Origin of the sequence: Christiangramia flava JLT2011 (assembly GCF_001951155.1) — a bacterium.
GTDB classification, from domain to species: domain Bacteria; phylum Bacteroidota; class Bacteroidia; order Flavobacteriales; family Flavobacteriaceae; genus Christiangramia; species Christiangramia flava.
The window spans coordinates 2754803-2870145 of sequence record NZ_CP016359.1 but is presented as its reverse complement, the minus strand read 5'-3'; the positions used below and the strand labels follow the sequence as shown (position 1 = coordinate 2870145).

The 115343-nt window shown below is 43.1% G+C and carries 108 protein-coding genes and 5 tRNA genes (1 of these 113 cut by a window edge); 56 read left to right on the top strand and 57 right to left on the bottom strand.

Annotation, left to right across the window (positions count from 1 at the left end; all coding sequences use genetic code 11):
• A protein-coding gene (locus GRFL_RS12580) for an acyl-CoA thioesterase (RefSeq protein ID WP_083644960.1) crosses the window boundary here: on the top strand, positions 1 to 218 show its 3' portion. 160 nt of this gene lie to the left of the window's left edge; only the last 218 of its 378 coding nucleotides appear in the window; its start codon lies off the left edge, out of view; the stop codon is at positions 216 to 218.
• A 47-nt stretch (positions 219 to 265) separates the two neighbouring features.
• On the opposite strand, the gene glyA is transcribed toward GRFL_RS12580, so the two are convergent.
• Positions 266 to 1540 (bottom strand): serine hydroxymethyltransferase, encoded by a 1275-nt coding sequence (gene glyA, locus GRFL_RS12575; RefSeq protein WP_083644959.1) that lies wholly within the window; start codon positions 1538 to 1540, stop codon positions 266 to 268.
• Between the two features lie 109 nt (positions 1541 to 1649).
• On the opposite strand from glyA, the gene fahA reads away from it, so the two are divergent.
• Positions 1650 to 2939 carry a fumarylacetoacetase gene (fahA, locus tag GRFL_RS12570; RefSeq protein ID WP_083644958.1) on the top strand — a complete coding sequence of 430 codons (1290 nt, stop codon included), beginning with the start codon at positions 1650 to 1652 and terminating at the stop codon, positions 2937 to 2939.
• A 50-nt stretch (positions 2940 to 2989) separates the two neighbouring features.
• Here fahA and ytxJ read toward each other — a convergent pair whose 3' ends face one another.
• Positions 2990 to 3388 (bottom strand): bacillithiol system redox-active protein YtxJ, encoded by a 399-nt coding sequence (gene ytxJ / locus GRFL_RS12565; RefSeq protein ID WP_083644957.1) that lies wholly within the window; start codon positions 3386 to 3388, stop codon positions 2990 to 2992.
• A gap of 173 nt (positions 3389 to 3561) precedes the next feature.
• Here ytxJ and clpB point away from each other — a divergent pair, with 173 nt between their 5' ends.
• Entirely contained in the window at positions 3562 to 6168 is a 2607-nt protein-coding gene (gene clpB / locus GRFL_RS12560) for an ATP-dependent chaperone ClpB (protein WP_083644956.1), read from the top strand.
• 75 nt (positions 6169 to 6243) lie between these two features.
• Here clpB and GRFL_RS12555 read toward each other — a convergent pair whose 3' ends face one another.
• Positions 6244 to 6429 carry a CsbD family protein gene (locus tag GRFL_RS12555; RefSeq protein WP_083644955.1) on the bottom strand — a complete coding sequence of 62 codons (186 nt, stop codon included), beginning with the start codon at positions 6427 to 6429 and terminating at the stop codon, positions 6244 to 6246.
• A 117-nt stretch (positions 6430 to 6546) separates the two neighbouring features.
• Between GRFL_RS12555 and GRFL_RS12550 the strand changes: the two genes are divergently transcribed.
• Entirely contained in the window at positions 6547 to 7647 is a 1101-nt protein-coding gene (locus tag GRFL_RS12550) for an esterase-like activity of phytase family protein (protein ID WP_169833976.1), read from the top strand.
• A gap of 35 nt (positions 7648 to 7682) precedes the next feature.
• On the top strand, positions 7683 to 8192 hold the full coding sequence (locus tag GRFL_RS12545; protein WP_083644954.1) for a SixA phosphatase family protein: 510 nt from the start codon (positions 7683 to 7685) through the stop codon (positions 8190 to 8192).
• 7 nt (positions 8193 to 8199) lie between these two features.
• Here GRFL_RS12545 and GRFL_RS12540 read toward each other — a convergent pair whose 3' ends face one another.
• The gene (locus GRFL_RS12540; RefSeq protein ID WP_083644953.1) at positions 8200 to 8943 is read right to left on the bottom strand and encodes a DUF6503 family protein; all 744 of its coding nucleotides are present in this window, start codon (positions 8941 to 8943) and stop codon (positions 8200 to 8202) included.
• 102 nt (positions 8944 to 9045) lie between these two features.
• Between GRFL_RS12540 and smpB the strand changes: the two genes are divergently transcribed.
• Together smpB and GRFL_RS12530 are read left to right on the top strand one after the other, a co-directional pair.
• Positions 9046 to 9501: an SsrA-binding protein SmpB gene (gene smpB / locus GRFL_RS12535; RefSeq protein WP_083644952.1), complete on the top strand. Its 456-nt coding sequence runs from the start codon at positions 9046 to 9048 to the stop codon at positions 9499 to 9501.
• Positions 9502 to 9542: 41 nt separating this feature from the next.
• Complete coding sequence (locus GRFL_RS12530) at positions 9543 to 12008, top strand: DUF5686 and carboxypeptidase regulatory-like domain-containing protein (protein WP_083644951.1); 2466 nt, start codon at positions 9543 to 9545, stop codon at positions 12006 to 12008.
• A gap of 52 nt (positions 12009 to 12060) precedes the next feature.
• Here GRFL_RS12530 and GRFL_RS12525 read toward each other — a convergent pair whose 3' ends face one another.
• The 3 genes from GRFL_RS12525 to ruvX are packed head-to-tail and all read right to left on the bottom strand — an operon-like array spanning position 12061 to position 13578.
• Complete coding sequence (locus GRFL_RS12525; protein WP_083644950.1) at positions 12061 to 12504, bottom strand: DUF5606 family protein; 444 nt, start codon at positions 12502 to 12504, stop codon at positions 12061 to 12063.
• A gap of 57 nt (positions 12505 to 12561) precedes the next feature.
• Complete coding sequence (gene def, locus GRFL_RS12520) at positions 12562 to 13152, bottom strand: peptide deformylase (protein ID WP_083644949.1); 591 nt, start codon at positions 13150 to 13152, stop codon at positions 12562 to 12564.
• A 21-nt stretch (positions 13153 to 13173) separates the two neighbouring features.
• Positions 13174 to 13578, bottom strand: a complete 405-nt coding sequence (gene ruvX / locus GRFL_RS12515) for a Holliday junction resolvase RuvX (RefSeq protein WP_083644948.1) — start codon at positions 13576 to 13578, stop codon at positions 13174 to 13176.
• Positions 13579 to 13663: 85 nt separating this feature from the next.
• Here ruvX and GRFL_RS12510 point away from each other — a divergent pair, with 85 nt between their 5' ends.
• The 3 genes from GRFL_RS12510 to GRFL_RS12500 are packed head-to-tail and all read left to right on the top strand — an operon-like array spanning position 13664 to position 16597.
• The gene (locus GRFL_RS12510) at positions 13664 to 14479 is read left to right on the top strand and encodes a 2,3,4,5-tetrahydropyridine-2,6-dicarboxylate N-succinyltransferase (protein ID WP_083644947.1); all 816 of its coding nucleotides are present in this window, start codon (positions 13664 to 13666) and stop codon (positions 14477 to 14479) included.
• A 10-nt stretch (positions 14480 to 14489) separates the two neighbouring features.
• The gene (locus GRFL_RS12505) at positions 14490 to 15542 is read left to right on the top strand and encodes a glycosyltransferase family 9 protein (RefSeq protein WP_083644946.1); all 1053 of its coding nucleotides are present in this window, start codon (positions 14490 to 14492) and stop codon (positions 15540 to 15542) included.
• A complete protein-coding gene (locus GRFL_RS12500; RefSeq protein ID WP_083644945.1) occupies positions 15539 to 16597 on the top strand; it encodes a CDP-glycerol glycerophosphotransferase in 1059 nt (352 codons plus the stop codon). Before GRFL_RS12505 ends, GRFL_RS12500 begins: the two co-directional genes overlap by 4 nt.
• Here GRFL_RS12500 and GRFL_RS12495 read toward each other — a convergent pair whose 3' ends face one another.
• Positions 16598 to 17371 carry a lipopolysaccharide kinase InaA family protein gene (locus tag GRFL_RS12495; RefSeq protein ID WP_236995797.1) on the bottom strand — a complete coding sequence of 258 codons (774 nt, stop codon included), beginning with the start codon at positions 17369 to 17371 and terminating at the stop codon, positions 16598 to 16600.
• A complete protein-coding gene (locus tag GRFL_RS12490) occupies positions 17349 to 18134 on the bottom strand; it encodes a glycosyltransferase family 2 protein (RefSeq protein WP_083644943.1) in 786 nt (261 codons plus the stop codon). The genes GRFL_RS12495 and GRFL_RS12490 overlap by 23 nt, the downstream gene beginning before the upstream one ends.
• A gap of 131 nt (positions 18135 to 18265) precedes the next feature.
• Between GRFL_RS12490 and GRFL_RS12485 the strand changes: the two genes are divergently transcribed.
• From GRFL_RS12485 to GRFL_RS12460, 6 genes are read left to right on the top strand one after another with little or no spacing between them, the layout of a single operon-like run.
• Complete coding sequence (locus tag GRFL_RS12485; RefSeq protein WP_083644942.1) at positions 18266 to 19369, top strand: glycosyltransferase; 1104 nt, start codon at positions 18266 to 18268, stop codon at positions 19367 to 19369.
• On the top strand, positions 19356 to 19925 hold the full coding sequence (locus GRFL_RS12480) for an L-threonylcarbamoyladenylate synthase (protein WP_083644941.1): 570 nt from the start codon (positions 19356 to 19358) through the stop codon (positions 19923 to 19925). Before GRFL_RS12485 ends, GRFL_RS12480 begins: the two co-directional genes overlap by 14 nt.
• Positions 19926 to 19928: 3 nt before the next feature.
• Complete coding sequence (locus GRFL_RS12475) at positions 19929 to 21362, top strand: CCA tRNA nucleotidyltransferase (RefSeq protein WP_083644940.1); 1434 nt, start codon at positions 19929 to 19931, stop codon at positions 21360 to 21362.
• A gap of 2 nt (positions 21363 to 21364) precedes the next feature.
• Positions 21365 to 22393, top strand: coding sequence for a COX15/CtaA family protein (locus GRFL_RS12470; protein ID WP_083644939.1), 1029 nt, complete (start codon positions 21365 to 21367; stop codon positions 22391 to 22393).
• A gap of 24 nt (positions 22394 to 22417) precedes the next feature.
• Positions 22418 to 22930, top strand: coding sequence for an IS1096 element passenger TnpR family protein (locus tag GRFL_RS12465; RefSeq protein ID WP_083644938.1), 513 nt, complete (start codon positions 22418 to 22420; stop codon positions 22928 to 22930).
• A gap of 28 nt (positions 22931 to 22958) precedes the next feature.
• The gene (locus GRFL_RS12460; protein ID WP_083644937.1) at positions 22959 to 24017 is read left to right on the top strand and encodes a nucleoid-associated protein; all 1059 of its coding nucleotides are present in this window, start codon (positions 22959 to 22961) and stop codon (positions 24015 to 24017) included.
• An 81-nt stretch (positions 24018 to 24098) separates the two neighbouring features.
• Here GRFL_RS12460 and GRFL_RS12455 read toward each other — a convergent pair whose 3' ends face one another.
• The gene (locus GRFL_RS12455) at positions 24099 to 25163 is read right to left on the bottom strand and encodes a hypothetical protein (RefSeq protein WP_083644936.1); all 1065 of its coding nucleotides are present in this window, start codon (positions 25161 to 25163) and stop codon (positions 24099 to 24101) included.
• Positions 25164 to 25256: 93 nt separating this feature from the next.
• Here GRFL_RS12455 and GRFL_RS12450 point away from each other — a divergent pair, with 93 nt between their 5' ends.
• From GRFL_RS12450 to GRFL_RS12425, 6 genes are all read left to right on the top strand, one after another.
• Positions 25257 to 26162 (top strand): ABC transporter ATP-binding protein, encoded by a 906-nt coding sequence (locus GRFL_RS12450; RefSeq protein ID WP_083644935.1) that lies wholly within the window; start codon positions 25257 to 25259, stop codon positions 26160 to 26162.
• Positions 26162 to 26998, top strand: coding sequence for an ABC transporter permease (locus GRFL_RS12445; RefSeq protein WP_083644934.1), 837 nt, complete (start codon positions 26162 to 26164; stop codon positions 26996 to 26998). The genes GRFL_RS12450 and GRFL_RS12445 overlap by 1 nt, the downstream gene beginning before the upstream one ends.
• A 25-nt stretch (positions 26999 to 27023) precedes the next feature.
• Positions 27024 to 29777 carry a T9SS type B sorting domain-containing protein gene (locus GRFL_RS12440; protein WP_083644933.1) on the top strand — a complete coding sequence of 918 codons (2754 nt, stop codon included), beginning with the start codon at positions 27024 to 27026 and terminating at the stop codon, positions 29775 to 29777.
• A 140-nt stretch (positions 29778 to 29917) separates the two neighbouring features.
• Positions 29918 to 31387 carry a T9SS type B sorting domain-containing protein gene (locus GRFL_RS12435; protein ID WP_158091620.1) on the top strand — a complete coding sequence of 490 codons (1470 nt, stop codon included), beginning with the start codon at positions 29918 to 29920 and terminating at the stop codon, positions 31385 to 31387.
• 69 nt (positions 31388 to 31456) lie between these two features.
• On the top strand, positions 31457 to 33460 hold the full coding sequence (gene uvrB, locus GRFL_RS12430; protein WP_083644931.1) for an excinuclease ABC subunit UvrB: 2004 nt from the start codon (positions 31457 to 31459) through the stop codon (positions 33458 to 33460).
• Positions 33461 to 33546: 86 nt separating this feature from the next.
• On the top strand, positions 33547 to 34764 hold the full coding sequence (locus GRFL_RS12425; protein ID WP_083644930.1) for a hypothetical protein: 1218 nt from the start codon (positions 33547 to 33549) through the stop codon (positions 34762 to 34764).
• A gap of 57 nt (positions 34765 to 34821) precedes the next feature.
• Here GRFL_RS12425 and GRFL_RS12420 read toward each other — a convergent pair whose 3' ends face one another.
• Positions 34822 to 35262, bottom strand: coding sequence for an Hsp20/alpha crystallin family protein (locus tag GRFL_RS12420; RefSeq protein ID WP_083644929.1), 441 nt, complete (start codon positions 35260 to 35262; stop codon positions 34822 to 34824).
• Between the two features lie 192 nt (positions 35263 to 35454).
• Between GRFL_RS12420 and GRFL_RS12415 the strand changes: the two genes are divergently transcribed.
• Both GRFL_RS12415 and GRFL_RS12410 read left to right on the top strand, forming a co-directional pair.
• Entirely contained in the window at positions 35455 to 36753 is a 1299-nt protein-coding gene (locus tag GRFL_RS12415) for a DUF2254 domain-containing protein (protein WP_083644928.1), read from the top strand.
• Positions 36754 to 36990, top strand: coding sequence for a DUF1456 family protein (locus GRFL_RS12410; RefSeq protein WP_083644927.1), 237 nt, complete (start codon positions 36754 to 36756; stop codon positions 36988 to 36990). It abuts the gene before it with no gap.
• Positions 36991 to 37045: 55 nt separating this feature from the next.
• On the opposite strand, the gene ettA is transcribed toward GRFL_RS12410, so the two are convergent.
• The 3 genes from ettA to GRFL_RS12395 are packed head-to-tail and all read right to left on the bottom strand — an operon-like array spanning position 37046 to position 39462.
• Positions 37046 to 38737 carry an energy-dependent translational throttle protein EttA gene (gene ettA / locus GRFL_RS12405; protein WP_083644926.1) on the bottom strand — a complete coding sequence of 564 codons (1692 nt, stop codon included), beginning with the start codon at positions 38735 to 38737 and terminating at the stop codon, positions 37046 to 37048.
• Positions 38738 to 38788: 51 nt separating this feature from the next.
• Entirely contained in the window at positions 38789 to 39271 is a 483-nt protein-coding gene (locus GRFL_RS12400) for a DinB family protein (RefSeq protein WP_083644925.1), read from the bottom strand.
• Between the two features lie 11 nt (positions 39272 to 39282).
• Complete coding sequence (locus tag GRFL_RS12395) at positions 39283 to 39462, bottom strand: CAL67264 family membrane protein (protein WP_083644924.1); 180 nt, start codon at positions 39460 to 39462, stop codon at positions 39283 to 39285.
• Between the two features lie 184 nt (positions 39463 to 39646).
• Between GRFL_RS12395 and GRFL_RS12390 the strand changes: the two genes are divergently transcribed.
• From GRFL_RS12390 to GRFL_RS12380, 3 genes are read left to right on the top strand one after another with little or no spacing between them, the layout of a single operon-like run.
• Positions 39647 to 41275, top strand: coding sequence for an acyl-CoA carboxylase subunit beta (locus GRFL_RS12390; RefSeq protein WP_083644923.1), 1629 nt, complete (start codon positions 39647 to 39649; stop codon positions 41273 to 41275).
• Positions 41272 to 42165 carry a hypothetical protein gene (locus GRFL_RS12385; protein WP_083644922.1) on the top strand — a complete coding sequence of 298 codons (894 nt, stop codon included), beginning with the start codon at positions 41272 to 41274 and terminating at the stop codon, positions 42163 to 42165. The genes GRFL_RS12390 and GRFL_RS12385 overlap by 4 nt, the downstream gene beginning before the upstream one ends.
• Positions 42134 to 43789, top strand: a complete 1656-nt coding sequence (locus tag GRFL_RS12380) for a M1 family metallopeptidase (RefSeq protein WP_083644921.1) — start codon at positions 42134 to 42136, stop codon at positions 43787 to 43789. The genes GRFL_RS12385 and GRFL_RS12380 overlap by 32 nt, the downstream gene beginning before the upstream one ends.
• A gap of 42 nt (positions 43790 to 43831) precedes the next feature.
• Here the strand turns inward: GRFL_RS12380 and GRFL_RS12375 are convergent, their stop codons facing one another.
• The 6 genes from GRFL_RS12375 to holA all read right to left on the bottom strand — a co-directional run bounded on the left by GRFL_RS12375 (position 43832) and on the right by holA (position 49644).
• A complete protein-coding gene (locus tag GRFL_RS12375) occupies positions 43832 to 44929 on the bottom strand; it encodes an AMP-binding protein (RefSeq protein WP_083644920.1) in 1098 nt (365 codons plus the stop codon).
• Positions 44930 to 44991: 62 nt separating this feature from the next.
• Complete coding sequence (locus GRFL_RS12370; RefSeq protein WP_083644919.1) at positions 44992 to 45933, bottom strand: CPBP family intramembrane glutamic endopeptidase; 942 nt, start codon at positions 45931 to 45933, stop codon at positions 44992 to 44994.
• A gap of 3 nt (positions 45934 to 45936) precedes the next feature.
• A complete protein-coding gene (locus GRFL_RS12365) occupies positions 45937 to 46971 on the bottom strand; it encodes an o-succinylbenzoate synthase (RefSeq protein ID WP_083646116.1) in 1035 nt (344 codons plus the stop codon).
• Positions 46971 to 47651, bottom strand: coding sequence for a metal-dependent hydrolase (locus GRFL_RS12360; RefSeq protein WP_083644918.1), 681 nt, complete (start codon positions 47649 to 47651; stop codon positions 46971 to 46973). The genes GRFL_RS12365 and GRFL_RS12360 overlap by 1 nt, the downstream gene beginning before the upstream one ends.
• Positions 47652 to 47736: 85 nt before the next feature.
• Positions 47737 to 48639, bottom strand: coding sequence for a 1,4-dihydroxy-2-naphthoate octaprenyltransferase (gene menA, locus GRFL_RS12355; RefSeq protein ID WP_083644917.1), 903 nt, complete (start codon positions 48637 to 48639; stop codon positions 47737 to 47739).
• Entirely contained in the window at positions 48640 to 49644 is a 1005-nt protein-coding gene (gene holA, locus GRFL_RS12350) for a DNA polymerase III subunit delta (RefSeq protein WP_083644916.1), read from the bottom strand.
• Between the two features lie 71 nt (positions 49645 to 49715).
• Between holA and GRFL_RS12345 the strand changes: the two genes are divergently transcribed.
• The 4 genes from GRFL_RS12345 (at position 49716) to GRFL_RS12330 (ending at position 53314) form a co-directional block, all read left to right on the top strand.
• Positions 49716 to 50165 carry a type I restriction enzyme HsdR N-terminal domain-containing protein gene (locus GRFL_RS12345; RefSeq protein WP_083644915.1) on the top strand — a complete coding sequence of 150 codons (450 nt, stop codon included), beginning with the start codon at positions 49716 to 49718 and terminating at the stop codon, positions 50163 to 50165.
• Complete coding sequence (locus tag GRFL_RS12340) at positions 50162 to 51166, top strand: glycosyltransferase family 2 protein (RefSeq protein ID WP_083644914.1); 1005 nt, start codon at positions 50162 to 50164, stop codon at positions 51164 to 51166. The genes GRFL_RS12345 and GRFL_RS12340 overlap by 4 nt, the downstream gene beginning before the upstream one ends.
• 87 nt (positions 51167 to 51253) lie before the next feature.
• Entirely contained in the window at positions 51254 to 52108 is an 855-nt protein-coding gene (locus tag GRFL_RS12335) for an OmpA/MotB family protein (protein ID WP_083644913.1), read from the top strand.
• A 126-nt stretch (positions 52109 to 52234) separates the two neighbouring features.
• Positions 52235 to 53314: a hypothetical protein gene (locus GRFL_RS12330; protein ID WP_139839231.1), complete on the top strand. Its 1080-nt coding sequence runs from the start codon at positions 52235 to 52237 to the stop codon at positions 53312 to 53314.
• A 42-nt stretch (positions 53315 to 53356) separates the two neighbouring features.
• Here GRFL_RS12330 and GRFL_RS12325 read toward each other — a convergent pair whose 3' ends face one another.
• The 4 genes from GRFL_RS12325 to GRFL_RS12310 all read right to left on the bottom strand — a co-directional run bounded on the left by GRFL_RS12325 (position 53357) and on the right by GRFL_RS12310 (position 57559).
• Complete coding sequence (locus GRFL_RS12325; RefSeq protein WP_083644911.1) at positions 53357 to 54193, bottom strand: alpha/beta fold hydrolase; 837 nt, start codon at positions 54191 to 54193, stop codon at positions 53357 to 53359.
• 97 nt (positions 54194 to 54290) lie between these two features.
• Positions 54291 to 54911 carry an L-threonylcarbamoyladenylate synthase gene (locus GRFL_RS12320; RefSeq protein ID WP_083644910.1) on the bottom strand — a complete coding sequence of 207 codons (621 nt, stop codon included), beginning with the start codon at positions 54909 to 54911 and terminating at the stop codon, positions 54291 to 54293.
• Positions 54912 to 54957: 46 nt separating this feature from the next.
• Positions 54958 to 55167 (bottom strand): hypervirulence associated TUDOR domain-containing protein, encoded by a 210-nt coding sequence (locus GRFL_RS12315; protein ID WP_083644909.1) that lies wholly within the window; start codon positions 55165 to 55167, stop codon positions 54958 to 54960.
• A gap of 70 nt (positions 55168 to 55237) precedes the next feature.
• Positions 55238 to 57559: an ATP-dependent helicase gene (locus GRFL_RS12310; protein ID WP_083644908.1), complete on the bottom strand. Its 2322-nt coding sequence runs from the start codon at positions 57557 to 57559 to the stop codon at positions 55238 to 55240.
• A gap of 154 nt (positions 57560 to 57713) precedes the next feature.
• Here GRFL_RS12310 and GRFL_RS12305 point away from each other — a divergent pair, with 154 nt between their 5' ends.
• From GRFL_RS12305 to GRFL_RS12290, 4 genes are read left to right on the top strand one after another with little or no spacing between them, the layout of a single operon-like run.
• Positions 57714 to 58247, top strand: a complete 534-nt coding sequence (locus GRFL_RS12305; RefSeq protein ID WP_083644907.1) for a DsrE family protein — start codon at positions 57714 to 57716, stop codon at positions 58245 to 58247.
• Positions 58248 to 58250: 3 nt separating this feature from the next.
• The gene (locus tag GRFL_RS12300) at positions 58251 to 59522 is read left to right on the top strand and encodes an amidohydrolase (protein ID WP_083644906.1); all 1272 of its coding nucleotides are present in this window, start codon (positions 58251 to 58253) and stop codon (positions 59520 to 59522) included.
• A 6-nt stretch (positions 59523 to 59528) separates the two neighbouring features.
• Positions 59529 to 61121, top strand: coding sequence for an FMN-binding glutamate synthase family protein (locus GRFL_RS12295; protein ID WP_083644905.1), 1593 nt, complete (start codon positions 59529 to 59531; stop codon positions 61119 to 61121).
• A gap of 9 nt (positions 61122 to 61130) precedes the next feature.
• Positions 61131 to 61652 carry a DUF7935 family protein gene (locus GRFL_RS12290; RefSeq protein WP_083644904.1) on the top strand — a complete coding sequence of 174 codons (522 nt, stop codon included), beginning with the start codon at positions 61131 to 61133 and terminating at the stop codon, positions 61650 to 61652.
• Here GRFL_RS12290 and GRFL_RS12285 read toward each other — a convergent pair.
• From GRFL_RS12285 to GRFL_RS12275, 3 genes are read right to left on the bottom strand one after another with little or no spacing between them, the layout of a single operon-like run.
• The gene (locus GRFL_RS12285) at positions 61636 to 62559 is read right to left on the bottom strand and encodes a patatin-like phospholipase family protein (protein WP_083644903.1); all 924 of its coding nucleotides are present in this window, start codon (positions 62557 to 62559) and stop codon (positions 61636 to 61638) included. The two genes, GRFL_RS12290 and GRFL_RS12285, sit on opposite strands and share 17 nt — an antisense overlap.
• Positions 62559 to 63461: a patatin-like phospholipase family protein gene (locus tag GRFL_RS12280; RefSeq protein ID WP_083644902.1), complete on the bottom strand. Its 903-nt coding sequence runs from the start codon at positions 63459 to 63461 to the stop codon at positions 62559 to 62561. The genes GRFL_RS12285 and GRFL_RS12280 overlap by 1 nt, the downstream gene beginning before the upstream one ends.
• Positions 63461 to 65569 carry a M1 family metallopeptidase gene (locus GRFL_RS12275; RefSeq protein WP_083644901.1) on the bottom strand — a complete coding sequence of 703 codons (2109 nt, stop codon included), beginning with the start codon at positions 65567 to 65569 and terminating at the stop codon, positions 63461 to 63463. Before GRFL_RS12275 ends, GRFL_RS12280 begins: the two co-directional genes overlap by 1 nt.
• Positions 65570 to 65684: 115 nt before the next feature.
• Between GRFL_RS12275 and recG the strand changes: the two genes are divergently transcribed.
• The 4 genes from recG (at position 65685) to pheT (ending at position 72351) form a co-directional block, all read left to right on the top strand.
• A complete protein-coding gene (gene recG, locus GRFL_RS12270) occupies positions 65685 to 67781 on the top strand; it encodes an ATP-dependent DNA helicase RecG (RefSeq protein ID WP_083644900.1) in 2097 nt (698 codons plus the stop codon).
• A gap of 160 nt (positions 67782 to 67941) precedes the next feature.
• A complete protein-coding gene (locus GRFL_RS12265) occupies positions 67942 to 68673 on the top strand; it encodes a hypothetical protein (protein WP_083644899.1) in 732 nt (243 codons plus the stop codon).
• 224 nt (positions 68674 to 68897) lie between these two features.
• Positions 68898 to 69809, top strand: coding sequence for a tetratricopeptide repeat protein (locus tag GRFL_RS12260; RefSeq protein ID WP_083644898.1), 912 nt, complete (start codon positions 68898 to 68900; stop codon positions 69807 to 69809).
• 115 nt (positions 69810 to 69924) lie between these two features.
• Positions 69925 to 72351 carry a phenylalanine--tRNA ligase subunit beta gene (gene pheT / locus GRFL_RS12255; protein ID WP_083644897.1) on the top strand — a complete coding sequence of 809 codons (2427 nt, stop codon included), beginning with the start codon at positions 69925 to 69927 and terminating at the stop codon, positions 72349 to 72351.
• A gap of 34 nt (positions 72352 to 72385) precedes the next feature.
• Here the strand turns inward: pheT and GRFL_RS12250 are convergent, their stop codons facing one another.
• Complete coding sequence (locus GRFL_RS12250; RefSeq protein WP_083644896.1) at positions 72386 to 72964, bottom strand: DUF4136 domain-containing protein; 579 nt, start codon at positions 72962 to 72964, stop codon at positions 72386 to 72388.
• Positions 72965 to 73092: 128 nt separating this feature from the next.
• Entirely contained in the window at positions 73093 to 73650 is a 558-nt protein-coding gene (locus GRFL_RS12245) for a fasciclin domain-containing protein (RefSeq protein WP_083644895.1), read from the bottom strand.
• A gap of 169 nt (positions 73651 to 73819) precedes the next feature.
• Here GRFL_RS12245 and GRFL_RS12240 point away from each other — a divergent pair, with 169 nt between their 5' ends.
• From GRFL_RS12240 to GRFL_RS12230, 3 genes are all read left to right on the top strand, one after another.
• Positions 73820 to 74545 carry a hypothetical protein gene (locus GRFL_RS12240; protein WP_083646114.1) on the top strand — a complete coding sequence of 242 codons (726 nt, stop codon included), beginning with the start codon at positions 73820 to 73822 and terminating at the stop codon, positions 74543 to 74545.
• A gap of 71 nt (positions 74546 to 74616) precedes the next feature.
• The gene (locus GRFL_RS12235) at positions 74617 to 74862 is read left to right on the top strand and encodes a putative signal transducing protein (RefSeq protein ID WP_083644894.1); all 246 of its coding nucleotides are present in this window, start codon (positions 74617 to 74619) and stop codon (positions 74860 to 74862) included.
• Positions 74855 to 75061 carry a hypothetical protein gene (locus GRFL_RS12230; RefSeq protein WP_083644893.1) on the top strand — a complete coding sequence of 69 codons (207 nt, stop codon included), beginning with the start codon at positions 74855 to 74857 and terminating at the stop codon, positions 75059 to 75061. Before GRFL_RS12235 ends, GRFL_RS12230 begins: the two co-directional genes overlap by 8 nt.
• Here the strand turns inward: GRFL_RS12230 and GRFL_RS12225 are convergent, their stop codons facing one another.
• The 3 genes from GRFL_RS12225 to GRFL_RS12215 form a co-directional block, all read right to left on the bottom strand.
• Entirely contained in the window at positions 75062 to 76072 is a 1011-nt protein-coding gene (locus GRFL_RS12225; RefSeq protein WP_083644892.1) for a 3-oxoacyl-ACP synthase III family protein, read from the bottom strand. It lies immediately after the preceding gene.
• Positions 76073 to 76273: 201 nt separating this feature from the next.
• The gene (locus tag GRFL_RS12220) at positions 76274 to 77563 is read right to left on the bottom strand and encodes an ABC1 kinase family protein (protein WP_083644891.1); all 1290 of its coding nucleotides are present in this window, start codon (positions 77561 to 77563) and stop codon (positions 76274 to 76276) included.
• A complete protein-coding gene (locus GRFL_RS12215) occupies positions 77564 to 78235 on the bottom strand; it encodes a TetR family transcriptional regulator C-terminal domain-containing protein (RefSeq protein ID WP_083644890.1) in 672 nt (223 codons plus the stop codon).
• Positions 78236 to 78434: 199 nt separating this feature from the next.
• On the opposite strand from GRFL_RS12215, the gene htpG reads away from it, so the two are divergent.
• Entirely contained in the window at positions 78435 to 80321 is a 1887-nt protein-coding gene (gene htpG / locus GRFL_RS12210) for a molecular chaperone HtpG (RefSeq protein WP_083644889.1), read from the top strand.
• An 84-nt stretch (positions 80322 to 80405) separates the two neighbouring features.
• On the top strand, positions 80406 to 81203 hold the full coding sequence (locus tag GRFL_RS12205; protein ID WP_083644888.1) for a DUF6503 family protein: 798 nt from the start codon (positions 80406 to 80408) through the stop codon (positions 81201 to 81203).
• Here the strand turns inward: GRFL_RS12205 and GRFL_RS12200 are convergent, their stop codons facing one another.
• Positions 81204 to 83435 (bottom strand): tetratricopeptide repeat-containing hybrid sensor histidine kinase/response regulator, encoded by a 2232-nt coding sequence (locus tag GRFL_RS12200; protein WP_083644887.1) that lies wholly within the window; start codon positions 83433 to 83435, stop codon positions 81204 to 81206.
• 146 nt (positions 83436 to 83581) lie between these two features.
• On the opposite strand from GRFL_RS12200, the gene GRFL_RS12195 reads away from it, so the two are divergent.
• Positions 83582 to 83929 carry a DoxX family protein gene (locus GRFL_RS12195; protein ID WP_083644886.1) on the top strand — a complete coding sequence of 116 codons (348 nt, stop codon included), beginning with the start codon at positions 83582 to 83584 and terminating at the stop codon, positions 83927 to 83929.
• Entirely contained in the window at positions 83926 to 84516 is a 591-nt protein-coding gene (locus GRFL_RS12190) for an alpha-ketoglutarate-dependent dioxygenase AlkB family protein (protein ID WP_083644885.1), read from the top strand. Before GRFL_RS12195 ends, GRFL_RS12190 begins: the two co-directional genes overlap by 4 nt.
• Here the strand turns inward: GRFL_RS12190 and GRFL_RS12185 are convergent.
• Positions 84507 to 85286, bottom strand: coding sequence for a S1/P1 nuclease (locus tag GRFL_RS12185; RefSeq protein WP_083644884.1), 780 nt, complete (start codon positions 85284 to 85286; stop codon positions 84507 to 84509). The genes GRFL_RS12190 and GRFL_RS12185 overlap by 10 nt on opposite strands.
• A gap of 118 nt (positions 85287 to 85404) precedes the next feature.
• Here GRFL_RS12185 and GRFL_RS12180 point away from each other — a divergent pair, with 118 nt between their 5' ends.
• From GRFL_RS12180 to mqo, 8 genes are all read left to right on the top strand, one after another.
• On the top strand, positions 85405 to 86265 hold the full coding sequence (locus GRFL_RS12180; protein ID WP_083644883.1) for an SPFH domain-containing protein: 861 nt from the start codon (positions 85405 to 85407) through the stop codon (positions 86263 to 86265).
• 1 nt (position 86266) lies between these two features.
• Positions 86267 to 86758 carry a hypothetical protein gene (locus tag GRFL_RS12175; protein ID WP_139839232.1) on the top strand — a complete coding sequence of 164 codons (492 nt, stop codon included), beginning with the start codon at positions 86267 to 86269 and terminating at the stop codon, positions 86756 to 86758.
• Positions 86748 to 87692, top strand: a complete 945-nt coding sequence (locus GRFL_RS12170; protein WP_083644881.1) for an alpha/beta hydrolase — start codon at positions 86748 to 86750, stop codon at positions 87690 to 87692. Before GRFL_RS12175 ends, GRFL_RS12170 begins: the two co-directional genes overlap by 11 nt.
• A 1-nt stretch (position 87693) precedes the next feature.
• Entirely contained in the window at positions 87694 to 87864 is a 171-nt protein-coding gene (locus GRFL_RS12165) for a type II toxin-antitoxin system antitoxin (protein ID WP_083644880.1), read from the top strand.
• A complete protein-coding gene (locus GRFL_RS12160) occupies positions 87864 to 88670 on the top strand; it encodes a Cof-type HAD-IIB family hydrolase (protein WP_083644879.1) in 807 nt (268 codons plus the stop codon). Before GRFL_RS12165 ends, GRFL_RS12160 begins: the two co-directional genes overlap by 1 nt.
• A gap of 57 nt (positions 88671 to 88727) precedes the next feature.
• The gene (locus tag GRFL_RS12155) at positions 88728 to 89993 is read left to right on the top strand and encodes a DUF819 family protein (RefSeq protein ID WP_083644878.1); all 1266 of its coding nucleotides are present in this window, start codon (positions 88728 to 88730) and stop codon (positions 89991 to 89993) included.
• A gap of 54 nt (positions 89994 to 90047) precedes the next feature.
• A complete protein-coding gene (locus GRFL_RS12150; protein ID WP_083644877.1) occupies positions 90048 to 90797 on the top strand; it encodes a DUF4369 domain-containing protein in 750 nt (249 codons plus the stop codon).
• Between the two features lie 109 nt (positions 90798 to 90906).
• Positions 90907 to 92400, top strand: coding sequence for a malate dehydrogenase (quinone) (gene mqo, locus GRFL_RS12145; protein WP_083644876.1), 1494 nt, complete (start codon positions 90907 to 90909; stop codon positions 92398 to 92400).
• Positions 92401 to 92435: 35 nt separating this feature from the next.
• Here mqo and GRFL_RS12140 read toward each other — a convergent pair.
• The 6 genes from GRFL_RS12140 to GRFL_RS12115 all read right to left on the bottom strand — a co-directional run bounded on the left by GRFL_RS12140 (position 92436) and on the right by GRFL_RS12115 (position 95890).
• Positions 92436 to 92512 (bottom strand) — tRNA-Thr (locus tag GRFL_RS12140).
• 6 nt (positions 92513 to 92518) lie between these two features.
• Positions 92519 to 92785, bottom strand: coding sequence for a hypothetical protein (locus tag GRFL_RS12135; protein WP_083644875.1), 267 nt, complete (start codon positions 92783 to 92785; stop codon positions 92519 to 92521).
• 66 nt (positions 92786 to 92851) lie between these two features.
• Positions 92852 to 93301 carry a peroxiredoxin gene (locus GRFL_RS12130; RefSeq protein ID WP_083644874.1) on the bottom strand — a complete coding sequence of 150 codons (450 nt, stop codon included), beginning with the start codon at positions 93299 to 93301 and terminating at the stop codon, positions 92852 to 92854.
• Complete coding sequence (locus tag GRFL_RS12125) at positions 93301 to 93711, bottom strand: 6-pyruvoyl trahydropterin synthase family protein (RefSeq protein ID WP_083644873.1); 411 nt, start codon at positions 93709 to 93711, stop codon at positions 93301 to 93303. The genes GRFL_RS12130 and GRFL_RS12125 overlap by 1 nt, the downstream gene beginning before the upstream one ends.
• A complete protein-coding gene (gene idi / locus GRFL_RS12120; RefSeq protein ID WP_083644872.1) occupies positions 93711 to 94226 on the bottom strand; it encodes an isopentenyl-diphosphate Delta-isomerase in 516 nt (171 codons plus the stop codon). The genes GRFL_RS12125 and idi overlap by 1 nt, the downstream gene beginning before the upstream one ends.
• A gap of 68 nt (positions 94227 to 94294) precedes the next feature.
• Entirely contained in the window at positions 94295 to 95890 is a 1596-nt protein-coding gene (locus GRFL_RS12115; RefSeq protein WP_083644871.1) for an OmpA family protein, read from the bottom strand.
• A 151-nt stretch (positions 95891 to 96041) separates the two neighbouring features.
• Between GRFL_RS12115 and GRFL_RS12110 the strand changes: the two genes are divergently transcribed.
• The gene (locus tag GRFL_RS12110) at positions 96042 to 97631 is read left to right on the top strand and encodes a peptide chain release factor 3 (protein ID WP_083644870.1); all 1590 of its coding nucleotides are present in this window, start codon (positions 96042 to 96044) and stop codon (positions 97629 to 97631) included.
• A gap of 65 nt (positions 97632 to 97696) precedes the next feature.
• Positions 97697 to 99064, top strand: coding sequence for an alanine/glycine:cation symporter family protein (locus GRFL_RS12105; RefSeq protein WP_083644869.1), 1368 nt, complete (start codon positions 97697 to 97699; stop codon positions 99062 to 99064).
• On the opposite strand, the gene GRFL_RS12100 is transcribed toward GRFL_RS12105, so the two are convergent.
• The 17 genes from GRFL_RS12100 to GRFL_RS12020 all read right to left on the bottom strand — a co-directional run bounded on the left by GRFL_RS12100 (position 99061) and on the right by GRFL_RS12020 (position 115149).
• Positions 99061 to 100101 carry an aminotransferase class I/II-fold pyridoxal phosphate-dependent enzyme gene (locus GRFL_RS12100; protein WP_083644868.1) on the bottom strand — a complete coding sequence of 347 codons (1041 nt, stop codon included), beginning with the start codon at positions 100099 to 100101 and terminating at the stop codon, positions 99061 to 99063. The two genes, GRFL_RS12105 and GRFL_RS12100, sit on opposite strands and share 4 nt — an antisense overlap.
• Positions 100101 to 101111: a dipeptide epimerase gene (locus GRFL_RS12095; protein WP_083644867.1), complete on the bottom strand. Its 1011-nt coding sequence runs from the start codon at positions 101109 to 101111 to the stop codon at positions 100101 to 100103. The genes GRFL_RS12100 and GRFL_RS12095 overlap by 1 nt, the downstream gene beginning before the upstream one ends.
• A gap of 38 nt (positions 101112 to 101149) precedes the next feature.
• Positions 101150 to 101464: a DUF3467 domain-containing protein gene (locus GRFL_RS12090; RefSeq protein WP_083644866.1), complete on the bottom strand. Its 315-nt coding sequence runs from the start codon at positions 101462 to 101464 to the stop codon at positions 101150 to 101152.
• A 26-nt stretch (positions 101465 to 101490) separates the two neighbouring features.
• Positions 101491 to 101955, bottom strand: a complete 465-nt coding sequence (locus tag GRFL_RS12085; RefSeq protein WP_083644865.1) for a DinB family protein — start codon at positions 101953 to 101955, stop codon at positions 101491 to 101493.
• Positions 101956 to 102026: 71 nt separating this feature from the next.
• Positions 102027 to 106328 carry a DNA-directed RNA polymerase subunit beta' gene (gene rpoC, locus GRFL_RS12080; RefSeq protein WP_083644864.1) on the bottom strand — a complete coding sequence of 1434 codons (4302 nt, stop codon included), beginning with the start codon at positions 106326 to 106328 and terminating at the stop codon, positions 102027 to 102029.
• Between the two features lie 72 nt (positions 106329 to 106400).
• Positions 106401 to 110213 (bottom strand): DNA-directed RNA polymerase subunit beta, encoded by a 3813-nt coding sequence (rpoB, locus tag GRFL_RS12075; RefSeq protein ID WP_083644863.1) that lies wholly within the window; start codon positions 110211 to 110213, stop codon positions 106401 to 106403.
• Positions 110214 to 110348: 135 nt separating this feature from the next.
• Positions 110349 to 110726 carry a 50S ribosomal protein L7/L12 gene (gene rplL / locus GRFL_RS12070; protein WP_083644862.1) on the bottom strand — a complete coding sequence of 126 codons (378 nt, stop codon included), beginning with the start codon at positions 110724 to 110726 and terminating at the stop codon, positions 110349 to 110351.
• A gap of 59 nt (positions 110727 to 110785) precedes the next feature.
• On the bottom strand, positions 110786 to 111307 hold the full coding sequence (gene rplJ / locus GRFL_RS12065) for a 50S ribosomal protein L10 (protein WP_083644861.1): 522 nt from the start codon (positions 111305 to 111307) through the stop codon (positions 110786 to 110788).
• A gap of 9 nt (positions 111308 to 111316) precedes the next feature.
• Positions 111317 to 112015: a 50S ribosomal protein L1 gene (gene rplA, locus GRFL_RS12060; RefSeq protein WP_083644860.1), complete on the bottom strand. Its 699-nt coding sequence runs from the start codon at positions 112013 to 112015 to the stop codon at positions 111317 to 111319.
• A gap of 19 nt (positions 112016 to 112034) precedes the next feature.
• Complete coding sequence (gene rplK / locus GRFL_RS12055) at positions 112035 to 112472, bottom strand: 50S ribosomal protein L11 (protein WP_083644859.1); 438 nt, start codon at positions 112470 to 112472, stop codon at positions 112035 to 112037.
• Between the two features lie 73 nt (positions 112473 to 112545).
• A complete protein-coding gene (gene nusG / locus GRFL_RS12050; RefSeq protein WP_083644858.1) occupies positions 112546 to 113097 on the bottom strand; it encodes a transcription termination/antitermination protein NusG in 552 nt (183 codons plus the stop codon).
• Positions 113098 to 113107: 10 nt separating this feature from the next.
• Positions 113108 to 113305, bottom strand: coding sequence for a preprotein translocase subunit SecE (secE, locus tag GRFL_RS12045; protein ID WP_083644857.1), 198 nt, complete (start codon positions 113303 to 113305; stop codon positions 113108 to 113110).
• Between the two features lie 15 nt (positions 113306 to 113320).
• Positions 113321 to 113393, bottom strand: a tRNA-Trp gene (locus GRFL_RS12040).
• A 59-nt stretch (positions 113394 to 113452) separates the two neighbouring features.
• On the bottom strand, positions 113453 to 114640 hold the full coding sequence (gene tuf, locus GRFL_RS12035; protein WP_083644856.1) for an elongation factor Tu: 1188 nt from the start codon (positions 114638 to 114640) through the stop codon (positions 113453 to 113455).
• Positions 114641 to 114699: 59 nt separating this feature from the next.
• Positions 114700 to 114771: transfer RNA gene (locus GRFL_RS12030), tRNA-Thr, on the bottom strand.
• 187 nt (positions 114772 to 114958) lie between these two features.
• A tRNA-Gly gene (locus GRFL_RS12025) sits at positions 114959 to 115031 on the bottom strand.
• 35 nt (positions 115032 to 115066) lie between these two features.
• A tRNA-Tyr gene (locus tag GRFL_RS12020) sits at positions 115067 to 115149 on the bottom strand.
• Positions 115150 to 115343 lie beyond the last annotated feature (194 nt).

Here is a 115343-nt window from a genome sequence, read left to right as displayed (position 1 = left end):
TCTCTTATAAGAAAGAAGCTTTTCTACATGATCCAATCCTGATGCAGACTTATGTGGGAGATACAACGAATGTGACTTCTGTTCGTCACGTCATCATCAAAAACAAAGATAGCGGCAAATCGCTGGCAGAAGCGAAAACGACCTGGTGTTTACTGGATGCGGAAAGCAGGAAGCCCACGAAGATTTCCGAAGAGATGAAAAAAGTATTTGAAAAATAAAAGGCCGCAATTGCGGCCTTTTATCTTATAGTTCGGTGATCAGCAGATTACCATTGAAATAATGGTCTTCCCTGCATCATTTTCTTAACATCTTCGTTAACAGCTGCAAGTTCTGCTTCATCTGAAATATTCTGAATGACCCGGTCGATCAGCTCCACAATCCTGGTCATATCCTCCTGCTCCAGGCCTCGTGTGGTCACTGCCGGCGTCCCAATTCGGATTCCAGAAGTCACAAAAGGCGATTTATCATCAAAAGGAACCATGTTCTTATTCACGGTAATTCCAGCTTTATTCAAAGCCTCTTCGGCTTCTTTCCCGCTCACACCTTTATTTCTCAGGTCGATCAACATCATATGATTATCTGTTCCTCCGGAAATGACCTCGTAACCTTTCGCTACAAAATCTTTCGCCATTTTTTCGGCGTTTTTCTTCACTCTAACCGTATAATGCAGGAACTCATCTGTAAGCGCTTCACCAAATGCCACTGCTTTCGCTGCAATGATATGTTCTAACGGACCTCCCTGGTTCCCTGGAAAAATGGCCGAATTCAATAAAGTCGACATTTTTTTCAGGTTACCATTCTTCAGTTTTTCCCCGAAAGGATTATCGAAATCTTTACCCATAATGATGATCCCTCCACGAGGTCCTCTCAAGGTCTTATGAGTAGTAGAAGTCACAATATGGCAATGAGGCACTGGATCACTAATAAGCCCTTTGGCAATTAGACCCGCAGGATGCGCGATATCCGCAAAAAGGATCGCTCCTACTTCATCCGCGATCTCGCGGAAACGCTTATAATCGATCTCCCTGGAATAAGCCGAAGCTCCGGCAATAATCATTTTCGGTTTTTCGCGGCGAGCGATTTCAGCGATCTCATCATAATCCAGCCTTCCCGTTTCCTTGTTTACCCCATAAAATACCGGTTCGTAGAGTCTTCCGGAAAAATTCACCGGGGAGCCATGCGTAAGATGCCCACCATGTGAAAGGTCAAAACCAAGGAATTTATCTCCCGGTTTTAGGCAGGTATGGTACACAGCAGTGTTCGCCTGGGAACCAGAATGCGGCTGCACGTTAGCATATTCCGCGTCAAAAAGTTCTTTCAGGCGGTCTATAGCCAGTTGTTCTACTTCATCAACCACTTCGCAACCTCCATAATAACGCTTACCGGGATAACCTTCTGCGTATTTATTGGTCAGAACCGAGCCGGCTGCTTCCATTACCGCGTCACTTACGAAATTTTCACTGGCAATAAGCTCTAAACCGTTTAACTGTCTCTCTTTTTCTTGTGCTATTAAGTCGAATAATTGAGTGTCTCGCTGCATTTCAGTTTTTTCGTTAAATATTCGGTAAAAGTAACAAACAAATTCGGTTAATTACAGGAAAATAATATATTTGAATCAACTAGATTTTAACAAAAAACCAACATTTTTTATGTCAATTTCCGCGAACGATCCGAATAGAAAAACCTGGCTCGAAATTCCCGAGAATAGCGATTTTCCTATTCAGAATATTCCATTTGGAGTATTTCTGACCCGCGATGATGTGATCACGATCGGGACACGAATAGGAGATTACGCGATAGACCTTGGGGCCTTGCATCAGTTAGGTTATTTTGACGGAATTCCGTTAACCGACGATATATTTTTACAGGACACTTTAAACGATTTTATTTCAGACGGGAAAAAGACCTGGCGACTGGTGAGAAACCGCATTGCCAAGATCTTTGATGAAAATAACACCGCCCTGAAAGAGAACGACGATCATCGCACCCGAGTGCTCTTCACACTGGACGAGATCGAGATGCAAATGCCGGTACAGGTAGGTGATTATACCGATTTTTATTCCTCTAAAGAACATGCCACAAACGTTGGAAGCATGTTCCGCGATCCTGATAATGCTCTATTACCAAACTGGCTGCACATCCCGGTTGGTTACCACGGAAGAAGCTCTTCCATCATTCCATCTGGAATTCCGGTACACCGCCCACAGGGACAAACTATGCCACCAGAGGCAGATACGCCGGTTTTCGGGCCTTCCAAAAGAGTGGATTTTGAGCTGGAAATGGCATTTATTACCACAGATGCCAACCACATTGGCGAGCCAATTCCGGTAGACGAGGCAGAAGATTACATTTTCGGAATGGTGATTTTCAACGACTGGAGTGCACGGGATATTCAGAAGTGGGAATATGTGCCGCTAGGCCCATTCCTTGCGAAGAACTTCGCTTCTTCCATTTCGCCATGGATTGTGACCATGGATGCTTTGGAACCTTTTAGGACCGAAAGTCCGAAACCCGAAAAAGAACTATTACCCTATCTGAAATATACAGGTAAGAAAAGTTTTGATATCAATCTTGAGGTTTCTCTGGAACCTGAAGGCGGCAGCGAGGAAACGATCACACGTTCCAATTTCAAATATCTTTACTGGAATATGAGCCAGCAGCTGGCCCACCATACCGTTAACGGTTGCCCGGTAAACTCTGGAGATATGATGGCTTCCGGAACCATTTCAGGATCTACGGAAGATTCTTTCGGATCGATGCTGGAACTTACCTGGAGCGGCAGCAAACCATTAAAACTTAAAGATGGCAGCGAACGTAAGTTCATTGAAGATAACGACACGGTGATCATGCGAGGACATTGCCAGAACGGCCAATACCGAATTGGATTTGGAGAAGTTCGATCCAAGCTCCTACCGGTGTATCAACCGAAGAAAAAATAGCATAAAAAAGCCCGGCATCTCCGGGCTTTTTTATTTTTAATACTGGCTTCCTAAACCAGTTCTTTCAGTTTTCCAGCTGAAATAGACTGATGCGAAGCATGATGCACCACTTCCCTGTTATGGATCACGATGAGTTGCGGACTTTCATGACGCACGCCAAATTGATCAGCCACTGCATTTGACACCTCTCTATTGGCAATCAAATCCAGGAAATACATTTTCACATTAGCGTCTTCCGGAAGATCGTAATCAGATTCAAACATTTTCAACACCATCCTGCTAATTCCGCACCGTGTGGAATGTTTCAGTATGGCGATATACTGCAATTCTGATTCCTTTTCAATTTCGCCTAACTGGCTGATCTCCGTGAGCTGCACCCAATTAATACTCGAAGCGTTTTCCTTCTTTGCTCCTCCCTCGTCTCCAAACAACTTTCCGAATAATCCCATAGTATACTTTTTTGCAAATGTAATTCTCTGTAATTTTAATAGAAAAACAATGGCCGACTTTTTCGTTTTTTTATCATAAATGTCAATTTGTCTTAAAATTTTTAATAAAAACAGACAAAACGTCATTTTTTCGTAATGGTATATGAATTGCTTTTTAGCTGAAAAAAGAAATCATGAACTTTAATAATTTTACTATAAAATCACAGGAGGCCATCCAGCAGGCGCAACAGCTTGCTCAGGAAATGGGCCATCAGCAGATAGAAAATGAGCATCTTTTCAAAGCCATTATGATGGTTGATGAAAACGTGACTCCCTTTCTGCTGAAAAAACTGAACATCAACGTGAATCTGTTCACACAGATTCTCGATAAAAGCCTGGAAAACTTTCCGAAGGTGAGCGGTGGAGATATCATGCTCTCCCGCGAGGCCGGTAAAACCGTGAACGAGGCATCCACCATCGCCAAAAAGATGAATGATGAGTATGTTTCGATCGAACATTTGATCCTGGCCATTTTCAAATCTTCCAGCAAGGTTGCTCAAATTTTAAAAGATCAGGGTGCTACAGAAAAAGCTTTGAAAGCAGCAATTGAAGAATTGCGGCAGGGTGATCGTGTGACTTCACAAAGCGCAGAAGAGACCTATAATTCGTTGGATAAATATGCGCGGAACCTCAATCAGCTTGCGGAAGAAGGAAAACTGGATCCGGTCATTGGTCGTGATGAGGAGATCAGGAGAATTCTCCAGATTCTGTCCCGAAGAACCAAGAACAACCCGATGCTGGTTGGTGAGCCTGGAACCGGTAAAACGGCTATTGCAGAAGGTTTGGCCCACAGGATCGTGGACGGCGATGTACCGGAAAACCTGAAAGACAAACGCATCTACTCCCTGGATATGGGAGCCCTGATCGCCGGTGCAAAATATAAAGGTGAATTTGAAGAAAGGCTGAAGGCCGTTATCAAAGAAGTAACTTCCAGCGACGGGAATATCGTGTTATTCATCGACGAGATCCACACACTGGTTGGTGCCGGTGGTGGCCAGGGTGCGATGGATGCAGCGAATATTTTGAAACCTGCGCTGGCCCGAGGAGAACTCCGTGCAATTGGAGCCACTACCCTGGATGAGTATCAGAAATATTTTGAAAAAGATAAAGCTTTAGAAAGGCGCTTTCAAAAGGTGACCGTAGAAGAACCCGATACCGAAAGTGCAATTTCGATCCTTCGCGGTATCAAAGAGAAATATGAAACGCACCACAAAGTTCGCATTAAGGACGAGGCGATCATTGCGGCCGTGGAACTTTCTCAGCGGTATATCACCAACCGGTTTTTGCCAGATAAGGCGATCGATTTAATGGATGAGGCCGCCTCGAAACTCCGCATGGAGATCAATTCGAAACCAGAAGAGCTGGATGTTTTGGATCGCAAGATCATGCAGCTGGAGATCGAGATCGAAGCCATCAAGCGGGAAAAAGATGAGAACAAGCTCAAATCTTTACGTGCCGATCTGGCCAATCTCAAGGAGGAGCGCAATGACCTTCACGCCCGCTGGATGAGTGAAAAAGAAGTAGTTGACAATATTCAGAATTTAAAATCTGATATTGAAAATTTCAAGCTGGAAGCCGAAAAAGCAGAACGCGAGGGCGACTACGGAAAAGTGGCCGAGATCAGGTACGGAAAGATCAAAGATGCTCAGGAAAAACTGGAAAAATTACAGCAAAAGGTGGCCGAAAATCAGGATGGCAAATCGCTGATCCAGGAAGAAGTGACCAATGAAGATATAGCGGAAGTGGTGGCGAAATGGACCGGTATCCCCGTTACCAAAATGCTGCAAAGCGAACGTGAAAAACTGCTCAATCTCGAAGCCGACTTACATAAACGCGTAGTTGGTCAGGAAGAAGCCATTATCGCAGTGAGTGATGCGATTCGCAGAAGCCGTGCAGGTTTGCAGGATCAGAATAGGCCTATCGGGTCCTTCCTGTTCCTTGGTACGACCGGGGTTGGTAAAACTGAGCTTGCAAAAGCGCTGGCAGAATACCTGTTCGATGACGAATCGGCCATGACACGGATCGATATGAGCGAATACCAGGAAAGACATTCGGTAAGTCGTTTAGTTGGTGCTCCTCCGGGATACGTTGGTTATGACGAAGGTGGCCAGTTGACCGAAGCCGTGCGAAGAAAACCTTATTCAGTAGTGTTGCTGGATGAGATCGAAAAAGCACATCCTGATACTTTCAATATTCTGCTGCAGGTGCTGGATGAAGGGAGACTGACCGATAATAAAGGTCGGGTGGCAGACTTTAAGAACACGATCATCATCATGACTTCCAATATGGGCAGCCAGATCATTCAGGATAAATTTGAAAATATCAAAGACCTGGATACCGCGATGGAAGCAGCGAAAGAAGAAGTTCTCGGATTGCTGAAAAAAACCGTAAGACCAGAATTTCTGAACAGGATCGATGATATCGTCATGTTTAGTCCGCTAACTCAGAAGGATATTCGCCAAATCGTGGAATTGCAACTGAAAGGCGTCCGGAAAATGCTATCGAAACAGCACATCGTCCTTGATGCAACCGATGAAGCCGTGAATTACCTGGCTTTGAAAGGTTTCGATCCTTCCTTTGGGGCCAGACCTGTTAAACGGGTGGTGCAGCGAGAGGTGCTGAACAAACTTTCCAAAGAGATTCTCGGTGGCAAGATCAGTACAGACAGTATTATCCTGCTGGATGAATTTGATGACGAACTGGTATTTAGGAATCAGGCAGAGTTAACAGAAACGGAATGAATATTTCCCATTGAACTATATTAAAAAAAGCGGCAGATTTCTCTGCCGCTTTTCTTTTCCCATAATTATCAATAATTACCATTTATCGATCTCATGTTTCAGCTCTTCTTTACTCTGCCCGGTTTTTTCCTGCAGTTTTCCAAGCATTTCATCAAACTTCCCTTCGGAATAGGTTACATCATCATCGGTCAATCTTCCATACTTCTGTTTAAACTCACCTCTGATTTGTTTCCATTTTCCTTCTAACTGATCACTATTCATAACATTGGTTTTAGGTGTTAATAAGATAAAAGTAGCCAACTACTTCCCCGGCCTCTGCCAACAAACTCCCATATTTGTCTTAAACTATTGTTATTTTTGAATTCTGAAATATATGCTATGATCAGAAAACTATTCATGCTCGCTCTTTGCGCAAGTTTCTTTTCCTGCGCCGTTAGCCGAAAAATACATACGGAAGATGTCTCGCTTCATTTCCAGGATGAATATATCATATCGCCCGATCTGGATTTTAAGGGCACGCGCGTAGGCGGACTTTCGGGTATAGACTATGCAGATGGAGAATTTTATTTTGTGTGCGATCAGTCGTCGAATCCCAGGATCTATTCCGGTCATATTTCAACCGAAAATCAGCAAATCGATTCGGTATATTTTGACGATCTCATCCAGCTTCAGAAAGAACCGTTCCCGAATACGGTTTTCGACCTGGAATCGGTTCGAAAACTAACAGAACCAGATGCCTTTCTGGTAACGAGCGAGGGCTATATCGAAAACGGAAGCGATCCCGGGATTTATAAGGTCAATACAGATGGAAAGATCACTACTGAATTCAAAATTCCGAATTATTTTACGGCTTCAGGAACGCAAAAACCAAGGAATAACGGGGTTTTTGAAGGGGTCTGTAAATCATTTGACGGGAAAGCTTACTGGGTTGCGATGGAGCTTCCGCTGGAAAAAGATGGTGCCAAACCAAAGATCTATCCAACACATTCTCACGTTCGTTTCACCAAATATGACGCTGTAACCGGTTTACCAGTCCGGCAATTCGTATATAAACTGGACGGAATTGCCAAGTTACCGATCAATTTTTTTGCAGTTAACGGTGTGACCGAATTGCTGGAATATGCCCCCAATCGTTTCCTCGTACTCGAGCGGGCCTATTCGGCCGGCTACGGCTCCAATGGCAATACGGTAAAGATCTTTGAGGTAGACGCAACGGAAGCCACCAATACCCTGGAATTCCAGAACCTCAAAAAAGCCAGTTATCAAAAAGCCCATAAAAGTCTTATTTTCAATTTTAAGCATATTAAAGACCAGCTGAAAAGCGGCATTATTGATAATATTGAAGGCATGTGCTTTGGCCCTGAAATGAACGGCAAACCAAGTCTGTTGCTGGTTTCTGATAACAACTTCAACAGCTTTGCGGAGCAGGTCTCACAAATCCTGCTATTTACGGTAGATTTTAAAAATAAAGAACACTAACTTCACGTTAGATTAATCCTGAAAATCTAATTATTATGAGTAAAATTTTCATCCTCCTGCTCACCCTGCTTTTCAGCAGCAATGTGGAGAAACACCAGCAAAGCGAGTCGGCCACCACGTATTATTTCATTCGCCACGCCGAGAAGGACCGTTCGAATAAAAATGACCGGGATCCGCAACTCACCGAAGAAGGCCAAAAACGAGCTCAAAACTGGGCCACGATCCTGGAAGATGTAAAATTCGATGCCGTTTACAGCACACCTTACGCTCGCACCATGCAAACCGCTCGACCGGTTGCTACCCAGCAGGATCTGAGGATCGATACCTATGACCCCAGAGATCTTTACAATTCAGAATTTCAAAAGGCTACTAAGGGAAAGACCGTTCTGGTGGTAGGACACAGCAATACTACACCGCAATTCGTAAATGCCATTCTGAAGAACGATAAATATGAAGATATTGACGATTCAGAAAATGGCGCGCTATTTATTGTAAAAATTCTACCAGACGGGAGCATCACCGATCGCGTGGAATACCATAATTAATCAGAATTTAATCGCGGGTGACTTCGATAGCTTCTGTCTGGATGGTAGAAACTTTCTGTAGCTTTCCTGCCGTAAACAGGCTGTCCAGTTTGGAAAGTTTTACCGCAAGGTCATCATATTTATAATTTTCGTAATCCACGAACCTGATGCCTCCCACGGTTCTTGGGTTATAGGCTTTCCGAAAACGCACTCCGCCCCCGTTCACTTCGTAGTTGTATGCCAGGTAATCCACTTCGTAATGCTGGGTATCGATCCAGTATACATATTCGTCTTCATGATCGGTTCCGCCGCCTTCCGCATCGAAACTCACCTGGATTTCATAATATTCCTTGCCCTTGATCGTGTCTTTTCCCAGAAGCTTTTTATTGGCAGCAGCAGCATCAAGGCCATAAGGAAGCTGCACAAAATAATGCACCGAATTTACCGAATTTGAGTACACTTTTTTCAGAGAATCGCTTAACGACACCACGCTATCATTGATCATTCTTCGGAAACCTTCATTGCTGAGCTCATCAGTAATCAAATTGTCCAGGCTATCCTTCTGAAAGCGCTGGTAAACGTATTTTCCGCCATCGCGCGAACTGGCATATTCCATGTCCCGAAACTGAAAATGGATCTTTGCATGGTCATACTTATCGCCGCCGGCATGGGCAATCGCATTCTTTACTATTTCATCCGCCGTTAACTCTTCTGAACCGGAAGAACAAGCCAGGCAAAATATCAAAATTGCAAAAACTGAGAGGTGTTTCATTTCTTAAATTTGGCCGACAAAGATACTGAAATGCCCTGCAAAGCCCATATTTTTAAAAGCCTTTAATATATTATTGTTTTAAAGCTTGTATTTTTGTCATCTATGAAGAATACCATCAACATCAAGAACCGAAAGGCAAAATTCAATTATGAATTCCTCGATAAATATACGGCCGGCATCAAACTGGCCGGAACCGAGATCAAGGCAATTCGTGAAGGAAAGGCCAGTATTGCCGAAAGTTTTTGTGAATTCAGCAATCATGAACTATTTGTGATCAATATGCATGTTGAAGAATATTCTCATGCCTCTCATTTTACCCACGATCCCAAAAGCTCCCGAAAACTTCTTTTACAGCGCCGCGAACTTCGAAAACTGGAAAAGGAAGTCACCAATTCGGGATTGACTATTATTCCGCTTAGGCTTTTTATCAATGACCGCGGACTCGCCAAATTACAGATCACGCTGGCAAAAGGTAAAAAGCTTTATGATAAACGGGAGACCATTAAAGACAGAGAAAGCAAGCGCAGACTGGATAGAATTCAGAAAGAATACAAATAATTCCAGAATTCCTGCGTTATGGTAGAAATCCAACGCTAACCATGTCTAACCGATTACTCTTTTTGCTGATCCTCATCAGCTCATTACCCATTTATTCTCAGGTTACCGGGAAAGTTACCGACGAAAAAGGAACTCCCCTGCCCTATGTAAATATTTATACGGAAAGCGGGCAGACCGGAACCACCACCAACGATGAAGGTTTATACGAACTGAAATTGTCAAAAGCCGGTGATTATGTGCTGGTTTTCCAGTTCCTGGGATATAAAACCTTAAAAAAGTCAATTTCATCAGATGCTTTTCCAGTAGAGATAAACGTTAGTTTAAAAGCTGAAAATACTTCTCTGGATGAAGTGGTTGTAAATAGTAATGAAAATCCCGCTAACCGGATCATTCGAGCTGCGATCAAAAAACGGAAGAATAATGCCGATAAACTCGAAAGCTTTACGGCCGATTTCTATTCCCGCGGACTCTGGCGCATCAAGAACGCACCGGAAAAAATTCTAGGCCAGGAAATTGGCGATTTGGGCGGCGGCCTGGATTCCACGCGTAGCGGGATCGTTTATCTCAGCGAAACGATTTCAGAAATTGCCTATCAAAAACCAGATGATTTTAAGGAAAAGATCATTGCCTCCAAAGTCAGCGGTGATGACAACGGTTTCAGTTTAAATTCGGCACAGGAGGCCTATTTTTCATTTTACGAGAACACACTGGAGATCAATAGTGAAATGATCTCACCCATCGCAGAATATGCCTTCAATTATTATCGCTACAAGCTGAACGGTGTATTTTATGACGACCGCGGAAACCTCATCAATAAAATTGAAGTGCTCCCGAAACGGGAAAATGACCGGGTATTTTCCGGATTCATCTACATCGTGGAGGACCTTTGGCAAATCTACGGCGTGGAATTGACCACTACCGGAAAGGCCATTCAGGTTCCACCAATTGAAGCATTGGTCTTCAAGCAGAATTATAAATATTCCGAAGAAAATGACTTATATATCCAGATCTCTCAGAGCGTGGATTTCAGTTTTAAGATGTTTGGTTTTGGTGGAAACGGACGTTTTACGGCAGTCTATAGCAATTATGATTTCAAGCCGGGATTTGATAAAAAAAGCTTCGGAAAAGAGATCCTGAGTTTTGCTGAAAATGCCAACGAGAAGGATTCTATTTTCTGGGAAGCACAACGTCCTGTTCCTTTAACTTCAGAAGAAATTGAAGATTATGTCAAAAAAGACAGCATTCAGGATGTTCGTGGCTCTAAAAAATACAAAGATTCGGTAGATGTAGTTCAGAACAAGTTTGAAATTACCGACCTGCTTTTTGGTTATAATCATCAGAATTCCTGGAAACACAACAATTTTAATATCAGTGCTCCAATTGGTGGAATTCATTTTAATACGGTACAGGGCTGGAATGGAAAATTGACTGTTTCCTATAACCAGCGAACCGGAAAAGATCAGCAGAATTTCTGGCGAGTTTATTCCAATATGAACTACGGTTTGGATGAAGAACGTTATCGAATTTCAGGAGGATTCTTTAAGAAATTCAATAATTTCAGAAAGCCATACTTACGAATTGAAGGGGGGACAAGCATTGAAGATATCAACAACAGGGAAGCTATTAGTCCGCTTCTTAACGATGTAACCACGATACTTTTTGAAAGAAACTACCGCAAACTATATGGCAAAAGCTATATCAGTGCCGGTTATGAACAGGAGATTTTTACCGGTTTAAGGGCTTTTGGAGGTCTGAGCTGGGAAAACAGGAATGCGCTGACGAATCATACCGATCATGTTTTCATCGATCGCGATGATGTGGAATACACATCCAACAACCCATTGCAACCGGCTAATTTTGGCAGTGAACCTTTTCAGGAGCATTCCATTTTTAAACTAAATCTTTCCACCACGATCAATTTCGGACAGAAATACCTGAATTATCCAAACGGGAAATACAATGTTTCTTCGGAAAATTACCCGGAGCTTGTACTCGGTTATGAGCAGGGCTTTGGTTCAAATGTTGACCAATACAATTTCTCGCAATGGAAAGCGAGGATCAGGCAGGATTTTAACGTTGGCAATAAAGGAAGATTTGAATACCAGGTAAGCGGTGGTCTTTTCAGTAATTCCGATAATATCAGTCTCGTAGATTACCAGCATTTCAACGGAAATCAGACCAGAATTGGCTTTGGAAGCTATGTTGGGAAATTTAATTTGATGCCGTATTACAATTTTAGCACGAATCAGAATTATGCTGAATTTCACGCGGAACATGACTTCCAGGGCTGGGCACTTGGAAAACTTCCTCTGCTGAACAAACTGAATTTCAACCTGATCCTGGGTGCTCACCGATTGATTCGTGAGGCCGGAGATCCCTATTCGGAATATTCAGTTGGAATTGATAATCTTGGCTTTGGAAAATTTAGATTCCTGAGACTGGATTATGTTATTTCAGATTTTGGAGGCGACAGAAACGGTGCTTTTATCTTTGGTCTGAAATTCTGAAATTAAAAAAGCCGGAGAAACCCCGGCTTTCCTATAAATTTTCAGGTAGCAATTATTCTTTTTCGCTTTTAGCTTCCGTTTCTTCAGCTTTCTTCTCTTCTTTGCTTTCCTTTGAAAAATCGGTCATTCCGTTTTCAATCAGCAAATTATACCACTGCACGATCTTTTTGATATCGCTGGTGTATACACGGTCTACATCATAATCTGGCAAAACTTCGGAAAAATAACCTTCCAGCTCCGCTTTTGAAGATTTGTGGCTGATTGCTTTTTCACCATTCTCCTTCTCCTTCATTTTTTCAAAAACCTCTCCCAGCGGCACCTCTTCCGTATACGTATAAATAGCGATCTCGCTCAGCACGCTCACGTTGTGGCGCATATTTACGGCAATCTTTTTACCGTCTAACATCGATTTGGCAACAAAACCACCGCGAGTTTGCGCAGTGAGTTCATAAAGACCGGGTTTACCCGAAATTGCTAGAACTTTATCTAATCCCATAGTACTTTTTCATTTTGGAGGGCAAATATCAATTCTCCCTGTGTATTTTCAAAAATCTTAACGGCCTTTTTTAGCATTCGGAAAGCGCATGCGGTATTCCACATTGATCTTTCCCTTGGAAATGCTGGCCAGTTTGTTCTTTATCAAACGCTTTTTAAGGCTGGAAAGTTTATCGGTAAACAGAATTCCTTCGATGTGATCGTATTCATGCTGGATCACACGCGCAGCGAGTCCGTCAAAAGTATCCACGTGTTTTTCCCAGTTTTCGTCAACATATTCGATCTTGATCTGTGGCTTTCGGAAGACATCTTCGCGCACCTCCGGTATGCTCAGGCATCCTTCGCCAAAAGCCCATTCTTCACCTTCTTCCTCGATGATCTGGGGGTTGATGAACACTTTCCGCATATTTTTAAGCTGTTCCTGTTCTTCCGCAGTAAGATCTTCATCTTCCGCGAAAGGAGCCGGATCGATCATAAATAACCTGATGGGAAGGCCAATTTGCGGAGCGGCCAGTCCCACGCCATAGGCATTGTACATCGTATCCCACATATTATCGATCAGCTCGTCCAGTTTGGGATAATCACGATCGATATCCTTCGCTTTCTTTTTCAACACGGGATCACCGTATGCAACAATTGGTAAAATCATTCTAAGGGTTTATGAATTATGTTAATACAGCCAACTTTGCAGGATCAGCGTGGCGCTGATTTCGTCTACCAGGGCTTTATCTCTTCTTTTCTTCTTCTTGAGGCCACCGTCGATCATACTCTGAACAGCCATTTTACTGGTAAAACGCTCATCCATACGTTCTGTGGGCATCTCTGGAAAAGTCTTCTGAAAAACCTTCAGAAATTCACGGATATTCGCTTCATTTTCTGAAAAAGAATCATCCATGCGTCTGGGCTCCCCAATGATGACCCGCTCGACAGATTCTTTCTGAAAATAGTCCTTCAGAAAATCGATCAGATCAGGAGTCTGCACAGTCGTAAGGCCCGAGGCGATCATCTTCAGCTCGTCGGTCACTGCGATGCCCGTACGCTTCAATCCGTAATCTAATGCAAGCACTCTGGCCATTCTGAAATTTTAGGCAAAGGTAAGGTTTATATTGGTTTGAGCATAAATATTGACAGCAAGCCTTATATTTGGAAAAAAATTGAAAATGGACCAATTACAACCGAAAATTGAGGAAGCCTGGGAAAACCGGGAATTGTTAAAAGAGACCGAAACTACCAACGCCATTCGCCAGGTGATCGAATTACTGGATAAAGGAGAACTTCGCGTGGCAGAACCTACCGCTGATGGCTGGCAGGTGAACGAATGGGTAAAAAAAGCGGTAGTGCTGTATTTCCCTATTCAGAAAATGGAAACTCTTGAAGCTGGAATTTTCGAATACCATGATAAAATGCCGCTTAAACGTGGCTACAAGGAAAAAGGAATTCGTGTGGTACCAAATGCGGTAGCACGCCACGGCGCTTATATTTCTTCCGGAGTGATCATGATGCCAAGTTATGTAAACATTGGCGCTTATGTAGATGAAGGTACCATGGTAGATACCTGGGCGACCGTGGGAAGCTGTGCGCAAATTGGTAAAAATGTGCATTTGAGCGGTGGTGTTGGGATTGGCGGAGTGCTGGAACCACTTCAGGCGGCACCGGTGATCATTGAAGACAATGCCTTCATTGGCTCCAGATGTATCGTGGTAGAAGGGGTTCGTGTAGAAAAAGAAGCCGTACTTGGTGCCAACGTGGTGCTGACCGGTTCTACCAAAATCATCGATGTGACCGGCGACGAGCCGAAAGAATATAAAGGGCTGGTGCCGGCACGATCTGTAGTGATCCCTGGAAGTTACACCAAGAAATTTGCTGCGGGCGAATACCAGGTGCCATGTGCGCTGATCATTGGCAAAAGAAAAGACAGCACGAACAAGAAAACGTCTCTCAATGACGCTTTAAGAGAATACGACGTCGCGGTATAAGCAAACAGGTTTGAAGATACTGGTAATACAATTAAAAATGATTGGGGATGTGTTGACATCCTCAGTCTTGTTTGAAGCGCTTCGGAAGAAATATCCCCGGGCAGAATTGCATTACCTGGTGTATCGCCATACACTCCCCGTTTTGCGCAATAACCCGCATATAGACAAAGTGATCGCTTTCCGGCGGGAAGAGCATTTTTTCTACCTGGTTAATGCCGTCCGACTTCAAAAATATGATGCGGTGATCGATGTGCAGGCAACACCACTGACTGCGCTGGTAACCGGATTTTCAGGTGCCACAACCAGGGTTTCTTATGAAAAATGGTATACGAAACTGGCTTGCAACCACGTCTTCAGCAGAAGCATGCAGGCAGAAACCGAAGCCGGCGCCGCGATCGAAAAAAGGTTACGTCTCCTGTCTCCGCTTGCTCCTGATTTTCCGAAGAATCTGAAACCAAAGATCTACCTTCAGAATAGGGAAAAAAGGCAGGCCCTCGAGATGTTGCAGGAGCACGGTTTAAATCCACAGGAACAGGATCTGTTAATGATCAGTATTTTAGGAAGTTCGCAGCAAAAAACCTATCCGCCCATGTTCATGGCCAGGCTGCTCGATTGGATTGTTCAGCATACCAACACGACCTTATTACTGAATTATATTCCTGCCCAGGAGAACGACGTGATGGCCATTTATAACCTTTGCGAAAAAGAAACCCAGGAACGCATCGCGATCGACCTCTACGGAAAAAATTTACGGGAATTCCTGGCGCTCACTTCCTACTGCAAGGCGCTTATTGGCAACGAAGGCGGTGGTGTAAACATGGCTAAGGCACTGGATATACCAACATTTGCCATATTTTCGCCCGAGCTACAGAAGGCTAACTGGAATGTTTTTGAAGACGGAACGAATAATGTTTCGGTGCACCTGCGGGATTACCGGCCGGAGCTTTTTCAAAATAAAATACAGAAAGAACTGAAAGCTGAAAACATGCGGCTGTACAGGGAATTCAAACCGGAATTATTTCAGGAGAAACTGCTGGAATTCTGTCAAAATCATGCTTCATGACCTATCGTTTCCTGATCTACATCAGCCATACCTATGCGCTGCCCATTGGCCGGCCGCTACAGGAGGAAATTAAGCTTCGGGGTTACGAGGTGAAGTGGTTTTGTGATAATGAGTATCCTAAGTCCCATTTCCCTGAGAATGGTGAGCTGCTGGATACCGTTAAAGAGGTCCTGGACTATGATCCGCAGGTGGTGCTGACCGCGACCGACCAGGTGGCCGATTTTTTTCCGGGCCTGAAAGTTCAGGTTTTTCACGGTTTTCCGGCGAATAAAAGGAAAGGAACCGATCAATTTACCATTCGGGGCTTTTTTGATTTGTATTGTACTCAGGGGCCTTCCAGTACCAAACCTTTTCAGAAGCAGCAAAAAAAATATCAGACATTTGAAGTGATCGAGACAGGCTGGTCCAAAATGGATCCGCTGTTTCCGCTGGAGAACGGCAAGACCAACCCCAAGAATGTCCTGATCTCGTCTACTTTTACCAAATATTACAGCCTAGCTTTAAAGGAAGATGTCGTCGAAGAAATACTGCGCTTATCCAAAACCGGGAACTGGCATTTTGATGTGGTGCTGCATCCAAAACTTCCGGAAGGGATCAAACAAAAATTTCGGGAAATGCAGCACGAAAATCTGAAATATCACGATACCACGAACCTGATTCCGCTATTCAAAAAAGCCCATCTCATGCTGTCTGATACGACTTCGGCTTTGATCGAATTCGTATTGCAGCGCAAACCCGTGGTGACGATAGATAATAATATGCCGCAGGCCTATATGCTGAATATTCAGAATGCTTCGGAAATAGCTGATGCCCTGGAAAAAGCGGCTGAATACCCTGTAGCCTTACTGAAAGAAATCGATAAATTCGCCGAATTTTCCCATCCTTATGAAGATGGACGTTCCAGTGCCCGTGTGATCGATGCCTGTATTGATTGCCTTCACCGGGACAAATCGCACCTAAAAACCAAACCGCTAAATCTTATTCGCCGGTATAAAATTCGGAAAAAACTGGGGTATTTCACCTGGAAATCCTACCGGAAACCCTACACCCTGTAATCAGTTTTTCCAGAATTTCAGTTGTTTTTTCAAACGTTTTTTTCTGTGGAATTTTTCCTGAAACTGATGCGTGTAAAATTGCATTTTTTCGAAGACCAGCTCTTCGGGCTTTCCGTATAAAATCGCATATTCCCTTGCCATAACCCGCAAAATCGCCTCATCTGCGGTAAGACGGGAAAAATTTTTCATCCGCGCTTCAAAATCCATTTTCCTGAAATTCATCCGGTTGAGATCCACCAGGAAGAACTGGTATTTTTCAGCATTTCTACGGATGAGTGTATTCCCGGGGGAATGGTCCAGAAACTCAATTTCCTTTTCATGCAACTGGAAGGTAAAGCGCGTAAACTCCTGAAGGAGCTTAACATCAGTTGCGCTAAGGTCCCGAAATGTAAACTCACAATCCAAGTGTTCACAGACGTAGAAACTTCGGCCAAACGTGAGCCTGTTTTCTTCAGCATAGGCAATCGGCAAGGGAGTTCCAATGCCTTTTTGGGTCAGAATGGAGGCATACTCGAAAGATCGTTGGGCCTTGCTTTTACGAAAGAACCGGTAAGCGATCTTATTCACGGCATTCGGGATCTTGAAGGCTTTGACATTGATACTTTTTCCGTTCAGTTCAAAGATCCTGATCTCATTCCGGCCTGTGCTCAAAACACTTCCTTCCCGGGAAAAATTTTGAATCATTCTTTCCAGGTCTTCTGAATAAGCCGTAAAATCTTTGGCAACGATAAATTTCATGGATGATTTGCGTTTATAAATATTTACCGATGCCATTGCTACAGGATTTTGCCCGCTCTTCCAGCGTTTGCTGTTGAATTTGGGAATTGATCACATCCCTTCCCCTGTCATTGATCGGGTGCCAGAGATGATACACGATCCCCTGGTATCGCAACCGCTTACCCGCCACACCGCAATGCAGGAGCCTGGCCGCCATTTCTGAGTCTTCTCTCCCCCAACCAGTCATATCTTCATTGTAACCATTGATCTGGATGAAATCCTCGCGCCAGAAAGATATGTTGCAGCCTCTCAGTTTCCTGGAAAGATCCATGGAACATTTATACGATTTTCCTAAAATGGGAAAATGAATGTTCCGGGTTCGGCGCTGCAGGCCTTTCTGAAAAAAACCAAAATTCACCTGCTTGCAATCCATGATCTTATCACGCAGTTGTTTTTCAATATTTACACGGCTTCCGAATAAAAAAGTAGTCGCTTCGGCATTCGCTTTATGATCATGGATGAAATGGGGATGCATCAGGCAATCACCATCAATCTGAATAATATAATCGGCTTCTGAAGCGGCAATGGCTTTATTCAGGATTTTGCTTTTATGATAACCGTGATCTTCCTGCCAGACGTGTTTGACCGCCAATGTTGAACCAGCCTTGAAATCGGCAATCAGCTTTTTAGTTGCTTCCCCGGAACCATCGTCGGCAATCAAAACCTCATCAGGCAATTCCTTCTGCTTTAAAAGACTTCGGAAAATGAGGTCCAGGGCTTCCGGCCAGTTATAAGTTGAAACGAGCAAAGCGGTTTTCATGCAATTAAATTAACTGAAACAGATTGGGTTTTTTCAGCATTCTTTCGTTACAAAAATAGCAGAATAAAAATGAGGAAGTAAAATTTAGCGATCTTAACCAGAATTTTGTCTCTTTACGAAAAAGAAAAAGCATGAACATTTTACACCTTTCAACGGTCAAAACCTGGGGAGGTGGTGAACAGCATATAGAAAACCTTTGCCTGGAACTTCAAAAATTGGGTGTTCGCAGTAAGGTGTTGCTTACCGAAAATGCCCGTTTTGAGGAAAAACTTTCAAATGCCGGGATCGCCTACGCCGTTGCTCCGCTTCGGAAGAATGTAGACCCGAGGTACATTTTTAAGATCATTACTATTTGTAAAAATGAGTCGATCGACCTCCTCCATCTACACGACCCAAACGCGATCACCCTGGCTATTATCGCCTCTAAACTGACAAAATTGCCCGAATTTATATTCAGCAAAAAAACTTCTTATCCTATAAAAAATCGACAGCAAACGCTGTATAAGTACAATTCTTCCAAGATCGCTAAGATCTTATGCGTTTCAGAAGAGACTAAAAAGATTAGCGCACGAAGAATTAAAAATCAACAAAAACTGGTGACGATCTACCATGGCTGCAATGTTTCGCGGCTTCAGTTAAATGAAATGGATCTTCGGAAAAAACTGCAGTTACCGTCTCACATTGTCATCGTGGGAATGATCGCCAATCACATCAAAGCGAAAGACCTGTCTACTTTTATCAGGATCATTGAGGAAATCGTCAATAAGCAGAAAAAAACCAATTTCCATTTTGTACAGATCGGGGAGTTTACCGAGCACACTGGCAGGTTCCAGCAAGAGATCTCCGAAAGACACCTGGAAAACCATGTGAGTTTCCTGGGGTATGTCCCCAATGCTTCCGGGCTTATCCCGCAATTCGATATTTCCCTGCTAACTTCTAATTCAGAAGGTCTTCCGCAGTTCCTCTACGAAAGTTTTTATTACAAGGTCCCGGTTCTGAGCACGAATGTGGGCGGTATCCCTGAGATCATCACGAATAATGAGAATGGATTTCTCAGTGAAGCCGGAGATTTCCAGGATTTAGCAAGGAAATTGGTAGTTTTGGCGGAGGATTCAGAGCTAAGACGTAAATTTGCCGAAAATGCGCATCAGAAATTAATTCATAATTTCACGAGTGAGCAAATGGCCCGGCAAACGCTGGAGGAATACAAAAAAATAATCGATGGAAAAGTTTGATCAGGAAGTTCAGAAAGCATTAGAAGTATTAAAAAAAGGAGGCGTGATCGTCTATCCTACTGATACGGTTTGGGGAATAGGCTGCGACGCGACCAATCCCGATGCGATCGACAAGGTTTACGAACTGAAAAAGCGCGAGGAAACCAAGGCACTTATCTGCCTGGTGAGCAATTTCAAGATGCTCGAGCAATACGTGGAAGAAATTCCGGAGATGGCCTACGACATCCTAAAATATTCCAAAAAACCTACCACCATCATTTATGACAAACCTATTCGCATCGCTGAAAACCTGGTGGGAGAAGACGATTCTCTGGGAATTCGCGTGGTTCGAGACCGGTTTTGTTCCGAACTGATCAAAAAGCTGAGACGGCCACTGGTTTCTACCTCCGCAAATATCAGTGGGCAGCCAACTCCGGAATCATTCGATCAAATCACCCCGCAAATTTTAAAAGGTGTAGACTATGTAGTAAATTTGCAGCGTTCAAAAAAATCGCCTAAACCTTCAGCAATTATCAAGCTGAGTAACGATGGAGAGGTGAAAGTGATACGCAAATAGAAGATGCCGAAACACCACAATTACAGTAAAGCTTTACATCATAAGATTTTTCGAATAATTTCTGAAGCTGCCGATGAGCTGGGCGTCGACGCCTACGTGATCGGTGGTTTTGTACGCGACCATATTCTCGAGCGCGGTGAACCTACAGATATCGATATTGTTGCTGTGGGTAGCGGAATTTCTCTAGCTGAAAAAGTTGCTGAAAAACTTCCCAACAAACCGAAAGTCCAGGTCTTTAAGAATTTCGGAACAGCGATGCTCCGTGCTTTCGATATGGAAATTGAATTTGTTGGAGCCCGAAAGGAAAGTTACCGCCAGGATAGCCGCAAACCCATCGTGGAAGACGGCACACTGGAAGATGACCAGAACCGTCGCGATTTTACGATCAATGCCCTGGCTTTAAAACTGAATGCTGATGGATTTGGAGATTTACTGGATCCTTTTGACGGATTGAGCGACCTTCAGAAGAAGATCCTCAAAACGCCGTTAGACCCAGATATTACTTATTCAGATGATCCTTTGCGCATGTACCGTGCGATCCGTTTTGCGAGTCAGCTTAATTTCATGATCGAAGAGCATTCCCTGAAGGCGATTCGCCGAAACCAGGACCGCATTAAGATCATTTCCAAGGAGCGCATCATCGAGGAGCTGAACAAGATCATGCTTAGCCCGAAACCTTCTAAAGGTCTTGCGTTGCTTTTTAAAACGGGACTTTTACGCAAGATCCTTCCTGAACTCACCGCCCTGCAGGGTATTGATGAAGTGGAAGGACAAACGCATAAAGACAATTTCTGGCACACCCTGGAAGTGGTAGACAATATTTCTGAAAATACCGACAATCTCTGGCTACGCTGGGCTGCATTATTGCACGATATTGGCAAGGCACCGACCAAAAAATTCGATAAACGCGTGGGCTGGACCTTCCACGGGCACGAATTCCTGGGCGCCAAAATGGTTTTCAGGATTTTCAAGAGGCTGCGACTGCCGCTGAATGAAAAAATGAAATACGTGCAAAAGCTCGTTCTAATGAGTTCGCGCCCGATCGCAATCGTTGATGAAAGCGTGACCGATTCGGCTGTTCGCAGACTGGTTTTCGATGCCGGAGACGACATTGAAGACCTGATGACGCTTTGCGAAGCCGATATTACCACTAAAAACCCCAAGCGTTTTAAGAAATATCATAACAACTTCCGCATCGTTCGTGAAAAAATGCAGGAGGTGGAAGAACGCGATCATATCAGGAATTTTCAGCCACCGGTTTCAGGAGAAGAGATTATGGAAACTTTTGGGATCAAACCCAGTCGCGAAGTTGGACAGATCAAAGACGCCATCAAAGAGGCTATTCTGGAAGGTGATATTCCGAATGAATATGAGCCGGCACGCGATTTCATGCTGAAAAAAGGAGAAGAATTGGGACTTAAAGAAGTGACTTCATAAAAATGTACAGAACCTGGGTTAAAATTTCGCTGGTACTCGTTTACCTTGTGATCGTCGCAGGAGCGATGGTGCGCATGACCGGCTCCGGGATGGGATGTCCCGACTGGCCAAAATGTTTTGGGTATTACATCCCGCCCACCGATAGAGCTGAACTAGAATTTCACCCGGAACATAGGTATGAAAAAGGCCAGGTGATCATCATGGATGAAAGCCTGAAAGTGGCTTCCAGAGACTTTACTTCCGGAGCCAATTACAATGCGGCCAACTGGCAAAATTATGAAAAACACGATTACGCTATTTTCAATCCTACGCATACCTGGGTAGAATATATCAACCGCCTCGTTGGGGCGCTGGCCGGCCTCGCGGTCGTAATAATGGCCTTATTCAGTTTTGGAAAGATCAGGCTTAAAAAGCGAATTCCTGTCTTATCCTGTTTGTGTGTCTTTCTAATGGGTTTCCAGGCATGGCTTGGTGCAACCGTGGTATATTCGGTTCTAGCGCCGGCCAAAATCACCATTCATATGGTCATGGCGTTGGTGATCGTAGCCCTGCTGCTTTATTTGTTATTTATTTCTTCGGAAAAAGATTCAGATGATACCAGAAGCACGGCTAATTTCAAAACTTTGATGATCGTAGCTACCATTTTTACGCTGATCCAGGTTGTGTTGGGAACACAGGTACGACAATTCATAGACGAACAGGTACGAAACCTGGGATACGCTTCTGAAGAATTATGGCTGAACGATCCAAATATAACATTTTACATTCACCGCTCCTTTTCCATCCTGGTTTTGCTGGTGAACCTGTGGCTGTGGTACCGCAACCGTAAATTACAACTAGGCCTGAACCTGATCAACTGGGTGATGGCCCTGATCCTGATTGAGGTCATCACTGGGATCGTGATGTATTATTTTGATTTTCCGGTACTTTCGCAACCGGTTCACCTGGTGATCGCCTCCATACTTTTCGGGATTCAGTTTTATCTGTTAATGCAAACATTTGATGCCCGAAAGAAGATTGAAATATCGTAACTTTGGCGTCCCAAAATTCAGATTATGGTTTATAGATTCAGAGTGATTTTAGATGCGGAAGAAGATGTTTTCCGGGATATTGAACTCCTTGAGAACAATACTTTTGAAGACCTTCATAATGCGATCATCCAGTCCTTCGGTTTTGACGGCGCAGAGATGGCCTCCTTTTACGTGAGCGATGAAGACTGGAACCAGGGCGAGGAAATTCATCAATTTGATATGAGCGGAACCGATTCGTCTATTAAACTGATGAACGAAACGGCGCTGGATTCGGTACTTTCAGAATCACAAACCCGCGTGATCTACGTGTACGATTTTCTGAAAATGTGGACTTTTCTCGTGGAACTGGCAGATATTGCGGAAGTAGAAGAAGGCCGCGATTATCCTAATTTGATGTTTGCCCACGGGCAGTTGCCAGACAGCGCCCCAGACAAAGAATTTGTTGGAGAAGACGAAGACGCCGGCCTGAATGGCGATTTTGACGCTTTCGATACCGATAATTTCGATGACTTTGATTTTGACGAACACTGGAATTAATACCCAATCATAAACCCATTTTTACAATATGTTCAACCTTTATAATGCCCAGATTGAATCGCTTTCTATTCACCGTGTAGGGAATAAAAGTCGCGGTGAAAATATCTTTTTATCAGCTTCCACGTTTCATCTCAATGATGAGATCAAACCGCTGATCAAGGAATATTTTCTGAAACCTTTCCGGGACAAGGAAGAATCGTATTATCGTTTTCATCATGAGCACGACTTGGAATTTCATGAGTTGTACAATCTTACAAATTCGGTATTTGATGATCCTCACAACGCGCATGAATATTCCAAAAAGATCGCCACGCTACTGTATGAGCAATCCAACCATCCGCATATCAAGAGCGGGGAAGTTTACGTGGTGTATTTTGAAAATATGATGCTGGACAATGAGAAAGTTTCGGCATTGGGTATCTTTAAATCAGAATTAAAACACGATTTCCTGCAGTTCGAGCAAAAATCGAGCAACCTGGAAATGCTGGTTCAGCAGGGTGTGAACCTCAACAAACTGGACAAGGGCGCGATCATTTACAATAAGAATCGCGCAGAAGGCTACAAAATCATGTCGGTCGATTCCAACCGGTATGATACCAAGTACTGGCTGGAAAATTTCCTTGGAACAGATGTCCTGGCAGACGAAAATTACTTCACTAAAAATTATCTGAATTTCGCAAAGAATTTCGCAAAGGATGTGGTTTTACCTGCGGAAGACAAAAAGCAGGAAGTGATGTTCATGAACCGAAGCATGGATTATTTTGCCAAAAATGACGATTTCGAAGAGACCAATTATCTCAACTCGGTGATCGACAACCCGGCTTTGATCCCGGAATTTCAGAATTACAAGGTGGAAAAAGCGCCGAAATACAAGGTAGAAGACCTGAGTTCTTTTCCAATTTCCAATAAGGCGGTCACTGAAGCGCGCAAAAAGATCAAGAATGTGATCAACCTGGATACGAACATCCAGATCAAAATGGATTTTGTCAACGCAGAATCTGCCGAAAAATTCGTGGAAAAAGGTTGGGACGAAGAGCGCCAGATGTATTACTACCTCGTTTACTTCAATAAGGAAGAAAAGAAATAATCAAGCCTGGAAATTTTTTGCTGAAAGCAGCGAATTCAGAAGTGGAATACCACAAAGAATTGCTCAGCAGGTTGCATTCTGCTAATTCTGCATTCGCTGGGTATTGACGTTCTCGTAATTTCGCTTTACAAAATCGAGGGCCGTTCTCAAGATCTGCCCCATCGTGCTGGCGCGCTTGAATTTCATATCTTTCGAAAAACCGTAGAGGTCCTGTCGAAGCTGCTTCACATTCTCCTTGGTTGAAACGTGATCGTTGATCATACAGCGAATTAGCTCTTTATAGCGGCTCTTGGTGTTGATCATTCTTTTGGCTAGCAGGGAACGTTCTTCTTTACGGTATTGCTCGATGGAAGACTCCTCCAGTTTTTCAGAAACCAGCTTCACCATCTTATAGTTTTCCTTGAAAAATTGCGGCCGGTACACCTTCAAATTACCTTCATAACACTGCTGGTCAAAATCGATCGCCCTGATCTGGTATTCCACGTGATCAAAATCATGGGTTGGAATCACCACATAATTATAGGAGCGCATATCGCCTAATAATCGAACCGTGCAGCGTTCATTGAATTTCACGAATTGCTTGGCGATCTGGGTCTGGGCCCGCAGGTCACATTCCGGCAAATGATCTTCAATAAAAACATCACCCGGAATTCCTGCAATATGTTCCTCTATCAGGGTATCTTTAAATACCAGGAAATTGATTCGGTGTGGAGAGAGCAAATGCTCGAATTCGAGTCCGTAGAGGCGCGAGGCATCAGCTTTTTTCACGTAGAAATAGGTAAAACTATCATTCAGAATATTCCTGATCTTGATACGGAAAGGCTTCGAATTTCCGAAGGTGCAGTAATCGATCGCATCCACGTTCAGCCATTCCAGGGAATCATCGCTCCCGTCTGAATGTAAGATCGTATAGACCTTTTTCAGGCTGTTATCAATTTCGGTACGTTCAAAATCTGGATAATAACAGCGCACCCAGAAAGTATCTTCATCATGCTGGTCATAAACCACCACCGATCCCGAAAACCGAAGCAGGTCATCATAGAAAACCGGGATTCGGGTATTGCGGTTGTACTTGGCCAAATAGCGATTAAAACGATCGTTAATTGGAAAAGACGGTTTCTTTCTGGACATGAGTTTCTCCTGCATAAAACTGAACGATTTTCTCAAAAATAAGCTTATTATAAGGAATCCTGTAACAAAATGCTACTTTAGTCGTCGTACTTCTAAACATCATCAATCTTGGAAACTATCTTAAGCCTGAACAACCTCACCAAAAGATTTGGCAAAATTACCGCCGTTGACAACCTGAGCTTCAGCATCGAAAAAGGAAATGTTTACGGAATCCTCGGACCCAACGGCAGCGGAAAATCCACCACCCTGGGAATGGTTTTGAACGTGGTAAATAAAACTTCCGGAGATTTTCGCTGGTTTGACGGCACGACTTCCACTCATGAAGCCCTGAAAAAAGTAGGGGCGATCATCGAACATCCCAATTTTTATCCTTACATGACCGCCGAACAGAACCTGGCCTTGGTTTGTAAGATCAAGGGAACTCCTCCCGCCAAGATCCATGAAAAACTGAAGATCGTTGGACTCATGGACCGAAAAGACAGTAAATTCCGCACTTTTTCGCTGGGAATGAAACAACGGCTGGCCATCGCCTCTGCCCTACTGAATGATCCTGAAATTCTGATTTTGGACGAACCCACCAATGGGCTGGATCCACAGGGAATTCACCAGATCCGGGAGATCATCAGGCAGATTGCAGCCGGAGGAACCACGATTTTGCTCGCTTCTCACCTCTTAGATGAAGTGGAAAAAGTTTGTTCCCATGTGGTCATTATCCGGAAAGGCGTGAAGTTATATAGCGGACCGGTAGATGAAATTGTGAATAGCCACGGATTCCTGGAACTGCAGGCAAGCGATATGGACAAACTGGAACAGTTGCTTCAGGGTCATCCCGGAATTGGGAAAATTACGCTGAAAGAAGGTTATTTAACCGCTTTTTTGGAAACGCCCATCGATGCGGAAGAGATCAACCGGTACCTTTTTGAAAAAGGCCTGTCACTTTCCTATCTCCGCAAGCGTAAAGAAAGTTTAGAAGAACAATTCCTTCAGTTAACCAATCAAATCTCTCAGAATTAATGCAACGTCTACTCGCTATAGAATATAACAAACTTCGTTACAGCCGTTCATCGCGGATCCTGATCATCGCCTATTTCGTCCTGATCACCTTTATTGCACTCATCGCATCCATAGAATTCAATATTGGTAAAATCGAATTCAGAGTGGCAGACCAGGGGATTTTCAATTTTCCGTATATCTGGCATTTTAACACCTATATTGCCGCAGTTTTAAAACTTTTCCTGGCTATCGTGATCGTCTCCATGATGTCTAATGAATACAGTAACAGGACCATCAAACAAAACCTGATAGACGGCTTGAGCAAGAAGGAATTTGTGCTTTCCAAATTTCTCACAGTTCTGGTTTTCTCCGCTGTTTCCACGATTTTCGTTTTTTCCATCTCCCTTATTCTGGGATATTCTTTTTCTGATTTTACCGAATTTTCTATTGTCTTCAGCGACCTGGAATACCTGGTAGCCTATTTCGTAAAATTGACGGGGTTCTTCGCTTTTTGTATGTTCCTGGGAATCCTCGTGAAGCGCTCCGCTTTTGCCCTGGGTTTTTTGATCGTCTGGTCCATTCTCGAAAAGATTCTGTATGCTTTTCTGAATTTCAGAGTTTTTAAGGGTACTGATACGGCTGAGCACATCATGCAGTTCTTTCCGTTAGAAGCTATGTCCAACCTGATCATTGAACCATTTTCCAGGTTAAATGCCATCCAGGCCGCAGCCAACCAGCTGGGAACCGAAATTGGTAAAGATTACAGCATCCACTGGTATCAAATCCTGATCGTATTGATTTGGACCGCGATTTTTGTCTATTCATCTTTAATTCTTCTAAAGAAACGGGATTTATAGCTATTTTAAGTAGCTTTAAAGGTTTATGAAGAAAAACATCATCATCATTTTTCTTCTGTGCTTTTGTTTTAATGCCCTTGCCCAGAAAGAAGGCGCCAATTGGTTCTTCGGAATTCGGGCCGGGTTGAAATTTGAAGGGGGTACAGCAATACCGGTTCAGGGTGGGCAGATCACAACAATTGAAGGTGTGGCAACTATTTCTGACCCGAACGGGAATCTATTGTTCAGTTCCGACGGTACTGAAGTCCTGGATAGAACTCATGAGATCATGCCTAACGGCCGGGACCTGAAAGGAAATGTTTCCAGTACGCAGTCTGCCCTGATCGTTCCGAAACCCAAAAGCCCAGGGATCTATTACCTGTTTACCGTAGATAAGCCAGACTACACTATTCCAAAAAACGATCCTATTGAAGGAGTTCATTACAATATCATTGACCTCTCCCTCAATTCAGGACTTGGGGATATTGTGCCAGGCCAGAAGAATATCCCGCTTACTACTTATGATCCTAATAACGCCAACGAAGCAGAATTTAAGAGTTCTGAAAAAATTTCAGCAGTTATCGCCGGAGATTGTGAATCCTATTGGGTAGTCACCCAGTTTACAAACAAGTTCTATGCTTTTTTGGTAAGTGAAAATGGTGTTAATACAACGCCCGTTATTTCGAGCGTTCCCACTAATATCCCGCCTACCACCAGGGATGATGGTGCCAATAAAACCGGAATAGGATACATGAAGATCTCTCCAAACGGAAAAATGCTGGCGATCGCTCATGCCTCGACCGTGGTTGGAGGTGGCCCAAAAGACACAAATAAACAGAATGGGAAAGTGTTTCTTTATGATTTTAACGATGTGGACGGAACAGTTTCCAACGAACGACTGGTTTTAGATAATGCCTACCCCTATGGCGTAGAGTTTTCGGCAAAATCAGAGAAGCTTTATATCACTAATAATTTCTATAAGCCCAATGGTGTTCTGGACCATTCAGAATTATACCAATTTGATCCGTTGAGTTCAAACGTCAGCCTTACCGAAAAACTTATCTATTCTTCTGATTTTACTGCAGGTGCACTTCAGCTTGCAATAAACGGGAAAATCTACCGCTCCGGGTATCCCTTCCTTGCCGATGGCCATCCGGCGCTTTCAGTCATAGACAAACCAGAGGAAACCGGAACAGCCTGCCGTTATATTCAGGATGCGATCAAATTCCCCCAAAATACGCTGGTGACTCTGGGACTGCCACAATTTATCCAGTCCTTACTGAAAAATGAATTTGAATTTGAAAATCTGTGCTTGGGCGATGTGACCAGTTTTTCTATTTCCGAAGATTCAGAATTTGAAAATGCCGACTGGGATTTTGGAGACAATACCACAGCCAGCGGCACTTCGGTAACACACACTTACACCGCACCCGGCAGTTATACGGTAACCATGAACGGTTATATCGATGGTGTCCTGCAGGAACCGGTGTGTAAGCAGGTAGATATTGCGGAAAACCCCGATATACTGGATACCTATGATCTTATTCAATGTGATATTTATGATGATGATCCAGATGATGGAATAGCTGAATTCAATTTACAATTAGCTAAAGACCCGGTTTCAAAAGGTAATTCGAGTACACAGATTTATTTTTACCTGTCGCGCTCAACCGCTGAAGCAGACGTGGAAAACACCAATGCAATAGATAACATTTTCACCAATTCATCCAGGAACCAGAAGATTATCGCGAAAGTGACCTCGTTCGGTTCTTTATGTTACAGCCTGGCAGAAATTACACTAAAGACCAAAGATGGTGTGAACCTCTTTCCGGAACCGGTTAGCGGTTGTGATCTGGGAAACGGAAAAGCGGAATTCAATCTAGGCCTGATCGAAGAAAATATCAGGAGAGATAATAATCTTCCGGAGACAGTCAATCTTACTTTTCACGAATATGCTGCTGATGCCGCTCTGGGCCAGCGCCCGCTACCGGAATATTATGTGAGCAATCCACGAGTTCTTTTTATCAGGGCAAACAGTGATAATATATGTTACGGATCTGGAGAAGTGGAATTGAAAATAGGTTCGGTTCCGGAATTACCGGAATTTTTCCAAAAAGAGGCTTGTTCTTCTGAATTCCCGATAGCACTTGGAGAAGAGATTGATATCGATAACACGAGGTATGAGTTTTCATGGAACACAGGCCAAACGAGTCCAGTTATCACTGCCACAGAAGGCGGAGAATATCTGCTAAGGGTCACCGACAAGGAATTGGGTTGTTCCCGGAATATCGCCTACGAAGTTTCTGAAAAAATGGCCCCGGAAATCTTGGATGTGTTAATCACCAGTGAAGTGGACAATAGCCAGGTCGAAATCGTTTCGGAACCAAACGGGACAGGTTTTTATGCCATAGATAATCTCGATGCATTTCAAACCGAAGCACTTTTTACCAATATCGAACCTGGACCTCACACCATTTATGTGAAGAACGACAATGCCTGCGAAGTAATCAGTCAGGAGATTTTCGTATTTGGTTTCCCCACTTATTTCACCCCTAATAACGATGGCTATAACGATCGTTGGAAACCCTTTGAAATCAAAGCTGCAGATTATCAGATTAAAGGCATATTTCTGTATGATCGATACGGAAAACTTCTGAAACAGCTCTTTTCAGGTACTGAAGGCTGGGATGGTACTTTTAACGGAAAGCCGCTGCCGGCAGATGATTACTGGTTTCGAGTCACTTTGAAAAATGGGCAGGAATTCAATGGTCATTTTTCTCTAATACGCCGAAATTTATGACTAGCTCAAAAATTTCCAAAATATTGCTATTAATCATATTCTTAAATCAATTTCTGTTAGGAGCACAAACTAATCCCAATGATTGTATTAATGCAATCAAAATTTGCGGTAATGGAGAAATTTCTTCAAATGCAGAAGGTATGGGTAAAGAGGAAATAGAAAATCTTAATTCATGCGGTAGTCTCGAACATAACAGTCTCTGGCTTTATATCGAGATCACAAAAGAAGGTACACTTGGTTTCGACCTCATCCCTAATTCTTCAGAAACGCGTATTAATTATGATTTCTATGTTTTTGGACCTAATGCAAGTTGCAGTGATCTTAAAGATGCCATACGCTGTTCAGCATTAATTCCTGATTTTGTTGATTCAACTTCAAACATTACTGGAATGAGTGATAATGAAACGGACACTTCAGAACCTATTGATCAGGGGAATGGGTATTTAAAAAGTCTTAATGTAAAGGAGGGTGAAAGTTATTATATACTCATAGACCGTCACATAGGAGAGGAATCTTTTAAATTAAAATGGACCGGCACTTCTACTATCGGTGGACTTCCCTTTCCGAATGGGCCTGAAATTTCAAAACCTGATAACATTCGTAAATGTAATGCAATAGGCGAGGCTATTTTTGACCTTAATTCAGTAAGAGATCAAATTTCAGATCAACATAATATTACTATTAGTTATCATAAGAACCGTGGCGATGCATTCGATAATAAAAATCAATTAACTAATCAATTTTGGAGCAATATACCTGAAAAAGAAATTTACGTAAGGGTGAAAAATAATTTTACCGATTGTTTTAAAATTACCAGTTTTACACTGGTTATTGATCCTGGTCCTCCAATTAACCTGGTAGGAAGTTTAGAATCATGTGATATTGATAATTCCGGTACAGTAATGTTTGATCTGAGTAAAATTCCAAACATCATATTAACCGATGAGACTCCAGATAATTTTATTTTTTCATATTTCCATTCCAAGGAAAACGCTATAAATAATATAGATCCTTTAAATAGTCTAATCGAAACAAGTGGAGAAACTATCTATACCAAAGTTTCAAATTTAAATGATCCTGATTGTTACAACATTGCAGAAATCGAATTGATTCTGAATGCCCCTCCACAGGTCACCTCATACGAAGTGGTCCAACCGCAGGTTAATTCTAACCTCAATACTCTTACTTTAAATATCCCTGAAAACCTGGATTATGAATATTCCATTGGAAATATTGATGGCCCTTACCAGACCGGAACCACTTTTACTGATGTAGAATCTGGATTTCAAACACTGTATATCAGGGATAAAAAGGGCTGCGCAATCATCGAAGCAGAAATCGCAGTATTAGGTTACGATACTTATTTCACTCCAAATAACGATGGTATTCATGATAAATGGCAGATCAAAGGGATCAAAAAAGCGGCCGGCAGCCAGAATACTGTCAATATTTTTGATCGCTACGGAAAACTGCTGAAAAACATGGATGTTTCGTCTGATGGCTGGGATGGTACTTTTAACGGAAAGCCGCTGCCGGCAGATGATTACTGGTTTCGAGTTACGTTAAAAAACGGACAGGAATTCAACGGGCATTTCAGCCTGAAAAGGTAAGCGACAATAATTGGTTTAGGTCTGATTATTGCTTAATTTCGTAAGGCTATGAAAATGAAAATCAGCTGAATGAAATTCCAGATAAAATCAGACTATAAACCTACCGGCGATCAGCCAGGCGCTATCAAACAACTGGTTGGCGGTATTGACTCACACGAGAAATTTCAGACACTTTTAGGAGTAACAGGTTCCGGGAAGACCTTTACCGTGGCCAATGTTATCGAAGAAGTTCAGAAACCCACCCTGGTCCTGGCCCATAATAAGACACTGGCCGCACAATTGTATTCAGAATTCAAGCAATTCTTTCCGGAGAACGCGGTGGAATATTTTGTAAGTTATTACGATTATTACCAGCCAGAGGCATTTATCCCGACTTCTGGAACATATATTGAAAAAGACCTGTCGATCAACGAAGAAATCGAAAAACTGCGGTTGAGCACCACTTCGTCCCTGCTTAGCGGAAGACGTGACGTACTCGTGGTAGCTTCTGTTTCCTGTTTATACGGTATTGGGAACCCGGTGGAATTTAGAAAAAACGTGGTTTCGATCGAACGGGACATGGAAATTTCCCGGACCAAGTTTTTGCACAGCCTGGTTCAAAGTCTGTACTCCCGAACAGAAGCGGAATTCAGTCATGGAAATTTCAGAATAAAAGGCGATACGGTTGATGTTTTTCCGAGTTATGCTGATAATGCCTTCCGAATTCACTTTTTTGGGGATGAAATTGAAGAGATCGAGGCATTCGATCCCGGCACCAACGATATCATTGAAAAATATGAGCGGCTCAATATTTATCCCGCCAATATGTTCGTTACCTCTCCGGACGTACTTCAGAATGCGATCCGGGAGATACAGGATGACCTGGTCAAACAGGTAGATTATTTTCAGGATATCGGGAAAACTCTGGAAGCCAAACGGCTGGATGAACGCACCAATTTCGATTTGGAAATGATCCGGGAACTTGGCTATTGTTCGGGAATCGAAAACTATTCGCGCTACCTCGATGGCCGTAAACCTGGAACACGGCCTTTCTGTTTATTGGATTATTTTCCAGATGACTATTTGATGGTGGTAGATGAAAGCCACGTGACGATCCCTCAGGTTCATGCCATGTACGGTGGTGACCGTTCGCGTAAGGAAACACTGGTAGATTATGGTTTCCGACTACCTGCCGCGATGGATAACCGTCCGCTGAAATTCGAAGAATTTGAAGCGCTCCAGAACCAGGTCATCTATGTGAGCGCCACACCTGCTGAATATGAATTGCAGAAAAGTGAAGGTGTTTACGTGGAGCAGGTGATTCGACCAACAGGATTATTAGATCCTATTGTGGAAGTTCGCCCAAGTCTCAACCAGATCGATGACCTGATAGAAGAAATCCAGATTCGCGTGGAAAAAGATGAGCGGGTTCTGGTCACCACGCTAACGAAAAGAATGGCGGAAGAATTGACAAAATACCTCACCAGGATTGACGTGCGCTGCCGCTATATACATTCCGATATTGACACGCTGGAGCGTGTGGAGATCATGCAGGATCTTCGAAAAGGACTTTTTGATGTCCTGGTTGGAGTGAACCTGTTACGAGAAGGCCTGGATTTACCCGAAGTTTCGCTTGTGGCCATTATCGATGCCGACAAGGAAGGTTTTCTTCGTAGCAACCGTTCGCTTACACAAACCATTGGTAGGGCAGCACGTCACGTAGATGGAAAAGCCATTTTGTACGCTGATAAAATCACCGATTCAATGAAAAAAACCATTGAAGAAACAGAATACAGGCGCGAAAAGCAGATGTCTTACAATAAGGAACATAACATCACCCCGAAACCTCTGAATAAAAAGTTTGATAGTGCCCTGATTCGTAAAAAACTGGATATTTATGAGCACGAAGTCCGCCCAGATCTCAAAGCTGCTGAAGAAGAAGCTGCTTATCTAACCAAACCACAAATGGAAAAACAGGTACGGGAAAAACGGAAAGCGATGGAAACGGCTGCCAAAGAATTAGATTTTATGCAGGCTGCAAGGCTACGGGATGAAATTAAGATTTTACAGGAAAAAATTAACGAAATGGTGTAATTGCGAATCGGGAAATCGCATATATTTATCTCATCCTAAAACAGTTACCCCCTCTAACTAAAATGTCGAGCAACTACGTTTGACCTATGAGAAAATTTTTCTATTTTTCAGGCATCCTCGCATGCCTGAACCTCAATGCTCAGGTGGGTATTGACACCAGCGAACCTAAGGCTCAGCTGGACATTGTAGCTCATGATCCCTCTCAACCACTAGTAACTGACGGGATACTGATTCCGAGAATTGACAAATTTCCCGGGACCAATCCGGGTAATGAGCAACATGGAATGCTTGTTTTTCTAACCAAAGCCGTTAGTTCCTATCAGCCTGGATTCTATTTTTGGAATGCTTCGGAAAACAAATGGAAAAGTTTAGGGGTGGATAACGGTTCGGCGAACTTCTATAAACCCGGAACCAATAGTAGTCCGAATACCATCACCGACCCGATTTACCGCGAAAACAGTGTAGGAATTGGCACCGATCAACTTTCTTCCCGGCTGGATGTGGCAATTCTCAGCGGAAAAGATCTTAGCCTTAAGAAAGCCCTGACCGTGGATAATGCCAATTCAGCAACCGATAACCTGACCACCTACGGGATCATCAACGACAACCGAAGTTCCACAAACGGCACGAAATACGGAATCAAGAATAATGTGGGAGGCATTGGAACGGGCGTTCACTACGGTTTCTTCAATGAAGCCTATCAGAATTCCGGTACCAATGATATTTATGGAATCTTTAATCGTGTGGGACGGACTTTCGGGGCAAAAAGCAATAATTATGGTATTTATTCAGAAATAGGCACCATCCAGGGAGTTGGTAATATCTATGGGATCTACAGTATCGCCACTGGTGATGCCAACAGCAATGTGTACGCAGGCTATTTCTCCGGAAGACTTGGAATTGGAACCTCTCCTGATACAGATTATGTATTGCCTACCGCACGAGGTAGTGAGGGCCAGGTGATGATGCTGAACGCAACCGGCCAGGCCTCCTGGAGTAATGCCGGGTTTCAGAACTATTCTTCCACGACCAGCAGTACCGGGAACTTTGTGATTACAGACGAGATCGGTACCCTACGTTTGAACGACCAGATTTCCGGAATTGTGATTCCCGCTTCAGCCACGAATAAAGGAAGGATCATCAGGCTTCTGAATTGGCCCGGAAACGCCGAAAAACCCTTCATCTTCCAGGGAAGTGACGATCTTTTTGATGTACGTACGAATGCAAAAATTACCAGTATCAAACCCCAACAGGTCTTCACGATACAAAGTGCCGGGAATCGATGGATATTATTAGATTATTAAAAAAAGCGCCCCGATTGGGACGCTTTACCTCTAACTAATCAAACTAAAACTTAGATTTTAGGCAATTTCAATCATTCTTTTTGCCTGTACCTTAGCTTCTTCCTTTTTAGGTAGCGCAATTTCCAGCACTCCATTATTATAACTTGCAGAAATTTTCGCGCTGTCTACTGATTCCGGAAGGCTAAAAGCTCTTTTAAAAGTGCTGTAGCTAAATTCCTTTCTGGTGAATCTTCCATTTTCAGAAGCGGTTTCCTGTTCATTCTTGTTTTCCGAAGAAATCGTGAGCACATCGTTGTCCAACTCAATGTTGAAATCTTCTTTAGCTTTTCCAGGTGCTGCTACTTCCACGCGGAAAGAATCATCAGATTCCTTGATGTTTACGGCAGGAATACTGGTTCCTATGCTGTTCACGTTAGTAGTTCCACCCAGCCAGTCGGTTTTAAACATATCGTCAAAAACAGAAGGCAACCAATTCTCATTTCTTTTAATTAAACTCATAGCTCTTATATTTTTAAATTATTAATCAAGTTTACGTTTTCAGTATAGCAATTGGAATACCATCGTAAAATAAATGCCATTTTGACTGATTTATAAGATTTAAAACCGACATTTTGTCTTGTTCGCTAAAATATTCTTAATTCCTTAGGACGGGCGCTATATTCCGTAACTTTATACCTGAAAACTGCGTTCATGAAACAGCTTTACAACCGGACAATCTCATTTTTTAATGTTATTGAAAGCAGCATCGCTTTTTATCCCACACTCCTAGCCTTCCTGGGATTCGTATTTGCGATGATCATGCTGTACCTGGAAGAACTCGGAATTTCCAAATACCTCATTGAACACGCGCCGATCCTGGTGGTCGATAATGGTGATACCGCCATGACTATTTTAAGCGCCCTAATTTCCGGGTTGATATCAGTGGTAGTTTTTAGTTTTTCTATGGTCATGTTACTGCTCAGCCAGGCGTCCAGTAACTATTCACCCAGATTATTACCCGGCCTGATCAGCGACAAAAGACACCAGATCATCCTGGGAATCTATCTGTACACGATATTGTACTGTATTTTCGTACTGTTTTCCATCCAACCCACCGGCGATAAATACCAGGTTCCGGGATTTTCGGTTTTACTGGGAATCGTGGATATGGTGATATGCATCTACGCTTTTATTTATTTCATTCACAATATTTCGCAGAGTATCCAGATTAGCAATATTCTTCAGAATATCTTCAAAACAGCTAAAAACCGGCTCAATGATCTCATTGATAAAGAGGAAGAAGACCACGGGGAATTTGAAAATACCGATGACTGGTATGAATATCATTCAGAAACCAGCGGTTACCTTCAGAATATTTCTTTCACCAACCTGATCGATATTTGCGTAGAACAGGACACCAAATTGCATATTTTGCCCATTAAGGGAATTTTCGTGCTAAGCGGTATCCCACTCTTCAAATCGAAAAAAGAACTGGATGAAGAAACTATCAAGAAGGTACTTTCTAATTTCAATTTCGCTCGTGAGGAACTGGTGGCCGACAATTACACGCTGGCTTTCAAGCAGATCACCGAAATTATCGTAAAGGCCATGTCGCCGGGAATTAATGATCCTGGAACCGCGATCAACGGGATTGATTATCTCACGGAATTGCTGGCCATCAGACTTCGGAAAAAGGACACCAGCCATATTTTTCGGGATGATACGATCTACATCAAAATGAATACGGCTGATTTTTCTGATATATTATACAATATTATGGCATCTATCAGGACCTACTGTAAACACGATATTACGCTAGTTCAGAAATTGCTGCTGATGTTCCACTACCTGAAAAAACAGGAAGTTGAAAATGAATCATACAACAATGCGCTGGACCGCGAAGCCAAGAACCTGATCGATGACGCTCAGGAAGCAATCTCCAATGAGCAGGATGTGGAAAAAGCCAAAGAACTGGCATCAAAACTTTACCTAAATTTTAAATACGAATAGATGGGATTAACCAATAATGATATTTTTAAAAAGCTGCGCGTGGCGCATAAATTAACGAACGCGGATATTGTGAAGATTTGCGCACTGGTAGATTTCCAGGTAAGCAAAAGTGAACTGGGTGCAATTTTCCGCAGAGAAGATCATGAAAAATATATGGAATGCGGCGATCAGTTCCTTCGCAATTTTCTGGACGGGTTGATCATTCATTTGCGCGGACCCATGCCCAAGAAGAAATAATAAAACATAAAAAAAGGAGTGAAAAATCACTCCTTTTTTAGATTTTAAAAACCGACTATCTCACCAGTTTTTTATATTTAATTCGTTTCGGCATAACATCACCACCAAGTCTTTTCTTCTTGTTTTCCTCGTAATCTGAAAAACTGCCTTCAAAGAAATACACCTGGGAATCGCCTTCAAAAGCTAGGATATGCGTACAAATTCGGTCCAGGAACCAGCGGTCGTGAGAAATCACCACGGCACAACCCGCGAAATTTTCCAAACCTTCCTCCAAAGCACGAAGCGTATTTACATCCAGGTCGTTCGTAGGCTCATCCAGCAGCAAAACGTTCCCTTCTTCTTTCAGTGTCATGGCAAGGTGCAACCTGTTGCGCTCACCACCTGAAAGCATGTTCACCTTTTTATTCTGTTCACTTCCGCTGAAATTGAATCGGCTTAGGTAGGCTCTGGAATTTACCTGCCTTCCACCCATCATGATCAATTCCTGCTCGTCGCTGAAGTTCTGCCAGATCGTTTTTTCAGGATCAATATTCGAGTGGCTTTGGTCCACATAGGCAATTTTCGCGGTTTCCCCCACTTCGAAACTTCCTTTATCTGGCTGCTCTTCGCCCATGATCATCTTAAAGATCGTGGTTTTACCGGCACCGTTTGGCCCAATAATACCAACGATTCCCGCCTGCGGAAGGTTAAAGTTCAGGTCTTCATACAGCAGTTTGTCTCCAAAAGCCTTACTCACGCCCTTTGCTTCGATCACGTTTGTTCCAAGTCTTGGCCCGTTCGGAATATAGATTTCCAGTTTTTCATCAACCTGTTTCTGATCCTGGCTCAACAACTTATCATAATTCTTTAACCTGGCTTTTTGCTTGGTTTGACGACCTTTCGGACTCATTTTTGCCCATTCCAGCTCACGTTCCAGAGTTTTTTGTCTCTTGCTCGCCTGTTTTTGCTCCTGCGCCAGTCTTTTCGATTTCTGGTCTAACCAAGAAGAATAATTGCCTTTCCATGGAATCCCTTCTCCCCTGTCCAGTTCCAGGATCCACCCGGCCACATTGTCCAGGAAGTAACGGTCGTGAGTTACCGCGATAACCGTTCCTTTATATTGCTGAAGGTGATGTTCCAGCCAGTGAACAGATTCGGCATCCAGGTGGTTGGTAGGCTCATCCAGCAACAGCACGTCTGGCTCCTGAAGCAGCAACCTACAAAGAGCAACGCGGCGTCTTTCCCCTCCGGAAAGCACCCCGATCTTTTTATCTGGTTCAGGTGTGCGAAGTGCATCCATGGCGATATCCAGCTTGGTATCCAGTTCCCACGCGTTCGAAGCATCGATCTTATCCTGAAGTTCAGCCTGCTTGTCCATAAGTTTCTGCATTTTATCAGCATCTTCATATACTTCCGGCAAACCGAACATATCATTGATCTTGTTGTATTCATCAAGAATGGCTACAGTTTCAGCTACCCCTTCTTTCACTACCTCCAGCACCGTCTTATTTTCATCCAGTTCCGGCTCCTGCTCTAAAAGTCCAACCGAATAATTTGGAGAAAATACTACATCTCCCTGGTAGTTCTGATCTTTTCCGGCGATGATCTTCAGTAAGGTTGACTTACCTGAACCGTTCAAACCAAGAATTCCAATCTTGGCACCGTAGAAAAAGCTCAGATAGATATTCTTTAAAACCGGCGTATTTGCCCGGGGAAACGTCTTGGTCACCCCAGACATTGAAAAAATCACTTTCTTATCGTCTGACATATTATTTTTTTTATTGAAAATACGGATTGCAAATATCCTTAATTTAATTGATTATGCATCATAAACACCCAGCAAACGCTCGATCATCAGCAGTTGGCCGGTATGGTAAGCGTTATGCTCTATCACCAGCAGTATTTCCCTGAGCAGCGTATGATCTTCGGAATTTCGAACCGGTTCATCGAGCTTATTTTTGGTGTCCATGATAAAATTTTTAAACAGTTCCCGGTCTTCAAAGAATTCCTGCTTCAGGTCTTCCCATTCAGCTTCGGTAGCCGGTGCCTGTTGCTCAGGCCAGTAGTCATCAGGCCAGTTTCGGGTTTTATAATCTCCGGAAATGGTAAATTCCAGAATATCTTTCTGGGCGAAACAAATATGAAAAAATACTTCAAAAAAAGAATAAGGTAGCCCTTTAGGTCTAATGCCCAGCTTTTCAAAAGGCACCTTATCCAAGAAAGTATCCAGTGAAGCATACGCCAGTCCGCCTTCCAGATGTTTGACCAGTTGATCCCGTTGTTTTTTGGTAGTTTCAGTCATGAAATTCAGTTTTACACTCTCCCCTTCAGGGCGTTAAAGACCCATGATATAAAGAAAAAACCAATACCTGTTACGGAAAAACCGATCGAATGATCCTTGTATTTCAGAACACCCAGAAGCACCAGTGCTGCTCCCACCAAAAACATCAGAAATGACGCCCATCCGAAGATGGAATTTTTATTCATGCTCATAAACTCTCATTTAATACAAATATCGGCTATTTTAATGATTCTTTTGAACCGTGGCCTTGCGCTGTTTTTTGTATTTTAGCCCTGAACCGATTCTGAATGGAATTCACAATAAAATTCAGAAATCATCACATTATCGAAAAATTACGCATTCAAAAATATCAATCTATTATAAAAATTTCAATTAATGGATATCAACTTCAATAAAAATGAAGATCATAATAAGCTGCTCGTTTCGTCCCTGAAGCATAAGCTCGCGCGGGTGAGTATGGGTGGCGGCGAAAAACGCATCGAGAAACACCACGCAAAAGGTAAAATGACGGCCAGGGAACGCATTGATTTCCTCGTAGACAATCCGCAGGACTGTATCGAAATCGGCGCATTTGCAGGCGATGGCATGTACCAGGAGCATGGTGGTTGTCCAAGTGGCGGTGTGGTCGTGAAAATTGGGTATGTTTCCGGTAAACAATGTGTCATTGTTGCAAACGATGCTACTGTAAAAGCCGGAGCCTGGTTTCCGATCACCGGGAAGAAAAACCTGCGTGCACAGGAAATCGCCATTGAAAACCGACTTCCAATTATTTACCTCGTGGATAGCGCGGGAGTTTACCTGCCCATGCAGGATGAAATTTTTCCAGATAAAGAGCACTTCGGAAGAATTTTCAGGAATAATGCAGTGATGAGCAGCATGGGAATTACGCAGATCGCAGCCGTTATGGGCTCTTGCGTGGCTGGTGGTGCCTATTTACCGATTATGAGCGACGAAGCCCTGATTGTGGAAAAGACCGGAAGTATTTTCCTCGCCGGCAGCTATCTCGTTAAAGCGGCCATTGGTGAAAACATCGATAACGAGACCTTGGGTGGCGCTACCACTCATAGTGAAATAAGCGGAGTAACCGATTATAAGGCGAAAGATGACAAAGATGCGCTTACAAAAATCCAGAATATCATGGACAAAATTGGCGATTTTGACAAAGCAGGTTTCAGCAGGAAAAAACCTACCGAGCCAAAAGACAAGCCAACTGATATTTATGGAATACTCCCAAAAAGCAGAAGCGATCGCTACGATATGAAGAAGATCATCAAACGCCTGGTAGATGATTCAGAATTTGAAGAATATAAAGCCGGTTACGGGCAAACGATCTTCACCGGTTATGCCAGAATAGATGGCTGGGCAGTGGGTATTGTGGCAAACCAGCGCAACGTCGTCAAGACCAAAAAAGGTGAAATGCAGGTGGGCGGCGTGATTTATTCCGATTCTGCCGATAAAGCCACGCGTTTTATCGCCAATTGCAACCAGAAGAAGATTCCGCTGGTATTCCTGCAGGATGTGACCGGCTTTATGGTGGGCAGCAAGAGTGAACATGGAGGGATCATAAAAGACGGGGCGAAAATGGTGAATGCAGTCAGCAATTCCGTAGTGCCAAAATTCACTGTCATCATTGGTAATTCCTACGGTGCCGGAAATTACGCGATGTGCGGAAAAGCTTACGACCCCAGGCTGATCTTTGCATGGCCTTCAGCAGAGCTTGCCGTGATGGGCGGAACACAGGCTGCAAAAGTACTGGCGCAGATCGAAACTGCTTCCATGGCGAAAAAAGGAGAAAAAGTAGACGAGGAAAAAGAAAAAGAAGTTTTCGATAAAATAAAGGCTCGCTACGATGAGCAAACTTCAGCGTATTATGCGGCCGCTCGACTGTGGACCGATGCGATCATCGATCCTCTCGATACCCGAAAATGGATTTCCATGGGAATTGAAGCGGCAGACCATGCTCCTATAGAAAAGAAATTTAACCTTGGCGTGATCCAGACATGATGAACAAATTTTTAGTATACACCTTGTTTTCATTGATCAGTTTTATGGGATTCAGCCAGGACACGCTGTGGAAAAAGAGAGAGCGCGTCAAGAAATTCATTCCCATGCCTATGTATGTAGAGCATTTCGGGCAGATAAACGATACGGTAGAGACCATGATCAAAGATGGGGATACTTTGGTGAGCGTTCCGGTTGATTTTGACCCTTTTGATAGTGGCGACTATGTTCAGGTTCCATACAACCAGAAAGATTCGATCTTTTTGAGTATCTACAAGGATGTGGTTTTTAATGCGGGCAAACGCGGCTCGCAGAATGAACGCATGCGGTACTGGAAGGACGATATCAGGATTTTCTTTGACGAAAGCGTCCCGCAGGAACATGCGGAAAAATTGATGGATTTTGCCAAAATGATTTCAGCAGATATCGACTCTCTGAACATTTCCAGAAACTTCGACCGGGAAAAATCCAATTACCTGGTGTATTATCTCAACCGGGAACATCCCACTGATTATGACCCAAGAATGGGCAGTTCCAAAGGCGGTTATTATATCAACTGGAACCGGAAAAACCAGATCTACGACGGTAAACTGAAAGTGAATACCGAACTCGCTCCTTCTGAAGATTACCAATTGCGCCTGCTCAAATACTATTTTTTCATGTCCTTAGGCCATTTCAAACAATCCAATAAAATGGGTTGCCAGGGTTACCTGGCTTCCTGTAACCACGCATCTTCTGTATCGAAAATAGACCTGGCGCTTTTGAAATATCACTATTCGTACGGCGTTTGCAAAGGTACCGACCTTGAAAGCTTTACGGAACTGACCACGAAAATGAATCAAAAACTTAAAAAAGATCCAAATGCCAAACTTTATATCGTCCACCGCGAGTAAGATCGCCTTGTTTTTACTGTTTTCCTGCGGAATTTCACAAGCGCAGGTCGTTGGAGACAATCATACCAAATATACTCGCGCAGATACGCTGCGTGGTTCCCTGAGACCGGAACGCATAAACTACGATGCGCTCAAATACCATTTGAAACTGAAGGTGGAGCCAGATAAAAAGTTTATTTCAGGTTCCAATGTGATCTCATTTGAAGTATTGAAAGACATGCCGGTTATGCAGCTGGATCTCTTCAGAAATATGGAGATCGATTCGGTCATTTTTCAGGATCAGTCCCTGGAATATGAGCGGGAATACAACGCGGTATTTTTAAGTTTTCCGGAGCCTCTGAAAATAGGCGTTAAAGATTCTTTAGAGTTCTTTTATCATGGGCAGCCGGTAATTGCCAAAAATGCTCCATGGGACGGCGGTTTCGTCTGGACACAGGATGAAGATGGCAATCCATGGGTTGGTGTAGCCGTTCAGGGAACCGGTGCCAGTCTCTGGTACCCGAATAAAGATCACCAGAGTGACGAACCTGATTCGGCACAGCTGGATATTGCAGTTCCTAACGGACTCATGAACGTTTCAAATGGGCGCTTCATTGGGAAGACCGATCTTGGAAATGGTTTTACAGAATGGCGCTGGAAGGTGGTCAATCCCATCAACAATTATGATGTGATGATTAATATTGGAAACTATGAGCATTTTTCTGATACATTCCAGGACCTGGATCTGGATTATTATGTGCTGCCTTACAATCTTGAAAAAGCGAAAAAACAATTTGCCGAAGTAAAAGATATGATGGCCTGCTTTTACGAAAAAATGGGACCGTACCCGTTCGAAGAAGACGGCTATAAACTGGTGGAAGTGCCCTACCTGGGAATGGAGCACCAAAGTGCTGTGGCCTACGGAAATCATTACCAGATGGGTTATTTGGGGCGCGATCTTTCCGGAACCGGCATCGGCTTGAAATGGGATTTTATCATTATTCATGAATCTGGTCATGAGTGGTACGGCAACAGTATCACCTCGAAAGATATTGCTGATATGTGGATACACGAAGGTTTTACCAGCTATACGGAAGCCATTTATATCGAGTGCCGCTGGGGGAAGGAAAAAGCTCTGGAATATCTGAAAGGCACGCGTAAAAGCATCGGCAATGTGCGTCCTGTAATTGGAGAATACGGCGTAAATGCTGAAGGTTCTGGTGACATGTATCCAAAAGGATCGAATTTATTGAATATGATCAGGAGCATTTACAACGATGACGAATTGTGGTGGAATACATTACGTGATTATACGGCGACTTTCAAACACCAGACGGTGACCACGCAGCAGGTGGAAAATTTCTTTGATCAGGCAACTGAGGTAGATCTCAAACCCGTTTTTGACCAGTACCTGCGTCATGCGGCCATACCCGAATTACAGTTCAAAAAAGAAAAAGATCAGATTTTCTTTCGTTGGAAAGCCAATGTCGAAAATTTCAAAATGCCGGTTGATGTGTTTATTGATGAAGATGAAACCCGCCTGAACGCCACTACTGAATGGCAGGCATTGCCGGTTAATGAAGATGATCTGGACGAAATTGAACTGAATGAACTAAAGTTCTACGTAAACCTCAGCAAGCAGTAACATACAGATAATTAAAAAGCCGGCAATTGCCGGCTTTATTTTTTAGCTCAAGCGGCTTTTGAAAGTATTTTCGCGATGAATTTTACCGTTTGGAGTTTCTTCAAATTTTTCGACTAGATAGATCTTTTTAGGTTTCTCGTATTTTCCTAAAGTCTCCAGGTTACTAATCTTGGATTTTAATTGTTCCAGGGTTTCTTCGGAAAAATCATCTTCCACGAATAGAACCAGCTTTTCACCTAACGAATCATCAGGCATCGAACTGATAAAAAACCGGTGATCCAGTATCTTATTGAGCTTTTTTTCGATTTCTTCCGGGTAAAGCTTTACCCCACCCGAATTGATCACGTTGTCATACCGGCCTTTCCAGTGAAACTTCTTATAAGTCACAATTTCCACCACATCGTTTGTAACGATCTCCCCATCAGCAATATTTGGTGCTTTGATGATCAGGCAATCGCGATCGTCTTGGGAAATGGTTACGTTTGGCATGAGTTTGAAAGGGCGCAGTTGCTTTTTCTTTTTCTTCGGATTGATCCTTTTTGCGGCAATATGGCTACAGGTTTCAGTCATCCCGTAAGTCTCATAAATCTTAGTATCATGATCCCGCACCAGCTTCCGGATCTTAGGGGAAACACTTCCGCCGCCAATGATCAGTTTTTTTACAAGATGTAAACGTGCGATACTGTTGTCCAACTGAAACGGGGTCATCGCCGAGAAATCATAGACTTTGTAAACCTGATCCAGCGGATTGGAGGATGGCGGTACGGCATCTAATTTCCAGCCCAGCACCATCGCGCGAACCAGCATCATTTTTCCGGAAATATAATCAGCAGGAAGACACATCAAGGCAGTGATCCCAGACTCTAGTTCAAAGAACTTGGCAGAAGCTTCCGCGGAATTCACCAAATGTTCCTTGCGCAGTTTGATCTTTTTCGGAGGGCCGGTAGAACCCGACGTATGGCTTTCAATATATACTGAAGGTTTTAGCCAGTCCAAGAGAAAACTTCCAATGCTTTCCTCGTAAGGCTCGCCTTCTTTGATCATCGAGTAAGCGGCCTGCCTCAGTTCAGCAGGAGTGAATGCCTTTTTATTTAATCTAAATTCCGGATGTATTTCCGGTAGTTTGTATTTGTCTCCCATATCTTACAACCAAAGTTGTTAAACAGATCTCAACTTAAAGTTACTAAATAGATATGAAAGTTTTAATTTTCTTCTGTAACATTTGGATAGGCAGGCGGTTCCACTTTTCCGAATAGCTTTTCCTTCCAGTTCGTCCATTTATATTTCTTCGCCATAATGAAGAGATAAATCGGGTAAATCACCAAAACCGGGATGAGTACATCCCAGCCGGCAGAAGGTTCTGACACATCTTTAAAAATAGATTCAGTTTGAAAAGCAGTCCAGTCGGCAGTGACGATCAACGCGGTCAACAGGTTGTTCGCGGCGTGAAATCCAAGCGAAAGCTCGATCCCTTCATCCATCAGCGCCATGATCCCAAGAAGAAAACCGGTTCCTATATAATAGATCATGATAGTGTTCCCCAGCTTGGTGACTTCCGGATTGAAAAAATGCAGCCCTCCAAAAATCACCGAGGTAAGAATCAAAGGCGCCCATTTATTGCCGGCCATAACGCCAATTCCCTGCATAAGATAACCACGGAAGAAATATTCTTCAAATGAAGTTTGTAAGGGAACCAGAACAATCCCAACGGCACACAAAATAAGAAATGGCGTAATCCTGAAATTCCATTCATAATCCTGCGGATTGCTGTAATAATCTCCAATCGTATTCACTACGATAAAGATGCTTACCAGGCCAAAGGCAAACCAGAAGCGGCTCCAGTCTATTTTAGGTCGAGAGGTCGTCAGGGCTTTGATTGGTTGTTGGTGCAGGTATTTTACGATCAGGAAAAGAGCGATCAATCCTCCTACAAATGTCAGCAGCATCAAAAAGAGGAAATAATTGGAGTCGAACCCCTGCATCATTTCGGTTTCCTCCATCCCGAATATCTCGCCTTTATATTTCAGGAAAATAGCGATGGTTAAAGGGATCTGGCCAATAATGATCCCCGCTACCACGGCGATCACTCCAATAAGGTATCGCCAAAAATCGTGTTGGTATTGATATACCTGTTTTATGAACATTCTTTAAAATTTATATTCCCAGTTTTCATTTGGGTTGTGCCAAATATAGCCTTTTTTCACCTCCAGCGGCGAATTGAAATTGTTGGTGTACAAACCGCCCGTTCCAAGTCCCTGAGGCATGGAACTGTTCAGTGTATACGTCCACTGAGCGATCGCGTTCAGGCCAATATTGCTCTCCAGTGCGCTGGTCACCCACCATCCTGCCTGGTATTTTTCACAATAACTTATCCACTCTGTCGTACCCTTAAAACCGCCAATAAGACTGGGCTTGAAAATGACGAATTGCGGATTAATGGTTTGTAGTATTTTTTCCTTTTCCGTTACATGGGTCACCCCAATCAATTCCTCATCCAGCGCAATTGGCAGCGGAGTTTGTTCACACAAGCGAGCCATTTCCCCGAGCTGTCCCGCCTTGATTGGTTGTTCGATACTGTGAAGGTGATATTCTGATAGTCGGTTTAATTTTTCCAGAGCTTCGGAAGGGTGGAAAGCCCCGTTCGCGTCTACCCGCAGTTCGATCTCTTTCGGCGAAAATTCTTTCCGGATATACTGAAGCAGTTCCAGTTCCGTAGAAAAATCGATCGCCCCGATCTTCAGTTTTATACAGCTAAAACCCTGCTCGATCTTCTGGATGATCTGTTCTTTCATAAAAGCTTTGTCTCCCATCCAGACTAATCCATTTATGGGAATGCCCTTTTCACCGGCCGTAAATTCCGAAGGGTAAAGAATAAAAGGATCTTCAGCTTCAAGGCTTTTGAAGGCCATTTCGAGACCAAATTGTATGCTTGGAAATTGCCGTAGTTCCTTCCAAAGGAATTCAAGGCCTTTGTTGATGTTTTCGCAGGTCCACTTCAGTTTTTCTTCATAACCGGGAATATCATCATAGCTCAGGGAACGCAGGATACCACATTCCCCAATGCCCTGTCTTCCTCCTTCGGAAATTTTCAGAAACCAGGTCTCTTTTTCAGTAAGAACGCCCCGCGAAGTTCCGCTGGGGCGTTTAAATTGAAGCATGTATTTCTCGTAAGATGCCTGCATCATAGTTCAATAGATTCTCCTATATCCAGCAGCATCAAATCTTTTCCTTTTTCATAAAACTTACGCTTTGCCTCTTCATGATCGATTTCGATATACCCAAAGGTATCGTAATGACAACCTAAGATCTTATCGCACTCGATAAAATCACTGGCGATAATGGCGTCTTCAACACCCATTGTGAAATTATCACCTATCGGCAACACGGCCAGATCCAGCTTGGTGCGCATAGGTATCAGTTTCATATCCAGCGTCAGGGCCGTGTCTCCCGCGATATAGATATTCTTGTGCTCCCCTTCAATGACAAAACCTCCAGGCTGGCCGCCGTAGGTGCCATCAGGAAAAGAGCTGGTGTGAAGGGCATTGACATATTTTACATTTCCGAAGTCAAAATCCCAGCTTCCGCCGTGGTTCATTGGGTGAACCTCGTAGCCTTTCTCTTCGTAATAGCCGGCGATCTCGTAATTACTAACGATCACAGCCTTCGTATTTTTCGCCACGGTTTCGACGTCGAGCGTATGATCCTGGTGCGCGTGGGTGAGAAGAATGTAATCTGCTTTCAGATCATTAACATCAATTTTATCTTTGGCGAGGTCGTTTCCGGTGACAAATGGATCTACCAGAACATGAATATCCCCAATTTGCAATCCAAGACAATTTTGTCCGTAAAATGTAATTTTCATAGTCGCGTTTTATCGTTCCCCGTAAATTTAAGGAATAGCCTAAAAATGGGAAGTTTGGCGGTTTATATAGTTTTGTTAAACTTGTTTACCACAGTAGCCCGATTGCGAATAAAATGGATATGCCAAAAGTGGAGAGCGCGACAATTTTCAATTCAGGATCCAGCAGCATGGGATTGTCGTTTTTTACCACCCGTCTCAAATGAAATATCAGTGGAATAAAACCAAAAAGATATATGAAATCATTCAGATCTTCTGCTTTCATGGCAGAATATAGTAACAGGAACAGGAGCGATCCCAGGATCAGCATATAATGGTAATTTTTGACCCGTGCTTCACCCAGTTTAACGGCTAAAGTAATTTTCCCGGCCTTAGCATCAGGTACCCGGTCTCTCATATTATTCACATTCAAAACCGCGGCACTTAAAAGACCTATAGATACCGCCGGAAAAAAGCTTACCCAGTCATGCTGGTGAGAATACAGGAAGTACGAACCATAAACGGCTACCAGGCCAAAGAAAAGAAACACGAAAATATCGCCCATCCCGCGATAGCCATAAGCTGAATTTCCCACCGTGTATTTGATGGCCGCAACGATGGAAGCAATTCCGAGAATTAGAAAAATTAGGGCTTCCAGCCATTTTTCCACACCAAAAGAAGCATAGATCAGAAGCACGGCAAGTAAAAAGGTGACTAAAGCAGTGAGAACCATGGCCTGTTTCATTTCCCGGTGAGAAATAAGTCCGCTTTGAATGGCGCGCATGGGTCCAATCCGGTCTTCATTATCTGTTCCTTTCACGCCGTCGCCATAATCATTTGCGAAATTAGACAATACCTGAAGCCCCAATGTCGTTCCCAAAGCCAGGCTGAAAATAGAAATGTTGAAGTATCCCTGGTGGGCTGCGACGCTGGAACCTACCAGAATCCCGGAAATGGAAAGCGGCAAAGTTCGTAACCTGGCAGCACCGATCCAGTTTGAAATCTTACTCATTTAATTCATGATTTTTACAAGAAGTTCTTTCAGCAGATCCCCCGGAGGCACATTGCCGGCCCCCACACCTTTGCTTTTCACATCGGTTTCCTGGATCAAGGAGATATTCCGACTCACTTTTTTCATAGGATAGTTCCTGGCTGCCACCACATAATCATTCACAAAAAATGGACTGATCTTCAGTTGCTTGGCGACGCTAGCTTTTGATTTATCAGGAAGACCGTGAAACTGCAATATTTGCGAAAAATAACTGAACAGCAGCGACACCGTAACGATGAGCGGGTTATCCTTGGGGTTCTGGGCAAAATAATTGGCAATGCGATGTGCCTTGACCGAATCTTTTTCGCCAATCGCATTCCGAAGTTCGAAATTATTGAAATCCTTGCTGATACCGATATTTTCTTCGATGAGTTCCGGAGTAACACTGGTTCCCTTAGGGCAGATCAATTGTAGTTTTTTCAGCTCATTATCGATCTTTCCAAGGTCGTTCCCCAAAAATTCCACCAGCATCTGGGAGGCTTTGGGAGAAACCGGGTAACTACGCGATTTCATGGTCCTGATGATCCAGTCTCCCACCTGGTTTTCGTACAATTTTTTGCCTTCAAAAACCACCCCGTTCTTCTGGATGATCTTATTCAGCTTTTTGCGTTTATCCAGTTTTCGGTACTTGTAGCAAATTACCAGAACGGTCGTTGGCTGCGGATTTTCGGCATAATCAACCAGCTTCTCAATGGTTCTGCTCAGGTCCTGTGCTTCTTTCACGATCACTACCTGTCGTTCGGCCATCATCGGGAAGCGTTTGGCGTTGCTCACAATTTCGTCCACACTGGTGTCCCGGCCGTACATCACCATCTGGTTAAAGCCTTTTTCCTCTTCGGAAAGCAGGGAATCCTCGATGTAATCAGAAATCTTATCGATATAATAAGGCTCCTCGCCGGTTAGAAAATAAATAGGCTTGATTACGCCTTTTTGGATATCGGTTACGATTTGTTTGGCCTCGTCCACAGAAAAGTTTTCAGTTTAATTAGAATTGAACCGAAGTTCAGAATGGCAAATTTCTTTATTACTTTTGAGCCATGCAAAAGCTGAATTTCCCACCTTATTCCTTCAGGTTCAAAAATAGCGAAAATAAAATAGCTGTTTTTGACGATCAGCGGAAAAAATTCGTCATCCTGACCCCGGAAGAATGGGTGCGCCAGCACTGCGTACAGTTTCTGAAGCTGGAAAAGAATTATCCCGCCTCCCATATCAATGTAGAAAAACAGCTACAAATTGCCGGTCTCACCAAGCGCTACGACATTGTGGTGTTCCAACCGGAAGGAGGTATCCAACTGATCGTGGAATGCAAAGCGCCTTCGGTTAAGATCACCCAGGATACTTTTGACCAGATCGCCCGGTATAATTTAAGCCTGCAGGCAGATTACCTGATGGTCACCAACGGCCTTAATCATTACTACTGCCAGCTGGACTATGATGCTGAAACCTACCATTTTCTACCTGAAATTCCTGAATACGTCCGCTCATGAACATCGCTGTGGTGATTTTAAACTGGAACGGAAAGGAACTGCTGAAAAAATTCCTTCCTTCTGTCGTACGATTTTCTGAAGAAGCGACGATCTACGTGGCTGATAATGCATCAACTGATGGTTCTATAGCCTTTCTTCAGCAGCAACACCCGGAAGTGAAGCTGATCGAACTGGATGATAATTTTGGGTATGCCGGTGGTTACAATCGCGCCCTGGCAGGACTTTCTGAAGATTTTTGGGTGTTGCTGAACAGCGACGTGGAAGTTACCGAGAACTGGTTGCAGCCGATAATGGCCAAATTCCAGGCAAATGAACAAATAGCAGCCATCCAGCCGAAAATTTTGGATTACAAGGATCGCTCAAAATTTGAATACGCGGGTGCCGCGGGTGGATTCATCGATCAGCTGGGCTATCCCTTTTGTCGTGGCAGGATCTTTCAGGAACTGGAAAAGGATCACGGGCAATATGATGAGGATGTGGAAATTTTTTGGGCAAGTGGTGCCTGCCTGGCCGTGAGAAATTCGGCTTACTGGGAAACTGGAGGATTGGATGAAGATTTTTTTGCCCACCAGGAAGAAATTGATCTTTGCTGGCGTCTCAGGAATTTCGGTTATCAAGTTGCATACTGCGGAAATTCCCGGGTTTATCATGTTGGCGGTGCTACCCTGGCAGAAATGAACCCGCACAAAACTTACCTGAATTTTCGGAACAACCTGTATCTCCTGCTGAAGAACCTTCCGAAGAAGAATTTGTTCCCGGTGATCTTTATAAGAATGGTTTTAGACGGGGTTGCGGCGTTCAAATTCCTGTTCGAAGGAAAGTTCCAGCATTTTCTTGCCGTTTTAAGAGCCCACGCTGCGTTTTATGCAAATTTCGGTCGTACCTGGAAAAAGCGCAGCAATCACTTCAGCAATACAAAATATTACCACGTAGCCTCCGTTGTATATGCTCATTATGTTAAAAGGAAAAATAAATATGACCAGCTCAAAAAAATAGTTTAGGTAAGGAATTGTTAAAATCCCTTTATGGCTTTATATTTTTTTGATATTTTTGGTCATTCTAACATTTAAAAATTTAAGAAACGAGTTATGAAAAAAATCATGCTTTTGTCGGCAACATTTGCCATCCTGCTTTCTTCTTGTGTTTCGCAGAAAAAATATAACGAACTGGAAGCCAAGCAGAGAGAAACTCAGGACCAGTTAAATACTGCGACTGTGAAATTAAACCACTGTCTTGACGAAAAAGAGCGTTTGAACGAGCAAATTTCCACTTTGAACAACACAAACGCCGCTCTTCTAAATAACGTAGGTAACCTGGCTACTCTATCTAAGAAAGAAGCAGAGAACATGGAACGTTCTCTTGAGTCTATCAAAGAAAAAGATCTTGCGATCCGCTCTATGCAGGACGCTATGAACAAAAAGGACTCTGTAACTCTTGCTTTGGTAACCAGCCTGAAGGGAGCTTTAGGAAATATGAACGACGAAGACATCGAGATCAATGTTGAAAAAGGTGTGGTGTACGTTTCTATTTCTGATAAACTTCTTTTCGATAGCGGTCGTTACAACATTACTGAAAGAGCGAAGGAAGTTCTTGGAAAAGTTGCTACCGTTGTGAAGAACAAGCCAAATATCGAATTCATGGTTGAAGGACATACTGACAATAAACCAATCAGTACCTCCATGTTCGAAGATAACTGGGATCTTAGTGTGAAAAGAGCAACTTCTGTAGTTCGTGTACTTCAGGATGAGTTTGGTGTGGAGCCTGCTCGTATGACAGCTGCCGGTAGAAGTTACTATGTTCCTGTGGCTTCAAACGACACTGCTGAAGGTCGTGCTAAAAATAGAAGAACTCGTATCGTAGTACTTCCAAAACTAGATCAGTTCTACAGCATGATCGAAGAAGGTATGGAAAAAGCGACCAGCGCAAGCGGTTCTCAAAACTAATAACATACGCGATCTAATCGCTGAAAAGCCCTGCAAATGCAGGGCTTTTTTATTTTAACGACTCAAAAATCTGATTTTCAGATAATTATACTAAATTAGAAGCAGGGAAATTTCAAAACTTATTTTATGAAAGGGCAACTACTATCTGGATGCAGGTGGCTCGCATTCATGGTGGTCTTTATGGTAGCTTCCTGCTCCAAATCTGATCCTGATACCATTTCGGGCCACGAACCATTCCAACAGGCAAACCTTAAACTGGCGCTGGCCTTAGAAGAAGAAAGCCAGTGTTTGCCGCAGTATTTCGACGAAAATATACTCGATTCTCCTTGTGAAAGCACCGCTTTCGGGCTGGTAATCGAATCTTATTTAAAGTCGTTTTTAGACGATGCCGTTTTTTATGATGACGATAATCAGTTCGATTTCAATATCGTAGACCGTTTTTCATCGTTGAACAGGCAATACATTACCCACTATCGCGGGGAAGTATATTTTGGAAAAAATGGGCAATTTACCAGCGAAGTCCAAAAGACTTCCCGGAAGCTCGACCGGTTCTGGCCCGCCAATCGCCAGATCGTGATCAATGCTCAGCACGTTCAGGACCTGAGCGATCGGGAAACACTGGCAGATATGATCGAAAGTTTTGATAAAGATGTGCCGAACCGGGAAGAGTCCTATCGCCGTGCCGACCTTTTGCTGAATCTTAGTTCAAGATCTGAGGTTTTACCGGAAAGTCCTTATTTTGCGATGGCTGCTTTTTCCAGGAACAATGGTCTCATCGTATTGGGCGATGGTGTTGTGGAAACCTTTATTTCCATGGGGCTTGATGGGAAGCTGGCCTATAATGCCCTGCTATCCCACGAGTGGTGGCACCAGGTGCAATATGAACAAAACTGGAAAAATATAACCGATTTCAGCAGTGCCTCCGAATTTTCAAAATATCGCGAATTACAGGCTGATTTTGCTTCGGCCTACTTCCTCACGCACAAACGAGGGGGGGCTTATAACTGGAAAAAAATCGAAAGTTTTTTCGAGATCAGTTATAATAGTGGTGATTGCTTTGTTCAGAGTCCCACCCATCACGGAACTCCGGAAGAACGCAGGGTAGCGGCTAAACTCGGGTATCAACTAGCCAGCAGTGCGCAACGCAAAGGAGAAATTATATCTATAGAAGCTTTGAATATAATTTTTGAAGATTTCTATTATTAAAAAAAGCCCCTTTTTTCAGGAGCTTTAATCGTGCTATTTTATCTAGTTTTTGAGGAATTTCAGCAGAAGGTCATTGAATTTTCTAGTATGCGTGAGCACCAGTCCATGCGGCGCATCTGGAATCACCTCGTAAGTGCTCTGGCTCAGTATTTCATTGCTTTTCTTTCCAGACAGTTCCAACGGAACGATTTGATCAGCATCCCCATGAACCACTAAAGTTGGAATATCGATCTTTTTAAGGTCTTCGCGGAAATCAGTTAGCCCGAAACTATCCACACAATCAATCGTAGCTTTCGGGGATGCACTGCAGGCAATGCTCCAGTAAAAATGAGCAAGATCTTCACTAATGGTATCGGTATGATCTTCAAAATTTAGAAATTTCTTTCCGAATCCGGCAAGGAAGCCTGGGCGATCTTTCCTGATTTCTTTTTTGAATCCTTCGAAAACATCTCTTTCGAGACCTTCGGGATTGTCATCCGTTTTCAGCATAAAAGGCGGAACGGCAGAAACCAGCGCAGCTTTTGCCAGTTTAGAAGTCCCATAATTTCCAATATAACGTGCTACTTCTCCACCGCCCATGGAAAATCCAACGATGATGGCGTCTGTAAGTCCGAGTTTGGTGATCAAATCATTCAGGTCTTTCGCCAGGGTATCATAGTCGTAGCCGCTCCAGGAGCGATCGCTCTTTCCGAAGCCTCTGCGGTCATACGTGATACACCTGTAACCCGCATTCACAATTTCTTCTACCTGATATTCCCACATTTGGCCGCTTAATGGCCACCCATGGATGAGAATCACCGGTTGACCCTCGCCATAATCTTCGTAATATAACTGGAGGTTTTTTCCTTTTTCCGTACTGGTTGTTTCAATAAAGCTCATAACTCTTTTTTCTATAAGTACGTAAGAAAAAGGGTCTTAGAAAAAGAATTTAAGGCATTTAGCAGGCAATTAACTTACTTTCTTAAAGCTTCACAAATTACATGATTTCGATACTACCCTTACCTTCCCTAATCACTTCAGGTTCCGGCGTAGAAAGGTCAATGACTGTGGAAGGAATATTATCGCCATAGCCACCATCTACCACAATATCCACGAGCTTATCCCATTTTTCCTTGATCAGTTCAGGATCAGTGGTATATTCAAGTACCTCGTCTTCATCTCTTATCGATGTAGAAACGATCGGGTTGCCCAGCCCTGCCACTATGGCTTTACAAATATTATTATCAGGCACCCTGATCCCCACCGTTTTCTTTTTTTTGAAGATCTTCGGAAGATTGTTTCCGCCAGGTAAAATAAAAGTGTAAGGACCCGGCAGGCAACGTTTCAGAATCTTGAAAGTCGCAGTATCGATTTGCTTGACATAATCTGAAAGATTGCTCAGGTCTTCGCAGATAAAGGAAAAATTGGCCTTTTCCAGCTTCACGTTTTTGATCTGCGCGATCTTTTCCAGGGCACTCACATTGGTAATATCGCAGCCCAGACCATAGACCGTATCGGTCGGATAGATCACCAGGCCGCCATCCCGTAAGGTTTCCACCACCTGCTGAATAAGTTTCGGACTAGGGTTTTCGTTATATATTCGAAGTAATTCGGCCATGGCTAGTTATTTAAGATTATAAGTTTCGAATTGCTTCAGTAAAATATCAGGCTTTGTCAACTTCGCTTTCCAGTTTTAGCACTTTGCTCCCGTCATCCTGTTTGATGTACAGGGCTTTGTTACCCTCTTCACCTTCACGCGTAATTTCACTGCCATCAATGGTTTTGGTCACTTTCTTGGTGTAGGTGGAAATAACCTCTCCTTTGGCAGTTCCATTACCCCATTTCCATTTTACTGTGCTTCCTTCTCGTATCATTTTTTCTCTTGAAGATACTAAGAAACCTAGTCGGATTTTGGCTAAATAACAGAAGTTTAACGACAGTTCATCACGACAGTACCTTCAGTTTCGCGAAGCGCAGCAGAAGCTTTTTGATGCCTCCCTGCTGAAAATCGATCTCGGCTTTACGGTCCTGCCCCACTCCTTCCAGGCTCAGTACTTTTCCTTTTCCGAAGCGCATGTGCTCCACTTCATCGCCCTGAGACAATTCAATGGTATTTCGGGCTTTTGCCGGTTCATTGGCCGCAGGTTTCAGTTTTCGCAGTTTTCGTAATTGCTCATCACTGGGTTTATGGGAAGGTGGAGGGGTGCCATTGGCTGGTTTCTGCTGCCTGAGCTTTGACTTATCCACTTCGTCCCCAAAAATATCGGTATTAATGAGCGGTTTGTATTTGTAATCATCCTGTGGCACCATCATATCGAGGTACTGATCATCGATCTCCTCTATAAATCGGCTGGGCTCGGCATCTACGAGTTTCCCCCAGCGATATCGTGACTGCGTATAGGTGAGATAAGCCTGCGTTTCGGCCCGTGTAAGCGCAACATAAAATAAACGGCGTTCTTCTTCCAGTTCGCTTCGGGTATTCATACTCATAGCCGACGGAAAAAGGTCTTCCTCCATCCCAACGATGTACACGTACGGAAACTCCAGCCCCTTCGCAAGGTGAATGGTCATCAAAGCCACGCGATCTTCATCTGAAGTATCCTTGTCCATATCCGTAGCCAGCGCAACATCTTCCAGGAATTCGGAAAGTGAGCCGGTGGCATCAGCCAGTTCTTTCTGTCCTTCCACAAAATCGCGGATACCATTCAGCAATTCTTCAATATTTTCGATCCGGGCAATTCCTTCGGGTGTTCCGTCCTTCTTCAGTTCCTGCACCAATCCGGTCTTTCGCGTGACCGTTTCAGCTACCTGAAAGGCATCGCTGGTTTGGTTCAGGATTGCGAAACTTTTGATCATGTTCACGAAATTCTCCAGTTTCGTCTGGGTACCACGATTGATACTCAGGTTTAAGTTATTCAGGTTTTCGATCACTTCAAAAATAGAACGACCGTGCTCATTGGCCGCAATGCTCAATCGATCCAGTGTCGTAGCACCAATTCCACGAGCAGGATAATTGATCACCCTCTTCAGTGCTTCCTCATCTTTCGGGTTCAGGATCAACCTTAAATAAGCCAGCACGTCCTTGATTTCCTTGCGCTGGTAAAAAGAAAGTCCGCCGTAAATTCGGTACGGGATATCCTTTTTCCGCAGCGCGTCTTCCATTGCCCTACTTTGCGCATTGGTTCGGTACAAAATGGCAAAATCACCGTTATTCAGCTGGTTCTGCATTTTGTTCTCGAAAATGGAACTCGCCACGTAACGCCCTTCTTCCCCATCTGTAAGCAGGCGGTTTACGATGATCTTCGGGCCGTCATCATTGGCCGTCCACACCACTTTTTCCAGCTTCGTCTTGTTCTTATCAATGATCGAGTTGGCAGCATTCACAATATTCCTGGTAGAACGATAATTCTGTTCCAAACGATACATCTGCACATCTTCATAATCTTTCTGGAAATTCAGGATATTGTTGATATTTGCTCCACGGAAGGCGTAGATACTCTGTGCGTCATCCCCTACCACGCAAATATTCTGAAATTTATCTGAAAGAGCTCGCACGATCAGGTACTGGCTGTGGTTCGTATCCTGGTACTCATCTACCAGAATATACCGAAAACGATTCTGGTACTTCTGAAGCACATCCGGGAAACGATTCAGCAGTTCGTTGGTTTTCAAGAGCAGGTCATCAAAATCCATGGCCCCGGCCTTAAAACAACGCTCCACATATTCTTTATAGATCTCTCCGAGTCTCGGCTTCTTCGACATGGCGTCGGCCTCCTGCAATTCCGGGTTCTGAAAATAAGCCTTGACCGTGATCAGGCTATTCTTATAGGAAGAAATCCGGCTATAGACCTGTTTGTATTTATACACATCTTTGTCCAGCCTAAAATCTTTAATGATCGCACGAATCACGCTCTGCGAATCCTGTGTGTCATAAATGGTAAAATTGGAGGGATACCCTAACTTATCAGCCTCAAAACGCAGGATCTTGGCAAAAACCGAATGGAAAGTTCCCATCCATAAATTTTTGGCCTCGCTGTTCCCTACGATCTTCGCAATACGCTGTTTCATTTCCCGCGCCGCCTTATTGGTAAAAGTAAGCGACAGGATATTGAAAGGATCCACGCCCTGTTCCATCAGGTAAGCGATCCTAAAGGTAAGCACCCTGGTTTTCCCGGAACCCGCTCCGGCAATTACGATCATGGGCCCATCCTTCTGCAGCACCGGTGCCCTCTGTGCATCATTTAATTCGGCTAAATATGACTCCAAATTCCCTCCGTTTTAAAAGAGCTGAAAGGTACAGAAAATGCCAAAAAAAGGAAACCCGTGTGACAGGCTTTTATAAACAAATCCCGGCTCACTGTTTATTTGCCATTTTATTTAATATCTTTAATCTCCTAATTTTTGAGAGCTTTCAAAATTCATGAAATCACTATTATTTCCTGCCGTTTTCTTATTCTCACTAACACTTATGGCACAAAAAGCCCTTCAGGGAAAGGTCATCCCGGAATATGGGCCGATCTTCCAGGTGGAAACCAGCTTTAAAACCGATACCACCCAGGTAATGAAAGTGGTTTTCGATATTACCAAAAGCGAAGATCCTTCCAGTCCAAATCGCTTTATTGGGAGCGTCGCCCGTTTCCTGAACATGCACGAGATGGAAGGCGTTCCTGTTGAAAACATGCACCTGGCAATCGTGTTACACGGGCAGGCAATTACTGATATTTTAACCAACGAAGCCTACCAGGAGCATTTTCCGGAAGCTGCTTCCAATCCCAACCTTCCGCTACTGAAAGCTCTAAAGGCTCAGCATGTGGAAATTATCGCCTGCGGCCAAAGCCTGGCGATGCATCATATCAAACCTGACCAGCTTGCGGAAGAGGTCGATGTGGCACTTTCGGCCATGACTGCGCTTGTTCAGCTGCAGAACCAGGGTTATCAACTCCTAAAATTTTAAAAAATGAAGAAGTTCTTTTTTGCCTTTTTCCTCCTTCCGCTTTTCGGAATCGCACAGGGAACCAGCATTCCTGAAACCGAATATGACAAAATTGAAAGCAAAGTAATCGAGTGGCGACGTGACATTCACGAGCACCCGGAACTTTCCAATCGCGAATTTGAAACTGCCAAAAAAATAGCCGCGCACCTGCAAAGCCTGGGCATCGAGACCCAGACCGGCGTGGGAAAAACCGGTGTGGTAGGAATTCTGAAAGGGGATCATCCGGGAAAAACCGTCGCTTTACGCGCCGATATCGACGCACTGCCGGTTACCGAACAAAATGATCTTCCGTTTAAATCTACCGTAGAAACAGAATTTCTGGGCTCTAAAACAGGGGTCATGCATGCCTGTGGACACGATACGCATACGGCCATTTTAATGGGTGTAGCTGAAATTTTGTCTCAACATACAGATAAGATCAACGGAACCGTAAAATTTATTTTTCAGCCTGCAGAAGAAGGTCCGCCACCAGGTGAGGAAGGCGGAGCTGCTTTAATGATCAAGGAAGGCGTTCTGAAAAATCCCGATGTGGATGCTATTTTCGGGTTGCACATTAATGCGGCAACTCCGGTTGGAACGATTCGCTATAAACCTGAAGGTACCATGGCTGCCGTTGAAAGGTTCGTGATCAACGTTAAAGGAGTCCAGGCGCATGGTTCCGCACCCTGGAGCGGCGTGGACCCTATCCTGATCTCTGCCAAAATCATTGACGGACTTCAGACCATCATCAGCAGAAATGCGGAATTGACCGAATCTGCTTCGGTAATTACGGTTGGAAAGATCACCAGTGGCGTTCGCTTCAATATTATTCCTGAAACTGCGGAAATGATTGGTACTGTTCGAACGCTTGATCCAGACAATAAAAAGCTGATCCTCGATCGCATGAGAGAACTGGTTCCGCAAATTGCCAAAGCATACGGTGGCGAGGCGACGATCGAAATTCAGAATAATACCGCCATCACTTATAACGACCCGCAACTGACCTCGGAAATGCTTCCAACTCTAAAAAAAGTGGCGGGAGAAGGGAATGTGGAACTGGTAAAAGCCACCACGGGAGGAGAAGATTTCAGTTTTTTCCAGGAAAAAGTTCCAGGTTTGTATTTCTTCCTCGGCGGAATGCCGAAAGACGCTGAGCCTACGAGGCATCATACCCCGGGATTCTTCGTCGACGAAAGTGGGCTACTACTTGGCGTGAAGACCATGAGCCAGCTCGCAATTGATTATTTGAATAAGTAAAATATTATGCAGCCTCTTTTAGATTTCCTATCAGCTATTAGCTGGTGGCAATGGATATTGATCCTTCTGTTCGTTATCGGGATAATCGATATTATTCAAAAGAAACATACGATCATGCACAACTTCCCGATAGTAGGGCATTTGCGCTACTTCCTGGAAAGCATCGGGCCAGAACTACGGCAGTATATCGTGGCCAATAACCGGGAAGAATTGCCCTTTAACCGAAGAGAACGCGGATGGATCTACGCTTCGGCTAAAAACGAGAATAATTACGAGGGCTTCGGAACAGATCAGGATATCTACAGCACACATTACGTTTTTATCAACAATGCACTCTTGCCGTTCAAAGTTCCGGCAGGTCACCCGAATAAAAAAAATAGTGGTTTTGTACCCTGTGCAAAAGTGATGGGCGAATACAATAAGCGAAAAAGGCCATTTCGGCCGGCTTCTGTCATCAACGTTTCAGCGATGAGTTTTGGTTCTCTATCAGCGAAAGCGATCGAATCGCTGAACCAGGGATGCAAACTCTCTGGCGCCTACCACAATACCGGTGAAGGAGGTTTTTCTCCCTACCACCAAATGGGCGCCGATGTTGTTTTCCAAATCGGTACCGCCTATTTCGGCGTTCGTGATGAACACGGCAATTTTTCCATGGAAAAACTGGTGAAAATGGTCAATGATAGTCCACAAATTCGGGCGATCGAGATCAAACTCTCCCAGGGTGCCAAACCCGGAAAAGGAGGCGTGCTTCCGGCAGCCAAGATCACCAAGGAAATTTCAGAAATTCGCGGCGTTCCTATGGGCAAAGACGTGATTTCTCCAGCTTATCATTCAGCATTTGATTCCGTAGAAGGGCTGCTCGATTTCATTGAAGATATTGCCGCGAATACGGGACTTCCGGTTGGCATCAAATCGGCTGTGGGTCACCTCAACGGCTGGCATGACCTCGCACGGCTTATGGAACAGCGCGGTCACGGCCCGGATTTTATCACCATTGATGGCGGCGAAGGTGGGACCGGTGCGGCACCTCCCAGTTTTGCAGATCACGTTTCCATTCCGTGGATCTATGCTTTTTCTGACGTTTACAAGATCTTCAAAGAAAATAATCTCACTCACCGCATCGTTTTTATAGCCTCCGGAAAACTTGGTTTCCCGGCGAAAGGCGCCATGGCTTTTGCCCTGGGAGCCGACTGTATCAATGTGGCCCGCGAAGCCATGATGAGTATTGGCTGTATACAGGCACAAAGCTGCCATACCAACACCTGCCCAACCGGAGTTGCGACTCAGAACAAGTGGTTGCAGGCAGGTATTAATATTGATGATAAAGCGATGAGAACGAATTTCTATTTCACCAAATTCCGGAAGGAGCTCTTGCAGATCACCCATGCCTGTGGCTATGAACATCCCTGCCAGTTCACTATGGAAGATGCCGATATTAACCTCAGCGATAAAAACTTGGCGAAAACACTGGCCGAAACTTTTGACTATATGAAAGAAGAAGTACCTTTCACCTCGGTTCAGGAATTGCTGGACTGTCCGCATTTAGGCGGAAACCTCAATCTGGAGAAACTTAGAGAAACCGAAGAAGCTATACACTAAAACCAAATTATGAATCAGGAGCAGGTATTTGATTTTTTATTTGCCATACTGCCGGCCGCCATTGTAGGAGCCGTTGCTTTTTATTTTTTTCACACTTACCTGAAAAATGAAGAAAGCAGAAGGCGTTTCCTCCTATTACGGGAAAATCGCAAGACCGCACTTCCTCTTAAATTACAAGCCTATGAACGAATGGCCCTTTACCTGGAACGTATTTCCCCGGGGAAATTGCTTTTCCGTATCAAGCCTACTTCAGAAGAAGCTTCACTTTACGCTAATTTGCTCATCGCGAATATCGAACAGGAATTCGAGCACAACCTGGCGCAACAGATCTATCTTACTTCGGAATGCTGGGATTACATCAAAACGGCCAAGAATGCCACGATCAATCTTATTCGGAATGCGGCCGCAAAGGAAAATATTGAAACCACAGACCAGTTACGGGACCTGATTCTGAACAACATGATCGAACGCCAGCCACCAACTGATGCCGCGCTGATCTTCATCAAAAATGAGGTTAAAAACCTAACTTAAACCAGGAAGATCGTTGCGCTTTTAGCTCCATATCCTTCTTTTGCGCATATTCAAACCCTTCCTGCCACCATTGTGTCATGGCCTTTTTGTTGAAAACCAGGGAATTCTCAGTTAGTTTGGTAGGCGTGTAATAGGTGTTGAGTTTAACTTTTTTGTTAAGTGCCGCCAGTTTGCCTTCCACAATGTCATGGTATTCCACCTGGTCTAGTAAAAAACCGAACAGGTTGATCATCAGCGAAAATGGGTTTTTCCCCAGCACCTTATTATATTCCATGTTTTCGGCCTCTAGAATAATCGCATCCACTTCCGTAGCGCCTCTTTTGATAGCTTCCCGAATGGGCACCACGCAACCAAGCCCCCCATCTGCATACTCGAAACCATTCTTTTTCGCCAGGCTCATAAACGGAATGTAATTACAGCTAATCCAGATCCAGTCGCAGAAATCATCGTATTCAAACTCGTGGATCGACTTGTATTCCACCCTGTTTTTAGACAAATTTGAAACCGTGACCACCACATCCTTGACCTTACTGCGTAATTCAATAAAATCCTGATGGGAGAAATTCTTCCGAATATTCCTTTTGAGTGCCTTGCTTTCTCCAAACGTACGTTTCTGTTTTACGAACTGCCAGAACATATTGAAGTAATTGATCGTCACGTATTCCCGCCCTTCTTTCCGCTTAACCACGAAAGGATTTAGACTGAATATTTTCCGCTGGGTCACATTGGTATAAATGTCGTAGATCTTCTGAATATTGCCCGCAGCCAGGTGCGGTATGAGCAGGCTCCCTGTTGATGTCCCCAGGAACAGGTCATAATTTCGGTTCTTTTCTTCGATGAGATATTGTGCAACGCCGCCGGCAAAAGCGCCTTTGCTTCCTCCTCCAGATATGACAAGTGCTCGCATTAAGGTTCGATTTGATTAAGTTCTTTGTTCTGATTTTTGGCAAATTCGAAGCCGCTCTCCCACCATGCCGTCATCTTTTCCTTATCAAAAATAAGCGAATTGGTCGTGAGCACGCTGGGCGTATAATAAAAATTTAGGATCGCATCGTTATTCGCCGCTGCAAATTTCCCAATGCGGATATTCTGATTTTCGATCCTGTCCAGCATAAAAGCAAAGAGGTTGGTGATAAGCGAAAAGGCATTTTTGGAAGGCAGTCGGTTGAAATGGGTCACTTCCGTTTGGAGAATGATCGCGTCCACCTCGGTAGCACCGCGTTTGACCGCCTCTTCAATAGGCACCATGGAGCCCAGGCCACCATCAGCATACTCACAGCCATTTTTCTTGACCAGGCTCATAAAAGGCGTGTAATTACAGGAAATCCAGATCCATTCTATGAAATCCTCGTAATCGTAATCCCGGATACTCTTATACTCTACCTCGTTCAGCGACAAATTGGAGACCGTCACAACGATATCTTTATCTGTAGCCTTGAGCGCCTCAAATTCCGCTTTGGTAAAGGTTTCTGAAATAAGCGTTTTGAGATTATGGCTTTCACCGAAAGTTTTGCTTCCACGCAGAAAATTCCGAATAACGTTCAGGTGATTGATACTGATATTCTGGTGCCCGTGTTTCTGTTTGATCAAAAACGGACGAATACTGAAAATACTCGACTGGTTCACCGAAGTATAGATTTGCTTGATCTTTTCCACTTTTCCCAGCGCCATATGAGAAATCAGCAGACTCCCGGTAGAAGTCCCAATGAAAATATCATAGTCGTATTTTAGCTGCTGAATGAGATACTGCGCCACGCCGCCGGCAAAAGCGCCCTTACTTCCTCCACCTGAAATGACCAATGCTCGCATTATGGTGAAAGTTTAGATTGAAGATAGCTCACTGCCTTCGCATCCATTCCTTCCGCGAGAGCTTCGAGTCTTTCACGGTATTCCTGGCTTTTCAGTAATTCCTGCAGTAATTGGCGGCAATAATTCCTGAAACCGGAATTGGGATTTCCTGTTCCCAGGATGACACTCTCCAGGCTGGCATCGTTAAAAGCAGAAATCTGGTACAGGTAACTGAACGCATTCTGCTGAATTTCTATAGGCTGCCATTTTTCGGCATACCCGGCCAGTTCCTGGTAATAATCGGCATTTTTGCCCGGCTCATAATCTGGCGTTACCAGGTTCAGTGTAAGCCACAACATCCGGACGTTTTTGTTATAAAATCCTTCCACCTCCTTCAGCTTTTTAAAATAAGCAGGACGAGATTCCGGAAATTGTGACCAGAGCTTGAAAAAGCTGATTTCCTTGGTGATGTAAGAATCATCATTCAGCAAGCCTTCAAACTGCTTCTTAAAGATTTGCGGAATATTCTCCATAGTTTGAGCTACTGCCTGGCGAACATATAAATTGCCACTTTCCAAGGCTTTTTCAAACAAATCATACGCTACCTGGGAATTTTCACCCTGTAACTGATGCACGGCTTCCTGCCCCGTATAATCATTGACCGGAAAATCAAGCGCTGCACGCAACAATTCCTTTTTATCTTCCAACGGAAATTCCCTCAAACCGGCAACCTGTAAATATTGCTGAATAAATTCAGACCTTTTCAATGATTCCAGAGCCTGAGAAGCTTTGAAAGCCGATTGTTCCAGCCAGTCTTTCTTAAATTGTTCCAGGTCCTGACCAGACACCAGCTCCATTTCTGTGAGAAACTTCTCGGTAGTAGGATTCTGAAAACTGTAATGATTCAGGTAATTTTTTATTCCTTCCCGAAAAGCTGCATCGCCCACCTGCTCCCGAAGCATGTGAAGCACCCAGGCACCTTTCTGGTAATAGGTCAACGAGTTGTTCCCGGTTCGCAAAACCGCCTGCCCCTTGCCAGAATCGCTGGCTTCCTTAAGCTGCTCGGCTGTTTGATATAGTTTCCAGTAATAATAATCTTCACCAAAGATCTCTTTTTCAGCCAGCAGCGCATAATAGGTCGCAAAACCCTCGTTGAGCCAGTGATGTTTGCCGGAATGCTCGGTTACCAGATCTCCAAACCACTGGTGAGCCAGTTCGTGTGCATTGACGTTCACGTAATTCTGATCGTTAAAACCAATAGAATCGGTCATCAGCGACTCGGCAAAAATGGTCGTCCCGGTATTTTCCATTCCACCGTAGAGAAAATTCACGACCGGTAACTGTTTATAATTTTGCCAGGGAAAAGGAACACCGATCTCTTTTTCGAAAAAGTCGAAGATCTCTTTGGAATAGCGATAAGTAGCTTCAGCTTTTCCGGCTTCCGGTTTCCGGAAATACATTTTTAACGGAACGCCTGAAGCAGCATTTTCAGTCAACGAATCAAACTGCGCAGCAGCCATTCCAACCAGGTAACTGCTCATGGGCTTTTCCATATCGTATTGCCAGGTAATGAGCGAATCGTTTTCACTACGCGATTTCAGCAAGCCATTCGCGATAAGCTGGTATGACTTCGGAAAAATATAAGTTAGATCAAATTCCAGTTTTTCCCGTAACTCGTCAAAGCTTGGCAGCCAGTTGGAAGTGTATTTTCCCTGTCCCTGTGTCCAGACTTCGCGGGCCGCTTCAGGAGTCTTGTCCTGCCAGTTGATGAAATACATAGCTGATTCGGGGTACGCTGTATATTTCAGGTCCAACTCATTAGAAACCGAAGGAGCGAATGTAGATAATACATAAATCCCCGTGTCATCGGTATAAAATCTGGCCTTTTCGCCATTCAGCAGAACTTCTGAAAATTCCATTTTTCGTCCATCGATCTTCAAGGTATCGGCCTGCTCTAAAATCGCAAAGGTGAAATGAACCGAACCCAGAACCTCCTGCTGCTCCGGCCGTATTTCAAGCCTCGCCTGAAGTTTCTGAAAATCAAATTGTGCTAACTGGTCACTGGTCGTTTTTTGAGCTGTAAGGGCAGAAACAGCCAAAAGCAAGAAAAGAAGGATATTTTTAGACATGAAATCCGGGCGAATTACTACTGCAAAGTACGAAATAGGCCGATGAAAGCATAAGTAATTTTAAGAAAACACCGTGCCTTTGCAATTTCAGGGGTTTTAATATCTTCGCTTTATCATGCAGAATGTCCTTCACACTCCCATTGAATACCTGAAAGGCGTAGGTCCCAATCGCGGCGAAACCCTGCGCAAGGAACTGGGCATTCACACCTATATGGACCTGATCAATTTCTTTCCGAACCGCCACATCGATAAAACCCGATTTTACAAGATCAACGAATTACAACGCAATTCATCTGATGTGCAACTGGTTGGGAAAATTGTGCATTTCAAAACCGTGGAACAAAAACGGGGAAAACGACTGGTGGCCGATTTTATCGACGAAACCGGCCGAATGGAACTCGTGTGGTTCCGGGGTCACAAGTGGGTAAGGGAAAACCTTAAACTGAACGTGCCATACGTCATCTTCGGAAAGACGAACTGGTTTAACGGAGTGTTCAGCATGCCACATCCGGAAATGGAATTACTGGCAGACTACAAGAAGAATCTTCGAACGGCGATGCAGCCGGTTTATCCTTCTACGGAATTGCTTCAGAAAAAAGGAATCACCAATCGTGCGATCATGAAATTGATCCAGGAAGTGATGAAACAATCGGGTCTTCGTTTTGGCGAAACACTGAACCAGGAAATCGTTCAGGAGCTGAATCTCATTTCAAAATCTGAAGCGATTTTCAATGTGCATTTTCCGAAGAATCAGGAACTGTTAGCAAAGGCACAATTCCGGTTAAAATTTGAAGAATTGTTCTTCATACAATTGCAATTAATTCGGAAAAACCTGCTTCATAAACGCAAAATAAAAGGACTGATTTTCGAAGAAATTGGGGAGAATTTTAACCGGTTCTACAAAGAGCATTTACCCTTCGAACTAACGGGTGCTCAGAAGCGCGTGATCAAGGAAATTCGGAGCGACCTGGGCAGCGGCGCCCAGATGAATCGGCTTTTACAGGGAGATGTGGGATCCGGCAAGACAATTGTAGCACTCATGTCAATGTTCATGGCACTTGACAACGGATTTCAGGCTTGTTTAATGGCGCCTACTGAAATTTTGTCAGTCCAGCATTACAATGGTTTATCTGAATTATGTAAAGAACTGAATACCAGTATTTATTTGCTTACTGGTTCAACCAAAACTTCAGATCGAAAAGAAATTCACGAAAAACTGGAAAATGGTGAAATTGATATCCTTATCGGCACCCATGCGCTGCTGGAAGACAAGGTGAAATTTCAAAATTTAGGCCTTGCAATTATCGATGAACAACACCGTTTTGGAGTGGCTCAGCGAGCCAAATTATGGAAGAAAAATTCCATCCCACCACACATCCTGGTAATGACCGCCACCCCTATCCCGAGAACCCTTGCAATGAGTCTTTATGGCGACCTCGATATTTCGGTAATCGATGAACTTCCTCCGGGTAGAAAACCGATCAAAACCGTACATCGTTTTGACAGTAACAGGCTGAAAGTTTTCCGTTTTATCAAGGAAGAAATTATGAAAGGCCGGCAGGTTTATATCGTATACCCGCTCATCCAGGAATCGGAAAAAATGGATTATAAAGATCTCATGGATGGGTATGAAAGTATTGCCCGGGAATTTCCAGATTACCAGATCAGCATCGTACATGGCCAAATGAAACCCGCCGATAAAGACTATGAAATGGATCGATTCTTACGGAAGGAAACCCAGATCATGGTAGCCACCACCGTTATCGAAGTGGGCGTAAATGTTCCCAATGCGAGTGTGATGATCATAGAAAGTGCAGAAAGATTCGGACTTTCCCAGCTTCACCAGCTCCGAGGCCGGGTGGGCCGTGGTGCCGAGCAGAGCTATTGCATCCTGATGACTGGACATAAACTTTCGGAAGACAGTAAAACCCGGTTGCAAACCATGACTTCTAACAACGACGGATTCCAGATCGCAGAGGTTGACCTGAAGCTCAGGGGGCCGGGAGATCTCATGGGAACCCAGCAAAGCGGTGTTTTAAACCTGAAAATTGCCGATATCGTCAAAGACAATTCCATACTGAGTACGGCACGCTGGTATGCTTCCAAAATTCTGAAGGAAGATCCTGACCTTTCCGATGAAAAGAATCGACACATCCGAAATGCCTTTGCCAGACTGATGAAAGATCGTACGATCTGGAACTACATAAGCTAAATAAACCCCTATAATACAGTTCCTTACAACTGTTTCCGGCTTTAATCAGAGTACTTCATCGGTTAATTTTAAACCTTCATCGAAAATGGGATGCGAAAAGTACGGGATATCCCTTATTCGGTTACATTTAAAACTCTAATCAATTAACATTCAATCCGATATGAAAAAACTAACCCCCCTTTTCATTCTGGCACTGATGCTGTCAGGATGTAGTACAGAATCGCTGGATTCTGAAGAACTTATTGTGGCTGATGCGAAAGGCGGTAATCCGCAAAACGAAGAATCAGTTATCAGTTTTGTAATTCCTGAAACCATTTGCGCCGGAGAAGAAGCCATCTTCTATTTGTTAGCTGAAGTTGGCACCAATTTACAAGTTCAGCAACTAGACGACGCAACCGGAGAGTATTTCCAATTATTTCAGTTAGCAAAATCTACGTCTGAAACCACAGAGGTTCCATTAACATGGGGTGATCCAGGAGAATACACCCTTCGCTATAAAACCGCAAAAGGCTTTTCTGAAGATATTTTGGTTACTGTCACGCAATGTACCATTTGTGAAGAAATGTTCTATTACGAAGATGGTGACGAAGAAAATGAATATGTATTCACCTATACTTCCGAAGAGGATATAGAGGATGCGCTTTTGACCTTTACTTTTGCCCAGGCCACAGCTGTAGCCGGTTTAGAAGATTGGACTCATAATGGTAATGGCAATTCTCAAACCTATGAAATGCACATGGATATTGAAAGCTGTGAGACCTACCAATGGTCAGTGATCCTTATTAAGGACTGTAACGGAAGTGCTCCTAAAAACAACCTATGGACAGATTTTAAAGTCAATGATATTTCCAAAAAAGGAGATTTAGAGAACATCACTCAAATTTGTAATTAACACCTATAAAAATTCTGTTGGAAGCCACTCTAAGGAGTGGCTTTTTTTATTCAACCAAACATTTAACTTACTGAATTTCATATTCATACAAACATTTCCGTATATTTAATAGCCGAAAATTCTATTACCACACTTACCCGTTTGAAACGACCCACTACCGGCTTCCTACAACTTACTTCTGCCATGCCGGATAAATAGAATTTTAACCATTAAAACCAACAATTATGAAATCAGTTATTCAACGTGCGCTGGCGAGTGCCACCCTTTTCCTGTTCCTAAGCGTGACCTATGCACAGCAGACCACCCAGGTATCTACAACTGTAAACCCCAGTGAAGAACTTTACCAGCATTACAAGCAAAATGGTATTGATGCAGCCATCAAAATGTACGATTCCAGCCCTTCCAAAGGCGACGAATACACCTTGCTTTCCGAACCACTGAACGTTTTGGGTTATCGGCTTATGGATGAGGGCGATCTGGATGCTGCAGAAAAGGCTTTTAAAGCCCAGATCGATGAATATCCCAACGAAGCCAACCCCTACGATTCGTATGCCGACCTGCTGATGGAGAAAGGTGATGAAGCAGGCGCCAAGAAAAATTACCAGAAGGCCATTGAACTTTCTGCAACCATGGATGACGCGGAAGCTAAACAACAAATGCTCGAAGCTTCAAAATCCAAGCTGGCCATGCTCGAAGGAGCCGGTTCAGACCTTCAGTTCCTAAAAGGCAAATGGAATACGAAAATGTTCCGCATCCAGGATGGAGAGAAAAACATGACCCAGCAGGGAAGTGTGGAGTTCAGTGCCAATGGTAAAAACAATGTTCTAACAGGCATTATGAAAGACAAAAATGGAGATTATGTGGGAACCAGGATCATCGCCTATGATGCAATTGATGAGCAGTACGATATGGTGTTTGCCGGAAATTCCCCAAATGGAATCGAAACTTCGGTATTGAAAATTGAGGAATCCTCCCCTCAGAAAGTAGTTTTTACTGAAGCATATGAAGAAAACGGTAAGAAAATGATGGTTCGTCATATACTGAATAAAGCTTCAGGTGATATCGCCTGGGAAATTCATGAATTGAAAGGCGACCAGGAAAATCCGGTAGCTGAAATGACTTTCACCAAGCAATGATTATCAGTCAACGACTAAGCATCTGAAAGGGGCCAAAAATGGCTCCTTTTTCTTTTATTGAGATTATGCAAACAAATTTGGTAATACTATCTTTGCGTTTCGAAAAAGATAACCCATGAAAATTTCATACAACTGGTTAAAACAGTTTATAAAATTACCTGAAGATGCCGAAAAAACCGGCGAACTATTAACCGATCTTGGCCTGGAGGTAGAGGGAATTTCTAATTTCCAAAGCGTAAAAGGTGGCCTGGAAGGTGTCGTGGTTGGCCATGTGCTTTCCTGTGATCCACACCCAAATGCAGATCGCCTAAAGCTCACCAATATCCATTTAGGAAATGGCGAGGAGGTTCAGATCGTTTGTGGCGCTCCCAATATTGCGACTGGCCAAAAGGTTCCCGTGGCTACTGTTGGCACGGTGTTGTATGACGAAAAAGGAGAATCCTGGGAGATTAAAAAAGGAAAAATTCGCGGGGAAGCCAGCCTTGGAATGGTCTGTTCTGAAAAAGAACTTGGCCTGGGTCAAAGTCATGAAGGAATCCTGGTGATGAGCGATGATTTGGTTCCCGGAACTCCGGTTGCGGAAATCTTTGAGGTCGAAAATGACGAGGTTTTTGAAATAGGCCTAACGCCAAACCGGGCTGATGCCATGAGCCACTGGGGCGTTGCGCGTGACTTGAAAGCTGGGTACCAGCAACAGGGACAGGTAATGGAGTTGATCACCCCTTCCGTAAGTAGTTTTCATGTAGATAACCGTAGCCTGAAGGTCCAGATCAAAGTGGAAGATTCAAACCTGGCACCTAGATATTGCGGAGTGACGCTCTCTGATGTAAAAGTGGAAGAATCTCCGAAATGGCTTAGGAACCGACTCAAAGCTATTGGCCTGTCGCCAAAAAACAACGTGGTTGACGCTACGAATTACGTCATGCATGAACTTGGGCAACCTCTCCACGCTTTTGATGCCGGAAAAATTGCCGGAAACGAGATCAACGTAAAAACCCTGGAAGCAGGAACCCGCTTTGTAACCTTAGATGGGGAAGAAAGAGAATTGCACGAAGAGGACCTGATGATTTGTGATGCTGAAAAACCGCTGTGTATCGCAGGAGTTTTTGGCGGGCAAAATAGCGGGGTTACTGAAAATACCACACAGGTATTCCTGGAAAGTGCCTATTTTAATCCGGTAAGTGTAAGGAAAACTGCTAAAAGACATGGGCTCAATACCGATGCTTCTTTCCGTTTTGAAAGAGGGATTGACCCGAATTCTGTAGAATATGCACTAAAAAGAGCGGCCCTTCTGATCAAAGAAATCGCAGGTGCCGAAATCACCAGTGATATTGATGACCTGTATCCGAAGAAAATAGAAGATTTCCAGGTATTTCTAACCTTCGACAAGGTGAATAAACTAATTGGTGAGAACCTCCAGGAGGAAACTATTAAATCCATCCTCGCTTCTTTAGAAATTCGGGTAAACAATGTTACGGAAACCGGAATGGGTCTCACGATCCCTTCTTATCGTGTAGATGTGCAGCGAGAATCTGATGTGATTGAAGAGATCCTTCGGGTGTATGGTTACAACAATATCAAATTTGGTGAAAAACTGAAGCTTTCGGTTGCGAATTCCACCCGATTTGAAGATTATAAAATTCAGAATATTATTGCCGGGCAATTGATTGGCCAGGGATTTTATGAGACCATGTCCAATTCGCTTACAACCTCTGCATATCACGAGCTGAGCGAGGAGATCAAGGATGAATATCAGGTTTCGATGCTGAACCCGTTGAGCAAAGACCTTTCGGTTCTGAGGCAATCCATGTTGTTTTCCGGTCTGGAAACCATCAGCTACAACCTCAACAGGAAAAGAGAACATATCAAGATTTTTGAATTCGGAAAGACCTATCACTCCTACGTAAGCGGAAGGGAAGAAAATAAACATCTTGCGCTATTTGTTTCTGGCAAAAGAGCTGCGGAAAGCTGGAACAGCACTCCGGGAAATGGAAGTTTTTTCTATTTCAAAGGAATTGTGGAAGGAATCTTTGAAAAACTGGGTATTCAGAATCTTTCTGTAAAGAGCGGAAAAAGCGATGTTTTCTCAGAAGCCCTTCAGCTGAATTCCAAAAAAGCGAAACTGGTGGAATTCGGGACAGTCAGAAAAATTATTCTGAAAAAGTTCGATATCGAGCAGGAAGTACTGTTCGCAGATTTTAACTGGGATGCCATTCTCAAAACTGCCAGAACGAGTACTACTGTTTTCCGAAGTATTCCGAAATATCCGGCAATGCGCAGAGATTTTGCCTTATTGCTGGACCAAAAGACGACTTACGAGGAAATCGAACAGATTGCCCGTCAAACAGAGAAAAAGCTACTGAAAAATGTGAATTTGTTTGATGTATATGAAGGTGATAATCTCCCCGAAGGCAAGAAAAGTTACGCGGTGAGTTTTACTTTCCAGGATGAAAACAAAACCCTTACTGATAAGCAGGTAGACAAATTAATGGGGAAACTCCAGTACCGATTTGAGAAAGAGCTCAACGCGGAGCTCCGATAATAAAGAAGGCCGGTCTGAAACCGGCCTTTTTGTTTTAAGGAAATGACTTAAAAATATCATCTATATACTGCCTGAGCGATCGCTCCAGGCGGCGATCAGTGATCTCTTCACTAGAAGTACCTCTCCATAGAATCTCATTGGTGCGGCGGTCTATAAAATCAATTACAACCGACTTATTTTTGTAGGGCACCTGCTCCACACGCGGCCCATCGATACGCTGAATGGTAAAATAATTATCGTACATAAAATCTTTGTAGTAAGAACCGATATAAAAATCAGGGCGGTAGTACGAATAATTCGTATAAACAGGGTTCGCGTTAACCGCAACTTTCTCATCGAACATGGGATGAATGTATACCAGTACATCAGGTGTATTCCTTTCCAGCGAAAACCCCTGCTCTGTCATGTTCTCATTAATTGCACCTACAATGGTGGATTGCACCAGGTCATTTTCAAATTCTCTGCTGCGAATGGTATCCTTATTTGGTAATAAGGCATAGGTGCTGTAGGATTTCAATTTCTTCTGATCATCTTTCGCGGTCGGTGCACTGGAACCGCAGGAAAAAAGCACCATTGCCATTACTAAAAATAAACTGGCTTTCAACATTTTCATAATCTTAATTTTTAAGGGAAAGTACCAATTTTACTAAGCTTCCAAAAGTCTGAAACAGCTTTTGACGTTTATTTAACGCATAAAAAAACAGCCCAATTGGGCTGTTTTCATTCAGTATAAATAGACTATTATTTTCCTGGCAAAAGAACCGTGTCAATCACGTGGATCACTCCATTTGACTGGTTCACATCTGCAATCGTTACAGTCGCGACGTTCCCGTTCTCGTCTTTGACCTTTACGGCATCGCCATCCATCATAGCCATTAGTTTACCACCACTTACCGTTGTAAATGTAGCCGTTCCATTCCCGGCTTTGATGGCTTTCATAATATCCTTAGCCTTATAATCTCCTGCAAGCACATGATAGGTAAGAATCGTTTGCAACTGTTTCTTATTTTCATCTTTTAATAAAGTGGCAACCGTTCCTTCCGGCAATTTTTCAAAAGCTGCATTGGTAGGAGCAAAAACGGTAAATGGGCCTTCACCCGCCAGTACATCTACAAGCCCTGCCGCTTTTACAGCTGCAACCAGTGTAGTATGATCTTGAGAGTTCACAGCGTTTTCCACAATATTTTTTGAAGGATACATTTCAGCTCCACCTACCATCTTGGTTTTTGATTGCGCAAGGGCGTTACTGGTTGTTAATCCTACTAAGAATACTGCGATAAAAAATTTAAGATTTTTCATAATTTATGTTTGTTATTAGTTCAATAAACAAACGCAGTGCCCAGCTTTACGGTTTTGAAAAAAGGCTATTTTGGCTTAGTATTAACAACTGTCCAGACCTTCATTCAGCGGTTTCAAATTGCTATTTTAAACATAAATGTTTAATTTAGAGCCGCTAAAGAGAAAGAAAATGAAGCTGAAAATTTCCCGAACCAATATCCAGTCCAGACTTACTCATCAACGTAATAAACAAACTTCGGAAGAATCCTTACTTCAGGAGGTCTGCCAGATTCTTCAGAATTCGGGAAAAAGCGACGAAGCGATTCTAAAAAGCCTGCAGGAAGAAAATTCAGAAGTTTCGAATGAATTCATTTTTGATGAATTGGAAAGCGACCGCATCTACCATATTGATCAGATCTACAAGATCTGCGTGGATTACCGCTTGCGTTTTTTAGATTCGCGTTATTTCAAATCAACTTTGCCTTCCGAAGCACTGCAGAAGATCAAAGCATTGGAAAAAACCCATCAAACAGAATTGAAAGGTTTCAAAATCCTGGCGCCTTCCAAATTATTCAAATTGGAGAACGCAGACGATCCCCTTCTTTTTGCTCCTATTGGGAATGACTATTATTACCTCATCCATAAATGGGGCAATGACCTGCACCCACTTCGGAAAATGATGATGTGGCCCTTTAAGTCCCTGGAAAATTTGATCGTACTGTTACTGGCAGTGAGTTTCCTTCTCGCACTTATGGTTCCCGAAGGCTTGTTTTCGCAACATCAAACTACCACCGAGTTTTTAATGATCTTTTTCTTCATGTTCAAATGGGTCGCCGGACTTGCTATTTTCTACGGATTTAAAAAAGGAAAAAATTTCAATACTGAAATCTGGAACAGCAAATTCTATAACGCATAACGTTAATTTCCCTTTAAACAATAGGCCAGCATAAACAGTTTTTGGTACTTTAGAAGCTCAATTGAACTACTATGAGTACCGAAGAAACTTACAAGCGCGTATACACTGGTTCTGAGACCAATGTGCAATATTTACAGGAAATGTTCGATAAATCGGGCATTCACTCCCGGGTAAGAAATGATTTTGATTCCGGTTTACGGGCGGGGTTTGGCGGCGGACTCCCCGGCCAGGTTCAACTATTTGTATTGCAGAGCCATTATACCGAAGCGGTGAATATTGCCAAAACCACCTTTCCAAAAGACTTCGAAAATGAGTGAAAACGCTACTGAAAACCAACCGGTAAAAAATAAAAATATCTGGAACCTCGTTTTGGGAATTCTCTTCTTGGGTTATGGAGCTTTTCGTTTATGGCAAAAAACACAAATGGAGGAGACCGATACTTTCGGCGTCCTCCTGTCTTTAGTTCTTATCGGAATTGGGATCTACGACTTGTACAAATATTTTAAAGGCGTGTGATTACCATTTTATAATCGCGCTTCCCCAGGTAAACCCGCTACCAAAAGCAGCCAAAACAACCACATCCTCATCCTTGATCCTGCCTTCTTCCCAGGCTTCAGTAAGCGCAATGGGTATGGACGCAGCTGTGGTATTTCCGTAGCGCTGAATATTATTATAGACTTTCTCATCCGGCAATCGGAATTTTTGCTGAATGAACTGTGAAATCCTCAAATTTGCCTGGTGCGGAATGAGCATATCGATATCCTTTATATCCAATCCGTTAGCCTGAAGTCCTTCATTGATTACCTCGGAAAAACGAACTACCGCATTTTTGAATACGAACTGTCCATTCATGTACGGGTAATATGGAATATCATCCCCTTGTGGGTTTTCAGCGATGATTTCTGGCACCCAATGATTGGTACTTGGCCCTTTTAAAGACAGTTCCAACGCATGCTTTCCTTCTGAATGAAGATGGGTAGACAAAATCCCCTGACCATTGTGATCACTTCGCGTCAAGACTGCGGCTCCTGCGCCATCTCCAAATATCACCGACACTGAACGGCCTCGAGTGGTAAAATCTAGCCCGCCACTGTGATTTTCACTACCTATCACCAAAACGTTCTTATACATTCCGGTTTTAATGAATTGATCAGCCACAGAAAGTGCATAGACAAACCCACTACACTGGTTGCGAACATCTAAGGCAGGACAGGTGTGAATATCCAGCATTTCCTGGACCTGTACGCCACATCCAGGGAAATAATAATCTGGACTTAGCGTTGCGAAAACAATCAGGTCTACATCGTCTTTGGATATTTTAGCCCTTTCCAAAGCAATCTTTGCGGCCTTCGCACCCATACTGGCTGTGGTGTTTCCATCCCCTTTTTTGATGTGTCGCCTTTCCTTAATACCCGTACGTTCGGTAATCCACTCATCATTGGTGTCCATCATCTTGGAAAGATCATCATTTGTCACCACGTTTTCCGGGACATACTTTCCTAATCCCGCAATTTTAGACTGATACATAGACCAAAAATTAAATAATTAAAAATGAAGCTTATTAAATTTAAGCAATTATTCAAAAATATCGGCGCGCAATATACTAAAGAATAGTCATATCCACTTACAGGTTTCAGTAAAACTAAGAAAGCGCGGTGACCAAAGTAGTCACCACGCTTTCCAACAACCTAACCAATAAATCAATCATCAAGAGATCAAACTCTTATACTAGTCTATATTAATTACGGCCTCCAGATCATGAAGTAAATTATAAAGGCCAAAAAATGTTCTGCTCATATATATAAAATGCCTGCTCCCGCGGTTTCCATTCATTTTTCGGAGTTCCTGGTCTTTGGAATAGCGCTCGCTAAGCCTTGTTAGATGATTCCAAAAATCTTCATCTGAAAAATCAAATTTCTTTTTCTGAAAGGGAGTGGAAAACATAGTGAACATTTCCCGAAACATTTCGCGGAAAAATGCTTTTTCTTTTTCCGAATCATCCTGATGAAGAATTTCCAACTCGACCAATTTTCGATCAAAGAAGGTGTCATCTTCTAATTTGGAACGATCTACCAGTGAAAAATAAGGCTTGTAAAATTCTTCGGGAATGTATTTAATGCATCCAAAATCGATCGCGATCAACTGGTTATTCTCATCAACCAGGAAATTTCCCGGGTGAGGATCAGCATGCACTTTCCGCAATTCATGGATCTGAAACATATAAAAATCCCATAGAGCCTGACCTACCTGATTCCTGGCTTCCTGCGAATGATTCTGTTTGATAAAATCGCTTAGATGCGTTCCCTGCATCCAGTCCATCGTAATAATCCGTTCGCTTGATAGATCTTCATAGTATTTTGGAAAACGAAGATTTGGAATTATCTCGCAGGCTTCGGAAATTTCCTTACTTTGTTTGACTTCCAGAATATAATCGGTCTCTTCCAGCAACTTCCCCTCCACTTCCCGGAAATACTTTTCAGAATCTTTAGCCGAAAGATTAAACATCTTCAAAGCTATTGGCTTGACCATTGCCAGATCGGAACTGATACTGTCTGCAACCCCCGGATATTGGATTTTCACAGCAAGATTCTTCCCATTTTTCGTCGCTTGGTGCACCTGACCGATGCTGGCAGCGTTAACCGAGTGGGTTGCAAACGTATCGTATAGTTCTTCCGGGTATTTCCCGTGATATTTCTTAAAGGTTTTACGTACCAAGGGTGCGGATAACGGCGGCACACTAAATTGTGCAAGGCTGAATTTCTCCACGTAAGCCTGAGGCAGTAGGTTCTTTTCCATGGAAAGCATCTGGGCCACTTTCAAAGCACTACCCTTCAGACTTTTCAAACCATCATAGATGTCACTGGCATTGCTTTCGTTGAGTTCATCTTTAGTATATTCCGGGTTAAAGGCTTTTTTACCATAATATTTTAGGTAATTACCCCCAATTTTCACCCCGGTCTGAACCAGTTTGCTGGTTCGCCCAAGCTTACCCGTTGGTATTTTATCAATGGTTTTCATCTATACCATTTTTTCTTTCCATAGGAATTTCCCAAAATCAATGATTCGTTCCAGGGGGGTGTTATCAAAAACGTCAAAAGCAGTATTCACAGATTTCTCGATGGCAACATCAGTACTTTCAAAAGCCGGACTGTTATCATTTGCCCAGAATTTCAGCAGAAACAAAAATTGTATCCAAACAGCTTCTGCAAAAATCATTTCGCTTTTTTGTAATATTTTGATCGATTTTTCCTGATTGTCATCAGCCACCAATTGTTTCGCAAAAGATCTAATCTTTTTCCTCAAACCTCGAAGCTGTTCCAGATTCTTAAGTGGCATCTCATATTGGTTCAATACAAATAATACATAACTTCTGTTTGCCGAAAGAACTTCAAATAGGGTGTAAAAGAACGTTAGTAGTTTTTCCCTGCTGGTAAACTCCTGGTATTCTTTTGAAGCCTCCATCACAGAAATCGTATTTCCGTAAAACCTCTTCCAAATATCATTTCTCAATCCGTCAAAACTTCCGAAGAAACGGTAAAAATCAGCTTCTTCAATTTGGTGTTCCTTGGCAAATTTATAAACGCTCTTAGGCGCCTGTTCGTTTTCCAGCGTATAAGCCATGTACCATTCTATAAGCCGGTCTGCATTTGGCTTTTTGGTAGTCGATTTATTTACAGTCTTCTTCGCCATAACCTTTCTCTTTGTATCAAAAATAATTAATTGTTTAATTTATATTAAAAAACATTAAACAAAACTTTGTTAAATTTTAATTCATTGATTTAGACGCACGTCTGCCGAAGTAATTACAATCGGTGCCAGTTTGTCAGCGAGATCGCAATGGTATTTTTTTTGAAAAGGTAGAAACAGCTAAAAATTTAAAACATAACATATGGCAACCGGAAAAATAAATGTATCAGTTGAAAACATTTTTCCGCTCATCAAGAAATTTCTCTACAGCGATCATGAGATTTTCCTGAGAGAGCTTATTTCAAATGCGACCGATGCAACTTTAAAACTGAAACACCTCACCAGGCTGGGAGAAGCTAAGGTGGAATATGGAAACCCTCAGATTGAGGTACGCATCAACAAAGACAACAATACCCTTCATATTATTGACCAGGGAATTGGGATGACCAAAGAAGAAGTTGAAAAATACATTAATGAAGTGGCTTTTTCAGGTGCTGAAGAATTCCTGGAAAAATATAAAGATTCGGCTAAAGACAGCGGTATTATTGGCCATTTTGGTCTTGGTTTCTATTCTGCCTTTATGGTGGCCAACAAAGTAGAAATCCTCACCAAATCTTATAAAGATGCCCCTGCCGCTCACTGGATCTGTGAGGGTACTACAGAATTTACCCTGGAAGATGCTGAGAAGAAAGAGCACGGAACCGAGGTGATCCTTCACATCAACGAGGAGGATAAGGAGTTTTTGGAAGAGCACCGCATTGAACAATTATTGACCAAGTATAATAAGTTCATGCCAATTCCGATCAAATTTGGTACCCGAGAAGAAACCCTTCCCTTACCAGAAGATGCGGCAGAGGATGCGAAGCCGGAAACAAAAACGGCGGATAATATCATCAATAACCCGGAACCGGCCTGGACAAAACAGCCTACCGATCTTAAAGAAGAAGATTATAAAAACTTCTATCGCGAATTGTACCCAATGCAGTTCGAAGATCCCTTATTCCACATTCACCTGAACGTTGATTATCCTTTTAACCTTACCGGAATACTGTATTTCCCTAGAATGTCTAAAGACATGAACATTCAGAAGGATAAAATCCAACTGTATCAAAACCAGGTTTTCGTGACCGATAATGTGGAAGGAATCGTTCCGGAATTTCTCACGATGTTGCGAGGAGTCATCGATTCTCCGGATATTCCGCTGAACGTTTCTCGTTCCTACCTGCAGGCCGATGGTGCTGTGAAAAAGATTTCCAGCTACATCACCCGGAAAGTCGCCGATAAACTGAAGAGCCTTTTCAATGAAAACCGCGAAGATTTTGAAAAGAAGTGGGATGATATCAAGATCGTGATCGAATACGGAATGCTTACCGAAGAAAAATTCTTCGATAAAGCCGAAAAATTCGCTTTATTCCCTACCACCGATAAGAAATATTACACTTTTGAGGAACTGGAAACCGCGATCAAGGAAAATCATACCGATAAGGATGGAAAACTGGTAATTCTCTATGCTTCCAACGAAGATGAGCAGCATAGTTATATCCAGGCTGCGAAAGATAAAGGCTACACCGTGCTGATGCTCGATTCCCCTATCGTTTCACACCTCCTGCAAAAACTGGAATCTTCTAAAGAAAATATTTCATTTGTTCGTGTAGATTCAGATCACGTTGATAACCTCATCAAAAAAGACGAGGAAAAGATCTCGAAACTTTCCGACGAAGAAAAAGAAAAACTGAAAGCTGACCTTGAAAAAGTGATCCCTTCGGAAAAATATACGATTCAGCTCGAAGCAATGGATAGTCACGAGGCGCCATTAATTATCACGCAACCTGAGTTCATGCGTCGTATGAAAGAAATGCAGCAAACCGGTGGCGGCGGAATGTTTGGAATGGGCAATATGCCTGAAATGTACAATCTCGTGGTCAATACCAACCACGAGTTGATTTCCAACATTCTGAACACCAAGACCGAGAAAAAACAGCAGCGTTTGATCAAGCAATCACTTGACCTTGCAAGGCTTTCACAAAACTTACTAAAAGGTGAGGAATTGACAGCCTTCATCAAGCGTAGTTTTGAAATGGTTAAGTAATCTAAAGTTTAGTTTTTTTAAAAAGCCGTTCTCCTGAGCGGCTTTTTTTGTACCATCTTTTTACTTTTATGGAAAATCATTCAGATGAAAATTTCTTTCTACGCCTTCGTATTGCTGTTTTTCATAAGCTGTAAAGATCAGGATCAAAAATCTTCGGAAAAAGCTCCTGAAAACCGGAATATTGCGCCTGTACTTTCGGTTCCGGAAAATATCGAAGAGGCACATAATAAAGTAGCATTTATGGAACAGGAAGCGATTGCATTTGATATCGATCTAAGTTTCAACGGGAATTCCAGACTGAATGCCACGATCTCCATGCTCGCTAATTCAAGCCGTATCAAGCTTGAAAAGAAAGACGGTACCGTCCTGATATTTGATGGGGAAAAGGTTTTTCAGCAGTCGGGAGATCTTATAGATACTGGTGCGCGATTTGATATTTTCACCTGGCCTTATTTCTTTGCGCTTCCGTTTAAGCTTACAGATCCTGGGACTATGTGGGAGGAAAAGCCAGATCGGGATATGGAAGGGCAAAACTATCACACCGCCAGGCTTACTTTTCAATCACAAATCGGGGATTCTCCAGATGACTGGTATTTGATCTACCAGGACCCCGAAACCCTAAGATTAAAGGCTGCTGCTTATATCGTTACCTTTAACAGGGCTGCCGAGGAAGCGGAAAAATCTCCTCATATAATCGTTTACGAAAATTATAAGATGATCAAACAGGTGCCATTTCCTCAAAAGTGGCATTTTCATAACTGGTCTGCTGAGAATGGTTTAGGTGAAAAACTGGGAGAAGCCACCATTAGCAACGTTCATTTTTTTATGCCTGAAAAGGATTTCTTTAGCGTTTCGCAGGATGCGAAGGAGGTAGCGCGCTAATTACACTTTTTCTGAAAGCTTATTAGCCAGCAAATTTCTGTAAATGATCTGATAGAACTGCTCCACATCGTAAGGTTTTACGATGATATCGTTCATCCCGGAACCGTAAATTTCTTCCCGTACTTCTTCCACTTCAACGGCAGTTAGGGCTACCAGTGGAATATCTTTATTGAACTTTCGTATTTCGGTGCTCGCTTCAAAACCGCTAAGACCAGGCATGTTCAGGTCCATCAAAACGAGGTCGAATTCGCCGTCGCGAACTTTCTGAACCGCCGTAATTCCATCAGCCGCCACATCGCACTGAAATTTCTTCTTTTCCAGAATACGCTTGGTCACGACCTGGTTAATTCGGTTATCATCAACGATCAGGATATTTTTAACCTGCCCGGCATCTTCCAGGATGCTTTCTTCCCTGGTTTTCACTTCCTGCTTCTTAGAAGTATCTTCTTTAAAGGCAATGACAAAACTGAAAGCCGAGCCCTCACCTTCCTTGCTTTCCAGGTGAATCTGTGAACCGAACAACTTCAGAAGCTTTTTCACAATTGGCAGTCCCAAACCGGTCCCCTGGTAATTATAATTGGCCGATTCTAACTGAGAAAACTCTTCAAAAATGATCTTTTTCTTACTTTCAGGAATACCCGGACCGTTGTCTTTCACCTCAAAAAAGACATAAGACTGGTTGTTTTCCTTTTTTCTTTGGATAGCCGAAATTTCTATCAGCCCTCTTTCAGTAAACTTCACGGCATTTCCCACCAGGTTCATCAGTACCTGTGACAGCCTAACCGGATCTCCAATCAGGAAACTCGGAATTTGTTCGTCCAAATGGACCTTTATCTCATTTTTATTCTGAAGACGGGTGAATTCAAAACTATTGGTAATGCTGTTAATCAGGTCATTCAAACTAAAGGAAACGTTTTCGAGCTTGACCTGATTTGATTCCATTTTATTCATCTGAAGCACATCATTGATGAGCGCCAGGAGATAATCTGCAGAAAATTTAAGGGAGCGAAGATCGGTCTTGTGTTTAGCAAGGCTCTTGTCCTCCAGCAACAAGGAAGTCAAACCAATGACCCCGTAAAGCGGAGTTCGGATCTCGTGGCTCACCGTACTGAAAAACCTGGTTTTCAGCATGGAAAGTTTTTCCGCTTCATCTTTCGCCTCTTTCAGTTGCTGGTTCTTGTATTTCAGCTCGTTGATCAGTTTTTTACGATCACGGTTGATCTTATTCAGAAAGAATAATATGAACATGAGAACCAGCGAGGAAAGCACCATGACGATCACCTTTTCCTGCGACTTCTCGATGATCTGGTTCTGGTAACGTTGCTCTCGTTTGATCACTTCCAGGTTCTTCCGATACTCGTTCACATTGAATTGTGCCGTGGCGATCTCCATTTGCTTCATTTTTTCAGCTTCAAAGATCCGGGAATTCAGGTCATTATATTTCTCCAGCGCGTTGTACGCCCCTTGGTAATCGCCTTTTTCCTTTAGCATGTCAGCATACTCCAGGTAACTTTCGGTCGCGGCTAATAAAAGTGAATCTTTTTCAGCAATTTCCAGGGATTTCTGAAAATATACGCTGGCGGAATCATATTCTTTCCGTGAAGCGAAATATCGCCCGTGAAGCATATAGATCTGGGAATAGAAAGTACTGAATTCCTCACCGTGGTAGATACGCTGGTGATCCATCAATTTCAGCGCCTTGTGCACATAAGGATAACCTTTGTCGAATTTCCCACTATCCATATACGTCCAGCCTATATTCGCCAGTGGAATCATTAATTCTGAAGTATCCTGATTCTTTTCAGCCAGCTCCACTACCTTATTATAGTAATCGATTCCTTTCTGAACAGTTTCCGGGATCTCACTGAAAATGTTGCCCAGATTATTATAAGAACGCATCAGGATCGTGTCATTCTTGGTTTCCAAAGCATACTGCAAACCAAGAAAATAGTTTGTTTTTGCTCTGGCAGTATCTTTAGTGTCCAGGTAGATATGGCCCAGTTCATTGTACGCCTGGGCAAGGTAAACGTTGTCGTCTTTTGCTTTGGCGAGGTTGATCAATTCGTAGGAATCATCGATCGCTTGCTCGTAATTGTATGCGGAAATATGCTCGTCTGCCCTTATCAATAGTGCCTCGAGGCTATCCCTGGAGATGATTGGGATATCCTGCGCAGCGCTCTCAAACCATAGGAATTGGATCGCTAATAAAGAAAAAATGTAATATTTCTTCAAATACAGGTTTAGATTAGGTTAGATTTTGGCGTGGGGAAATTACTCTATTTAAAGCAATTACACAAAATTTATTTTCGTTGAAAGGAATTTTTAATCGATAAAACTCTCACATAAATTCCGTAATTTTCCGTAAAGCTTTTAAAAATATGGCCTGGCACCTCATTTTAATGGCAGTGATTTATATCGCCGCCGGAATAAATCATTTTATAAAACCGAAAATTTATGTAAGAATAATCCCTGATTATCTACCTGCGCATGCATTTCTGGTCTATCTCAGTGGGATATTTGAAATTGCCCTGGGAATCATGTTGTTCTGGAAAAACCTTAGACCCTTTGCTATTTGGGGTATCATCCTGATGCTCATCGTGTTTTTTACCGTTCACATTCACATGCTACGATCAGAAAAGGCAGCTTCCGGTTTACCAAAATGGGTGCTGATTCTCCGGATTCCCCTGCAATTTGCTTTAATTTACTGGGCTTACTCTTATCTATGAAAAATCAACGTATTGCTCTACCCGATTCCGAAATCACCTATTATCCAGACTTTTATTCCAAAAACCAAACCGAGGAATATTTAAAATATTTTGAAAACGCTGATTTCTGGAAACAGGAGCCTATTAAGATCTTCGGAAGGGAAATTCTACAACCCCGGCTCACGGCGCTATTTGGTGAAGAAAATACGAGTTATACCTATAGCGGTTTACAGATGAAGCCATTACATTTCCCGGATATACTGCTGAAAATAAAAGAAGATTGCGAAAAACTATCGAACAGCAAATTTAATATTTGTCTCGCAAATTGCTATCGAAACGGCCAGGACTCCATGGGTTGGCACTCCGATGATGAAAAAGAGTTAGGAAAAAATCCCACGATCGCCTCAGTAAGTTTTGGTGCGGAAAGGAGTTTTCATTTCAAACACCGCCACGAAGCCCAAATTAAACATAAGATGGTGCTTCAAAATGGGAGTATCCTGATCATGGCCGGGGCAACTCAGCATTTTTACAGACACCAGGTTCCTAAAACCAAGAAGCCTTTACCATTAAGAGTGAACCTGACTTTTCGAAAAGTTGGTTACGAATAAATATCGTTTAAAACTTTGGCAAGACGCAAACCTCCTTTTTGTAACTGGTGCAAAACGGTTGGCATGTGCTCATACATATATTTGTACCCCAACTTATCTCCACTGTTTACACCACTATAAAGATCTTCAGCAATTTCTCTGGACTCATAAACCCAATCCAGTAGATTTCCCTGCTGAATAGCTTTCACCTCATTTTTATCAAGATCATCAGTATTATGCGCCAGCTCGGTATAACTCATTTGGTAGAAATCGATCATATCGCTATCCCAAACCCTGTGAATATTGGAACCCTCGCTAAACCATCTTACCTGGACATCGTTCCCACCTTTATCTGAAGCATGTCCAACATGGAATGGCTGATGCAGATCCCCCATAAAATGAACCAGCATTTTCAAATAAAACTGCTTTTCTTTTAGTGGAGCCTTTTCATCTTCTAAAACGGATACGCATTTTCGAATGGCCTGAACAAGATCTCCGTTTTCACTGGCATTTTCCGCAACATATTGTTCTTCATCGGGCTCGATATTCACATAATGCCATGGGGAATATTGGCGAAATGCGGGGTCACTTTTAATATCATCCGCATAATTGGCCACAAAGGCAAGGCTTCTTCCATCAAGAATTTTACTGATCGCCTTCTGAGCTTTTTTACTTAGATGTTCTTCCGCAATTTCAGCAGTAGCGCGGTGCCCGGTCTTGCCCCAATCGGCATCTGCCGCGTGGATGTTCAGGCTTAAGCTCAGTAAAAGGATGGCAAGAATTCTTTTCATCAGTTTAATTTTTTTGCAAATATAAAGAAGTCCATAAGAATTTAATGTTAATAATGTGAAAGCATAATAATTAATTTAATATATTAGTGATATCAAAATAATATCAAAAATTTCAATCATGTCACAGGAAAAACTACTCAAGCCTTCAAATGGCTATCTGATGCTTGCCCTATTCGTTGTCTTCTTCTTCGGAAGCATTGCCGGTTTTGCCACAACCGGAAATCCCATCTGGATCGTGGGCTTCTTGATCGCTATTTTCATTCTGCCGGGTTTGATCCTGGTGAATCCGAATGAGTCAAGGGTGCTCTTATTATTTGGAGATTATCGTGGTACCGTGAAGCAAAATGGCCTTTTTTGGGTAAACCCGTTTTACACCAAGAAGAAAATTTCCCTCCGAGCGCGCAATTTTGACAGTGAACGACTGAAGGTGAATGATAAGCTTGGAAATCCCGTGATGATCAGCACCATCCTTGTTTGGCGCGTTCGGGACACCTATAAAGCGTCTTTTGATGTGGATATTTTTGAAAATTTTGTGGTGGTGCAAACTGATGCTGCGGTTAGAAAACTTGCCAGTCTCTATCCCTATGATAATTTTGCAGATGAAGGTATCGAAGAAGAAATCACGCTTCGTTCCAGCATGAACGAGGTGAGCGATGCGCTCGAAAAGGAACTTGAAGAACGATTGGAAATTGCCGGTATCGAAGTCCTGGAAGCACGAATTGGATACCTGGCTTATGCCAACGAAATTGCCAGCGCCATGCTGAAACGGCAACAGGCTACAGCCATCGTTGCTGCCCGTCATAAAATTGTGGAGGGTGCTGTTAGCATGGTGGAAATGGCTCTTGACGAATTGAGCAAAAAAGAGATCGTGGATCTGGATGGAGAAAGCCGTTCCGCGATGGTGTCTAATCTTCTGGTGGTACTATGTGGCGACAAAGATGCATCGCCGGTAGTGAATGCCGGAACGCTAAATCATTAAAATGAGGGTTTTTAAGGAAGAGCAATCTTTTAGAAAATGGTGGATGTTTGCGGTTTTGCTGGTGAACCTGGCAGTCGTACTCAGCCCATTCTTCCTGCACGATTTTGCTGATGCCGGTATGAATAAAGGCCTGTTTTTCGCTCTTGCGATTATGGCCATCGTATATCTTTTTATTTTCAGTTCCAGCCTGCATACCCGGATTGATGCCGGCGGCATAAAGACCTGGTTCACGCCATTTAATCTTTTTAGAAAGGATCTGAAATGGTCTGAAATCGATGGAATTTACCTCCGCAAGTACAACGCCCTGACAGAATACGGGGGCATAGGCGTAAGAGGCTTGGGGAAATCGCAGTCGTATAACATCGGCGGAAATACTGGCATCCAAATTGAATATACCCAATCGAAAAAATTACTGATCGGCACCCGCAAGCCTTCCGAAGCGCAGAGTGTTCTCAATTATTATCAAAACAAAATCAAGCGACATGCTCATTAAAAAACTTTTTCTCGTCATGATCTTCTGCGGAAGCATGACTATCAATGGTCAAACTGATTCAAGCTTTGTGGAAACCGATCTCAGCATCAATGAAATGACTGATGGGACGTTGACCACGCCAGCCAGCGGAACTTCCGAAAACCTGGTAATATTTATACAGGGAAGCGGCCCTACTGATCGTAATGGCAACCAGCCCATGATGAAGAATGACGGCATCAAGAAAATTGCACGAGAACTCGCTGCCGCCGGCATTGCTTCCTTCCGCTTTGACAAACGAATCTTCAAAATGCAGCAGCTCCAGATGGAAGAAAAAGATCTGCGTTTTGAAGATTTCGTTAAAGATGTAGTAGACATCGAAACCTATTTCCGAAAAGAAGCAAGTTTTAAACATATCATTCTGGCTGGCCACAGTGAGGGTTCACTCATTGGCATGCTCGCCGCGAAAGACCATGCAGATGCATTCATTTCTCTGGCCGGCGCAGGGGAACCAATAGACAATATTGTAGTTGCACAAATTAACATGCAGGCTCCTCCCCTGGCTGAAAATGCCCGAGTAGCCTTTGACGACATGAAGGAAAATGGCCAAACTACCCAGTACAACCCAATGCTTTCGGCTATTTTCAGGCCAAGTGTTCAGCCATTTATGAACAGCTGGATGAAATATGATCCTTCGGAAGAAATTGCCAAACTCGATATCCCGATGCTAATCATCAATGGGTCCAAAGATATTCAGGTTACCGAAGAGCAGGCTGAAATGCTTGCCGAAGCTGCCCCGGAAGCTGAACTCGAGATCATCGACGGGATGAACCATATTTTCAGAAACATAGAATCTGAAGATCGACTGGTCAATACAAAATCTTATAATGAGCCTTTACAACCTCTTCATCCTGAATTGGTTCCTGTATTAACTGAATTTGTAAAATCTCTGGAATAACATGTCCAAGAAGAAAGCATTTGCTCTGAGAGTCGACGAAGATATGCTGAAGGCCATTGAAAAATGGGCTGCTGATGAATTCCGCAGTACCAATGGCCAGATCGAGTGGATGCTGAATAAAATGCTGAAAGAATCAAATCGTCACCCTAAAAACACCAAGAAAGACAGCTAATGTTTAAAATCATCTTTTCTGATATTGACGGAACCCTCCTGAACGAAAACCGGGACGTTTCCACATATACTATTGAAACTGTAAAAAAACTGCAGGGGAAAATTCCGTTCATCCTCATTTCTTCCCGGATGCCGGCTGCCATGAGACATTTGCAGAAAAAACTGGGAATTGAAGAGCTCCCGCTCATCAGCTACAACGGCGGACTCATCCTCGTAGACGGAAAACCCATCAGCAGTACCGAAATTGAAATGCAGATTCTTCAGGAATTACACGATTTCAATCTGGATCACGACGTGCACCTCAGCCTCTACCATCAGGATGAATGGTACGCCCCTTCAGAAGATTTCTGGACGCGCCGCGAGATCCATAATACTAAAGTGAGTCCTGAAATTTTGAAAAACGAGTACGTCATCTCAAAATGGAACGAAGAATCCAAAGGTGCTCATAAGATCATGGCGATGGGAGAAGAAGAGAAGATCGACAGCATTTCCAGTTTTCTGAAAGACCACCACGGCGATTCGCTGCACCTGTATCGCTCCAAACCTACCTATTTGGAGATTGCCCCGCGCCAGATCTCCAAACTCACCGCGGTAGAACATTTATTGAAGAGCCATTATAGCATTCCTTTATCACAATCTATGGCTTTTGGCGATAATTACAACGATATTGAAATGCTGAAAGGCGTTGGAATGGGCATTGCCGTTGGAAATGCAAAACCCGATGTCCTGGAGGTTGCTCATATGGTGACCGCTCCTGGAAAAGAAGATGGAGTTGCCAAAAGCATCAACAAACTGCTGCAGCTTTAATTTCTTTTAGGGGAATACCAGAAAAATTGTATTTTGCCTGCCAAGCTATCAATTTCTATGGAAAACCCACCAATTTTCACAAACGACGCTATTGTCTTCGGTCTATTGATGATCGCTCTGGGCTTCGTTTTCCTCACTTCCTCTAAAAAAGAAGGATTCTGGCAAAAATTTTATTCGGTAGTACCGGCACTCCTGATGTGCTACCTGTTACCGGCTATTTTCAATTCTTTGGGGTGGATAGATTCTGAAGCTTCCCAGCTTTACTTCGTTGCCAGCCGGTTTTTATTGCCTGCAGCGCTGGTACTTATGACCCTGAGCATCGATCTCAAAGCTATTTTCAACCTGGGACCAAAAGCACTGATCATGTTTTTTGCCGGGTCACTGGGAATTATCATTGGCGGCCCAGTAGCTTTATTGATCATTTCTGTCCTGTTCCCCGATATTCTGGGTGGCGCGGGACCCGATGCCATCTGGCGCGGACTCTCCACCATCGCCGGAAGCTGGATTGGTGGTGGCGCTAATCAGGCAGCCATGCTGGAAATCTATGAGTATAATACCGAATTGTACGGCGGAATGGTGCTCGTGGATATCGTCGTCGCAAATATCTGGATGGCAGCAATCCTCATGGGAATTGGCAAAAATGAACGAATTGATCGCTGGTTAAAGGCCGATAATTCGGCGATTGAGGAGCTGAAGATAAAAGTGAGCAAATATGCCGATAGTGTTACCCGTATTCCGAAATTGCCTGATTTTATGATCTTATTGGCACTGGCATTTGGAGCCGTAGGGATTGCCCATTTTGGCGCTGATAATATTTCCGAATACCTATTAGCTAATTTTGAAGTGTTCAGCGACGGTAAAAGCGCCCTAGCCTCCTTCTCTTCCCAATTTTTCTGGATGATCACCATTGCCACCGCGATTGGTATCGGACTCTCTTTTACCAAATTCAAATCGTATGAAGGGGCTGGAGCCAGTAAAATAGGGAGCGTATTTATTTACATCCTGGTTGCTACGATCGGGATGAAAATGGATCTTTCCATGGTTTTTGACCAGCCGGAACTAATCCTCATCGGACTTATATGGATACTGGTTCACGTAGTTATACTGATTACGGTTGCCAAGATCATCAAAGCGCCGTATTTCTTTCTTGCCGTGGGAAGTCAGGCAAATGTTGGCGGAGCGGCTTCAGCCCCGGTTGTAGCCGCAGCTTTCCATCCTTCGCTTGCAACAGTAGGCGTACTACTGGCGGTTTTCGGTTACGTGGTGGGAACTTATGGAGCCATTTTATGCACAATTTTAATGCAAATCGTGGCAACCGGTTAGTAAAAAAAGGAAAATTATAAGATATTTGCGCTCCTTAAAATCTGAAATCGAAAAATGAAAAAATTAGGTCTTCTTTTAGTTATTCTTATTGGTATTTCCTCCTGCTCTGAGAAAAAAAGCAATCTTATGGTAAGCGGTGAGATCAAAGGCTTGAAGAAAGGCACGCTGTATCTTCAGAAAATTGAAGACACGGCACTGGTGAGTGTAGACTCGGCCGTGATCAATGGCGATTCCAGGTTTGAAATGGAAACCCATCTTGAGAGTCCGCAGATCATGTATCTGTATCTTCAGAAGGTGGATAATAACCAGTATGATGATCGAATAGATTTCTTTGCAGACCAGGGCCAGGTTACCATTAACACTACTTTGGAAAAATTCGAGACCAAAGCCAAGGTGGTAGCATCTAAAAACCAGGAGAAGCTGGAAGAATACCGCAAAATGATGGGACGTTTTAACGATCAGAACCTGGATCTCATCAAAGCAAATTTTGAAGCAGAAAGGGATAACGACGATCAAAAACTGATGGAGATCGACCAGAAGTATGATAAATGGCTGAAAAGAAAATACCTTTATACCGTGAATTTTGCGCTGAATAACAAAGACCTGGAACTGGCTCCATATTTAGCACTTTCCGAAGTTTTCGACGCCAATATCAAATATTTGGATACCATTTATAAATCGTTGGATCCTAAAGTTCGCAAATCAAAATACGGCAAACAGCTCAAAGATTTTCTGAAGGAGCGCCGCGAACAGGAAAAACTGGAGGAAAAAGTAGAAGAACAGATCGAAGAAGATCATTCTTAATATCTCACGAACTATTTTAAAAAGGAGTCTTAAAGGCTCTTTTTTTATTAATACTTCTTTAGCGCTTGTTGGCTTTTCAATTCTGTAACTTTGGGTAAAACCGAAGATTATGAACAAGGTCCACAAAGAATACGACCTCATTTGTGCGGGCGGTGGAATCATGAGCGCCACCCTTTCACTGATGCTGAAGCTCATAGATCCAAATATCAGGATCATCATTTTTGAAAGGCTGGACCAGGTTGCCCAGGAAAGCACCAAAGCCTGGAACAATGCTGGAACAGGACATTCGGCTTTCTGTGAACTCAATTATACTCCTGAAAAGGAAGACGGAAGTATTGATATTTCCAAGGCTGTTCAGATATTTCAGCAGTTTGAAAAATCCAAACAGTTCTGGTCGTACCTGGTTAAACAAAAACTTATACAAGATCCACAATCTTTTATTCACAGTATTCCGCATCATGCCTGGGTAGAAGGTGCTAAAAATGTGGAATTTCTGAAAAAGCGTTTTGAGGCGATGACTTCAAAATTCATGTTTGAAAAAATGCAATTTTCAGAAGATCATTCCAGGTTAGCGCAGTGGTTCCCCCTGATTATGAAAGACCGTAAGCAGGAAGAAAAAATGGCTGCCACACAAATGGAGCTGGGAACCGGAGTGAATTTTGGTGCGCTAACCGAAACGTATTTTAAGATCCTCGAGGAGCAATTTGAGGTTCCGGTATGGCGTAATCATGAAGTGGAAGATATCGACCCCGACGGCCCGGATGAATGGTCTGCAATTGTAAAAAATAGAGATACCGGTGAAAAATTCTATTTTGATGCCGAGCATATATTTATAGGTGCCGGTGGTGGTGCCTTACCCCTTTTGCAAAAATGTGAGATCCAAGAAAAAGAAGGATACGGCGGTTTTCCGGTGAGCGGTCAATGGTTATTCTGTAAGAATCGAGAAGTGATCGAAAAACACGATGCGAAAGTGTACAGCAAAGCCGGAGTGGATGCGCCACCCATGAGCGTACCACACCTGGATTCCCGCTATATCAACGGAAAAAAAGAATTGCTGTTTGGTCCCTTTGCCGGTTTTAGCAGTAAATTTTTAAAACAGGGGTCGTTACTGGACCTCCCTTTGTCATTACGTTTCGATAACCTGCCCTCGATGTGGGGTGTTTTCTGGCATAATTTGCCGCTTACCAAATACCTCATCGAGCAGGTTACCATGGATCATGAAGACCGAATGGAAGATCTTCGGAAATTCGTGAAAGATGCCAGATCGGAAGATTGGGAATTGAAAGTTGCCGGTCAACGTGTCCAGATCATTAAACGCGACGAAGAAGGCGGTGTTCTGGAATTCGGAACTGATGTTGTTCACAGTAAAGATGGGAAAATTACCGCATTATTGGGTGCTTCACCAGGCGCGTCCACGGCGGTTCACATCATGCTGGAAGTCATGCAAATCGCTTTTCCTGAAAAAATCCAGACCAAAGAATTCCAGGAAAAATTACACAAAATGATCCCTTTCTGGAATCGAAATGTAGAAGAGCATGAAGCCGAATTTCGAGAAGTCCAGGCCAGATGTTCTCAACTATTGAATTTAGCGGTCAGTCATTAAATAAAAAAACCTCCTATAAAAGGAGGTTTTTTCTTTGGAGCCGATGGAGGGACTCGAACCCACGACCTGCTGATTACAAATCAGCTGCTCTAGCCAGCTGAGCTACATCGGCAACTTATTATAAAGCGTTAAGCTTTTCTACAAGTTCACTAGCCTTATCCTGCAATTCTTTCTGAATTTCTGTGAAGTGTTTTTTCTTGTTCTCCACATCGCGACGGTTGATCTTGTTGATTAATTCATCATAATCTCTGATCGCCTCGTCTACAATAGCTTCAGATTTTGCAGTATCCTCTTTAGGATTGGCCATCTGGTGGATGTAAGCAGCGTCGATGATATCACCAAACACATAATTTACATCCTTTTTTAGTAATCTTTTACTCGGCATGACATCTAAATTTCGGCAGCGAATTTACACCTTTTTTCAATATGGAAGTCAAATTTGGAGAAAAATTTAGCGACGGTCTTTCTTCAGTACGGCAAGTGCCTCAGGCATATGTCTTTGAGCGTTCATACTATTGAAGCGGTGCAACAATTTTCCTTCGGCATCAAAAACAAAAGTCTCTCTGCCCGGCAACATTCCTAATAAACTGGATTTAACGCCGAATGACTTTCGCGCTTTTTTATTAGCATCTGAAAGGAGTATAAAAGGTAGATTCAGTTTACCGGCAAACTTCTGATGAGAAGATTCAGAATCTGAACTGATTCCTACCACCTCTGCTCCCAGATCCTGAAAATCCTGGTAGCTGTCTCTGAAATTACAGGCCTCCTTGGTACAGCCCGGAGTAAAATTCTTCGGATAAAAATAGATTACTGCTGGTTTTCCTATGAGTTGTTGAAGTTGAAAATCTTCCCCTCTCTGATCTTTCAACCTAATTTCCGGTATGTGGTCTCCTGTTTCCATCAATCACCTTTATATGTCACAAAATTCCTAGGAGTTTCGTAAAGCGTCACCTTAAGGTCATGCTCTTGCATAATTTTCTTCCGAAGTTTATTCCAGATCACTACCGCAATATTTTCAGCAGTTGGTATGAGATCCTGAAATTCCGGGACTTCCAGGTTCAGGTTCTTATGATCAAAAGCTTCTTCGATCTCTTCGAAAATAAGGTCCTTCAGTATCTTCAGGTCCATGACAAAGCCTGTTTCGGGATCTGGTTCCCCGGTTACGGAAACGATCAGTTCGTAATTGTGCCCGTGGTAATGTGGGTTACTGCATTTTCCAAAAACTTCAAAATTCCTGGAATCATCCCAATCCTTGCGGAACAAACGGTGCGCAGCATTAAAATGAGCTTTTCTGTGTACGGTGATCCTCATTATTGAATATGCGAATAATATTTATCGAAAATGATCTTGAACCATTCCGTATAAATGCCGGGATTGGCGCTCATATCTTTTTTCAGTTCTTCGAGATCCACCCACTTCCAGCTGGCAACTTCATCAGGATTGGGTTGTGGCGCTTCTTCATATTTCCCAACCAGAATGTGGTCAAATTCGTGTTCTGTAAGACCATTATCAAACGGCGCCTTATAGATAAACGAAATGGTATCCTTCAATTCCGTACTGAAGCCCATCTCTTCCATCAATCTTCTTTTTCCCGCAGCGATATTGCTTTCACCCTCCCGCTGATGACTGCAACAGGTATTGGTCCACAGGCCTGGAGAATGGTATTTGGTAAGCGCGCGCTGCTGGATCATCAGCTCATTTCTGTCGTTAAAAACAAAAACCGAAAAGGCTCTGTGCAGCAAGGCTTTTTCATGGGCTTCAATTTTTTCCATAAGCCCGATCTGCTCATCTTTTTCGTTTACCAGTATTACTTTTTCCTGTGTCATTTATAAAATTGAAGTCCAAATGTACAAAAACACGATTTTCTTTTGCAAGAACACTACCTAAGCAATTCTTAAAGTTTAATTTTTCCTTCATACAGGTCGCAGTTGATGGAAAGTATGAATTCGGAACGCCGGTTCCGTTCGTGGTCGGCCTCGCTACAGGGCACACCGTTCCTGCAATTGTTCACCGGTTCGTTCTCGCCGTAGCCCCTGCCTGAAATCCTTAACGAATCTACGCCCTTCTCGATAAGGTAATTTCTGGTGGCTTTTACACGATCTTCGGAAAGGCGGATATTGTATACATCGTCTGCTCTGCTATCAGTATGCGAACGGATGTCCAGCAATAATTCGGGGTATTCGACCATGTATGCGGCAATTTCGTCCAGTTCTTTTGCCGCCTTCGATTTGATTACTGCCTTATCGAGATCGAAAACGATTGGATCCAGTTTCAGCATTTTCGCAAGGTCATCCCCTACCCGGGCGGCGAAGATGCGATCTCCCCTGATATTCTGAAACTGAATAATATTCTCGCGTCTTTTGATTTCCGTAGCATAAAAACTATAATTGAAGAACATGCGCAAAGCCGCAATATTCTGCGGCGCATCACCAGAAATATCGTGGGAAGCCTGGTACATAACGAGCCCGTTTTTAGGCTCATCAAAAGCATGACCATAGATCACCACGCAACCCGGGCCACTGGAAAGCTCCGGAATATCTGGGGTTGTGGTGTCGATAAGTATCTGCCGCGTTTCCTTTCGCCATGCATTGGCTTTCTTCGGATAAAAAATCCGCTCGGAACCATTGATCATCGCCTGATCACTTTTCCCGATATACTGCGCCACAGGATCTGAAGCCAACTGGTTTTGGTAAGGTGGCGTGGCATAACGATGTTCGTAGTACGGGATCAACCCGGTCGTGCGTGCCCCCGCAGCCCCGGCTGATAAAAAATTAAGCTGAATGATCTTTTCCCCGTATCGTCCAGTTCCATGAAGGTTTTCCAGCATACTGCCCGCGTGGCATCCCGCCCAGATCGCACCTTTAAATTTGGTGTTCCAGTAATATAAATTCTGGTGTGAATCAAATTTTGGTTCGGCATGTGGCATTACAAAAATATCGTCACAAATATCCAGTTCTGCAGGTGTCTTCCAATGTTCGGGGCTGTTACCACCGTAAGCTTCGGAAGGAATAGCAGCTGCTTTGAAGAAACTCAGGGCAATACTGCCATTTTGTTTATCGAGCGTCCATTTGGGAACAACCGATAGTTCCGTATAAACAGGCAGACTACGATTTTCGGGCAAATACATCCCCAGAACTCCTTTTGCTTCCCACTTTTCAATCAATTCCCGAACTTTTGGCGTGATATAAGAAACAGGAATAATGAAAGAACCCGAACGGAAATCCTGTCCACCCATACTAAAATCAATACCATCCTTCTTCTTTTCGGGGTTGATCACCCATTTCACTTCTACCTGATTTTCTTTCAGCAACTGGTATAAGAAACCATAAGGTTTGAGTGCGTTCGACTTAGTTTGCGGGGTGACTCCCAGGTTCAATGCGTAGGATCCCGCAGGAATCACTTCTGTTTTGGTTTGGGCCCTGGCCGAAAAGAGGAAGATCAGCAAGATGCTTATGAGTAAAAACGATCGGTTTGGTAGGGCTGGAAACATTTTTCAAGGCTAAAGCTAAGGCTTCTTACAAATTACGCTTTTTAGCCGAATCCTGATTCAAAAAAGGCTGGCGCTTGCATGGAAAAGTCTTCCGAAGGCCTTCTGAAATTCGCCAAAATAATAGTATTTTTGCCGCTCGTAATTCATGGCCATGAAGCATAATCAGAAAGAGATCAACAAAAGAAGAACCTTTGGTATCGTTTCTCACCCAGATGCCGGTAAAACCACGCTTACTGAAAAGCTGCTGCTTTTTGGTGGAGCGATCCAGGAAGCCGGGGCGGTGAAATCTAATAAGATCAAGAAAGGAGCGACCAGTGACTTTATGGAAATTGAACGCCAAAGGGGAATTTCTGTAGCGACTTCGGTGCTGGCTTTTGAATACGAAGGCATCAAGATCAATATCCTGGATACGCCCGGTCACAAAGATTTCGCGGAAGATACTTTTAGAACGCTTACCGCCGTAGACAGCGTGATCGTTGTGGTAGATGTAGCGAAAGGGGTAGAAGAGCAAACTGAAAAACTCGTGGAGGTTTGCCGTATGCGGAATATCCCGATGATCGTTTTCATCAATAAACTGGACCGTGAGGGGAAAGATGCTTTCGAACTGCTGGATGAAATTGAGCAAAAACTGAACTTAACGGTGACCCCGCTTAGTTTTCCTATCGGGATGGGATATGATTTTAAAGGAATCTACAATATTTGGGAAAAGAACGTGAACCTGTTTACGGGTGATCCTCGAAAAGATATTGAAGAAACCATCGAGATCGATGACCTTTCTTCCAGTGAACTAGATGACCTGATTGGTGAAAAATCGGCCGGGACTTTAAGAGATGAACTCGAACTGGCTCAGGGTGTTTATCCGGAATTTGATCGCCAGGCTTATCTCGAAGGCCGCCTGCAACCGGTTTTCTTCGGTTCGGCGCTTAATAATTTCGGGGTACGGGAGCTACTGGATTGCTTTATCAGTATTGCTCCTCCACCAAGACCTAAAGAAAGTGATACCCGACTGGTAAAACCCGATGAAAAAGATTTTACCGGTTTTGTTTTCAAGATCCATGCTAACATGGACCCGAAACACCGGGACAGACTCGCATTCGTAAAGATCGTTTCCGGTAAATTCGAAAGAAACAAGAATTACCTGCACGTTCGAAATGGCAAGAATATGAAGTTTTCTTCACCCAATGCATTTTTTGCTGAAAAGAAAGAGGTAATAGATGTTTCCTGGCCTGGTGATATTGTGGGACTTCACGACACCGGGAATTTTAAAATAGGTGATACGCTTACCGAAGGTGAGCAGCTGATGTATAAAGGAATTCCAAGTTTTTCTCCCGAGCATTTCCGCTATATCAATAACGCCGATCCCATGAAGTCCAAGCAATTGGAAAAAGGAATTGACCAGTTGATGGATGAAGGTGTGGCACAGCTTTTTGTGTTGGAACTGAACGGTCGTAAGATCATCGGGACCGTAGGCGCACTTCAGTTTGAGGTAATTCAGTATCGTCTGGAGCACGAATATGGTGCAAAGTGTACCTATGAGAACCTGAATGTTCACAAAGCTACCTGGGTAGAACCGGAAGATCCGAAGAATGAAGAATTCCAGGATTTTAAAAGAGTGAAATCTAAATTCTTAGCAAAGGATAAATCTGGGCAATTGGTGTTTTTAGCTGATTCACCATTCAGTTTGCAGATGACCCAGCAGAAATATCCTTCTATTAAATTTCATTTTACTTCAGAATTTTAGAAAAGGCCTGAGATTCCGTATTAAAAAAGCGCAATTTTCTCTATTTTCGGGGACAAAGCTTTTTTATGGACCAAATCGATCAGTTTATTGCTGAATTTGCCTCTTTTGTGTGGGGTATTCCTCTTGTTATATTGCTCATTGGCGGCGGGTTATTTTTACTGGTCTACTCCAGGTTTCTTCCTTTTCGATATTTGGGCCATTCCGTAGAAGTGCTTCGAGGTAAATACAACAACCCAAACGATCCTGGTGATATCAATCATTTCCAGGCATTGTCTACTGCCCTTTCCTCGACCGTGGGCATGGGAAATATTGCGGGCGTCGCCGTGGCAATCGCCGTTGGTGGACCTGGGGCGATCTTCTGGCTATGGGTTAGCGCTATTGTAGGAATGGCGACCAAGTTTTTCACCAATACCCTGGCCGTAATGTACCGCGGAAAAGATACTGAAGGCAAGATCCAGGGTGGCGTCATGTATTTTATAGTGGAAGGTCTTGGCAAAAAATGGAAGCCGCTGGCGGCATTTTTTGCCATCGCAGGTTTAGTGGGAGCTTTGCCCGTATTCAATGTCAACCAGCTTACACAGGCCATCAATTTTATACTGTTAGAACCTAATAATATAGAAACCGGATTCACTTCCAGCCTGATAATCGGGATTATCCTTACCCTGATCACAACCATCGTCATCATAGGCGGGTTGGATCGCATCAGCAAAACAGTTTCCAAACTGGTACCGGCGATGGTCGCGCTGTACTTTGTTTCCGTATTGATCATTCTCTTTGTGAATGCCGATGTGGTTTTGCATTATTTCGGCCTTATTTTCACTGATGCTTTTGCCGCGAATAACTATAAAGGTGATCCCTTGCTCGGCGGAATGCTGGGTGGCCTCATCCTTCTCGGGATTCGGCGGGGTGCTTTTTCAAACGAAGCGGGTATCGGGACGGCAACTATGGCCCATGGAGCCAGTAAGACCACCGAGCCGGTTCGGGAAGGTTTAATCGCCATGCTGGGCCCGGCAATCGACACGCTGGTGGTTTGCACCCTCACCGCAATGGCCATTTTAGTAACCGGCGTCTGGCAAACGAGCGACGAAAATGGTGTAAGCCTCACCGCTGCAGCATTTGAACAGTCCATTCCATACATCGGGCAGTACCTTTTGCTATTATGCATCCTGGCATTCAGCATTAGCTCGCTGTTCTCCTATTCTTATTACGGAACGAAATGCCTGTCATTCCTGATAGGTGCCGAAAACAAAAAATATTACAACTACATTTACATTATCAGTATAATTATTGGCGCTACCACCACGCTTAGCTTTATCCTGAATCTCATCGATGGATTTTTCGCGTTAATGGCTATCCCAACCATGATTTCAACGTTGATTATGGCTCCAAGGGTTATGAAAGCGGCACGGATCTATTTTGAGAAATACCTTTAAGAGCAGTAAAAACTATTGATCGCATCAGTCAGTTTCCTAATTTCCTGGGAAGTATGAGCTGCGGAAAGAACGATTTTGCTTAGCAGTGGCGAGTCTGGCAACGGATAATGGAAGTTGGTTGTAATGATTTTTTCCGAATAGAGGTGCCTGGTTAATGCCTCGTCGTCATATGTAAACACCGGATGTTGAGGCATAGAAATCGCTTGAAAATCGGAAACTACCTCCTTCTGAAATTGATCAATATTCTTCCGAAGTATTTTTAATTGCTCCCGGCATAAGATTTCAGATTGCATGAAACCCTGAAGCGCAGCTGGGGACGGCGGACTTCCTCCTCCATAAAAACTGAAATTTCGCAGTGCTTCAATTCTTTCAGAATTTGCAGCAATTATGCCACAGGGTGTAGCCAGCGCTTTTCCCAACGATCCGCAAATGATCAGTTCCCCAGACGAAAATTTTTGAAGAAAATCAGGCAAACCAAATCCATCATCGCCAAGCAGTCCAAGACCATGAGAATCATCTACCACTAAAATGACATTTTTTAGATCTAGTTTGGAAAGCCATGCGAAATCTGGAAAATTGTTCCCATCGAAATCGATACTATCGAGAAATAAAACGCATTTCCGGTTCCCGTTTTTCTCCATTTTTGATTCAAGATGCTGAAAATTCTCAGTTTTCACACTATCCTTCCCGATCAAGGCCGGGTGCGTATGAGGTGCACAAAACTGCGGAATTTGCTGAATACTGAAATACTGCGTGAGCATTTGCCCGGCAAGATAACCAGATGAAACGCAAATAGCCTCTTCAGCCTGAAGCCTGTGGGAAATAAAATTTTCAAATTCCTGAAAAACGGAGAGCTTAATATTCGCCTTCCTGGACGCGCCAAAATTGGTTCCCCATTTCCGTATACCTGAAATGATTTTTTCCTGGAACTCGGTATGATATTGCAGCCCGAGATAAGAGGTGCCTCCAAAATACAGAAATTCACCTTCCTGAGTTTGCAGCTTTGTTCCAGCACCCTGATGAAGTTCGTGATTCATTACAGCAATCTTACACCGCTGCCGGCAACTTCGGGAAAAACGATTTTTCCACCGTCCAGGATCTGAACTCCTGTAGCGATATCTTCCTTCAGGAGCATGGCTCCATCCATATCCACATAATCAAGCTGCGGCAAAAGCTGCGCGATCGCCGAGATGCCAACGCTGCTCTCGGTCATACAACCCACCATAACTTTCAGGTTCAATTCACGAGCTTTTTGGATCATTCGCAACGCCGGAGTGAGTCCGCCGCATTTGGTTAATTTTATATTGATGCCGTCAAAATACCCGGCACATTTGGGCACATCTTCTTCTAAGATGCAACTCTCATCAGCAATTATCGGGAGAGCTGAATGTTCTTTCAGTTTTTTGAGTCCTTCGAGATCTTCCGGTTTTAAGGGTTGTTCCAGGAATTCCACCCCGAGTTCCTTCAGTTTATGAGAAAGCTCAATAGCCTGCTCACTGGTCCAGCCACAATTGGCATCCACACGGAAACGCGCATCGGTTTCCCTACGCAACTGCTCAACGATCTCGAGGTCGCGGTCTGACCCTAGCTTGATCTTATAAATTGGCCAGGGTTGCTCTATCATTTTCTCCACCATTTTTTCAACGGAATCGATCCCAATGGTAAAATTGGTAATCGGGTAATTTTCCGGCGAGGTATTCCAAATGGCATAGAGTGGCTTTTTCAGCAGTTTTCCGTAGAGATCGTGAGCCGCAAGATCCAGCGCACAGATGCTGAAATTAGACAGTTCTTTCCCAACCAGGAAATCGTGGAACTTTTCCGGAGTCTGGAAATCGAAGTGCTCAATCTCCGTACGGATAGTCTCAATTTCAGCCTGCATACTTTCAAAAGTGATCTTGTAATACGGATTGGAGGTCGCTTCGCCGTAACCGGTCTCGCCGTCCTGGCTCAGGCAGGCAATGAGCGTATCCTGCGTGTCGTGCGATTCCCGCGAAATAGTAAAAGTGTGTTTGAGTTGTAACACGTATTTTTTTAGCTCCAGTTTCATATAGTTACTACTGAAAATTTGATAATTGATAGAATGGTTTAAGCCTGACCGGTTGGACCGAAGTTCAATGGCATCGGTGCTTTTTCATAATCCCTGATCTCTCCATGCGCCTGTTCGAATTTCGCCACATTTTCACCAAGAGCTTTCAGAAGGCGTTTCGCGTGTTGAGGGGTAAGAATGATGCGGGATTTCACTTTGCTTTTTGGCCTTCCTGGCATAATATTCACAAAATCGACCACAAATTCGGAAACCGAATGATTGATAATGGCTAAATTGGAATAGGTTCCTTCGGCCACGGCTTCATCCAGTTCTATATTGATCCTTCCCTGCTTATTTTTCTTTTCTTCACTCATAATAATAGTTTTGTTCAAGTTACTTATTAATAATCAAAAGTAGTTTCTCTGTAAAAGATATAATCTGAAACGATTGGTTCAAGGCCCGATTTTCGGAATTCTGAAGCGATCTGCCCGCGATGGTAGGTTGCATGGTTCAGCGTATGAAAAATAATGTCTCCTATAGTCCTTTCATAATAATCACCTTTCGTGTTCTTATAGGCAATGACTTCGTTGAGCTTCCTATCCTTCAGGATTTTCTGTGTTTCGAGATAATTCTGATCTTCCAGTTTCCGTAATTCTTCAGCTTCAAATATTTTCCATACTCCCAGCCTGTTGGGAATGCCTAAAATTCGGGAATTCCAGACGCTGCTGGCATTCAGGATATGAGACAGCAATATTTTAGATTTTTCTGAAAGCCTTTTGGAGTTTTCAGCATCTGAAAAGATTTCGATCAGTTTCAGATTGTAAAAATGGGAATAGTCCAACAGGTTCTGGAAAAACGCCTTCATATTCCAAATATCGGGATAAAAAGAAAAAGGCTCGCAATTGCGAGCCTTTTTTCAGATTATATCAGTAGGAATTAGTTAAAATTCACTTCCTGTTTTCTCTCCAGCATTTCGTCGAATTCTTCTTTAGAACCTACAATAATGCTATCGTATCTTCTCATACCTGTACCTGCAGGAATTTTGTGTCCTACAATTACATTTTCCTTCAATCCTTCAAGCTCATCGATCTTACCGCTAACGGCAGCCTCGTTCAACACCTTCGTAGTTTCTTGGAAGGATGCAGCCGAGATGAACGACTTGGTTTGAAGTGATGCTCTGGTAATACCCTGCAGAACTGGATTCGCTGTTGCTGGAATCACGTCTCTTGCAGTCGCCAGGTTCTTATCTTCTCTTCTCAGAATGGAGTTCTCATCTCTAAGATCTCTAGGAGAAATGATTTGTCCGGCTTTCAGTCTTTCAGAATCACCGGCATCTTCAATCACCTTCATTCCGAATAACTTGTTATTCTCATCGATGAAATCATCTTTGTGAACCAGCTGGTTTTCCAGGAAGATGGTATCTCCCGGATCCACGATCTGTACCTTACGCATCATCTGTCTTACTACAACCTCGAAGTGCTTATCATTAATCTTCACACCCTGAAGTCTATAAACTTCCTGAACCTCGTTCACAAGATACTGTTGTACCGCGTTAGGTCCTTTAATGTTCAGAATATCTTCCGGAGTGATGGAACCATCTGAAAGTGGCATACCAGCTCTCACGTAGTCATTTTCCTGAACCAGGATCTGGTTAGAAAGTTTTACAAGATATTTCTTAATCTCTCCTAGTTTCGATTCTACGATGATCTCGCGATTACCACGCTTGATCTTACCGAATGATACCACACCGTCGATTTCAGAAACAACTGCCGGGTTCGATGGGTTACGTGCTTCGAAAAGTTCGGTTACCCTTGGAAGACCACCGGTAATATCACCCGCTTTAGAGGATTTACGTGGAATCTTCACCAAAATCTTACCTACGCCAATCTTCTCGCCGTTATCTACCATCAGGTGAGCACCTACTGGCAGGTTGTACGAACGGATCACTTCATCTTTCTTACCAAGAATGTGAAGCGTTGGAATCAATTTCTTGTTACGAGATTCAGAAATTACTTTTTCCTGGAATCCTGTTTGCTCATCGATCTCAACCTGGTATGTTATACCTTGTTCCACATTCTCATACTTGATCTTACCAGCAAATTCAGAAATAATCACACCGTTATATGGATCCCAGGTACAGATCACATCGCCTTTCTTCACTTCAGCTCCGTCTTCAATATTGATAGACGCACCGTAAGGGATGTTGTTGTTACTAAGAACCACTCCGGTTTTCTTATCCTTGATCTTCACTTCAGCAGTACGAGAAATCACGATTTCAGAAGTACCTCCATCAGGAGCTTCTCCCTGAACTACTTTCAGATCTTCAATTTCAGCGATACCGTTGAATTTGGCTTCCAGTCGGTTTTCTTCAGAAATGTTACCTGCAATACCTCCCACGTGGAATGTACGCAGTGTAAGCTGTGTTCCAGGCTCACCAATAGACTGAGCGGCCACTACACCTACTGCCTCACCTGTCTGAACCATCTTATTGGTAGCCAGGTTACGACCGTAACACTTGATACAGATACCTTTCTTAGCCTCACAAGTTAATGGAGAGCGTACTTCTACGCTTTCGATTGGCGCTGCATCTATTTTCTTCACAATCTCTTCCGTGATCTCTTCATTAGCCGCAACTAACAATTCTTCAGTTGAAGGATCGTATACATCATTTAAGGAAATACGTCCCAAAATTCTTTCACCAAGAGATTCCACGATCTCTTCGTTTTTCTTCAATGGGCGCACTTCTACTCCACGTAAAGTTCCACAGTCATCTTCATTTACGATCACATCCTGAGAAACATCTACCAGTCGACGGGTTAGGTAACCAGCATCGGCCGTTTTAAGAGCGGTATCGGCAAGACCTTTACGCGCACCGTGAGTAGAGATAAAGTATTCCAAAATCGAAAGACCTTCCTTAAAGTTCGAAAGAATCGGGTTTTCGATAATTTCACCTCCACCGGAATTTGACTTCTTCGGCTTGGCCATCAGACCACGCATACCGGTAAGCTGACGAATCTGCTCTTTACTACCACGGGCTCCGGAATCAAGCATCATATATACCGAGTTGAATCCTTGCTTATCTTCACGAATACGTTTCATCGCCAATTCGGTTAGACCGGCATTGGTAGACGTCCAGATATCAATTACCTGGTTGTAACGCTCGTTGTTGGTAATCAATCCCATATTATAGTTTCCGATGATCGCTTCCACCTGTTCATTGGCCTCGTCGATCATAGATTGTTTCTCTGCAGGAATGATAATATCACCCAGGCTGAAAGAAAGACCTCCACGGAATGCAAAACCATAACCTAGACCCTTGATCTTATCAAGGAAATCTGCAGTTTCTGGCACGCTTGTATTTCTAAGGATCTTACCAATGATCTCACGAAGCGATTTTTTGGTCAGTACCTCGTTGATGAAACCGGCTATTTCAGGCACTGTTTCGTTGAAAAGTACTCTACCAACAGTGGTGTCGATAATCTGGTAAACCAGTTCTCCTTTATCGTTATAATCTTTTGTTCTGATCTTGATACCTGCGTTCAGGTCTACTTTCTTCTGGTTATAAGCAATTACCAGCTCTTCCGCAGAATAGAAAGTCAATCCTTCACCTTTTACTGGTTCCTCATCAGTAGATTTCTTATGCTTGGTCATATAATAAAGACCCAAAACCATATCCTGAGATGGTACTGTAATTGGTGAACCGTTCGCAGGGTTCAGGATGTTATGAGAAGCCAGCATCAATAACTGTGCTTCCAGAATCGCTTCTGGTCCAAGTGGCAAGTGAACCGCCATCTGGTCACCATCGAAATCGGCGTTGAATGCCGTACACGCTAGTGGGTGAAGCTGAATTGCCTTACCTTCAATAAGTTTAGGCTGGAATGCCTGGATTCCCAGACGGTGAAGCGTAGGAGCACGGTTCAATAATACCGGATGACCCTTCAATACGTTCTCCAGAATATCCCAAACTACAGGTTCTTTTTTATCGATAATCTTCTTGGCAGATTTCACGGTCTTCACAATTCCTCTTTCGATCAGTTTTCTGATGATAAAAGGCTTGTAAAGCTCTGCCGCCATATTCTTCGGAAGACCACACTCGTACATCTTCAATTCTGGTCCTACAACGATTACCGAACGTGCCGAATAATCCACACGCTTACCAAGCAGGTTCTGACGGAAACGCCCTTGTTTACCTTTCAATGAATCTGAAAGTGATTTCAACGGACGGTTAGAATCAGTTTTTACTGCTGATGATTTTCTTGTATTATCGAATAAGGAGTCTACAGATTCCTGAAGCATACGTTTTTCGTTACGCAGGATTACTTCAGGAGCTTTGATCTCCATTAAACGCTTCAGACGGTTGTTACGAATAATTACACGACGGTAAAGATCGTTCAAATCTGAAGTTGCGAAACGACCACCATCAAGAGGCACTAACGGTCTCAATTCTGGCGGGATCACAGGAACAACCTTCATGATCATCCACTCCGGAAGGTTCTCGCGGTTTTCATTCGCATCACGGAAAGCTTCCACAACTTGTAGTCTCTTAAGAGCTTCAGTTTTACGTTGTTTGGAAGTTTCGTTATTCGCTTTATGTCTCAATTCATAAGAAAGCTCATCAAGATCGATTCTTTTCAAGATCTCGATAAGACATTCAGCACCCATTTTCGCGATGAATTTATTTGGATCGCTATCTTCTAAATATTGGTTTTCCTGTGGAAGTTCATCTAAAATGTTCAGATATTCTTCTTCCGTTAAGAAATCCATTTTTTTCAACGGCTTTCCTTCTTCATCCTTCGCATTACCTGGCTGGATCACTACATATCTTTCGTAGTAGATGATCATATCCAGTTTCTTGGAAGGAAGTCCTAGCAAATAACCAATTTTGTTAGGAAGAGAACGGAAATACCAGATGTGTGCAACAGGAACAACAAGGTTGATGTGCCCCACGCGGTCTCTACGTACTTTTTTCTCAGTAACTTCAACACCACAGCGGTCACAAACGATCCCCTTGTACCGGATTCTCTTATATTTACCACAAGCACACTCATAATCCTTTACAGGACCAAAAATACGCTCACAAAACAAACCGTCACGCTCAGGCTTGTGCGTACGGTAGTTAATGGTTTCCGGTTTTAGGACTTCACCACGAGATTCTGCGAGGATGGACTCGGGAGAAGCTAAACCGATAGAGATCTGGTTAAACCTCTGCACTGTATTTTTATCATTATTTCTAGCCATAATAAACGCTGCTAATTATTGTGAATATTCCGTTTAATTGGGGCCACTTGCGCAGCCCCGACAAACAGAATGTTATTCTTCAAGTTTAATATCCAATCCGAGTCCTTTCAATTCGTGCATTAACACGTTGAAAGATTCCGGCAATCCTGGTTCCGGCATTGGCTCACCCTTCACGATAGACTCGTAAGTCTTCGCTCTACCGATCACGTCATCAGACTTCACAGTAAGGATTTCTCTAAGCGTACTTGAAGCACCGTATGCCTCAAGAGCCCAAACCTCCATCTCACCAAATCGCTGACCACCAAATTGTGCCTTACCACCAAGCGGCTGCTGGGTAATAAGTGAGTATGGACCAATTGATCTGGCATGCATTTTATCGTCGATCATGTGACCTAGTTTCAACATATAGATCACACCTACAGTTGCTCTTTGGTCAAAACGCTCTCCGGTTCCACCGTCATACAGGTAAGTATGTCCAAATCTTGGAATTCCAGCTTCGTCTGTCAATTCATTGATCTGATCGATCGTAGCTCCATCAAAAATAGGAGTAGCATATTTCTTACCTAATTTCTGACCTGCCCAACCAAGAACGGTTTCATAGATCTGACCGATGTTCATACGTGATGGTACCCCAAGTGGGTTCAACACGATGTCTACCGGAGTTCCATCTTCCAGGAATGGCATATCCTCCTGTCGAACGATACGAGCAACAATACCTTTGTTACCGTGACGTCCCGCCATCTTATCCCCAACTTTCAGCTTACGTTTCTTAGCGATGTAAACTTTAGCCAGTTTCAAGATACCTGAAGGCAGCTCATCTCCTACAGAAATAGTGAACTTCTCTCTTCTCAGGTTACCCTGAAGATCGTTTTCCTTAATTTTGTAATTATGGATAAGATCTGCTACAAGTTCGTTCAGGTGATCATCAGTAGTCCATGTTCCGCTGGTAAGATGCGTATAATCATCTACCGCGTTTAACATTTTCAAGGTATATTTTTTACCTTTTGGAAGTACTTCTTCTCCAAGGTCATTTTGGACACCCTGAGCAGTTTTCCCACCAACAATGGCGAACAACTTCTCTACTAATTCAGACTTAAGAACTGCGAATTTCGCTTCGTATTTCTTCTCAAGTGCTGCAACATCTTCCTTATCCTGAGCTCTCTTGCGCTTATCTTTAATCGCTCTTGCGAACAATTTCTTGTCGATTACAACACCGCTTAATGATGGAGAAGCTTTCAAAGAAGCATCTTTCACATCACCGGCCTTGTCACCAAAGATCGCACGAAGAAGTTTTTCTTCCGGCGTTGGATCGCTTTCTCCTTTTGGAGTGATCTTACCAATAAGAATATCACCAGGCTTCACTTCAGCACCCACGCGAATCATTCCATGCTCGTCAAGATCTTTAGTAGCATCTTCAGAAACGTTTGGAATATCGTTGGTCAATTCTTCATTCCCCAGCTTGGTATCTCTAACTTCCAGCGAATATTCATCAATATGGATAGAGGTGAAAATATCATCTCTTACCACTTTTTCAGAAATTACGATCGCATCCTCAAAGTTATACCCTTTCCAAGGCATGAAAGCCACTTTCATGTTTCTACCAAGCGCCAGCTCCCCTTTTTCGGTTGCATAACCCTGGCAAAGCACCTGTCCTTTAGTAACTCTGTCACCAACGCTAACGATTGGCTTCAGGTTGATACAGGTTCCCTGGTTGGTTTTTCTAAATTTGATCAGATCGTAAGATTTGGAATCAGAATCAAAGCTTACCATACGCTCTTCATCAGTACGATCGTATTTGATAATGATCTTATTGGCATCTACATATTCTACTTCTCCTTCTCCTTCAGCATTGATCAAAACACGAGAATCTGTAGCTACCTGTCTTTCAAGACCAGTTCCCACGATTGGAGAATCTGCTCTTAATAAAGGTACCGCCTGGCGCATCATATTCGATCCCATCAGTGCACGGTTCGCATCATCATGCTCCAGGAATGGAATAAGAGATGCTGAAATGGACGAAATCTGGTTCGGAGCAACGTCAGTATAATGTACTTCTTTTGGATCCACAACCGGGAAGTCACCTTCCATACGTGCAATAACACGATCTGCTTCGATGGTTCCGTCATCTTTTAACGGAATGTTCGCCTGAGCGATCATTTTTCCTTCTTCCTCTTCGGCGCTCAGGTATATAGGTTCTTCGGAAATGTTGATTTTTCCTTCAGAAACTGTACGGTATGGAGTTTCAATGAAGCCCATTCCGTTTACCTTAGCATAAACTGAAAGTGAAGAGATCAAACCAATGTTTGGACCTTCCGGAGTTTCAATAGGGCAAAGTCTTCCGTAGTGCGTATAATGAACGTCACGCACCTCGAAACCTGCTCTTTCTCTTGATAAACCACCTGGCCCTAGTGCAGAAAGACGACGCTTGTGCGTGATCTCTGCCAGCGGGTTGGTCTGGTCCATGAACTGAGACAACTGGTTGGTACCAAAGAAAGAGTTGATCACAGAAGAAAGTGTCTTCGCGTTGATCAAATCAATTGGGGTAAACACCTCGTTGTCACGAACGTTCATTCGCTCACGGATCGTTCTTGCCATACGAGCAAGCCCTACACCAAACTGCTGAGATAATTGCTCTCCTACAGTTCTAACACGACGGTTAGAGAGGTGATCGATATCATCGATTTCCGCTTTAGAGTTGATCAGTTCGATCAAATATTTTACAATAGTGATGATGTCTTCTTTGGTCAGCACCTGCTGAGACATATCAACATCAAGACCTAATTTTTTATTCATTCTGTATCGACCAACTTCACCAAGGCTGTATCGCTGATCAGAGAAGAAAAGCTTGTCTATAATACCACGAGCTGTTTCTTCATCTGGCGGTTCCGCATTACGAAGCTGACGATAGATATGTTCTACCGCTTCTTTTTCAGAGTTGGTAGGATCTTTTTGTAATGTATTGTGAATAATAGCGTAGTCCCCGGTCTGGTTATCTTCCTTATGAAGAAGGATTGTTTTGGTTCCGGTTTCCAGGATCTCGTCGATGTGATCTTTCTCTAATTCTGTATCACGATCCAGTACGATCTCGTTACGCTCAATTGAAACAACCTCTCCTGTATCTTCATCAACAAAATCTTCATACCAGGTGTTCAATACACGGGCGGCTAATTTACGCCCAAGAACTTTTTTAAGTCCTGATTTGGAAACTTTCACTTCTTCAGCAAGATCGAAAATCTCCAAAATATCCTTATCACGCTCAAATCCAATGGCGCGGAAAAGCGTGGTTACAGGTAATTTTTTCTTACGATCGATATAAGCGTACATAACGCTGTTAATATCGGTAGCAAATTCAATCCATGAACCTTTGAAAGGAATTACACGGGCTGAATATAATTTTGTTCCATTAGCATGGAAAGACTGTCCAAAGAATACTCCTGGAGAACGGTGTAACTGAGAAACAACAACGCGCTCTGCCCCATTGATACAAAAAGTACCGCTTGGAGTCATATAAGGGATAGTCCCCAGGTATACGTCCTGTACGATGGTTTCAAAATCTTCGTGCTCAGGGTCTGTACAGTATAGCTTAAGCCTTGCTTTAAGCGGCACACTGTAAGTTAGTCCGCGTTCGATACATTCCTGGATGGAATATCTTGGCGGGTCCACAAAATAATCTAAGAATTCTAGTACAAATTGATTACGGGTGTCCGTAATAGGGAAGTTTTCTAGGAAGGTGTTGTAAAGACCTTCATTTCCCCGTTCTTCTGATTTTGTTTCTAACTGGAAGAAGTCCTGAAACGACTTAATCTGCAGATCCAGAAAATCTGGATAAGCAGGCTTGTTCTTCACAGATGAGAAACTCAATCTTTCAGTTTGCTTTGCTAACATCAATGGACGGAATTATAATAATTTATCAAAAAAAATCGTGCGATACAAACCTTTGGCTCTATATACGCAAAAGGGTTTAGACCTTCAGGAGTACATCCTGAGGCCTAAACCTAAATAATATTGCTTTCGTCAAGCTTATTTAAGCTCAACCTCAGCTCCTGCTTCTTCTAATTGCTTTTTAAGAGCTTCAGCTTCATCTTTAGCAACTCCTTCCTTAACTGGCTTAGGAGCACCATCAACTAGTTCTTTAGCATCTTTAAGACCTAGACCTGTAAGTTCTTTTACAAGTTTAACTACTGCCAATTTAGATCCACCTGGAGCTTTAAGAATTACGTCGAATTCAGTTTGCTCTTCAGCTTCTTCACCACCACCAGCAGCAGCACCACCAGCAACAGCTACTGCAGCAGCAGCAGGCTCGATACCATATTCTTCTTTTAAAATATCAGCTAACTCGTTTACTTCTTTTACAGTAAGGTTAACCAACTGTTCTGCGAAATCTTTTAAATCTGCCATTTTCTATCGTTTTTAAAAAGTTCTTTAAAATTTATATTTGTTAAAAAGTGCGTACTAAATTATCCTTCTTTTTCTGAAAGGGTCTTAAGAATTCCTGCCAGTTTACCGCCACCAGATTTAAGGGCAGAAACCACATTCTTAGCAGGAGACTGAAGAAGTCCAACGATATCTCCAATAACTTCTTCTTTAGACTTGATGTTTACAAGTGTATCTAGATAGTTATCTCCAACATAGATCGCTTCTTCTACAAAAGCTCCTTTCAATAAAGGTTTTTCAGATTTTTTTCTGAATTCCTTGATCACTTTCGCCGGAGCGTTTCCGGTTTCTGAAAGCATGATCGAGGTATTGCCTTTTAAAACCGTTGGAAGTTCCCCGAAATCTTTTTCAGTTGCTTCCATCGCCTTAGCTAGCAATGTATTTTTAACTACCGACAATTTTACGTTTGCTTTAAAACAAGCACGACGCAAGTTTGACGTACTTCCGGCATCAAGACCAGAAATGTCAGCTAAATAGATAGTATTGGTTTCAGCTAACTGGGCAGTTAAATCTTCTATTACTCTTGATTTTTCTTCTCTTGTCATAATACCTAATTATTGCTCAGTAAACCTTTTAGTATCTATTTCTACACTCGGGCTCATGGTGCTGGAAATATGAATACTCTTCATATACACACCTTTAGCTGCCTGAGGCTTCAATTTTACTAGCGTAGTTAATAATTCTCTCGCGTTACCTGCGATCTTCTCAGCATCAAAAGATACTTTCCCGATAGCAGCGTGAACAATTCCGGTTTTGTCAACCTTGAAATCGATCTTACCAGCTTTCACATCAGAAACCGCTTTAGCGATATCCATAGTTACTGTTCCGGTCTTTGGGTTTGGCATCAAACCTCTTGGCCCAAGAACACGTCCTAGTGGTCCAAGTTTACCCATAACGCTAGGCATGGTGATGATCACATCCACATCTGTCCAACCTCCTTTGATCTTATCAAGATATTCATCTAAACCAACGAAATCTGCACCAGCGTCTTTAGCTTCCTGCTCCTTATCTGGAGTTACCAAAGCCAAAACTTTTACATCCTTACCAGTACCGTGTGGAAGTGTTACAACACCTCTCACCATTTGATTCGCTTTTCTTGGATCTACATTCAATCGAACCGCCAAATCCACAGAAGCGTCAAAATTTGCGTTGGTAACGTCTTTTATTAAAGCAGAAGCTTCAGCAACCGTATAAGTTTTACCTTTTTCGATCTTAGATTGAGCTTCCTTTTGCTTTTTAGTCAATTTTGCCATTTTCTAATTTCTTTTTGGATTAAAACGGTGCTTCACCTTTTACAGTAATTCCCATTGAACGAGCTGTTCCAGCAACCATTTTCATAGCAGATTCGATAGTGAAGGCATTTAAATCCTGCATTTTATCTTCTGCGATGGTTTTAACCTGATCCCAAGAAACGCTTGCTACTTTCTTTCTGTTCGGCTCACCTGAACCTTTTTTAGTTTTAGCTGCTTCCATCAATTGTACTGCTGCAGGTGGAGTCTTGATTACGAAATCAAAAGACTTATCTGAAAATACAGTAATCACAACTGGCAGTACCTTTCCGGCCTTATCCTGAGTACGACCATTGAATTGCTTACAGAATTCCATGATATTTACCCCGGCAGCACCCAAAGCAGGTCCAACTGGTGGTGATGGGTTAGCAGCACCTCCGCGAACTTGTAGTTTTACAACTTTACTTACTTCTTTTGCCATTTTTCAAATTTTTAAGTGATAGTTTATCGAGTGGAAGCTTAAAAAACTATCAAAAAATATGTAACAGTTATCTTTATACTTTTTCTACTTGCATATAGCTTAATTCCAATGGTGTCTTTCTTCCGAAGATCTTCACCATTACTTCCAGCTTACGCTTTTCTTCATTGATCTTTTCTACAGTACCATTGAAACCGTTAAAAGGTCCATCAATCACCTTAATGGTCTCACCAATAGTAAACGGAATTGCCACATTATCAGTCTTCACAGATAGCTCATCTACCTTACCTAACATCCTATTTACTTCAGATTTCCTAAGCGGCACAGGATCTCCTCCTTTTGTCTCACCCAGAAAACCAATCACTCCATTGATCCCTTTGATAATATGAGGAATTTCCCCTCCTAAATTCGCCTGAACCATCACATAGCCAGGAAAATACACACGCTCTTTATTTACTTTTTTCCCATTTCTGATCTGGATCACCTTCTCAGTAGGAACCAGTACCTGATCTACATAATCTTCCAGGCCCTGGTGAGCGATTTCTTTTTCTATATAATCTTTTACCTTATTTTCTTGTCCACTAACGGCACGAACCACATACCATTTTTTATCCTTAGCTTCTGCCATTGTCTACCAATTATGATTTAACCCATTCGAAGTACAACTCGATAACTCTGCTAAAAACAGTATCTACACCCCAAATGGCTAATGAAAAAATAACTGAAAAAACCACAACCAACACGGTTAGCTTCTGTGCTTCTGTCCAGGTTGGCCAGGTAACATGGTTTTTTAACTCGTTATATGATTCTGATATGTAATTAACAAATCCTGCCATTGTATAATTTATTTGCACGGGTTGAGAGGCTCGAACTCCCGACACCTGGTTTTGGAGACCAGTGCTCTACCAACTGAGCTAAACCCGTAAATATAAGTGAAAGGTATCCTGCTCTTCACAGGATACCTTTATATATCAGCTTAATTCTTAGTCTAGAATCTCAGTTACCTGACCAGCTCCTACAGTTCTACCACCTTCACGGACAGCGAAACGTAGACCAACATTCATTGCGATTGGCTGGATAAGCTCTACAGTAATAGTAAGGTTATCACCAGGCATTACCATTTCAACTCCATCAGGAAGACTGATAGTTCCAGTCACGTCAGTTGTACGAACGTAGAACTGAGGACGGTAGTTGTTGTGGAATGGAGTGTGACGTCCACCTTCTTCTTTTTTAAGGATATAAACCTCTGCTTTGAATTTAGCGTGAGGAGTTACAGATCCTGGCTTAGTGATTACCATACCACGAGAGATCTGAGTTTTCTCAATACCTCTTAGAAGGATACCCACGTTATCACCAGCTTCACCTCTATCAAGGATCTTACGGAACATCTCAACTCCAGTAATAGTAGAAGTTAGTTTTCCAGCACCCATACCAATGATCTCTACAGGATCTCCGGTGTTAGCAACACCAGTTTCGATACGTCCAGTTGCAACAGTACCACGACCAGTAATAGAGAATACATCTTCGATAGGCATCAAGAAAGGCTTATCCACATCACGCTCAGGAAGCTCAATCCAGTTATCAACAGCCTCCATAAGATCAAGTACAGTCTTAGACCATTTCTCATCTCCTTCAAGAGCACCTAGAGCAGAACCTGAAATTACAGGACCGTTATCTCCATCATACTCGTAGAAAGAAAGAAGATCTCTAACTTCCATTTCAACTAGCTCAAGAAGCTCTTCATCATCAACAAGGTCAACTTTGTTCAAGAACACAACGATTCTTGGAATACCTACCTGACGTCCAAGAAGGATGTGCTCACGAGTTTGTGGCATAGGACCATCAGTCGCAGCAACAACAAGAATAGCACCGTCCATCTGAGCAGCACCAGTTACCATGTTCTTAACGTAATCGGCGTGACCTGGACAGTCAACGTGAGCATAGTGACGATTAGCAGTTGAGTACTCTACGTGAGAAGAGTTGATAGTAATACCTCTACTTTTTTCTTCAGGAGCGTTGTCGATCTGATCGAAAGCGCGAGCTTCTGAATAACCAGCATCAGCCATTACTTTTGTAATCGCTGCAGTTAAAGTAGTTTTTCCGTGATCTACGTGTCCAATAGTACCGATATTTAAGTGCGGTTTGGAACGATCATAAGTTTCCTTTGCCATAATTAATACTTATTTAATCTTAGTTATATATTAGTGTTCAATTTCTATACTATACTTAGAGCCAACGACGGGAATTGAACCCGTGACCTCTTCCTTACCAAGGAAACGCTCTACCCCTGAGCTACGTCGGCCTTACAACCAATTGTTTTTAAACAACAATATCCATAAACCAGTGGCTTACGGAAATTGATCAAGATTGAGGTATCCGGCGCCTCACTCTTTCGAGATCATTATTAAAGAGAGAAAGATAAAGGAAGAAAACCTTTAATTTCGCCTCTGGGCGACGGAAAGAAATCCTGATTCAGTTTTAAAATCTAGAGCGGGAGACCGGGTTCGAACCGGCGACATTCAGCTTGGAAGGCTGACGCTCTACCAACTGAGCTACTCCCGCCTGTTATTTCAAAATCTCTTCTGAAAAACTTTTTGTGGGGAGAGCAGGATTCGAACCTGCGAAGTTAAAAAACAACAGATTTACAGTCTGTCCTCGTTGGCCGCTTGAGTATCTCCCCAATAATTTACCACTATTTCATAGAACCGTAGCTTTTCAGCTAAGCTCCGGATGTTTGGAAAACGGCTGCAAATTAAAGCAATTTCCAAGTAGCATCCAAAGCATTTTTAGAGATTTATTTAACTTAATTTTTAAACTTTTAAAGTTCAGAGCTTTACCTCTAAAAAAATCTTCAAAACCTCTATTTTCAGTATT

Bases quoted from the DNA above. Each gene is read 5' to 3' on its own strand.
- smpB (WP_083644952.1), top strand. From the start codon at position 9,046: ATGAAGAATACCATCAACATCAAGAACCGAAAGGCAAAATTCAATTAT.
- GRFL_RS12555 (WP_083644955.1), bottom strand. From the start codon at position 6,429: ATGAATAGTGATCAGTTAGAAGGAAAATGGAAACAAATCAGAGGTGAG.
- GRFL_RS12135 (WP_083644875.1), bottom strand. From the start codon at position 92,785: ATGCCGAGTAAAAGATTACTAAAAAAGGATGTAAATTATGTGTTTGGT.
- GRFL_RS12315 (WP_083644909.1), bottom strand. From the start codon at position 55,167: ATGATACGAGAAGGAAGCACAGTAAAATGGAAATGGGGTAATGGAACT.
- uvrB (WP_083644931.1), top strand. From the start codon at position 31,457: ATGAAATTCCAGATAAAATCAGACTATAAACCTACCGGCGATCAGCCA.
- GRFL_RS12380 (WP_083644921.1), top strand. From the start codon at position 42,134: ATGCCAAACTTTATATCGTCCACCGCGAGTAAGATCGCCTTGTTTTTA.
- GRFL_RS12415 (WP_083644928.1), top strand. From the start codon at position 35,455: ATGAAACAGCTTTACAACCGGACAATCTCATTTTTTAATGTTATTGAA.
- GRFL_RS12295 (WP_083644905.1), top strand. From the start codon at position 59,529: ATGCAGCCTCTTTTAGATTTCCTATCAGCTATTAGCTGGTGGCAATGG.
- GRFL_RS12550 (WP_169833976.1), top strand. From the start codon at position 6,547: ATGATCAGAAAACTATTCATGCTCGCTCTTTGCGCAAGTTTCTTTTCC.
- GRFL_RS12460 (WP_083644937.1), top strand. From the start codon at position 22,959: ATGTTCAACCTTTATAATGCCCAGATTGAATCGCTTTCTATTCACCGT.
- GRFL_RS12115 (WP_083644871.1), bottom strand. From the start codon at position 95,890: ATGTTTCCAGCCCTACCAAACCGATCGTTTTTACTCATAAGCATCTTG.
- GRFL_RS12390 (WP_083644923.1), top strand. From the start codon at position 39,647: ATGGATATCAACTTCAATAAAAATGAAGATCATAATAAGCTGCTCGTT.
- GRFL_RS12230 (WP_083644893.1), top strand. From the start codon at position 74,855: ATGAGTGAAAACGCTACTGAAAACCAACCGGTAAAAAATAAAAATATC.
- GRFL_RS12530 (WP_083644951.1), top strand. From the start codon at position 9,543: ATGTCTAACCGATTACTCTTTTTGCTGATCCTCATCAGCTCATTACCC.
- GRFL_RS12190 (WP_083644885.1), top strand. From the start codon at position 83,926: ATGAAAAATCAACGTATTGCTCTACCCGATTCCGAAATCACCTATTAT.
- GRFL_RS12470 (WP_083644939.1), top strand. From the start codon at position 21,365: ATGTACAGAACCTGGGTTAAAATTTCGCTGGTACTCGTTTACCTTGTG.
- rpoB (WP_083644863.1), bottom strand. From the start codon at position 110,213: ATGTTAGCAAAGCAAACTGAAAGATTGAGTTTCTCATCTGTGAAGAAC.
- GRFL_RS12455 (WP_083644936.1), bottom strand. From the start codon at position 25,163: ATGCAGGAGAAACTCATGTCCAGAAAGAAACCGTCTTTTCCAATTAAC.
- GRFL_RS12335 (WP_083644913.1), top strand. From the start codon at position 51,254: ATGAAAAAAATCATGCTTTTGTCGGCAACATTTGCCATCCTGCTTTCT.
- GRFL_RS12340 (WP_083644914.1), top strand. From the start codon at position 50,162: ATGAACATCGCTGTGGTGATTTTAAACTGGAACGGAAAGGAACTGCTG.
- GRFL_RS12155 (WP_083644878.1), top strand. From the start codon at position 88,728: ATGGAAAACCCACCAATTTTCACAAACGACGCTATTGTCTTCGGTCTA.
- GRFL_RS12275 (WP_083644901.1), bottom strand. From the start codon at position 65,569: ATGTCTAAAAATATCCTTCTTTTCTTGCTTTTGGCTGTTTCTGCCCTT.
- GRFL_RS12260 (WP_083644898.1), top strand. From the start codon at position 68,898: ATGAAATCAGTTATTCAACGTGCGCTGGCGAGTGCCACCCTTTTCCTG.
- menA (WP_083644917.1), bottom strand. From the start codon at position 48,639: ATGAGTAAGATTTCAAACTGGATCGGTGCTGCCAGGTTACGAACTTTG.
- GRFL_RS12395 (WP_083644924.1), bottom strand. From the start codon at position 39,462: ATGAGCATGAATAAAAATTCCATCTTCGGATGGGCGTCATTTCTGATG.
- GRFL_RS12215 (WP_083644890.1), bottom strand. From the start codon at position 78,235: ATGGCGAAGAAGACTGTAAATAAATCGACTACCAAAAAGCCAAATGCA.
- GRFL_RS12305 (WP_083644907.1), top strand. From the start codon at position 57,714: ATGAAATCACTATTATTTCCTGCCGTTTTCTTATTCTCACTAACACTT.
- GRFL_RS12105 (WP_083644869.1), top strand. From the start codon at position 97,697: ATGGACCAAATCGATCAGTTTATTGCTGAATTTGCCTCTTTTGTGTGG.
- GRFL_RS12345 (WP_083644915.1), top strand. From the start codon at position 49,716: ATGCAAAAGCTGAATTTCCCACCTTATTCCTTCAGGTTCAAAAATAGC.
- GRFL_RS12245 (WP_083644895.1), bottom strand. From the start codon at position 73,650: ATGAAAAATCTTAAATTTTTTATCGCAGTATTCTTAGTAGGATTAACA.
- GRFL_RS12540 (WP_083644953.1), bottom strand. From the start codon at position 8,943: ATGAAACACCTCTCAGTTTTTGCAATTTTGATATTTTGCCTGGCTTGT.
- GRFL_RS12545 (WP_083644954.1), top strand. From the start codon at position 7,683: ATGAGTAAAATTTTCATCCTCCTGCTCACCCTGCTTTTCAGCAGCAAT.
- rplA (WP_083644860.1), bottom strand. From the start codon at position 112,015: ATGGCAAAATTGACTAAAAAGCAAAAGGAAGCTCAATCTAAGATCGAA.
- nusG (WP_083644858.1), bottom strand. From the start codon at position 113,097: ATGGCAGAAGCTAAGGATAAAAAATGGTATGTGGTTCGTGCCGTTAGT.
- GRFL_RS12085 (WP_083644865.1), bottom strand. From the start codon at position 101,955: ATGAAGGCGTTTTTCCAGAACCTGTTGGACTATTCCCATTTTTACAAT.
- GRFL_RS12440 (WP_083644933.1), top strand. From the start codon at position 27,024: ATGAAGAAAAACATCATCATCATTTTTCTTCTGTGCTTTTGTTTTAAT.
- fahA (WP_083644958.1), top strand. From the start codon at position 1,650: ATGTCAATTTCCGCGAACGATCCGAATAGAAAAACCTGGCTCGAAATT.
- GRFL_RS12465 (WP_083644938.1), top strand. From the start codon at position 22,418: ATGGTTTATAGATTCAGAGTGATTTTAGATGCGGAAGAAGATGTTTTC.
- GRFL_RS12325 (WP_083644911.1), bottom strand. From the start codon at position 54,193: ATGAGCTTTATTGAAACAACCAGTACGGAAAAAGGAAAAAACCTCCAG.
- idi (WP_083644872.1), bottom strand. From the start codon at position 94,226: ATGACACAGGAAAAAGTAATACTGGTAAACGAAAAAGATGAGCAGATC.
- GRFL_RS12130 (WP_083644874.1), bottom strand. From the start codon at position 93,301: ATGGAAACAGGAGACCACATACCGGAAATTAGGTTGAAAGATCAGAGA.
- GRFL_RS12150 (WP_083644877.1), top strand. From the start codon at position 90,048: ATGAAAAAATTAGGTCTTCTTTTAGTTATTCTTATTGGTATTTCCTCC.
- secE (WP_083644857.1), bottom strand. From the start codon at position 113,305: ATGGCAGGATTTGTTAATTACATATCAGAATCATATAACGAGTTAAAA.
- glyA (WP_083644959.1), bottom strand. From the start codon at position 1,540: ATGCAGCGAGACACTCAATTATTCGACTTAATAGCACAAGAAAAAGAG.
- GRFL_RS12480 (WP_083644941.1), top strand. From the start codon at position 19,356: ATGGAAAAGTTTGATCAGGAAGTTCAGAAAGCATTAGAAGTATTAAAA.
- pheT (WP_083644897.1), top strand. From the start codon at position 69,925: ATGAAAATTTCATACAACTGGTTAAAACAGTTTATAAAATTACCTGAA.
- GRFL_RS12360 (WP_083644918.1), bottom strand. From the start codon at position 47,651: ATGAAAATTACATTTTACGGACAAAATTGTCTTGGATTGCAAATTGGG.
- GRFL_RS12250 (WP_083644896.1), bottom strand. From the start codon at position 72,964: ATGAAAATGTTGAAAGCCAGTTTATTTTTAGTAATGGCAATGGTGCTT.
- GRFL_RS12170 (WP_083644881.1), top strand. From the start codon at position 86,748: ATGCTCATTAAAAAACTTTTTCTCGTCATGATCTTCTGCGGAAGCATG.
- GRFL_RS12160 (WP_083644879.1), top strand. From the start codon at position 87,864: ATGTTTAAAATCATCTTTTCTGATATTGACGGAACCCTCCTGAACGAA.
- GRFL_RS12370 (WP_083644919.1), bottom strand. From the start codon at position 45,933: ATGTTCATAAAACAGGTATATCAATACCAACACGATTTTTGGCGATAC.
- GRFL_RS12445 (WP_083644934.1), top strand. From the start codon at position 26,162: ATGCAACGTCTACTCGCTATAGAATATAACAAACTTCGTTACAGCCGT.
- GRFL_RS12095 (WP_083644867.1), bottom strand. From the start codon at position 101,111: ATGAAACTGGAGCTAAAAAAATACGTGTTACAACTCAAACACACTTTT.
- GRFL_RS12110 (WP_083644870.1), top strand. From the start codon at position 96,042: ATGAAGCATAATCAGAAAGAGATCAACAAAAGAAGAACCTTTGGTATC.
- GRFL_RS12435 (WP_158091620.1), top strand. From the start codon at position 29,918: ATGGGTAAAGAGGAAATAGAAAATCTTAATTCATGCGGTAGTCTCGAA.
- GRFL_RS12475 (WP_083644940.1), top strand. From the start codon at position 19,929: ATGCCGAAACACCACAATTACAGTAAAGCTTTACATCATAAGATTTTT.
- GRFL_RS12300 (WP_083644906.1), top strand. From the start codon at position 58,251: ATGAAGAAGTTCTTTTTTGCCTTTTTCCTCCTTCCGCTTTTCGGAATC.
- GRFL_RS12365 (WP_083646116.1), bottom strand. From the start codon at position 46,971: ATGCAGGCATCTTACGAGAAATACATGCTTCAATTTAAACGCCCCAGC.
- ytxJ (WP_083644957.1), bottom strand. From the start codon at position 3,388: ATGGGATTATTCGGAAAGTTGTTTGGAGACGAGGGAGGAGCAAAGAAG.
- GRFL_RS12320 (WP_083644910.1), bottom strand. From the start codon at position 54,911: ATGGCCGAATTACTTCGAATATATAACGAAAACCCTAGTCCGAAACTT.
- GRFL_RS12285 (WP_083644903.1), bottom strand. From the start codon at position 62,559: ATGCGAGCACTTGTCATATCTGGAGGAGGAAGCAAAGGCGCTTTTGCC.
- GRFL_RS12400 (WP_083644925.1), bottom strand. From the start codon at position 39,271: ATGACTGAAACTACCAAAAAACAACGGGATCAACTGGTCAAACATCTG.
- GRFL_RS12495 (WP_236995797.1), bottom strand. From the start codon at position 17,371: ATGGCATCGGTAAATATTTATAAACGCAAATCATCCATGAAATTTATC.
- GRFL_RS12290 (WP_083644904.1), top strand. From the start codon at position 61,131: ATGAATCAGGAGCAGGTATTTGATTTTTTATTTGCCATACTGCCGGCC.
- recG (WP_083644900.1), top strand. From the start codon at position 65,685: ATGCAGAATGTCCTTCACACTCCCATTGAATACCTGAAAGGCGTAGGT.
- GRFL_RS12420 (WP_083644929.1), bottom strand. From the start codon at position 35,262: ATGAGTTTAATTAAAAGAAATGAGAATTGGTTGCCTTCTGTTTTTGAC.
- GRFL_RS12510 (WP_083644947.1), top strand. From the start codon at position 13,664: ATGGACCAATTACAACCGAAAATTGAGGAAGCCTGGGAAAACCGGGAA.
- mqo (WP_083644876.1), top strand. From the start codon at position 90,907: ATGAACAAGGTCCACAAAGAATACGACCTCATTTGTGCGGGCGGTGGA.
- GRFL_RS12240 (WP_083646114.1), top strand. From the start codon at position 73,820: ATGAAGCTGAAAATTTCCCGAACCAATATCCAGTCCAGACTTACTCAT.
- rplL (WP_083644862.1), bottom strand. From the start codon at position 110,726: ATGGCAGATTTAAAAGATTTCGCAGAACAGTTGGTTAACCTTACTGTA.
- GRFL_RS12410 (WP_083644927.1), top strand. From the start codon at position 36,754: ATGGGATTAACCAATAATGATATTTTTAAAAAGCTGCGCGTGGCGCAT.
- GRFL_RS12225 (WP_083644892.1), bottom strand. From the start codon at position 76,072: ATGTATCAGTCTAAAATTGCGGGATTAGGAAAGTATGTCCCGGAAAAC.
- ettA (WP_083644926.1), bottom strand. From the start codon at position 38,737: ATGTCAGACGATAAGAAAGTGATTTTTTCAATGTCTGGGGTGACCAAG.
- GRFL_RS12235 (WP_083644894.1), top strand. From the start codon at position 74,617: ATGAGTACCGAAGAAACTTACAAGCGCGTATACACTGGTTCTGAGACC.
- rplJ (WP_083644861.1), bottom strand. From the start codon at position 111,307: ATGACAAGAGAAGAAAAATCAAGAGTAATAGAAGATTTAACTGCCCAG.
- GRFL_RS12375 (WP_083644920.1), bottom strand. From the start codon at position 44,929: ATGGGAGACAAATACAAACTACCGGAAATACATCCGGAATTTAGATTA.
- GRFL_RS12265 (WP_083644899.1), top strand. From the start codon at position 67,942: ATGAAAAAACTAACCCCCCTTTTCATTCTGGCACTGATGCTGTCAGGA.
- GRFL_RS12220 (WP_083644891.1), bottom strand. From the start codon at position 77,563: ATGAAAACCATTGATAAAATACCAACGGGTAAGCTTGGGCGAACCAGC.
- rplK (WP_083644859.1), bottom strand. From the start codon at position 112,472: ATGGCAAAAGAAGTAAGTAAAGTTGTAAAACTACAAGTTCGCGGAGGT.
- GRFL_RS12175 (WP_139839232.1), top strand. From the start codon at position 86,267: ATGAGGGTTTTTAAGGAAGAGCAATCTTTTAGAAAATGGTGGATGTTT.
- GRFL_RS12165 (WP_083644880.1), top strand. From the start codon at position 87,694: ATGTCCAAGAAGAAAGCATTTGCTCTGAGAGTCGACGAAGATATGCTG.
- GRFL_RS12525 (WP_083644950.1), bottom strand. From the start codon at position 12,504: ATGGGATTAGATAAAGTTCTAGCAATTTCGGGTAAACCCGGTCTTTAT.
- def (WP_083644949.1), bottom strand. From the start codon at position 13,152: ATGATTTTACCAATTGTTGCATACGGTGATCCCGTGTTGAAAAAGAAA.
- GRFL_RS12185 (WP_083644884.1), bottom strand. From the start codon at position 85,286: ATGAAAAGAATTCTTGCCATCCTTTTACTGAGCTTAAGCCTGAACATC.
- GRFL_RS12385 (WP_083644922.1), top strand. From the start codon at position 41,272: ATGATGAACAAATTTTTAGTATACACCTTGTTTTCATTGATCAGTTTT.
- GRFL_RS12425 (WP_083644930.1), top strand. From the start codon at position 33,547: ATGAGAAAATTTTTCTATTTTTCAGGCATCCTCGCATGCCTGAACCTC.
- clpB (WP_083644956.1), top strand. From the start codon at position 3,562: ATGAACTTTAATAATTTTACTATAAAATCACAGGAGGCCATCCAGCAG.
- GRFL_RS12330 (WP_139839231.1), top strand. From the start codon at position 52,235: ATGAAAGGGCAACTACTATCTGGATGCAGGTGGCTCGCATTCATGGTG.
- GRFL_RS12500 (WP_083644945.1), top strand. From the start codon at position 15,539: ATGACCTATCGTTTCCTGATCTACATCAGCCATACCTATGCGCTGCCC.
- GRFL_RS12205 (WP_083644888.1), top strand. From the start codon at position 80,406: ATGAAAATTTCTTTCTACGCCTTCGTATTGCTGTTTTTCATAAGCTGT.
- GRFL_RS12180 (WP_083644883.1), top strand. From the start codon at position 85,405: ATGTCACAGGAAAAACTACTCAAGCCTTCAAATGGCTATCTGATGCTT.
- htpG (WP_083644889.1), top strand. From the start codon at position 78,435: ATGGCAACCGGAAAAATAAATGTATCAGTTGAAAACATTTTTCCGCTC.
- rpoC (WP_083644864.1), bottom strand. From the start codon at position 106,328: ATGGCTAGAAATAATGATAAAAATACAGTGCAGAGGTTTAACCAGATC.
- GRFL_RS12090 (WP_083644866.1), bottom strand. From the start codon at position 101,464: ATGAGTGAAGAAAAGAAAAATAAGCAGGGAAGGATCAATATAGAACTG.
- GRFL_RS12485 (WP_083644942.1), top strand. From the start codon at position 18,266: ATGAACATTTTACACCTTTCAACGGTCAAAACCTGGGGAGGTGGTGAA.
- GRFL_RS12280 (WP_083644902.1), bottom strand. From the start codon at position 63,461: ATGCGAGCATTGGTCATTTCAGGTGGAGGAAGTAAGGGCGCTTTTGCC.
- GRFL_RS12100 (WP_083644868.1), bottom strand. From the start codon at position 100,101: ATGAATCACGAACTTCATCAGGGTGCTGGAACAAAGCTGCAAACTCAG.
- GRFL_RS12490 (WP_083644943.1), bottom strand. From the start codon at position 18,134: ATGAAAACCGCTTTGCTCGTTTCAACTTATAACTGGCCGGAAGCCCTG.
- GRFL_RS12195 (WP_083644886.1), top strand. From the start codon at position 83,582: ATGGCCTGGCACCTCATTTTAATGGCAGTGATTTATATCGCCGCCGGA.
- GRFL_RS12125 (WP_083644873.1), bottom strand. From the start codon at position 93,711: ATGAGGATCACCGTACACAGAAAAGCTCATTTTAATGCTGCGCACCGT.
- ruvX (WP_083644948.1), bottom strand. From the start codon at position 13,578: ATGGCCAGAGTGCTTGCATTAGATTACGGATTGAAGCGTACGGGCATC.
- tuf (WP_083644856.1), bottom strand. From the start codon at position 114,640: ATGGCAAAGGAAACTTATGATCGTTCCAAACCGCACTTAAATATCGGT.